98 protein-coding genes and 3 pseudogenes (2 of these 101 only partly in view) are annotated in these 113,834 nt (G+C 70.1%); 55 read left to right on the top strand and 46 right to left on the bottom strand.

The window, feature by feature from the left end; genetic code table 11:
* The 3 genes from BKK80_RS27565 to BKK80_RS27575 form a co-directional block, all read left to right on the top strand.
* Positions 1–226, top strand: partial view of a polysaccharide deacetylase family protein gene (locus BKK80_RS27565; RefSeq protein WP_071020001.1) — the final stretch only. The gene continues 665 nt to the left of window position 1, outside the view; the window shows 226 of its 891 coding nt (coding positions 666–891); the start codon falls outside the window, past its left edge; it ends in the stop codon at positions 224–226.
* Positions 227–289: 63 nt separating this feature from the next.
* Complete coding sequence (locus BKK80_RS38030; RefSeq protein WP_157903355.1) at positions 290–742, top strand: CzcE family metal-binding protein; 453 nt, start codon at positions 290–292, stop codon at positions 740–742.
* A 149-nt stretch (positions 743–891) separates the two neighbouring features.
* Positions 892–1,878 (top strand): GNAT family N-acetyltransferase, encoded by a 987-nt coding sequence (locus tag BKK80_RS27575; protein WP_156811476.1) that lies wholly within the window; start codon positions 892–894, stop codon positions 1,876–1,878.
* Positions 1,879–1,919: 41 nt separating this feature from the next.
* Here the strand turns inward: BKK80_RS27575 and BKK80_RS27580 are convergent, their stop codons facing one another.
* Complete coding sequence (locus BKK80_RS27580; RefSeq protein WP_084545780.1) at positions 1,920–4,475, bottom strand: heavy metal translocating P-type ATPase; 2,556 nt, start codon at positions 4,473–4,475, stop codon at positions 1,920–1,922.
* 215 nt (positions 4,476–4,690) lie between these two features.
* On the opposite strand from BKK80_RS27580, the gene czcI reads away from it, so the two are divergent.
* The 4 genes from czcI to BKK80_RS27600 all read left to right on the top strand — a co-directional run bounded on the left by czcI (position 4,691) and on the right by BKK80_RS27600 (position 11,201).
* Positions 4,691–5,065: a cation efflux protein, CzcI family gene (gene czcI, locus BKK80_RS27585; protein WP_231908123.1), complete on the top strand. Its 375-nt coding sequence runs from the start codon at positions 4,691–4,693 to the stop codon at positions 5,063–5,065.
* A gap of 83 nt (positions 5,066–5,148) precedes the next feature.
* On the top strand, positions 5,149–6,459 hold the full coding sequence (locus tag BKK80_RS27590; protein ID WP_084545781.1) for a TolC family protein: 1,311 nt from the start codon (positions 5,149–5,151) through the stop codon (positions 6,457–6,459).
* A gap of 25 nt (positions 6,460–6,484) precedes the next feature.
* Positions 6,485–7,987: an efflux RND transporter periplasmic adaptor subunit gene (locus BKK80_RS27595; RefSeq protein ID WP_071072099.1), complete on the top strand. Its 1,503-nt coding sequence runs from the start codon at positions 6,485–6,487 to the stop codon at positions 7,985–7,987.
* Positions 7,988–8,000: 13 nt separating this feature from the next.
* Positions 8,001–11,201: a CusA/CzcA family heavy metal efflux RND transporter gene (locus BKK80_RS27600; RefSeq protein ID WP_071072101.1), complete on the top strand. Its 3,201-nt coding sequence runs from the start codon at positions 8,001–8,003 to the stop codon at positions 11,199–11,201.
* Positions 11,202–11,255: 54 nt separating this feature from the next.
* On the opposite strand, the gene BKK80_RS27605 is transcribed toward BKK80_RS27600, so the two are convergent.
* The 3 genes from BKK80_RS27605 to BKK80_RS27615 form a co-directional block, all read right to left on the bottom strand.
* Positions 11,256–11,663, bottom strand: coding sequence for a VOC family protein (locus tag BKK80_RS27605; RefSeq protein WP_071040000.1), 408 nt, complete (start codon positions 11,661–11,663; stop codon positions 11,256–11,258).
* 337 nt (positions 11,664–12,000) lie between these two features.
* Positions 12,001–13,431, bottom strand: coding sequence for a heavy metal sensor histidine kinase (locus BKK80_RS27610; protein WP_197524077.1), 1,431 nt, complete (start codon positions 13,429–13,431; stop codon positions 12,001–12,003).
* 56 nt (positions 13,432–13,487) lie between these two features.
* On the bottom strand, positions 13,488–14,165 hold the full coding sequence (locus BKK80_RS27615; RefSeq protein WP_071072103.1) for a heavy metal response regulator transcription factor: 678 nt from the start codon (positions 14,163–14,165) through the stop codon (positions 13,488–13,490).
* Between the two features lie 317 nt (positions 14,166–14,482).
* Between BKK80_RS27615 and BKK80_RS27620 the strand changes: the two genes are divergently transcribed.
* Positions 14,483–14,752 (top strand): hypothetical protein, encoded by a 270-nt coding sequence (locus BKK80_RS27620; RefSeq protein WP_157128590.1) that lies wholly within the window; start codon positions 14,483–14,485, stop codon positions 14,750–14,752.
* A 300-nt stretch (positions 14,753–15,052) separates the two neighbouring features.
* Positions 15,053–15,106 (top strand): annotated as a pseudogene (locus BKK80_RS38035) (hypothetical protein); the annotation flags it as partial.
* Between the two features lie 81 nt (positions 15,107–15,187).
* On the opposite strand, the gene BKK80_RS37580 reads toward BKK80_RS38035, so the two are convergent.
* The 3 genes from BKK80_RS37580 to BKK80_RS27635 all read right to left on the bottom strand — a co-directional run bounded on the left by BKK80_RS37580 (position 15,188) and on the right by BKK80_RS27635 (position 17,125).
* On the bottom strand, positions 15,188–15,622 hold the full coding sequence (locus BKK80_RS37580) for a hypothetical protein (protein WP_071072107.1): 435 nt from the start codon (positions 15,620–15,622) through the stop codon (positions 15,188–15,190).
* A 120-nt stretch (positions 15,623–15,742) separates the two neighbouring features.
* Positions 15,743–16,669, bottom strand: coding sequence for a crotonase/enoyl-CoA hydratase family protein (locus BKK80_RS27630; protein WP_083384513.1), 927 nt, complete (start codon positions 16,667–16,669; stop codon positions 15,743–15,745).
* Between the two features lie 174 nt (positions 16,670–16,843).
* Complete coding sequence (locus tag BKK80_RS27635) at positions 16,844–17,125, bottom strand: H-NS family nucleoid-associated regulatory protein (RefSeq protein ID WP_071019973.1); 282 nt, start codon at positions 17,123–17,125, stop codon at positions 16,844–16,846.
* A gap of 452 nt (positions 17,126–17,577) precedes the next feature.
* Here BKK80_RS27635 and BKK80_RS27640 point away from each other — a divergent pair, with 452 nt between their 5' ends.
* The gene (locus BKK80_RS27640; protein ID WP_071072109.1) at positions 17,578–18,354 is read left to right on the top strand and encodes an enoyl-CoA hydratase; all 777 of its coding nucleotides are present in this window, start codon (positions 17,578–17,580) and stop codon (positions 18,352–18,354) included.
* A gap of 13 nt (positions 18,355–18,367) precedes the next feature.
* Here BKK80_RS27640 and BKK80_RS27645 read toward each other — a convergent pair whose 3' ends face one another.
* Positions 18,368–18,802 (bottom strand): MarR family winged helix-turn-helix transcriptional regulator, encoded by a 435-nt coding sequence (locus tag BKK80_RS27645; protein ID WP_071019968.1) that lies wholly within the window; start codon positions 18,800–18,802, stop codon positions 18,368–18,370.
* Between the two features lie 354 nt (positions 18,803–19,156).
* Between BKK80_RS27645 and BKK80_RS27650 the strand changes: the two genes are divergently transcribed.
* The 3 genes from BKK80_RS27650 (at position 19,157) to BKK80_RS27660 (ending at position 20,949) form a co-directional block, all read left to right on the top strand.
* Positions 19,157–19,393 carry a hypothetical protein gene (locus tag BKK80_RS27650; protein WP_071019965.1) on the top strand — a complete coding sequence of 79 codons (237 nt, stop codon included), beginning with the start codon at positions 19,157–19,159 and terminating at the stop codon, positions 19,391–19,393.
* A 352-nt stretch (positions 19,394–19,745) separates the two neighbouring features.
* Entirely contained in the window at positions 19,746–20,609 is an 864-nt protein-coding gene (locus tag BKK80_RS27655) for an NAD(P)-dependent oxidoreductase (RefSeq protein WP_071019962.1), read from the top strand.
* 169 nt (positions 20,610–20,778) lie between these two features.
* Positions 20,779–20,949, top strand: coding sequence for a glycine zipper 2TM domain-containing protein (locus BKK80_RS27660; RefSeq protein ID WP_231908253.1), 171 nt, complete (start codon positions 20,779–20,781; stop codon positions 20,947–20,949).
* Positions 20,950–20,981: 32 nt separating this feature from the next.
* Here BKK80_RS27660 and BKK80_RS27665 read toward each other — a convergent pair whose 3' ends face one another.
* The 4 genes from BKK80_RS27665 to BKK80_RS27680 all read right to left on the bottom strand — a co-directional run bounded on the left by BKK80_RS27665 (position 20,982) and on the right by BKK80_RS27680 (position 24,633).
* Entirely contained in the window at positions 20,982–22,154 is a 1,173-nt protein-coding gene (locus BKK80_RS27665) for an acyl-CoA dehydrogenase family protein (protein WP_071019957.1), read from the bottom strand.
* 7 nt (positions 22,155–22,161) lie between these two features.
* Positions 22,162–23,142: a Bug family tripartite tricarboxylate transporter substrate binding protein gene (locus tag BKK80_RS27670; RefSeq protein ID WP_157903421.1), complete on the bottom strand. Its 981-nt coding sequence runs from the start codon at positions 23,140–23,142 to the stop codon at positions 22,162–22,164.
* 29 nt (positions 23,143–23,171) lie between these two features.
* Entirely contained in the window at positions 23,172–24,149 is a 978-nt protein-coding gene (locus BKK80_RS27675) for a Bug family tripartite tricarboxylate transporter substrate binding protein (protein ID WP_071022541.1), read from the bottom strand.
* 91 nt (positions 24,150–24,240) lie between these two features.
* Entirely contained in the window at positions 24,241–24,633 is a 393-nt protein-coding gene (locus BKK80_RS27680; protein WP_071072112.1) for a cupin domain-containing protein, read from the bottom strand.
* Positions 24,634–24,808: 175 nt separating this feature from the next.
* On the opposite strand from BKK80_RS27680, the gene BKK80_RS27685 reads away from it, so the two are divergent.
* Both BKK80_RS27685 and BKK80_RS27690 read left to right on the top strand, forming a co-directional pair.
* Positions 24,809–25,546 carry an IclR family transcriptional regulator gene (locus tag BKK80_RS27685; RefSeq protein WP_071022539.1) on the top strand — a complete coding sequence of 246 codons (738 nt, stop codon included), beginning with the start codon at positions 24,809–24,811 and terminating at the stop codon, positions 25,544–25,546.
* A 260-nt stretch (positions 25,547–25,806) separates the two neighbouring features.
* Positions 25,807–26,115 (top strand): high-potential iron-sulfur protein, encoded by a 309-nt coding sequence (locus BKK80_RS27690; protein ID WP_071022536.1) that lies wholly within the window; start codon positions 25,807–25,809, stop codon positions 26,113–26,115.
* Positions 26,116–26,157: 42 nt separating this feature from the next.
* Here the strand turns inward: BKK80_RS27690 and BKK80_RS27695 are convergent, their stop codons facing one another.
* A complete protein-coding gene (locus BKK80_RS27695) occupies positions 26,158–26,976 on the bottom strand; it encodes a glycosyltransferase family 2 protein (RefSeq protein ID WP_071072114.1) in 819 nt (272 codons plus the stop codon).
* Between the two features lie 61 nt (positions 26,977–27,037).
* Entirely contained in the window at positions 27,038–27,298 is a 261-nt protein-coding gene (locus BKK80_RS27700) for a phosphopantetheine-binding protein (protein ID WP_071019946.1), read from the bottom strand.
* A 415-nt stretch (positions 27,299–27,713) separates the two neighbouring features.
* Here BKK80_RS27700 and BKK80_RS27705 point away from each other — a divergent pair.
* The 8 genes and pseudogenes from BKK80_RS27705 (at position 27,714) to BKK80_RS27740 (ending at position 36,941) form a co-directional block, all read left to right on the top strand.
* Positions 27,714–29,494: pseudogene (locus BKK80_RS27705) on the top strand (AMP-binding protein).
* Positions 29,491–30,450 carry an LpxL/LpxP family acyltransferase gene (locus tag BKK80_RS27710; protein WP_071072116.1) on the top strand — a complete coding sequence of 320 codons (960 nt, stop codon included), beginning with the start codon at positions 29,491–29,493 and terminating at the stop codon, positions 30,448–30,450. The pseudogene BKK80_RS27705 and the gene BKK80_RS27710 overlap by 4 nt, the downstream one beginning before the upstream one ends.
* A gap of 4 nt (positions 30,451–30,454) precedes the next feature.
* On the top strand, positions 30,455–31,087 hold the full coding sequence (locus BKK80_RS27715) for a LolA-related protein (protein ID WP_071072118.1): 633 nt from the start codon (positions 30,455–30,457) through the stop codon (positions 31,085–31,087).
* Between the two features lie 14 nt (positions 31,088–31,101).
* Entirely contained in the window at positions 31,102–33,525 is a 2,424-nt protein-coding gene (locus tag BKK80_RS27720; RefSeq protein WP_071072120.1) for an MMPL family transporter, read from the top strand.
* Positions 33,522–34,388: a polysaccharide deacetylase family protein gene (locus BKK80_RS27725; RefSeq protein WP_071019937.1), complete on the top strand. Its 867-nt coding sequence runs from the start codon at positions 33,522–33,524 to the stop codon at positions 34,386–34,388. The genes BKK80_RS27720 and BKK80_RS27725 overlap by 4 nt, the downstream gene beginning before the upstream one ends.
* 57 nt (positions 34,389–34,445) lie before the next feature.
* Complete coding sequence (locus tag BKK80_RS27730; protein WP_071072122.1) at positions 34,446–35,666, top strand: beta-ketoacyl-[acyl-carrier-protein] synthase family protein; 1,221 nt, start codon at positions 34,446–34,448, stop codon at positions 35,664–35,666.
* Complete coding sequence (locus tag BKK80_RS27735; RefSeq protein WP_071072124.1) at positions 35,663–36,475, top strand: beta-ketoacyl synthase chain length factor; 813 nt, start codon at positions 35,663–35,665, stop codon at positions 36,473–36,475. The genes BKK80_RS27730 and BKK80_RS27735 overlap by 4 nt, the downstream gene beginning before the upstream one ends.
* 19 nt (positions 36,476–36,494) lie before the next feature.
* Positions 36,495–36,941 carry an ApeP family dehydratase gene (locus tag BKK80_RS27740; protein WP_071022533.1) on the top strand — a complete coding sequence of 149 codons (447 nt, stop codon included), beginning with the start codon at positions 36,495–36,497 and terminating at the stop codon, positions 36,939–36,941.
* A 98-nt stretch (positions 36,942–37,039) separates the two neighbouring features.
* Here BKK80_RS27740 and fahA read toward each other — a convergent pair whose 3' ends face one another.
* The 3 genes from fahA to BKK80_RS35900 form a co-directional block, all read right to left on the bottom strand.
* A complete protein-coding gene (fahA, locus tag BKK80_RS27745; protein WP_071019929.1) occupies positions 37,040–38,308 on the bottom strand; it encodes a fumarylacetoacetase in 1,269 nt (422 codons plus the stop codon).
* 145 nt (positions 38,309–38,453) lie between these two features.
* A complete protein-coding gene (gene hmgA, locus BKK80_RS27750; RefSeq protein ID WP_071040013.1) occupies positions 38,454–39,782 on the bottom strand; it encodes a homogentisate 1,2-dioxygenase in 1,329 nt (442 codons plus the stop codon).
* A 647-nt stretch (positions 39,783–40,429) separates the two neighbouring features.
* Positions 40,430–40,813, bottom strand: a complete 384-nt coding sequence (locus tag BKK80_RS35900; RefSeq protein ID WP_083384510.1) for a helix-turn-helix domain-containing protein — start codon at positions 40,811–40,813, stop codon at positions 40,430–40,432.
* Between the two features lie 274 nt (positions 40,814–41,087).
* Here BKK80_RS35900 and BKK80_RS27760 point away from each other — a divergent pair, with 274 nt between their 5' ends.
* The 4 genes from BKK80_RS27760 to BKK80_RS27775 all read left to right on the top strand — a co-directional run bounded on the left by BKK80_RS27760 (position 41,088) and on the right by BKK80_RS27775 (position 45,313).
* Positions 41,088–41,723: a TetR/AcrR family transcriptional regulator gene (locus tag BKK80_RS27760; RefSeq protein WP_071019921.1), complete on the top strand. Its 636-nt coding sequence runs from the start codon at positions 41,088–41,090 to the stop codon at positions 41,721–41,723.
* Positions 41,724–41,862: 139 nt separating this feature from the next.
* Positions 41,863–42,819, top strand: coding sequence for an alpha/beta fold hydrolase (locus BKK80_RS27765; RefSeq protein ID WP_071072126.1), 957 nt, complete (start codon positions 41,863–41,865; stop codon positions 42,817–42,819).
* A 134-nt stretch (positions 42,820–42,953) separates the two neighbouring features.
* Entirely contained in the window at positions 42,954–44,303 is a 1,350-nt protein-coding gene (locus BKK80_RS27770; RefSeq protein ID WP_071019916.1) for an amidohydrolase, read from the top strand.
* Positions 44,304–44,623: 320 nt separating this feature from the next.
* A complete protein-coding gene (locus tag BKK80_RS27775) occupies positions 44,624–45,313 on the top strand; it encodes a GntR family transcriptional regulator (protein ID WP_071019913.1) in 690 nt (229 codons plus the stop codon).
* A gap of 157 nt (positions 45,314–45,470) precedes the next feature.
* Here the strand turns inward: BKK80_RS27775 and BKK80_RS27780 are convergent, their stop codons facing one another.
* Complete coding sequence (locus tag BKK80_RS27780; RefSeq protein ID WP_071019910.1) at positions 45,471–45,656, bottom strand: hypothetical protein; 186 nt, start codon at positions 45,654–45,656, stop codon at positions 45,471–45,473.
* Between the two features lie 207 nt (positions 45,657–45,863).
* Positions 45,864–46,409, bottom strand: a complete 546-nt coding sequence (locus tag BKK80_RS27785; RefSeq protein WP_071072128.1) for a malto-oligosyltrehalose synthase — start codon at positions 46,407–46,409, stop codon at positions 45,864–45,866.
* Between the two features lie 632 nt (positions 46,410–47,041).
* Here BKK80_RS27785 and BKK80_RS27790 point away from each other — a divergent pair.
* Positions 47,042–47,923 (top strand): MipA/OmpV family protein, encoded by an 882-nt coding sequence (locus tag BKK80_RS27790; RefSeq protein WP_083384508.1) that lies wholly within the window; start codon positions 47,042–47,044, stop codon positions 47,921–47,923.
* Between the two features lie 248 nt (positions 47,924–48,171).
* On the opposite strand, the gene BKK80_RS27795 is transcribed toward BKK80_RS27790, so the two are convergent.
* The 3 genes from BKK80_RS27795 to BKK80_RS27805 all read right to left on the bottom strand — a co-directional run bounded on the left by BKK80_RS27795 (position 48,172) and on the right by BKK80_RS27805 (position 51,344).
* Positions 48,172–48,876: a response regulator gene (locus BKK80_RS27795; RefSeq protein WP_071019904.1), complete on the bottom strand. Its 705-nt coding sequence runs from the start codon at positions 48,874–48,876 to the stop codon at positions 48,172–48,174.
* 231 nt (positions 48,877–49,107) lie between these two features.
* Positions 49,108–49,764 carry a response regulator gene (locus BKK80_RS27800; protein WP_084545913.1) on the bottom strand — a complete coding sequence of 219 codons (657 nt, stop codon included), beginning with the start codon at positions 49,762–49,764 and terminating at the stop codon, positions 49,108–49,110.
* Positions 49,761–51,344 (bottom strand): histidine kinase, encoded by a 1,584-nt coding sequence (locus tag BKK80_RS27805; RefSeq protein ID WP_157903356.1) that lies wholly within the window; start codon positions 51,342–51,344, stop codon positions 49,761–49,763. The genes BKK80_RS27800 and BKK80_RS27805 overlap by 4 nt, the downstream gene beginning before the upstream one ends.
* Positions 51,345–51,554: 210 nt before the next feature.
* Between BKK80_RS27805 and macA the strand changes: the two genes are divergently transcribed.
* From macA to BKK80_RS27820, 3 genes are read left to right on the top strand one after another with little or no spacing between them, the layout of a single operon-like run.
* Entirely contained in the window at positions 51,555–52,763 is a 1,209-nt protein-coding gene (gene macA, locus BKK80_RS27810; protein ID WP_071040017.1) for a macrolide transporter subunit MacA, read from the top strand.
* Positions 52,763–54,766 (top strand): MacB family efflux pump subunit, encoded by a 2,004-nt coding sequence (locus tag BKK80_RS27815; RefSeq protein WP_071040018.1) that lies wholly within the window; start codon positions 52,763–52,765, stop codon positions 54,764–54,766. The genes macA and BKK80_RS27815 overlap by 1 nt, the downstream gene beginning before the upstream one ends.
* Positions 54,759–56,192: an efflux transporter outer membrane subunit gene (locus tag BKK80_RS27820; RefSeq protein WP_231908122.1), complete on the top strand. Its 1,434-nt coding sequence runs from the start codon at positions 54,759–54,761 to the stop codon at positions 56,190–56,192. Before BKK80_RS27815 ends, BKK80_RS27820 begins: the two co-directional genes overlap by 8 nt.
* A gap of 338 nt (positions 56,193–56,530) precedes the next feature.
* Here the strand turns inward: BKK80_RS27820 and BKK80_RS35905 are convergent, their stop codons facing one another.
* The 3 genes from BKK80_RS35905 to BKK80_RS27835 form a co-directional block, all read right to left on the bottom strand.
* Complete coding sequence (locus BKK80_RS35905; protein ID WP_084545784.1) at positions 56,531–57,958, bottom strand: dipeptidase; 1,428 nt, start codon at positions 57,956–57,958, stop codon at positions 56,531–56,533.
* Positions 57,959–58,075: 117 nt separating this feature from the next.
* Positions 58,076–58,786, bottom strand: a complete 711-nt coding sequence (locus BKK80_RS27830) for an aldolase (RefSeq protein WP_418235920.1) — start codon at positions 58,784–58,786, stop codon at positions 58,076–58,078.
* Positions 58,787–58,966: 180 nt separating this feature from the next.
* Positions 58,967–59,953, bottom strand: coding sequence for a Bug family tripartite tricarboxylate transporter substrate binding protein (locus tag BKK80_RS27835; RefSeq protein WP_071019889.1), 987 nt, complete (start codon positions 59,951–59,953; stop codon positions 58,967–58,969).
* A 179-nt stretch (positions 59,954–60,132) separates the two neighbouring features.
* On the opposite strand from BKK80_RS27835, the gene BKK80_RS27840 reads away from it, so the two are divergent.
* Entirely contained in the window at positions 60,133–60,684 is a 552-nt protein-coding gene (locus tag BKK80_RS27840) for a helix-turn-helix domain-containing protein (protein WP_071019887.1), read from the top strand.
* Between the two features lie 217 nt (positions 60,685–60,901).
* Positions 60,902–61,393, top strand: coding sequence for a GFA family protein (locus tag BKK80_RS27845; RefSeq protein WP_071019885.1), 492 nt, complete (start codon positions 60,902–60,904; stop codon positions 61,391–61,393).
* Between the two features lie 34 nt (positions 61,394–61,427).
* Here the strand turns inward: BKK80_RS27845 and phaP are convergent, their stop codons facing one another.
* From phaP to BKK80_RS27885, 8 genes are all read right to left on the bottom strand, one after another.
* Positions 61,428–61,967, bottom strand: a complete 540-nt coding sequence (gene phaP, locus BKK80_RS27850; protein ID WP_071019882.1) for a TIGR01841 family phasin — start codon at positions 61,965–61,967, stop codon at positions 61,428–61,430.
* 646 nt (positions 61,968–62,613) lie between these two features.
* A complete protein-coding gene (locus BKK80_RS27855; RefSeq protein ID WP_071019880.1) occupies positions 62,614–64,161 on the bottom strand; it encodes a tripartite tricarboxylate transporter permease in 1,548 nt (515 codons plus the stop codon).
* A 5-nt stretch (positions 64,162–64,166) separates the two neighbouring features.
* Positions 64,167–64,643, bottom strand: a complete 477-nt coding sequence (locus BKK80_RS27860; protein WP_236903802.1) for a tripartite tricarboxylate transporter TctB family protein — start codon at positions 64,641–64,643, stop codon at positions 64,167–64,169.
* Positions 64,644–65,290: 647 nt separating this feature from the next.
* Positions 65,291–66,031: an SDR family oxidoreductase gene (locus tag BKK80_RS27865; RefSeq protein WP_071072134.1), complete on the bottom strand. Its 741-nt coding sequence runs from the start codon at positions 66,029–66,031 to the stop codon at positions 65,291–65,293.
* A gap of 180 nt (positions 66,032–66,211) precedes the next feature.
* Entirely contained in the window at positions 66,212–67,408 is a 1,197-nt protein-coding gene (locus BKK80_RS27870; protein WP_071022518.1) for a TolC family protein, read from the bottom strand.
* Between the two features lie 125 nt (positions 67,409–67,533).
* Entirely contained in the window at positions 67,534–70,653 is a 3,120-nt protein-coding gene (locus BKK80_RS27875; RefSeq protein ID WP_071022515.1) for an efflux RND transporter permease subunit, read from the bottom strand.
* Positions 70,653–71,735 carry an efflux RND transporter periplasmic adaptor subunit gene (locus BKK80_RS27880; RefSeq protein WP_071072136.1) on the bottom strand — a complete coding sequence of 361 codons (1,083 nt, stop codon included), beginning with the start codon at positions 71,733–71,735 and terminating at the stop codon, positions 70,653–70,655. The genes BKK80_RS27875 and BKK80_RS27880 overlap by 1 nt, the downstream gene beginning before the upstream one ends.
* Positions 71,736–71,821: 86 nt before the next feature.
* Positions 71,822–72,247: a hypothetical protein gene (locus BKK80_RS27885; RefSeq protein WP_083384505.1), complete on the bottom strand. Its 426-nt coding sequence runs from the start codon at positions 72,245–72,247 to the stop codon at positions 71,822–71,824.
* Positions 72,248–72,636: 389 nt separating this feature from the next.
* On the opposite strand from BKK80_RS27885, the gene BKK80_RS27890 reads away from it, so the two are divergent.
* On the top strand, positions 72,637–73,332 hold the full coding sequence (locus BKK80_RS27890) for a VIT1/CCC1 transporter family protein (protein WP_071019870.1): 696 nt from the start codon (positions 72,637–72,639) through the stop codon (positions 73,330–73,332).
* A 37-nt stretch (positions 73,333–73,369) separates the two neighbouring features.
* Here BKK80_RS27890 and BKK80_RS27895 read toward each other — a convergent pair whose 3' ends face one another.
* Positions 73,370–73,918 carry a TetR/AcrR family transcriptional regulator gene (locus tag BKK80_RS27895; protein ID WP_236903803.1) on the bottom strand — a complete coding sequence of 183 codons (549 nt, stop codon included), beginning with the start codon at positions 73,916–73,918 and terminating at the stop codon, positions 73,370–73,372.
* A 336-nt stretch (positions 73,919–74,254) separates the two neighbouring features.
* Between BKK80_RS27895 and BKK80_RS27900 the strand changes: the two genes are divergently transcribed.
* Both BKK80_RS27900 and BKK80_RS37840 read left to right on the top strand, forming a co-directional pair.
* A complete protein-coding gene (locus BKK80_RS27900) occupies positions 74,255–74,485 on the top strand; it encodes a hypothetical protein (RefSeq protein WP_071072140.1) in 231 nt (76 codons plus the stop codon).
* 229 nt (positions 74,486–74,714) lie between these two features.
* The gene (locus tag BKK80_RS37840) at positions 74,715–75,920 is read left to right on the top strand and encodes a GGDEF domain-containing protein (RefSeq protein ID WP_071040023.1); all 1,206 of its coding nucleotides are present in this window, start codon (positions 74,715–74,717) and stop codon (positions 75,918–75,920) included.
* A 57-nt stretch (positions 75,921–75,977) separates the two neighbouring features.
* Here the strand turns inward: BKK80_RS37840 and BKK80_RS27910 are convergent, their stop codons facing one another.
* Positions 75,978–76,694, bottom strand: coding sequence for an SDR family NAD(P)-dependent oxidoreductase (locus BKK80_RS27910; protein WP_071072142.1), 717 nt, complete (start codon positions 76,692–76,694; stop codon positions 75,978–75,980).
* A gap of 364 nt (positions 76,695–77,058) precedes the next feature.
* Between BKK80_RS27910 and BKK80_RS27915 the strand changes: the two genes are divergently transcribed.
* Positions 77,059–77,883 (top strand): EamA family transporter, encoded by an 825-nt coding sequence (locus BKK80_RS27915; protein ID WP_084545914.1) that lies wholly within the window; start codon positions 77,059–77,061, stop codon positions 77,881–77,883.
* 9 nt (positions 77,884–77,892) lie between these two features.
* Here BKK80_RS27915 and BKK80_RS27920 read toward each other — a convergent pair whose 3' ends face one another.
* A complete protein-coding gene (locus BKK80_RS27920; protein WP_084085517.1) occupies positions 77,893–78,519 on the bottom strand; it encodes a GNAT family N-acetyltransferase in 627 nt (208 codons plus the stop codon).
* Positions 78,520–78,608: 89 nt separating this feature from the next.
* Between BKK80_RS27920 and BKK80_RS27925 the strand changes: the two genes are divergently transcribed.
* From BKK80_RS27925 to BKK80_RS27955, 7 genes are all read left to right on the top strand, one after another.
* Positions 78,609–79,118 (top strand): winged helix-turn-helix transcriptional regulator, encoded by a 510-nt coding sequence (locus tag BKK80_RS27925; RefSeq protein WP_071072146.1) that lies wholly within the window; start codon positions 78,609–78,611, stop codon positions 79,116–79,118.
* Positions 79,119–79,457: 339 nt separating this feature from the next.
* Positions 79,458–80,768, top strand: coding sequence for an MFS transporter (locus BKK80_RS27930; protein ID WP_071072148.1), 1,311 nt, complete (start codon positions 79,458–79,460; stop codon positions 80,766–80,768).
* A gap of 63 nt (positions 80,769–80,831) precedes the next feature.
* Positions 80,832–83,393 carry a nitrite reductase large subunit NirB gene (nirB, locus tag BKK80_RS27935; protein ID WP_071072150.1) on the top strand — a complete coding sequence of 854 codons (2,562 nt, stop codon included), beginning with the start codon at positions 80,832–80,834 and terminating at the stop codon, positions 83,391–83,393.
* Between the two features lie 16 nt (positions 83,394–83,409).
* Entirely contained in the window at positions 83,410–83,796 is a 387-nt protein-coding gene (gene nirD, locus BKK80_RS27940; protein WP_071019848.1) for a nitrite reductase small subunit NirD, read from the top strand.
* Positions 83,793–85,022: an NAD(P)/FAD-dependent oxidoreductase gene (locus BKK80_RS27945; protein ID WP_071072152.1), complete on the top strand. Its 1,230-nt coding sequence runs from the start codon at positions 83,793–83,795 to the stop codon at positions 85,020–85,022. Before nirD ends, BKK80_RS27945 begins: the two co-directional genes overlap by 4 nt.
* A gap of 73 nt (positions 85,023–85,095) precedes the next feature.
* Positions 85,096–87,882, top strand: a complete 2,787-nt coding sequence (locus BKK80_RS27950) for a nitrate reductase (protein ID WP_071072154.1) — start codon at positions 85,096–85,098, stop codon at positions 87,880–87,882.
* Positions 87,883–88,202: 320 nt separating this feature from the next.
* A complete protein-coding gene (locus BKK80_RS27955) occupies positions 88,203–89,666 on the top strand; it encodes a Do family serine endopeptidase (protein WP_071072155.1) in 1,464 nt (487 codons plus the stop codon).
* Between the two features lie 86 nt (positions 89,667–89,752).
* Here BKK80_RS27955 and pcaDC read toward each other — a convergent pair whose 3' ends face one another.
* The 5 genes from pcaDC to tssJ form a co-directional block, all read right to left on the bottom strand.
* Positions 89,753–90,925, bottom strand: coding sequence for a bifunctional 3-oxoadipate enol-lactonase/4-carboxymuconolactone decarboxylase PcaDC (gene pcaDC / locus BKK80_RS27960; protein WP_071072158.1), 1,173 nt, complete (start codon positions 90,923–90,925; stop codon positions 89,753–89,755).
* A gap of 97 nt (positions 90,926–91,022) precedes the next feature.
* Complete coding sequence (locus tag BKK80_RS27965) at positions 91,023–92,402, bottom strand: 3-carboxy-cis,cis-muconate cycloisomerase (protein WP_071072160.1); 1,380 nt, start codon at positions 92,400–92,402, stop codon at positions 91,023–91,025.
* A gap of 130 nt (positions 92,403–92,532) precedes the next feature.
* Positions 92,533–93,102, bottom strand: coding sequence for a protocatechuate 3,4-dioxygenase subunit alpha (gene pcaG, locus BKK80_RS27970; RefSeq protein WP_071019831.1), 570 nt, complete (start codon positions 93,100–93,102; stop codon positions 92,533–92,535).
* Between the two features lie 3 nt (positions 93,103–93,105).
* The gene (gene pcaH / locus BKK80_RS27975; RefSeq protein ID WP_071022510.1) at positions 93,106–93,807 is read right to left on the bottom strand and encodes a protocatechuate 3,4-dioxygenase subunit beta; all 702 of its coding nucleotides are present in this window, start codon (positions 93,805–93,807) and stop codon (positions 93,106–93,108) included.
* A 217-nt stretch (positions 93,808–94,024) separates the two neighbouring features.
* A complete protein-coding gene (gene tssJ / locus BKK80_RS27980) occupies positions 94,025–94,381 on the bottom strand; it encodes a type VI secretion system lipoprotein TssJ (protein ID WP_071072162.1) in 357 nt (118 codons plus the stop codon).
* On the opposite strand from tssJ, the pseudogene BKK80_RS37590 reads away from it, so the two are divergent.
* The 3 genes and pseudogenes from BKK80_RS37590 to BKK80_RS27990 form a co-directional block, all read left to right on the top strand.
* Positions 94,377–94,475, top strand: a pseudogene (locus BKK80_RS37590) (type VI secretion system baseplate subunit TssE); the annotation flags it as partial. The gene tssJ and the pseudogene BKK80_RS37590 sit on opposite strands and share 5 nt — an antisense overlap.
* A gap of 197 nt (positions 94,476–94,672) precedes the next feature.
* Positions 94,673–95,863 carry a helix-turn-helix domain-containing protein gene (locus BKK80_RS27985; RefSeq protein ID WP_236903806.1) on the top strand — a complete coding sequence of 397 codons (1,191 nt, stop codon included), beginning with the start codon at positions 94,673–94,675 and terminating at the stop codon, positions 95,861–95,863.
* A gap of 144 nt (positions 95,864–96,007) precedes the next feature.
* On the top strand, positions 96,008–97,030 hold the full coding sequence (locus BKK80_RS27990; RefSeq protein ID WP_071072165.1) for an alpha/beta hydrolase family protein: 1,023 nt from the start codon (positions 96,008–96,010) through the stop codon (positions 97,028–97,030).
* 34 nt (positions 97,031–97,064) lie between these two features.
* Here BKK80_RS27990 and mdtD read toward each other — a convergent pair whose 3' ends face one another.
* Entirely contained in the window at positions 97,065–98,498 is a 1,434-nt protein-coding gene (gene mdtD, locus BKK80_RS27995) for a multidrug transporter subunit MdtD (RefSeq protein WP_071019820.1), read from the bottom strand.
* Positions 98,499–98,681: 183 nt separating this feature from the next.
* Positions 98,682–100,358, bottom strand: a complete 1,677-nt coding sequence (locus tag BKK80_RS28000) for an S-layer protein (RefSeq protein ID WP_071072167.1) — start codon at positions 100,356–100,358, stop codon at positions 98,682–98,684.
* 302 nt (positions 100,359–100,660) lie between these two features.
* Between BKK80_RS28000 and BKK80_RS28005 the strand changes: the two genes are divergently transcribed.
* Both BKK80_RS28005 and serA read left to right on the top strand, forming a co-directional pair.
* Positions 100,661–101,509, top strand: a complete 849-nt coding sequence (locus BKK80_RS28005) for a class II glutamine amidotransferase (protein WP_071040551.1) — start codon at positions 100,661–100,663, stop codon at positions 101,507–101,509.
* A 257-nt stretch (positions 101,510–101,766) separates the two neighbouring features.
* Complete coding sequence (serA, locus tag BKK80_RS28010) at positions 101,767–102,969, top strand: phosphoglycerate dehydrogenase (RefSeq protein WP_071019815.1); 1,203 nt, start codon at positions 101,767–101,769, stop codon at positions 102,967–102,969.
* Between the two features lie 159 nt (positions 102,970–103,128).
* Here serA and mgtA read toward each other — a convergent pair whose 3' ends face one another.
* From mgtA to BKK80_RS28020, 3 genes are all read right to left on the bottom strand, one after another.
* The gene (mgtA, locus tag BKK80_RS28015; protein ID WP_071072169.1) at positions 103,129–105,891 is read right to left on the bottom strand and encodes a magnesium-translocating P-type ATPase; all 2,763 of its coding nucleotides are present in this window, start codon (positions 105,889–105,891) and stop codon (positions 103,129–103,131) included.
* The gene (locus BKK80_RS36775; protein ID WP_157903357.1) at positions 105,888–106,046 is read right to left on the bottom strand and encodes a hypothetical protein; all 159 of its coding nucleotides are present in this window, start codon (positions 106,044–106,046) and stop codon (positions 105,888–105,890) included. The genes mgtA and BKK80_RS36775 overlap by 4 nt, the downstream gene beginning before the upstream one ends.
* 383 nt (positions 106,047–106,429) lie before the next feature.
* On the bottom strand, positions 106,430–107,230 hold the full coding sequence (locus BKK80_RS28020) for a helix-turn-helix domain-containing protein (protein WP_231908117.1): 801 nt from the start codon (positions 107,228–107,230) through the stop codon (positions 106,430–106,432).
* Positions 107,231–107,445: 215 nt separating this feature from the next.
* On the opposite strand from BKK80_RS28020, the gene BKK80_RS28025 reads away from it, so the two are divergent.
* The 6 genes from BKK80_RS28025 to BKK80_RS28050 form a co-directional block, all read left to right on the top strand.
* Positions 107,446–108,606: an NAD(P)/FAD-dependent oxidoreductase gene (locus BKK80_RS28025; RefSeq protein WP_071022505.1), complete on the top strand. Its 1,161-nt coding sequence runs from the start codon at positions 107,446–107,448 to the stop codon at positions 108,604–108,606.
* A gap of 62 nt (positions 108,607–108,668) precedes the next feature.
* The gene (locus tag BKK80_RS28030; protein WP_071072171.1) at positions 108,669–110,117 is read left to right on the top strand and encodes a M81 family metallopeptidase; all 1,449 of its coding nucleotides are present in this window, start codon (positions 108,669–108,671) and stop codon (positions 110,115–110,117) included.
* A gap of 133 nt (positions 110,118–110,250) precedes the next feature.
* On the top strand, positions 110,251–111,849 hold the full coding sequence (locus tag BKK80_RS28035) for an ABC transporter substrate-binding protein (RefSeq protein WP_071019808.1): 1,599 nt from the start codon (positions 110,251–110,253) through the stop codon (positions 111,847–111,849).
* 12 nt (positions 111,850–111,861) lie between these two features.
* Positions 111,862–112,797, top strand: a complete 936-nt coding sequence (locus tag BKK80_RS28040) for an ABC transporter permease (RefSeq protein WP_071072173.1) — start codon at positions 111,862–111,864, stop codon at positions 112,795–112,797.
* Positions 112,798–112,811: 14 nt separating this feature from the next.
* Positions 112,812–113,768, top strand: coding sequence for an ABC transporter permease (locus tag BKK80_RS28045; protein WP_231908116.1), 957 nt, complete (start codon positions 112,812–112,814; stop codon positions 113,766–113,768).
* A gap of 22 nt (positions 113,769–113,790) precedes the next feature.
* A protein-coding gene (locus BKK80_RS28050) for an ABC transporter ATP-binding protein (protein ID WP_071019803.1) crosses the window boundary here: on the top strand, positions 113,791–113,834 show its 5' portion. 985 nt of this gene lie beyond the right edge of the window; the window shows 44 of its 1,029 coding nt (coding positions 1–44); it begins with the start codon at positions 113,791–113,793; its stop codon lies beyond the right edge, outside the window.

Below are 113,834 nucleotides of genomic sequence, written 5' to 3' on the forward strand. Positions count from 1 at the left end.
GAGCGCGGATGGCCGCGATCATGTTTTCACGCTGCACACCGAACTGGAAGGCGGCAAGCTCGCGCCGGTCTTCATGCGCCTGCTGCAGGGCTGGCGGGCGCAAGGGCACGAGCTGGTGTCGATGGCCACCTACTACCGCCATCTCGACCGCAGCACCCTGCCGCAGCTGCCCGTGAGCTGGGGCAGCATCCCCGGGCGCAGTGGTGAGCTGATCATTCAGCCTTGAGGCTGCGCGCAGAGCGATCGCCTGCTCCCCGCGTCCCCCTGACGAGACTGTCATCGCGCGGTCATGCTGCCGTGGCCGACCGCTCGCTGCGCCGGTTTCCGGCATGCGATCCCCGCATGCATCCTGACCGGAGACCTGCATGACGACACCGTTCCGCAATGGTCTGGCCGCCTTCGGGCTGGCCGGCACCCTGGCCTTGGCCGCAGTACCCGCCGAGGTCAGCGCCGCCGACGCGCCCCTGCCATCATCCGCTTTGCCTCAAGGGCCCTTGCCGGGCGAGCGCGTCCAGCCCGCAATGTCTCGCGCACCGTCGTGGTCGCGCCGCGCCAGAGGAATATCGACGTCGAGGCCGGCAAGTCGGTAGCGTTCCGCTTTGGCACGCAGAAGGCAGCCTGGGCCTTCGCGCCGTGCTCCGACGCCGGTGCTCTCGAACGGGTCCGCAAATTCTCCGGGATCCCTGCCGCGCTGGGTATATGGATGCGGATCCGCCCGGGCAGCATGTTCAGCGGCGGATGACGCGTGCGCGCCTGCCGTACGCGAGGTCCACATATCCTAGGGTTTACCCTGTCAACTTCGGCCACCTGGTGACGCTAACTGTGAGGGTTTTCCATCACAAGAACGGGTCCGCCGCCGCATCGTACGGCTGGCGATAGGGGTTGCAGCGCATGTTACGCATTGAAGATCTGGATACGCCGCCGGAGGTATTCCTGCGCGACCAGGCAGAGGGGTATGACTTCTATACCGCCTTCCAAGGGGCAAAAATCGAGGGGTTCCGCTTCGGCTACTTTGCCGTCTACCGGCACGACACCCTGGTGACCGTGGCGCCGTATTTCGTCATGGACTTCCGCCTGGACACGCTGCTGCCGGCGGGCCTGCTCAAGCGCAGCCTGAGCTGGATCAAGTTCAACCTGGCCTGCATCGGCAGCCCGACGGCGGACTTCGGCCGCATCCATGGCGAGGTCTCGAGCGATATCCTCGCGCTGATCAATGCCACGCTGTCGACGCGCGGCAGCCTGCTCGCCTACAAGGGCTTCGGCGACGGCCTGCCGGTGGCGGGTTTCGTGCAAGCGGCCGGACTGCCGGTGCCGGTGCTGCCGCTGCGGCCCGACTACTTCAGCGCGCTCAAGAGCGATCGGCGCAACCTGCTCAAGCGAAAGCTGAAGAAGGCGAGCACGCTGCGCTATGAAGAGTGCGACGGCCTCGCGCCTGAGCTGGTGGAGGCGGTGCACAGGCTTTACCTGAACACATACAACAAGGCCGAGCTGAAGTTCGAAAAGCTCACCCCGGAGTATTTCCGCCGGACCGCGCCGATCAGCAAGTACCTGCTGTTCTTCCACGAGGATGAACTGATCGGCTTCACCCAGCTGATCGGGCGCAACGGCCGCCTGGTCAACCGCTATATCGGCCTCGACTACGACAAGAGCGACCAGCACGGCCTGTACTTCGCCATGTTCATCCGCGCGGTCGAGGTGGGTGCGCGCGAGGGCTACCGCGACATGGAGCTCGGCGCCACCGCCTACGAGTTCAAGCGCATCCTGGGGGCGCAGCAGGTACCGACCTGGAATTACTACCGCCACACCACGCCGTGGGTCAACTGGGTGCTGGGCAAGCTGCGCAGCGTGCTGGAGCCTTCCGAGTCCGAACTGCGCTGAGACAGCGCTGATCTGGCGCCGCGGGCGGCCCGCCCGTCGCGTCAGGCGGCGATGCCGCCGGCAGGCCGGGCGGCGCCTTGCGGCGCCCGCGCTTCCTGCTGCCTGGCCAGCCGCAGCCCGTTGAACACGACCAGCAGGCTGGCGCCCATGTCGGCGAACACCGCCATCCACATGGTGCCCTCGCCCATCACCGTGAGCACCAGGAACACGGCCTTGATGCCGAGCGCCAGCACGATGTTCTGCCACAGGATGCGCGAGGTCTGGCGCGAGAGGCGGATAAAGGCGGGCACCTTGCGCAGGTCGTCGTCCATCAGCGCCACGTCGGCGGTCTCGATCGCGGTATCGGTACCGGCCGCGCCCATGGCGAAACCGATGTCCGCGCGCGCGAGCGCCGGTGCGTCATTGATGCCGTCGCCCACCATGCCGGTCTTGCCGGCCCCTCCTTCCAGCGTCGCCGCCAGCGCGGCCAACGCATCGGCCTTGTCCTGCGGCAACTGGTCGCCGCGTGCTTCGTCGATGCCCACCTGCGCAGCGATTGCGGCGGCCGTGTGCGGGTTGTCGCCCGACAGCATCAGCGTCTTGACACCCAGCGCATGCAATTCGGCGATCGCCTGCCGGCTGCTTTCGCGCACCGTGTCCGCCACGGCGAACAGGGCCAGCACACCATGGTCCGCGCCGGGTGCGCCTTCCAGGGCCAGCAGGACCACGGTCTTGCCCTGGCGCTCCAGCGCTTCGAGCCGGGCCTCCAGCGCGGGCGAGCACAGGCCGAGTTCATGCACCAGCCGGTGATTGCCCAGGCAATAGCGGCGGCCCGCAACGGTGCCGCGGGTGCCGCGGCCGGGCAAGGCTTCGAAGGCTTCCACGCCCAGCAGGTCGAGGCCGTCGGCACCGGCGGCATGGGCCACGGCGAGAGAGACCGGGTGGTCCGAGCGTGCCGCCAGGCTGGCCGCGATGCGCCGCACCTGCGTCTCCTCGCCGGCCAGCACGGCGAAATCGGTCTGCGCGGGCTTGCCGTGCGTGAGCGTGCCGGTCTTGTCGAGCGCAAGCCAGCGCAGGTCCTTGCCCTGCTCCAGGTAGACGCCGCCCTTGACCAGGATGCCCTGGCGTGCGGCGGCGGCCAGGCCGCTGACGATCGTGACCGGCGTCGAGATCACCAGCGCGCACGGGCAGGCGATCACCAGCAGCACCAGGGCCTTGTAGCACCAGTCCAGCCAGTCCCCGCCAAGCAGCAGGGGCGGCGCCAGCGCCACCAGCAGTGCCACGGCGAACACCACGGGCGTGTAGACGGCGGCGAAGCGGTCGACGAAGCGCTGGGTCGGCGCGCGGCTCGCCTGGGCGGCTTCGACCGCGTGGATGATGCGTGCCAGCGTCGAGTCGGCGGCCACCGCCGTCACGACGTATTCCAGTTCGCCCGCCTGGTTGATCGAGCCGGCGAACACGGCATCGCCCTCGCCTTTTTCCGCCGGCACGCTTTCGCCGGTGATCGGGGCCTGGTCGATGGTGGAGCGGCCGCGGCTGACCTTGCCGTCCAGCGGAACGCGCTCGCCGGGGCGCAGGCGGACCGTGGCGCCGACCGCCACGCTGCGTGCCTCGACCTGCAGCCAGCCGCCGTCGGCCTGGCGCACGGTGGCCTGCTCCGGCGTCATCGCCATCAGGCCGCGGATGGCCTGGCGCGCGCGGTCGAGCGAGGCCGCCTCGATACGCTCGGCCACGGCGAACAACACCATCACCATGGCAGCCTCGGGCCACTGGCCGATCAGCATGGCGCCGGTCACGGCGATACTCATCAAGGCGTTGATGTTGAGCTTGCCGTGGCGCAGCGCGATCCAGCCCTTGCGGTACGTGTCCAGGCCGGCCAGGCCGATCGCGGCAAGCGCGAAGGCCAGCGGCAGCCAGGGCACGGCAAGGCCGGCCCACTCGCTGAGCTCGGCACTCAGGGCGGCGACGCCGGCCAGGGCGAGCGGCCACCATGGCTTGCGCACGGCCTCGGGCGCCGCCGCGGGCTCGACGCCGGCTTCCAGCACTTCCGGCTTCATGCCAAGGCTTTCGATGGCACGCGCCAGGGAATCCAGCGACGCCAGCTTGTGATGAACCGTCAGCACCCGCTGCATCAGGTTGAAGTCCAGTGCCGCCACCCCGGGCATCGCGGCCAGCTTGTCGCGCAGCAGGGCTTCCTCGGTCGGGCAGTCCATGGCGTCGATGCGGTAGCGCACCGTGCGCGTGCCGGGAGGCGCCGCCTGCGCTACCCGGGGCGCGACGGGGGCGGCGCAGCAATCGCCGCCGTGGGCATGGCTGTGCTCATGCGTGTGCTCGTGGCCGTGCTCGTGGCCGTGCTCGTGGCCATGGCTGTGGCGGGGCTCATGGCCGGCTTCATGGTCGTGGCCGTGCACATGACCATGGTCGTCATGGTCGTCATGGTCGTCATGGTCGTGCCCGCAGGCCTTGCCAGCACCGGACGCGTGCCCATGCTGGACCTGTCCATGCGCATGGCCGGGTGCGTGATGAGGGGCGTCGCCCTTTGCCTCGGCCGTCCGGGGCTGGCACTTGCCGGCGCAGCAGCCCGGTTCTTCCCGCTTGTTCTGTGCCTGATCGGTCATGGTTCTTATCCGTTGGATGCTTTGCATGCGCTCGATGCGCTCGATGCTATTGAAGACCCTGAAGCGACTACAGGGTCAAGCATCCGGTCTGCGGCGCAGAGAATTCAGCCTCAAGGATCACAAAAACCGCGTACCGAGGTTTGTATGTGCCGCAAACTTAATATATGGCGCGGAAGCGCCGCGAGACGCCTGGGGCTTCCGACCCGCCGCCGGCCATGGCTATAATCGCGGCCATGCGCCGCATCCTGATCCTCCTGCTCGCTTTGCTGCTGCCGCTCCAGCTCGCCTGGGCCGGTGCCGCGGCCTATTGCGGGCACGAGAAGGGGGCCGCGTCGAGCCGGCATTTCGGCCACCACAGCCATGCGCACCAGGAACGGACCACCGCCGGCCACGCCGACGGCGAGGGCGCCAAGCTGCCCGACCTCGACTGTGCCATGTGCCATTTCGCCGGCTCGCACGGACTGGTTCCCGCCACCGACTGGTCGGCCGCGCCGGGCGTCGCCACGCTGCAATACCACCCGCTCGCGGCCACCTGGCGCTCGGCGCCCGCGCGCGCACCAGATCGTCCCCAATGGTCCCGTCCCGCCTAGCCGGCGAGACGACCGCGACCTCTCTTTCCTGCTGACGCCGATTCGTCTCGCCGAATTCCCCGTTTCCAAACCGGTGCAATTCGATGAGAACACTCGTGATCCCGCTCGGGCTGGCGGCAGCCATGCTCGTCCCCGCGGCGTCCGCCCAGGATGCCCTGCCCTTGCCGCCACCGCCTTCGCCGGCCGCCGCGGCATCCCCTCCTATCCCGGCCTCGCGCCAAGCCGAAGCCGGCATGCCGGCGGAATCCACCGGCGTGCTGACGCTCGACAGCGCTCTGGCCCTGGCCGTGGCCTACAACGACACACTGCGCGCCGCTCGCCATGAGGTGGCCGCCAGCGATGGCGGCGTGCTCCAGGCCGGCCTGTTGCCCAACCCCGAAGTGGCCGTGCAGATGGAGGACACGCGCGAAGCGTCGCGCACCCTCACCGGGCAGCTCAACCTGCCGATCGAACTGGGTGGCAAGCGCGCGGCACGCGTCGACGCTGCGCAGAAGGCACGCGAGCTTGCCCTGGCGCAACTTGCGGGCACGCAAGCCAGCTTGCGCGCGGCCGTCAGTGCCGCCTTCTTTGAACTCTTGATCGCCCAGGAGCGCGTCACGCTTGCGCGCGGCACGCTGGGGATCGCCGCCGAAGGCATGCAGGCCGCCGCGCGCCGCGTCGCCGCCGGCAAGATCGCCCCGCTGGAGGAAACCAAGGCGCGCGTCGAGCAGGCCAATGCCGAACTGGAACTGTCCGAGGCGACGGCCGGCCTGGCACAGGCGCGCCAGGCGCTGTCCAGCCTGTGGGGTAGCCCCGTGCCCGGCTTCGGCGAAGCGGGCGGCGACCTGCAGACCGTACCCGCCGCCCCGGCCGACGTCTCGCTGGCGGGCGGACTCGACGCCGCGCCGGCCCTGCTGGCCAGCCGGCGCGAGATGGAGCGCCGCCAGGCCGAGATCGAGGTCGAACGCAGCCGCCAGTACCCGGACCTGACGGTGAGCCTCGGCGCCAAGCGCGACAACGGCAGCGGTCGCGGCGCCTATCCGGTGCTGGGCATCTCCTTGCCGCTGCCGCTGTTCGACCGCAACCAGGGGCGCCTCTACACGGCGCTGCGGCAGGCCGACAAGGCGGCGGACGAGTACCGTGCCACGCGGGTCCGGCTCGACACCGAACTGCGCCAGGCGGCCAGCCGCCTGGCGGTCGCGCGGACTTCCGCCGAGACGCTGCGCGCGACCGTGCTGCCGGGCGCGCAGCAGGCGTATGGCGCCGCCCGGCGCGGCTTCGAGGCCGGCAAGTTCACCTACCTGGACGTGCTCGATGCCCAGCGCACGCTGTTCCAGGCGCGCATCCGCTACCTCGGCGTGCTGGCCGGCGCCTACCAGGCCGCCGCCGCCATCGACGGCATTCTCGGCCGCTGAAGCCGCATCACAGGACATCTCATCCATGGCAATCACCCGACAACAGAAGATGATGATCGCGGCCATCGCCGCAGCGGCCGCGCTGGCCGCCGGCGGCCTGCTGCTGAGCGGCGACGGTGCCGACGCCCATGCCGACGGCGAGGCCGGGCATGCGCATGCAGCCGAGGCCGGGGCCGCCAAGGCCGATACCGGCCCCAACGGCGGCAAGCGCTACGTCGATGGCGACTACACGCTCGAGGTCCTGCTGGCCGAAGACGGCGGCGAACCGCGCCTGCGCGTGTGGGCCACGGCCGCGGGCAAGCCGTTGGCGCCGGCGGGCGTGACCTTGCAAGGCATCGTGCAGCGCCCGACCGGTGAAAGCGAAGCACTCGCCTTCCGCGCCGCCAAGGACGGCCTGGTCAGCACCACGGCCGTGGCGGAACCGCATGCCTTCGAAATCCGCCTCGACCTGGCGGTACCCGGCCGGGCCAAGGCCGCGACGGTGCGCCTGCGCAGCGAGGAGGGCCTGGTGGAAATGACGCCGGAGCAGATCCAGTCGGCGGCGCTCACGCTGCGCACCGCCGGCCCCGCGCGCGTCGAGGACAGCGCCCAGTTCCCCGGCGAAATCCGCTTCAACGAGGATCGCACCGCCCACGTGGTGCCTCGCCTCGCCGGCGTGGCGGAGGCGGTGCCGGCCAATCTCGGCCAGCGCGTGAAGAAAGGCGAGCTGCTCGCGGTGATCGCCAGCACGGCGCTGTCGGACCAGCGTAGCGAGTGGCTGGCCGCCCAGCGCCGCCTCGAACTCGCACGCACCACCTATGCGCGCGAGAAGACGCTGTGGCAGGACCGCATCTCGGCCGAGCAGGATTTCCTCGCCGCCCGTACCGCCCTGCAGGAAGCCGAGATCGCCGCCAGCAACGCCGCGCAGAAGCTCGACGCCATCGGCGCGGCGCGCAGCGGCAGCGCGCTCAACCGCTTCGAGCTGCGCGCCCCGTTCGACGGCGTCATCGTCGAGAAGCACCTCTCGCTGGGCGAGGCGGTAGCCGCCGACGCCAATGTCTTCACGGTCTCTGACCTGTCCACGGTGTGGGCCGAGTTCTTGATCGCGCCCAAGGACCTGGACAGCGTGCGCATGAATGAAAAGGTCAAGATCGCCTCGACCGCCTTCGACGGCAAGGCCGAGGGCCTTGTGTCCTACGTGGGGGCGCTGCTCGGCCAGCAGACCCGCACGGCCACCGCCCGCGTCACCCTGCCCAATCCCGAGATGGCCTGGCGCCCGGGACTGTTCGTCACGGTCAGCGTGACGCGCAGCGAGACCGAGGTCCCGGTCGCCATCGATGCCGAGGCGCTGCAGACCGACGGCGGACAGGCGCGCGTGTTCGTCGCCGTGCCGGGCGGCTTCCTCGCGCAGCCGGTGCAGACCGGCCGCAGCGACGGCAAGCGCGTGGAAATCGTCTCCGGCCTCAAGCCGGGCTGGCGCTACGTGGCCGGCAACAGCTTCGTGCTGAAGGCCGAGATGGGCAAGGCCGGTGCCGAGCACGCGCACTGAACCGGAGAGCGATATGTTCGAACGACTGATACGCTTCGCCATCGCGCAGCGCTGGCTGGTCATGCTCGCCGTGCTCGGCGTGGCGGCGCTGGGCCTCTATAGCTACACGCGCCTGCCCATCGATGCCGTGCCCGACATCACCAATGTCCAGGTGCAGATCAACAGCAGCGCCGCCGGCTATTCGCCGCTGGAGACCGAGCAGCGCGTCACCTACCCGATCGAGACCGCCATGGCCGGCCTGCCCGGCCTGGAGCAGACGCGCTCCCTGTCGCGCTACGGGCTCTCGCAGGTCACAGTGATCTTCCGGGACGGCACCGACATCTACTTCGCGCGCCAGCTGGTCAACCAGCGGCTGCAGGAGGCCCTGGTGCAGCTGCCGCCGGGGGTGGTGCCGCAGATGGGGCCGATCTCGACCGGCCTGGGCGAGATCTACCTGTGGACCGTGGAGGCCGAGCCCGGCGCGCGCAAGCCGGACGGCACGCCCTACACGCCGGCCGACCTGCGCGAGATCCAGGACTGGGTCATCAAGCCGCAGTTGCGCACCGTGCGCGGCGTGACCGAGATCAACACCATCGGCGGCTTCGCCAAGGAGTACCTGATCGCCCCCAGCCCCGAACGCCTGGGCGCCTACGGCCTGAGCCTGCAGGACGTGGTGCAGGCGCTGGAGCGCAACAACGCCAACGTGGGCGCGGGCTACATCGAGCGGCGCGGCGAGCAGTACCTGGTGCGCGCGCCCGGCCAGGTCAAGTCGCTGGAAGACATCCGCGACGTCATCGTCGGCACCGCCCAGGGGCAGCCGATCCGCATCCGCGACGTGGCCGAAGTCGGCCTCGGCCGCGAACTGCGCACCGGCGCGGCCACCGACAACGGCCGCGAAGTGGTGCTGGGTACGGTCTTCATGCTGATCGGCGAGAACAGCCGCACCGTGTCGCGCGCGGTCGACGCCCGCATGGCCGCCATCAACCGCACATTGCCGCCGGGCGTGCGGGCGGTGACGGTCTATGACCGTACCGTGCTGGTCGACAAGGCGATCGCCACGGTGAAGAAGAACCTGCTGGAGGGCGCTGCCCTGGTGGTGGCTATCCTCTTCCTCTTCCTCGGCAACCTGCGTGCCGCGCTGATCACGGCGCTGGTGATCCCGCTGTCGATGCTGTTCACCTTCACCGGCATGGCAGCCTACAAGATCAGTGCCAACCTGATGAGCCTGGGCGCGCTGGACTTCGGCATCATCGTCGACGGCGCCGTGGTGATCGTGGAGAACTGCGTGCGCCGCCTGGCCCACGCCCAGCAGGAACGCGGCCGGCCGCTGACACCGGCCGAGCGCTTCCAGGAAGTCTTCGCCGCCTCGCGCGAGGCGCGCCGTGCGCTGATCTACGGCCAGCTGATCATCATGATCGTCTACCTGCCGATCCTGGCGCTGACCGGTGTCGAGGGCAAGATGTTCCACCCGATGGCGCTCACGGTGGTGCTGGCGCTGCTGGGGGCGATGGTGCTGTCGGTGACCTTCGTGCCGGCGGCCGTGGCGCTCTTCATCGGCGAGCGCGTGGCGGAGAGCGAGAACCGCCTGATGGCGGGCGCACGCCGCCTTTATGCGCCGCTGCTGGCCTGGACCCTGGCCAACACGCCGGTCGTGCTGGCCTTCGCCGGCGCCGCCGTGCTGCTGGCCGGCCTGACCGCCACGCGCCTGGGCAGCGAGTTCATCCCCAGCCTCGACGAAGGCGACTTCGCCGTGCAGGCCTTGCGCATTCCCGGCACCAGCCTGAGCCAGTCGATCGCCATGCAGCAGCAGATCGAAACGCGGCTGAAGGCGAAGTTCCCCGAGATCGAACGCGTGTTCGCCCGCACCGGCACCGCCGAGATTGCGTCGGATCCGATGCCGCCCAACGCCTCCGACGGCTACGTCATGCTCAGGCCGCGTGCGCAATGGCCGGAACCGTCCAAGCCGCGCGCCCTGCTGCTCGAGCAGATGCAGGCCGAACTGGAGACGCTGCCGGGCAACCGCTTCGAGTTCTCGCAGCCGATCCAGCTGCGTTTCAACGAGTTGATCTCCGGGGTGCGCAGCGACGTCGCCGTCAAGCTGTTCGGCGACGACAACGGCGTGCTGGAAGATACCGCGCAGAAGATCGCCGCCGTGCTGGGCAGGATCCCGGGCGCCAGCGAGGTGAAGGTGGAGCAGACCAGCGGCCTGCCGGTGCTGACAGTCGAAGTGGACCGTGCCAAGGCGGCACGCTATGGCCTGAACATGGCCGATGTGCAGGATACCGTGGCCATCGCCATCGGCGGGCGCGATGCCGGCATCCTGTACCAGGGCGACCGGCGCTTCAATATCGGCGTGCGGCTGCCCGAAGGGATCCGCGCCGATGTCGAGGCGCTGCGCCGCCTGCCGATCCCGCTGCCCAAGGCCGGCGAAGCGGCTGCGGGGCTGCCGCGCGCCAGCTACATTCCGCTGGGCGAACTGGCGACGCTGGAGCTGGCGCCGGGACCCAACCAGGTCTCGCGCGAGAACGGCAAGCGCCGCATCGTGATCAGCGCCAATGTGCGCGGGCGCGATGTCGGCGGCTTCGTGGCGCAGGCCATGGCCGCGCTGGACCAGCAGGTCAAGGTGCCGACCGGCTACTGGATCACCTGGGGCGGCACCTTCGAGCAACTGCAGTCCGCCACCGCCCGCCTGCAGGTGGTGGTACCGGTCGCGCTGCTGCTGGTCTTGCTGCTGCTGTTCAGCATGTTCGGCAAGCTCAAGGACGGCCTGCTGGTCTTCACCGGCATCCCCTTCGCCCTGAGCGGTGGCATCCTGGCCCTGTGGCTGCGCGGCATCCCGCTGTCGATCTCGGCGGCGGTTGGTTTCATCGCGCTGTCGGGCGTCGCGGTGCTCAACGGCCTGGTGATGCTGTCCTTCGTGCGCGGGCTGCGCGAGCAGGGCCTGGGGCTGGACGAGGCGGTGCGCGACGGTGCACTGACGCGGCTGCGGCCCGTGCTGATGACCGCGCTGGTGGCCTCGCTCGGCTTCGTCCCGATGGCGATCGCCACCGGCACCGGCGCGGAGGTGCAGCGTCCGCTGGCCACCGTGGTGATCGGCGGCATCCTGTCCTCGACGGCCCTGACCCTGCTGGTGCTGCCGGTACTGTACCGGCTCGCGCACCGGCGCGACACCGCGCCATCGGCGTCCGTGGCGAGCACCCCGCACGCCGACGGCGAGCTGCCTGCCGCCGGATGACGCCAGCCCGGCCCGGCGGCTATCGTGCGGCCGGGCCGGCCCGGCGTTCGGGCTTCAGGGCACGACGTTCAGCATCCACGATACGCCGAAGCGATCGCGCACCATGCCGAAGCCTTCGGCCCAGAAGGTCTTCTGCACCGGCATCAGCACGGTGCCGCCGTCCGCCAGCGCCGCGCACAGGCGCTGCGCCTCCTCGACCGAGGCCGGATCGAGCGACAGGCTGAAGCCGGCAAAGGAGACCGGCTGGCCGGGCATGCCGTCCGAGGCCATGATCTGGCTGCTGCCGACCTGGAGGTTGGCATGCATGATTTTCTCTTCCCACCCCGGCGGCACCGGCGGCCCGCCGGCCGGGGCTTCCTTCTGGCGCATCATGAACGTCACGCTGGCGCCGAGCACCGCGCCGTAGAACGTCATTGCCTCTTCGCAGCGGCCGCCGAAGGTCAGATAAGGTTGTACCTGCATCGCGTCTCTCCTGTCGTGGGTCCGGCTGACTGCCGGTGAAGGCATTATGACGCCGCCGGGTTGCGGGCGCGCGGCATCCCCGCCTGGCCCTGGTATTTCCGGTAACTTTTGATTGCAAGCGGATTTCAGCCTTGCAGGAATACTCGAAGAATCAAATCGAGAGATCGGACGGCCATCGCGTGCCAGCGTGCCAGCGTGCTGCGCCGCGCCCGCGCCGTCCTTGCAGGCGGGTGAGCCATGGACCACAGTGCAGGCGCTCCCCATGATGTGCGCGCGCATGCTGCGCCACCAGCGGACCGACACTTTCCACCCCTGAGGGCGGCAGCCGGCCAGGCGCTCAGGCGCCGCCGCGTGGGGCCTGAGCGCCGGCCCCGTAGGGAAACATCAGTTCGAGCACGGTCTCGCCCGCGCTGCTGGAGGCCGTCACGGTGCCGCCGTGCAACCGCATGATGCTGTCGACGATGGCCAGCCCCAGCCCGGTGGAGCCCGCCGAGTTGCTGCGCGCCGGGTCGCCCCGGTAGAAGCGGCCGAACACGTGCGGCAAGGTCTGCGGCGAGATGCCCGCGCCGCCGTTGGTCACGCGGATGCGGGTCGCCTGGTCAGCGCTCGCCACCTCGATGCCGACCCGGCTGCCGGCCGGCGAGTGGCGCAAGGCATTCTCGACCAGGTTGGTCACGGCCCGCCGCAACAGCGTCTGGTCGGCACGCACGGTACCGCTGCCGGCCAGCTCCAGCGCCAGGTCGCGTTCGGCGGCCACCGCCTCGAAGTAGTCCACCACCTTCTCCATTTCCGCGCGGGCGTCGAGCGGGCGCAGGTCCAGCGCGACTTGCGCATGGTCGGCGCGAGCCAGGAACAGCATGTTCTCGATCATGCGCGCGAGGCGCTCATACTCCTCCAGGTTCGACTCGAGCAGCATCTCGTATTCCTGCTGCGCACGCGGCTGCGCCAGCGTGACCTGGGTCTGGCCGATCAGGTTGCTGATGGGTGTGCGGAAATCGTGGGCCAGGTCGGCCGAGAATTCGGACAGACGGGAGAAGCTGTCCTGCAGCCTTGCCAGCATGCCGTTGAACGCATCGGCCAGGTCGCGCAGCTCGGCCGGGGCGCGGCCGGTGTCGAGGCGCGTCGCCAGCCGGCTGGTGGTGACGGCCGACGCCTCCTTGGCCATGCGGCGCAGCGGCCGCAGGCCACGGCACGCCAGCAGCCAGCCGAGGCCGGCCGCCACGCCCGCCCCGCATAGCGTGGCCCACAGCATGCGGCGCTGGTAGGCACCCATCAGCACGGCGCGGTAGCCCGCGTCGCGCGCCACCACGATCTCGACCGCCTCATCGCTGTCGCCGATCCGGCCCAGCGCCGCGATGCCGCTGGACGCCACGCCGTTGCGAGGATGCCAGACCTGCAGGTCCTCGCGTTCAGGGGTCGCCTCGGCGGGCAGCACGCGCAGCGGCGGCACCTGTTCGTGGCGCGGATTGCAGTTGATCAGCGTTTCCCCCTGGCGCGTGCGCACCATCAGGATCAGGCCTTCGTGGCCCAGGGCCAGGTCGGAGAAACGATGGGAGTCCTGGCGCACCTCGTCCACGGAGCCCACCTCGCGCAACAGGTGGCGCACCACCAGCACCTCGCCGATCAGATCGCCTTCGTCGCGCTCCTCGAGCTGCGCGGCCAGGCCGCGTGTCAGGTAGGTGCCGACACCGACCAGGATGGCCACGGTGGCGAGACCATAGGCCAGCGCCAGGCGGACCGTCAACGATTGGTGCAGCCGCCGCCGCAGGCCGGCCGCCGCCACCTGCCGCAGCGGCGCGGGTTGGTCCGGCTCGCCTGCGCCGCTCACGACAAGCCCTCCTCGTCCAGCACATAGCCCATGCCACGCCGCGTGTGGATCAGCTTCTGCTCGAACGGCTCGTCGACCTTGGCGCGCAGGCGGCGGATCGACACGTCGACCACATTGGTGTTGCTGTCGAAGTTCATGTCCCAGACCTGGGAAGCGATCAGCGAGCGCGACAGCACTTCGCCGCGCCGGCGCGCCAGCAGCTGCAGCAGCGCGAACTCCTTCGAGGTGAGTTCCACTTTCTGCCCGGCGCGGGTGACACGGCGGCGCACGGTATCGATCTGCAGGTCGGCCACTTCGATCAGCTCGCTCTCGCGCAGCGGGCCACGCCGCAGGATGGTGCGGATCCGCATCACCAGCTCGGCGAAGGAGAAGGGCTTGATCATGTAATCGTCGGCCCCGAGCTCGAGCCCCTTGAGCCGGTCCGGCAGCGTATCGCGCGCGGTCAGGAACAGTACCGGGGTATCGCGGTCGCGGCGCAATTCACGCAGCACCTGCCAGCCGTCCAGCCCTGGCAGCATCACGTCCAGCACGATCAGGTCATAGGCCTGCCCGCGCGCATGGGCGAGGCCGTCGATGCCGTCGCGGGCAAGGTCGGCCACGAAGCCGGACTCGGTCAGCCCCTTGAGCAGGTAGTCACCCGCCTTCGGCTCGTCTTCCACAATCAGGACGCGCATGGTCTCACTCTTGGTTCACGCCCGCCGCACGGCGGGCGCCTCTGGCCTCGGCTTTCCGCAGCGATGGTCCGGTGGCGATACGCTACCGCAGCCAGGCCTTGCGGAAGCGAACATTGCAGCTTTGTCATGCTGATGTCAGCAAAATGACGCAAGAAAAACCGGTATAATGGCCAATTGACCGCATTTGATACGGTTTGGTTCGCGCCACGGTCTTTGCGGTTGATGCGAACAATGCGGCCGATGCAACCCAATGCGGCCGATGCCGGCCTCCGATTGCCGGCGCGGTACGCCTCCAGTCGCCTGACCAATCCCCGTCGATGAAACGCTTGCTGCGCTGCTTCCTGTTGTGTCTCGCCGTGTTCGCGCTTCCCTTCCAGGGCGCGGCGGCGGTCATGATGGTCGGCACCGCCGCGCAGGAGGCCGGGGTGGGCGTGTCGATGGCGTCGCATCACGCCGCCGTCCTGATGGAAACGCGCGCCAGCCTGACCAGCGCGCATGATGCGGGCACCGCGCCGCACTGCCACAAAGCCGCCAAGGCTGCGCCGGACGGCGCCGCCGACGCCGGCAAGGCACCGCTCCCGCGCTAGGGCTCCGACCCCACGGCGGCTGCAGCCTCCGCGGCCTCTGCGCACTCAGTGGCGCCCCGCCCGGGACCGGTGACGACGCCTGCCTTGTCGCATGCGCAACGGCTGGAGCGAATCCCATCTGGTGGCCGAGCCGGTCGAGCGCGAGTTCGCGCCGGGCATGAAGGCGCATCCGTGGGACAACGCCGGCCAGACCCCTGGTCCCACGTATCGAATCCGTGGAGGACGACCGCAAGCGCATCCACATGGACACGCCGACCATCGAGCATGGCCCTCGCCAAGCTCGACATGGAGGCCAGAACGATGGTGTTCCAGGTCGCCGATCCCGCCTGGATCAATGCCGCCAAGGCAGGCGACATGGCCCGCTTCGCCGTCGAGCGGCGGGATGGCCTGCTGACCGTCACCGCCATCGAGCCCGCGCCCTGGCGGTCGGCGGGATCAGGCCGTGGTCGACAAGAGGGCCCCGCTGGCACTGGAGCCGGAGGCATTCAGCAACTGGGCCAGTGCCGCCATCGCAGACTGCAGTGCCGCGGACGTGGAAGCGATCTCGGTCTGCAGCGCGGACACCGCCGCCGCCTTCGCCTTGTCGTCCATCTTGCTTGCCTGCAGCGCCTGCAGTCGGGTCTCCTCTTCCTGCAATTGCTTCTGCAATTGGGCGATCTGCTTCCTCAGTTGCGCCTCGGTCGTAGAACTGCCCGTGCTGGAACCGCTGCCACCGGCGGCCCCGGCACCAGCCTGTCCCACAGCCGGTGGCGCCGTTGCGCCTTGGGAGGTGGCCGCGGCCGAGGTGTCGCCGCTGACGGGTGACTGCGCCTTGGCCGAGGCGCCGGCCTGCGCCGCCACCTGGGGTTGAATGAGGGGAATACTGGACATCCGCTGATCTCCGAGAAGGTTTGGGGACACGCCGGGACGGCTCTCCCACCTTCTACGGTTCCGCCGGGCGAAAATTGAGCGCCTGCCCGGCCATGGACCGGCACCATTCCTTCGCCATACTTACACGTCCCCGCCGTCCTTGGACGACCAGCGCGAACGCGCGCCGGCCTCGGGCGGCGGCATCAGCGGATCGAGGTCGGCGCCCGGCATAGGCTCGGGAATCGGCCGGCCGGAATCGCGCCACTCGGCCGCGGCGGCGAAGCCATAGCGCTCGGCATAACCCTTGAACCACATGCCCTCGGGGGAATGCCGCGCGATGCCGTCGAACAGGTTGGCCAGCGTCTGCGTGCTGTGCAGGCCCATGTTCTCGTAGGCCTGGTTGATCATCAGCTTCTGCATCATCAACTGGTTCTTCGGCACCGCGGCGATGCGCTCCGCCAGCCGGCGCACGGCCCCGTCGAGTTCGGCGGCCGGCACCGCCTCATGTGCCAGGCCCCAGGACTGCGCGGTGCGGCCATCGATGACGTCGCCGGTGAACAGCATGCGCTTGGCTTTCTCCGCGCCGATGCGGTATACCCACATCGCCGTGGTCGGGCATCCCCAGACGCGCGCCGGCATATAGCCGATACGGGCATCCTCGGCCATCACCAGCAGGTCGGCGCATAGCGCGATGTCCGAGCCGCCGGCCACGGCGTAGCCATGGACCTTGCAGAGGGTCGGTTTGTAGGAGCGCCACAGGCTGAAAAAGTGGTCGGTATTGGCCCGCATCAGGCGATAGTCGCGCATCGGGTCCCATGGCATGGGCTGCGTATAGCGGCGCTCGCGGTCACCTTCCGCGAAATCCTTGAGGTCATAGCCCGCGCAGAATGCCTTGCCGGCGCCTTGCAGCACGATCACGTGCACGCGCTCGTCGTCATTGGCCGCGGCCACCGCCTGCGCGATCTCGCCGGGCATGGCGGCATCGATGGCATTGAGCCGCTCGGGCCGGTTCAGCGTAATGAACGCCAGGCGGTCTTCCACCTCCAGCTTCAGGGTCGTGAACACCATGATTGCCTCCTCCGTGCTGCCGGGATTCCCAAGGAAAGCACCCGGCGACGGCCTGCGGCCGGCGCGGGCATCGTGCCATTAGAGCAGCGACGGACGACGGCCCACAAGGTGCGGTGCCGCATTCAAGGAGGCTGGGCAGCCTTGCCGACTCAGCGGAAGAAGCGCATGGCCGGGCTATGCGACGCGGAAATGCTCGATGGACTGGCCGGCATTGACGGCGCGCTGCAACCAATCGGGGTATTCACCGGTGCCGTCCCAGGACTGGCCCAGGGCGTTGCGGTAAAGCGCCATCGGGGCGGACGCCGGGACCGGCGGCGGCGCCTCAGCCTCCGCCGTGGCGACGCTGCCGGGGAAACACCCTGCTTCGACGAGATCCTCCAGCGTCAAGCCATGGCGATCCATCTGCTCGCGCACCCATGCTGCCGCTGCGAGCCTGGCAGTTTCAAACTCTGACATTGATATAGCCGAGAAGCCCGCGGACTGACGCGCCGCGCGGGCGAACGTGAGGGAGCGGCCAGACCGGCGACCGCCCCATGGCGGGGATTCTACAGGTAGACAGCCGTCATACGATGCGGAATTGCCCGTACTCTTGTTGCCGCCGGTGCAGGAAGGGTCCGCGGGCGCGGGCAGGGGTGCTTCGGCCTTGCTGCGGCGAAGACGCCAAGTCCCTGATTTCAACTGCTTTTCCGATGGCGCCACGCAGCGCGCGCAAGCGCATCCGGGGAAAGACAAGGGGCGCGGCGATTCCTGTCCTGCGCGACTCGCGGCGACGCTGTTGCATCTGGCCGCCCGCGAAGCGTGGCGTCCGCATCACCCGAGGGGGAATCAACTGGATCCGCCGGTTTACTTCGCGCGCGAAACATTTATACTTCGCATGCGAAATACATCGCTAACCCGGAGACACCTCCATGCATACCGACCTCGATATCGACCTCACCGAAGGCGTGCTGACTCTCACGCTTGCCCGCCCCGCAAAGAAGAATGCCTTGACCAACGAGATGTATGGCGCGCTGGCCGACGCCATCGCGGGTGCCGCCACCGATGCCGAAGTCCGCGTCGTGCTGATCCAGGGCGACGGTGACCTCTTCACCGCGGGCAACGATATGGCGGAATTCGCCGCACAGGCCGTTGGCAAAGGGCCGGAGGAACGCCATGTCGCGCGCTTCCTGCACAGCCTGTCCAACGCGCTGGTACCGATCGTGGCAGCGGTCCAGGGCAAGGCGGTCGGTATCGGTACCACGATGCTGCTCCATTGCGACTACGTGCTGCTGGCCGAGGGCGCCGAATTGACGACCCCTTTCATCAATCTCGCGCTGGTACCCGAGGCGGCGTCCAGCCTGCTGCTGCCCCAGCGCATCGGCCACGCGCGGGCCTTCGAAATGTTTGCGCTCGGCGAGCCCCTGCCCGCCACTTCGGCACTTGCCTGGGGCATCGCCAACCGGATCGTGCCGGCGGCTACCCTGCGCAGCGAGGCCCGCCGCGTCGCGGACGCGCTCGCCGCCAAGCCGCAGGGCGCGCTGGGCGCGATGAAGCGCCTGATGCGCGATGCCGGCAAGCTGGTGGCGCAGATCGAAGCGGAGGGCGCGGCCTTCGCCCAGCGGCTGGCCAGCCCCGAGGCGAGGGAAGCCTTCCAGGCCTTCGCCGAGAAGCGCCGGCCCGATTTCAAGCGCCTGGCGCAACGTTAGCCGGCGCGGCCGGCTAGGCGAGATCGTCGTCGGAGGCCGGGAACTTCTCCTGCAGGCTGGCAAGCCAGCGCGCCACTACGTCGATCTCGGCCTCGGAGAAGCCGTCGGTCAGGCGCGCGTTCAACTCCGTCAGGCCCGCCTTGGAGCGCTTCAGTGCCGCCCGGCCGGCGTCGGTCAGCCACAGCCGGGCAGCGCGCCGGTCCGTGGTGTCGGCGCGCCGCTCGACCAGTCCGGCACGCTCCGAGCGCTCCGCCAGGCCGCTCATGCCGGGCGCCCCGAGATCGAGCGCCGCGGCGGCTTCGCTCATCAAGGCACCGTTCTGCTTGCCGAGGAAGAAGAGCAAGCCAGCCTGCGCCGCCGTTACACCGCCCGCCGAGGTACGGGCCTGGGTCCAGCGATGCAGGCGCCGCTGGCCGACATTCAACAGATAGACGAGCCGATGTTCCATGTCTTCAGTGAGGGAGCCGTTCCGGCGCGCGGCACCGGCTGGAGCCGTCGTGGCGCCGTCGCGGAGCGGGATTGGTTCGCGTGCGAATCGTAGCATGCGTGGAGCCGGCTCGAAGCCACATGTAGCTCACTTGCGCACGCCCTGGTCATCCTGGCGCGGACGCCATGCTGGTGGCATCCGCACCACGGCCGGCATAGGGGCTGGCGCCGCGCGAGCCTTGTGCCGGCCGCCGCTGCCGGCCGCCGTGGTGCATTGCAGCTTTGTCATTTTCCAGTCATGTTGCGGTGGGCGAGCGCTGCGTAGACTTCCTCCATCGGTAACCGCTTCCGGTTGCCAAATCTCAGGAGAAACGCCATGCGCACGTTCAAGCAAGCCCTGCTCGGCACAGTTCTGGCCACCTCGCTGGCCGCTGCCGCCGGCCTCGCCAACGCCGCTCCCCGCGCCGTCGACCCGTACACCGATGGCGCTGCCGCCAGCAGCAGCCATGCCTACACCGGCGAAGCGCGCCGCGTGCAAGGTGCCCGCGACCCATACTCGGACGGCAATCACCAGGTCAATGCCCGGCGTGATGCCTTCTCCGACGGCGCTTGAGCGGCCGGCTTCCCTGACTTCCCGGGCGTCTGCGCGCCCGGCCGCCCTGGACGGACGCTTTCCCGCGACGCTCGCAGCAAGGGCCGCCGTCTCCGCAAGGGGGCGGCGGCCCTTGCGCCATGCCGGCCCCGAGGTCACGGTGTCACAGTGGGTACGGCCCCTTCGCGGTTCACGCAGCACTGCCTTCATGCCTTGACTGGCCCGGCGCGGCCGCCCGAGGTCGACCCGTGGCCGGCCTGGCGCTGGCTGAGGCGCCTTGACGCCGGCGACCCGTTCATGCCCATGCGTGGCCGGCCAACGCGCGCCGGCCGCTCACGTAGAATCGAGCTTTTCCAGTCAGGGAGCAGTCGTCATGCGTGTCGCATTCCTCGGTCTCGGTGTCATGGGCTACCCCATGGCCGGCCACCTCGTGGCCAAGGGCCACGAAGTCACCGTCTACAACCGCACCGCCGCCAAGGCACAGCGCTGGGCAGCCGAGTATGGCGGCAAGGCCGCCGCCACGCCCGCCGAAGCCGCGCGCGATGCCGACGTGGTCTGCTCCTGCGTCGGCAACGACGACGACCTGCGCGCCGTGCTGGCGGGCGCTGATGGCGCCTATAGCACCGCGCCGGCCGGCTGCGTCTTCGTCGATCACACCACCGCCAGCGCCAATGTCGCGCGCGAGCTGCACGCGGCAGCCACCGCGCGCGGCCTGCAATTCGTCGATGCTCCGGTCTCCGGGGGCGAAGTCGGCGCGCAGAAAGGCGTGCTCACCATCATGTGCGGTGCCGACGAGGCAGCCTTTGCGCGCATCGAACCCGTGATCTCGGCCTATGCGCGCGCCGTGACCCGCATCGGCGGCCCCGGGGCGGGCCAGCTCGCCAAGATGGTCAACCAGATCTGCATCGCAGGACTGCTGCAAGGCCTGTCCGAAGCGATCGCCTTCGGCCAGCGCGCCGGCCTCGACATGCCGGTCGTGCTGGACGTGATCAGCAAGGGCGCGGCCGGTTCGTGGCAGCTCGAGAACCGCGGCCCCACCATGGTGGAAGACAAGTTCGACTTCGGCTTCGCGGTCGACTGGATGCGCAAGGACCTGGGCCTGTGCCTGGACGAGGCGCGCCGCAATGGCGCCACCCTGCCGGTCACGGCGCTGGTCGACCAGTTCTACGCTGAGCTGCAGACGCGCGGCTGCGGCCGTGCCGATACCTCCTCGCTGATCAAGCGCCTGCGCGACTGAGGCGCCGCACCGCCGCGCCGCTGTCGTCCTGGTCCTACACGCATTTCGGCGCGGCGCCGGCACGGCGGACCGCCGCCCCTGCCTATGCTGGTCCTCATCAGGCCCGGACCGGTCGCTGCCATTGCGGCGGCCGGCGGGCAGGAGACCGATCATGGACAAGACCCGATGGATGCGCGCGCTCGCAGCTGGCACGCTGCTGGTCGCGGCGCTGAGTGGATGCACGGCCACCGGCGCGGTGGTGGGTGGCGTGGCAGGCCACGAACTGACTCACGGCAGCACGGCCGGTACCGTCGGCGGTGCTGTCGTCGGCGGGGTGGTCGGGCACGAGCTGGGCAAGTAGCACGAGCATCGGCGCCCGGGCCGGCCGGAAGCTCAGTAGGACTTGGGCAGGCCCAGCACCCGCTCCGCGATGTGGCACAGGATGAGTTGCGCGCTGACCGGCGCGATACGCGGGATATACGATTCGCGCAGGTAGCGCTCCACGTGGTACTCGCGCGCATAGCCCATGCCGCCCAGCGTCAGTACCGCTGTCTGGCAGGCCTGGTGCGCGGCTTCCGCGGCCAGGTACTTGGCCGCGTTGGCTTCGGCGCCACACGGCTGTCCCTGGTCGTATAGCCAGGCGGCCTTCCACACCATCATGTCGGCCGCTTCCAGCGCCATCCAGGCCTGCGCCAGCGGATGCTGGATGCCTTGGTTCTGCCCGATCGGCCGCCCGAACACCACGCGCTCCCGCGCGTAGCGCGTCGCTGCCTGCAGGGCAGCGCGGCCCAGCCCTACGGCCTCGGCGGCAATCAGGATGCGTTCCGGATTGAGGCCGTGCAGGATGTACTCGAAGCCGCGTCCCTCCTCGCCGATGCGGTCACCCGCCGGCACCATCAGGCCGTCGATGAACAGCATGTTGGAATCGACCGCACCGCGCCCCATCTTGTCGATCTCGCGCACTTCGATATGCGCGCGGTCGAGCGTGGTGTAGAACAGGCTCAGGCCCTGGGTCGGCTTGCTCACCTGCTCCAGCGGCGTGGTGCGCGCCAGCAGCAGCATGCGGTTGGCCACCTGCGCGGTGGAGATCCAGATCTTGCGGCCGTCGACGCGATAGGCCGAGCCGTCGGCGCTGCGCACCGCCTGCGTCTTCAGGTGCGTGGTATCGAGCCCGGCATCCGGTTCGGTCACGGCGAAGCACGCCTTGTCCTGCCCCGCGATCAGCGGGGGCAATGCCGATTCCTTCTGCGCATCGGTGCCGAACACCACCACCGGATTGAGCCCGAACACATTCATGTGGATCGACGAGGCGCCCGAGAAGCCTGCCCCCGAGGCCGACACCGTCTGCATGATCAGGGCTGCCTCGGTAATGCCGAGGCCGGCACCACCGTAGGCTTCCGGCATGGCGATACCCAGCCAGCCGGCCTTGGCCATGGCCTGGTGGAAGGCGTGCGGGAACTCATGCCGCTGGTCCTGCCCGGCCCAGTACTCGGGGCCGAAGTCGCTGCACAGTTGCGTCACCGCCTCGACGATGGCGCGCTGCTCCGGGGTTCTTTCGAAATTCATGCCTGCCTCATTCCGGCTGGATGCCGGCGTCCTTGACCAGTTTGGTCCATTTGACCAGCTCATCGGCGACGAAGCCGGCGAACTGTCCGGGCGACTGCCCGAATCCTTCGAAGCCCAGTGCCTCGAAACGCGGAGCCACCTCCTTGCTCGTCGCGATGCGCGACAGCTCGCGGTTTAGCCGCGCCACGATCTCGGGCGGCAACCGCGCCGGCCCGAACACGCCGTTCCACGAGGTGATGTCGAACCCCTTGAGTTCCGGCGTCTCCGCCAGCGGCGGCAGCTCGGGCAGCAGCCGGCTGCGCTGCGCGGTGGTAACCGCCAGCGCGCGCAGCTTGCCGGCCTTGACGTTGGCGATGCCGGCCGCCACGTCGACGAACATCATCGGCACCTGCCCTGCGATCACATCGGTCATGGCCGGCGGCGTGCTCTTGTAGGGCACGTGCAGCAGGTCGAGCCTGGCCATGCGGCCCAGCGTGGCGCCGGCGACGATGCCGGTGCTGTTGCCGCTGGCATAGGACATGCCGGGGTGGGCGCGGCACCAGGCGATCAGCTCGGACACGGTCTTGACCGGCAGCTTGGGGTTGACCACCAGCATGAAGGGCAGGTTGCCCATGCGCGCCACCGGCGTGAAGTCGCGGATCGGGTCGTACAGCAGCTTCTTCATCAGCGAGGGATTGGCCGAATGGGTGGTGTTGGTGGTCATGAACAGCGTGTAGCCGTCCGGCGCCGACTGTGCCACCAGTTCCGCCGCGATGGCGCCGTTGGCGCCCGGGCGGTTGTCCACCACCACGTTCTCCTTCAAGGCCTCGCCCAGTTCCCTGGCGGTGATGCGGGCCACCGCGTCGGTGCCGCTGCCCGCGGCGAACGGCACCACCAGCCGGATCGGCCGGCTCGGATAGGCATCGGCTGCGCGTGCCGGCGGCAGCGCGCCCGCGCACAGGAAGGCCAGCAGGATGGCGCACAGGCCAGGCAGCTTGGTCCGGATCATCATCAGTCTCCTCATTCCAGGCCTGGCGTTCATTGCGCCATCCTTTCCTTGTAGTGCGTATCCTTGACCAGCTTCGCCCAGCGCGCGCTGTCGTCGGCGATGATGGCGGCGAACTGTTCCGGCGTGCTGCCGACCGCCTCATAGTCGATCGCCGCCAGCCGTTCCTTGATCTCGGGGGAAGCGACGATGCGGCTCACTTCCTGGTTCAGCCGCACGATGATCTCCCTGGGCGTGCCGGCCGGCGCCAGCAGGCCGGCCCAGGAGTTGAAGCTCATGCCGGGAATGCCCGCCTCCTGCATGGTCGGCACGTCGGGCAGGGCCGGCGAACGCTTGGACGCCAGCACCGCCAGCGGGCGCAGCTTGCCGGCCCGGATCATCTGCATGCCGTTGAACGGATCGATGGTCATGTCCACCTCGCCGGCCACCACGGCCTGCAACTGGGGACCCGTGCCCTTGTACGGGGCGCTGACCATCTTGGGCGCGCCGATGGCCGTCTTGAAGGTCTCCCCGATCAGTTCGATCATGCTGCTGCCGGTCGACAGGCTCAGCGGCCGGCTGCCGGCACGCGCCAGCGCGACGAACTCCTGCACGGTCTTGGCCGGCACCGACGGGTGCACCACCATGACGAAGCCGATCGCGCTGATCAGGCTGATCGGCGCGAAGCTCTTGACCGGGTCGTAGCCAGCCTTGTACAGCACCGGGCTCAAGGTCTGCGCCCCCGCCGTGTTGAGCAGCAGCGTGTAGCCGTCCGGCGCGGCGCGCGCCACCTGGTCGGTGCCGATGATGCCGTTGGCGCCGGGCCGGTTTTCCACCACCACGGGCTGCTTGAGCGCCTCGCCCAGCTTCTGCGAGAACAGCCGCGCCACCATATCGGTGGCGCCGCCGGGCGCGTAAGGCACCACCAGCCGGATGGGCCGGCTCGGATAGGCATCCGCCCAGGCCAGCGCCGGCGTCAGGCACAATGCCGCGGCCAGCGCCAGTATCCGGCGTCGGGATCTCTGACTCATGCACACCTCCTCTTTGACCTGCTTGACCTGCTTGCCCTGCTCGATGGATTCCGGCACATGCCGCCGCGGCCCGCCGCCGGGCCGCCGGCGTTCAGGCCGGGCGCACCACGCGCTGTGGAGACTCTTCGTACGGGGGGGCGTAGATCACCAGTACCTTGACTGGCTCCTCGCTGAGCACGGTGAACACATGCATGGTGTCGGCCGGGAAGAAACAGCAGTCGCCGGGGCCGAGTTCGCGCGACTGGCCGCCGATCTCGGCGCGCGCGCGGCCCTGCAGCAGGTAGCAGACCTGTTCGATGCCCGGATGCGCATGGGGCAGCGCGCCCTTGCCCTTCTCGATGGTGCCGTGCACCACTTCGAGCTGGGTGGCGCCGACAGTCTCGCGGCCGATCAGGCGGCGGTTGAGCGTGCCGGTGTGATTCGCCGGGTGGTAGCCGGGCACTTCGTCCGTGCGGACGAAGTATCGAGGCAGGTCTTGCGTCATGGCTGTCTCCGGGCGCCTTGGCGCCGTTTTCATAATTGTGAAAGCGATTTTATACTCATGAAAAACCAAGTCAACTATCGGAAACCACGATCGGGAGAGAGAGCACATGCGCCGCGCTGAAGGCCATCCCCAGCCTGCCCAGGCCGCCCAAGGCGCGACCCAAGGCGCCCAGACCATGAATGTGAAGACCGCGCTGCGGGTGATCGAGATCATCGAGACCTTCGCCCGCGAGCGGCGCGCCCTGTCGTTGACGGAGCTGGCGCGGCTGCTGTCGGTGCCGGCGTCGAGCTGCCTGGCGCTGATCCGCACCCTCACCGCCCTCGGCTACCTGTACGAAGCCGGGCGCCGCCAGGGCTACTACCCGACGGGGCGCCTGCTGGCCATGGCGCAGCAGATCGCGCGGCACGACCCGGTGCTCGACCGCGTCCACGACACCATGAACGAGTTGCGCGCGGCCACCGGCGAGACTGTCGTCATCGGCAAGCTGCACGACGGCGCCGCGGTGCTCTACCTCGACGTACTGGAATCCCCTCACGCGATCCGCTATATCGCCACGGCGGGCGAACGGCGCGAACTGCACGCCAACTCGATCGGCAAGGCGCTGCTATGGGCCATGGCGCCGGAGGAGCGGCAGGTCCTGCTCGCGCAGCTTTCCTACCGGGCCTTCACGCCGCGCACGCTGGCGAGCGCGGCGCAGCTGGAGGCCGACCTCGCCCGTGGCGCGGAACGGGGCAGCTTCGTCAACCTGGGGGAATCGATGCCGGACGTGGGCGCATTGGCCTGGCCGCTCAAGCTATCGGGCGAGTGGTACGGGATCTCGATCGCCGGGCCGGTCTACCGCATCGAGCCCAATCTCGAGCGCTTTGGCGCCATATTGCGTACCGCCTGCGCTACGCTGGAGAAAGTCAACTGATACCGATTGGAAAACCGGGCGTACGGGCTGCCCGCTGGCGAACCGCCAGGCGGCAACGGCTGGCACGATTGTTTCAGCGCTGAAATATCGATGTCATATCGATTTGCAGCGGGGACGCGGAACCTGGCACCGCCAAGGCTCGACGGCACGTGAATCGGGACGCGTTGGCTTGCCCTGCGCTACGCTGGCGGTCTTGCGCGTGGCCGTGCACGAACGGGCACGCATCTTCCCCACACCAATCTGAACGAGACCGATCCATGATGAATCCATCACGACGCGGCTTCCTGGCTTGCGGCCTGGGACTGAGCACCGCCTTTGCCTGGCAGCAAGCGGCCCGGGCGCAATCGACCCGCCTAGAGGAAAGCGATCCGGCCGCGCAAAAGGTCGGCTACGTGCACGACGCCGCCCGCGTGGACAAGGCCAGGTTCACCACTTACCAGTCCGGGCAGAACTGTGCCGGCTGTTCGCTCTACCAGGGCGACACAGGCAGTGCCTGGGGCGGTTGCGTGCTGTTCGGCGACAGGCAGGTCGCGGCCGCCGGTTGGTGCAGCGCGTACGCCACGATGTAAGCGCGCGCGGCCCGTCGGAAGCGGCGGAGCCGGCGCATGGGCTCAGCGTTTCACCGCTTCCGGCGCTTCGCCGCAGCGTGGCGGCTGCAGGCGCCGCCAGGCCAGCAAGGGCAGGCGCAGCAGTCCGCCCGTCAGCAGGCGCAAGTGCATCGACACCAGCAGCACGTTGTCGCGCAGGTAATTGAAGTGCGAGACGCCCCCCTCATCGGCGCGGAAGTAGCGTACCGGGGCATCCAGGTTGAGCGGATGCAGGCCGCGCCAGCACAGGCGCACCGCCACTTCCGGGTCGAAGTCGAAACGGCGCATCCACGGGCGCTCGGCCATGACCGCGCGCAGCGGCGCGATAGGATAGACGCGGAAGCCGTAGAGGGAGTCGCCGATGCCGGCCCAGAGCGTCTCCAGGTCCGTGCACAGGTTGGAAAGCCGGCGCCCGTAGACGCGCTCGCGCGGCGCACTGCGGTCGAACAGCGGCCGGCCCAGCACGAGCGCCGCCGGGTCGCGCTGCGACGCCGCCATGAACGGCCGGATCAGGTGGGCGGGGTGCTGGCCGTCGGAGTCCATCACCAGCGCGTGGGTGAAGCCCGCCGCCGCGGCGCGTTCCGCCCCGTGCAGCACGGCCGCGCCCTTGCCGGCGTTGCGCGGCAGTTCCAGTACGCGCAGGCCCGGGTCGCATGCGGCCTCTTCACGCAGCCAGGCCGTGCTGGCATCCGTGCTGCCGTCGACCACGACCCATACAGGATTCCAGGCGCGCCGTGCGGCGCGAACGGTCTCGCGCACCTTGTCCCCCGGGTTGTAGCTGGGGATCAGTACGAGGTGGGTTTTCGATGCCTCCGGATCACCGGGGCCGAGGCGTCGATCCATCGTCTTCCTTCCGTGCGGCCGCCGACAGCGCCTGCCGTCGGCCGCCTTGCCCTCTTGCGATTCAGCGTGACCGCTGTTGTTGCGTATAGGCCGCCAGGCTGCCCAGCGACTGGAAAATGCGCTTGTTGTCCGGATTGTCCGAGCGCAGTTCGAAGCCGTATTTCTTGGACACGAGCAGCGCGATCTCGAGGATGTCGATCGAGTCCAGGCCGAATCCCTCGCCATAGAGCGGTGTATCGGGCCGGACGTCGGCCAGCGCGATATCCGTGATGTCGAGTTCGCCGATGATCAGGCGCGCGAGTTCGGTTTCCAGTTCGTTCATCATTCCAGGGGGCTGTGGGCTGCACGCCCGCGCGTCCGATGCTGCACGCGCGGCGCCGTGGCGGGTCGCCGAGGCTAAGGCTAAGGTATACTCGCGCTCCGCCTTCGTGGTGAATGCTACCAAGCTAGGCAATATCCCACTAGGCAAGAGAACTTTCGTAACAACATTGTCGGTGCCACCGGAAACCACCTCCCGCCGGTGCGGTCTTCCTGGCGTGGTCCGCCGGTTTTCGCGGCCGGCCCCGGTCGCAGGGGCGATCCGGGCCGCACATGCTGAGCGCCGTCATGTCTGTTGTCAATTGCTTTCCTCGACTTCCCTGCGCCCCGGCGCCCCCGCGGCTGCCCCACGCGGCGCGTCACCGCACCGGGCTGCCGGCCGCCTGATGCCGTCACGCAGCCCAGCCTTCCCGCTCGCCATGCCTGCCATTGCCCTTGTCTCCCATGCCTCGCCGGACGACGTGATCGCGTACCGGATGGGGCAGGCGGTCACGGTACGCCGCTTCCTGGCCGATGTCGCCCGGCTGGCCGCGCTGCTGCCGGCTGGCGGCCATGTGCTGAACCTGTGCGGCGACCGCTACCGATTCATGGTCGGCCTTTGCGCGGCGCTGGTCGGCGGCAAGCCGAGCCTGCTGCCGCCGACACTGAATCCGCACACGCTTGCCGCGCTCTGCGCCGGCGCGGCGGATACGGTGTGCCTCTATGACGACGAGGCCCTGGCCACCGAGGCCCTGGCGGCGACCGGCCTGCCGCGCCTGGCGTATCCCGCGGAGATGGCGGCTTGCTCGGCCGGCCTGGGTGAGCCGGGTGAGGCGGGTGAAGCGCCGGCCGCCGCCGTTCCCGCCGCCCCGCTCATTCCGCTGATCCCGGCCGAGCGGATCATGGCCTATATCTTCACCTCGGGTTCTTCGGGCTTGCCCGTGCCGCATGCGAAAACGTGGGGGCAGATGGTGCGGCTCGCCCGCGCGTCGGCCGCCCGCCTCGGCCTGGACGATGGACGCCGGCATGTCCTGGTCGGCACCGTGCCGCCCCAGCACATGTTCGGCTTCGAATGCACGGTGATGCTGGCCTTGCAGGCCGGCCTGGCCCTGCAGGCGGCGCCGGTCTTCTACCCGGCCGACATCCGCGCGGCGCTCGCAGCCGCCCCCCGCCCGCGCGTGCTCGTCACCTCGCCGCCGCACCTTCGTGCGGTGCTGGCAAGTGGCATCTCCCTGCCGCGCGCGGACCTGCTGCTGTCGGCCACCGCTGCCCTCTCCGCGGCCCTGGCGCATGAGGCTGAACACGGCTTCGGGGCGCCGCTGCTGGAAATCTACGGCAGCACCGAGACCGGACAGATCGCAGTACGCGCGAGTGCGCGCGACACTGCGTGGACATTGCTGCCGGGCATCGATCTGGACTGGCGCGCGCCGGCGGCTGGCGAGGAGGAAGACGGCCCGGTGGCCTGGGCATCCGGCGGCCACGTCGGCCAGGCGGTGCCGATGGGCGACCTGCTCGAACGCCTCGACGCACGCCGTTTCCTGCTGCATGGGCGCCGCGCGGACCTGGTCAATATCGCGGGAAAACGCAGTTCCCTGGCCTACCTGAACCACCAGTTGACCGCTATCGAGGGCGTGCAGGACGGGGGCTTCTTCCTGCCGGAGCCGGCGCCCGGGGCGGGCGCCGCGCGCCTCGTCGCGCTGGCGGTCGCGCCGGGCCTGGACAGCGGGCGCCTGCGGCGCGCGCTGCGAGAACGCATCGATCCTGCCTTCATGCCGCGCAGCGTGCTGCTGGTGGACAGCCTGCCGCGCAATGCCACCGGCAAACTGCCGCGCGACCAGCTGGCACTGCTGGTCGCGCGGCTGCTGGCGGCGCGCCGCGGGGAGCGCCCGTCATGAGCGCGCCGTACGGCTTCGGCATCCCGGCCAGCCACCCTGCCCTGCCCGGCCACTTTCCCGGACACCCGGTGGTACCGGGCGTGGTGCTGCTGGACCTCGCGGCGCTCCACCTGGCGGATACGCTCGGCCTCGCGCCCGGCCAACTGCGCCTGGGCACGGCGAAATTCCTGTACCCCGTCGCTCCCGGCGACTTCGTCGTCCTGCAATACACGCCGCCGACGGACGCTACCCTGCGCTTCACGTTGCGCGTGGGTGAGCACGATGTCGCCAACGGGGTTTTCAACATCGCACCCGCCGCCGCGCCAGCCGGCGCAGACGCGCCATGAGCGGCCCCGCCCCGCAGCCCGCCGGCCAGCCCGAATGGAGCGAAAGCCGCGAGCGCAGCAACCTCTTCCTGCTGCGGCTCATGACGTCGCTCTCGCTGCGCCTGGGCCGACGCGCCGCGCGGCTGCTGCTGTATCCGATCACGCTCTATTTTCTCGGCTTCGCGCCGCGGGCGCGGCGGGCCTCGCTGGCCTACCTGTCGCGCGTCAGCGGGCGGCGGGCACGCCTGCGGGATACCTTCGGCCATCTGCTGTCCTTCGCCAGCACCATCCTCGACCGGGTCTACCTGCTCAATGGCCGCTTCGAGCAGTTCGATATCCGCGTACACGGCACCGACGTCATCGACGCGGCGCTGGCCGACGGCGGCGGAGCCTTCCTGCTCGGCGCGCATCTCGGCAGCTTCGAAGTGATCCGCGCCGCCGGACGCCAGCGGCCCGGCCTGCAGGTGGCGATCACGATGTACGAAGAGAATGCGCGCAAGGTCAACGATGTGCTGCAGGCCGTCAACCCGGCCATGCGGCAGGACGTGATCGCGCTGGGCAGCCTGGACGCCATGCTCAAGGTGCGCGACTACCTGGAGCGCGGCTTCCTGGTCGGCATGCTGGCCGATCGCACGCTCGCGCAGCGCGCCAGCGATCCGGTCGAACCGCGCGACTTTCTCGGCGCGGCCGCCGGCTTTCCCACCGGCCCGCTGCGGATCGCGGCGATGCTGCGCCGCCCCGCCCTGTTCATGACCGGACTGTACCTGGGCGGCAACCGCTACGAGATCCACTTCGAGTGGCTCGCCGATTTTTCACGCACGCCCCGCCGCGATCGCGACGCCGAGATCGAGGCCGCGCTTGCCCGCTATGTCGCGGCGCTCGAGCGGCATTGCCGCGCGGCGCCGCGCAACTGGTTCAACTTCTACGATTTCTGGCAGGACAGCCGCTCCGGCGCACCTGCCAGCGCCCCACGCTGACGCCATGCCGCTTCGACGCTTCACGCCGCCCGCCCTGTTTCTCGCCGCCTGCCTGGCCTGTGCCCACACGCCCGTCGCGCGGGCCGCATCCGCCGTGCCCGCTGCGCCCGAAGCTCCGGCCCAGGCCGCCGGAGCCTGGGGTGTCGACCAGTTGATGTCGGCACTGGCCCAGCGCAAATCGAGCCGGGTCCGCTTCTCGGAACGCAAGTACCTGGCCATGCTGGAGCGCCCGGTGGACTCGACCGGCGAACTCGTCTTCGTCGCCCCCGACCATCTCGAGAAGCGCACGCTGACGCCCAAGCCCGAGAACATGGTGCTGGACGGCGACATGATGACCGTCGAGCGCGGCGGCAAGTCGTATGTGATGCCGCTGCAGAACTACCCGGAGCTGGCCGCCTTCATCGAGAGCATCCGCGCCACCCTGGCAGGCAACCGTGATGCCCTCGAGCGCTACTACCGGCTGCGCGTCGACGGCGTGGCGAACCGCTGGGCCCTGACGCTGGTTCCCACCGACGCGCGCATGGCAGCGCACGTCAAGCAGGTGCGTATCGACGGCGTGCGCGACAACCTCAGCAGTGTCGAGATCGTCCAGGCCGACGGCGACCGCTCGGTGATGCAGATCCGGCCGGCCCCCTGAGCGCGCCAGCACCTATGAACGCCTCGTCCGGCCCGCTCTCTTCCGCACCGGCACCGCGCCGGCCACGCCTTGCCGTCTGGTTGTGGCTGGCGCTGCTGCTGGCATGCGCCCTGGTAGCCTCGCGCAGCCGTTTCACGGCCGATCTCTCGGCCTTCCTGCCGCGCGCGCCGAGCACCGAGCAGCAGGTGCTGGTCGACCAGCTGCGCGACGGTCTCGTTTCGCGCCTGATCCTGGTCGGCATCGAAGGCGGCGACAGCGCAGGCCGCGCCACGCTGTCGCGCGCACTGGGTGCGAGCCTGCGCGCCGACCAGCGCTTCTCCGCCATCAGCAACGGCGAGCCGGTCAATCGCGAGGCCGACCAGCGTCTGCTCTACGGCCACCGCTACCTGCTCAGCCCGGCGGTGACGCCCGAGCATTTCTCACAGGAGGGCCTGCGCGCTGCCGTGGCGGACTCGCTCGACCTGCTGGCCTCGCCCGCCGGCCTGTTTACCAAGTCACTGCTGCCGCGCGATCCCACCGGCGAGATGGCCACGCTGCTGGGCCAGTTCGACGCCGACCGCAGCGTGCCGATGCGCGACGGTGCCTGGGCCTCGCGCGATGGCCGGCGCGCAGTGCTGCTGGCGCAGACAGCCGCCGCGGGCGCCGACACCGATGCGCAGGAACAGGCCATCGCCGCCATCCGCACGGCCTTCGCCCAGGTCGCCAGCCGGCAGGAACTGCCCGCCAGTGCCGCCCCCTATCGGCTGCTGATGACCGGGCCGGGCGTGTTCTCGGTGCAGACGCGCGATACCATCCGGCACGATGTCGAACGCTTGTCGACCACGGCGCTGGCCATCATCGCCGGCATGCTGCTGCTCGTCTATCGCTCGCCGCGCACGCTGGCGCTCGGCATGGTGCCGGTGCTCACCGGCGCGCTGGCCGGGGTCGCCGCCGTGAGCCTGGGCTTCGGCGGCACCGTGCACGGCCTGACGCTGGGCTTCGGCACCACCCTGATCGGCGAGGCGGTGGACTATTCGATCTACCTGTTCGTGCAGTCGGCCCACGCCGACAGCCGCGACCCGCGCGAGTGGGTGCGCCGCTTCTGGCCCACCATCCGCCTCGGCGTGCTGACCTCCATCTGCGGCTTTGCCTGCCTGCTGCTGTCCGGCTTTCCCGGCCTGGCGCAGCTCGGCGTGTACTCGATCGCCGGGCTTGCCGCCGCCGCGCTGACCACCCGCCATGTGCTGCCGCAACTGCTGCCGGCAGGCTTCCGCCTGCGCGACGTCAGCGCGCTGGGCGGCCGCCTCGCGCGCGCCGCGGCGGCGGCGGGGCGGTTGCGCTGGTGCGTGGTAGTGCTGCCGCTCGTCGCGCTGGCCATGCTCTGGCAGCACCCCGGCACGTTGTGGAATCCAGAGCTCTCTTCGCTGAGCCCGGTGCCGAAGGACGCACAGGCCCTCGACAGTTCGCTGCGCGCCGACCTGGGCGCGCCCGACGTGCGCTATCTCATCGTGCTCGATGGCCCCGACCGCGAAAGCGTGCTGCAAGGCGCGGAGCGCGTCGGACGTGAGCTCGACGGCCTGGTGGCGCAAGGCGTGCTGACCGGCTACGAGACGCCCGCGCGCTACCTCCCCAGCGAAGCCACCCAGCGCGCCCGCCAGGCCAGCCTGCCGCCGCGCGCGGAACTGGCGCAGCGGCTGGCGGCCGCCGTGGCCGGCCAGCCGGTCAAGGCGAGCCTTTTCACCCCCTTCCTCGACGACGTCGAACGGGCCCGGCAGGCGCCGTTGCTGCAGGAGGACGACCTGCGCGGCAGTTCGCTGGCGCTGGCCGTCAGCGCCCTGTTGCGCCATCAGGGCGGGCGTTGGAGCGCCACCTTGCCGCTGCGCGCCAGCGGCACGCCCGAGGCGGCGCCGGTGCGGGCGGCGCTGGCGCGCGCCGGCGTGGCCGGCGCGCTCTTCGTCGACCTCAAGGGCGAATCCGACCGCCTCTACGACAACTATCTGCGCGAAGCCATCCATCTGGGCCTGGCCGGCTTTGCCGCCATCGTGCTGCTGCTGGCGGCGGCGCTGCGCTCGCCGGCGCGCGTGCTGCGCACGCTCGTCCCGCTGGTTGCCGCCGCTCTCGTCGTCGCCGCCGCCTTGACCTTCAACGGGCGCCAGCTCAGCCTGCTGCACCTGGTGGGCATGCTGCTGCTGGTGGCGATCGGCTCGAACTACGCGCTGTTCTTCAACCAGCGCGCGGACGGCACGGCGACCGGCCCGTCGCCGCACACCCTGGTTTCGCTGGTGCTGGCCAACCTCGCCACCGTCGCCGCCTTCGGCCTGCTGGCCGCTTCCAGCTTGCCGCTGTTGCAGGCCTTCGGCCTGACGGTGGCCCCCGGCGCCGTGCTCGCGCTGCTTTTTTCCGCCATGCTGGCGGCGCCGCGCCGCCGCGGCGCGCGCACAACGGGAGGGCGGTCATGAGCGGCGCCCCCACCATGCTGGCGGGGGTCCGCCCCTGGCGCCCGTCCGGCCTGCTGTATGCGGCCGCGGCGACCCATGTCGGGGCCCTGGGCGCGGTACTGCTGGCGCCCGCCACGCTGCCCTGGGCGGCCGGCGGCGTTGCCGCGTCACACCTGCTGATGGCCGGTGCCGGCCTGTGGCCGCGCTGTGCCTGGCTCGGCCCCAACCTGCGCCAGCTGCCGCCGCAGGCAGAGGACTGCATCGCCCTCACCTTCGACGACGGCCCCGACCCGGAGCTGACGCCGCGGGTGCTGGACTGGCTGGCCCGCCATGACCTGCGCGCCACCTTCTTCTGCATCGGCGCGCGAGCCGAACGGCATCCCGCGCTGGTGCGGGAGATCGCCCGCGCCGGACACGCGGTCGAGAACCACAGCCAGCATCACTCTCACCGCTTCTCCGTGTCGGGCCCAGGCTGGATGCGCGCCGAGATCGCATCCGCCCAGCAGGTGCTGGCGGAGCTGGCGGGCACGGCGCCGCGCTTCTTCCGCGCCCCCGCGGGCCTGCGCAACCCCTTCCTGGAACCGGCGCTGTGCGGGCTCGGCCTGAACCTGGCGAGCTGGACCCGGCGCGGCTTCGATACCTTGCCCCGTGCCCGCCCCGAGCGCATCGCCGCCCGCCTGCTGCGCGGCCTGGCCGCGCGCGACATCCTGCTGCTGCACGACGGCCACGGCGCGCGCATGGCAGGCGGCACGCACACGCTGCCGGCGGTCCTGCCCCATGTGCTCGCCGCGGTGCAGGATGCCGGGCTGCGCTGCGTCACCTTGCGCGAGGCCTTCGCCGCTCCCGCCATCGCGCCCACGCGCCCGGAGGACGGGCAGGCCTGAGCTGCCGAGGCCCTTTGCTACAATTCAATGACCCCCGCAACCCGGCAAGTCCCCCCAGTGTCTCCCCTTCTGGTCTCCCATTTCACGGCCACCAGTTGCCTGGGCCATGGTCTCGACGCCATGAGCGCGGCCCTGCGCGAAGGACGTAGCGGCCTGGCACCGTGCTGCTTCAGCGATGTGGCGCTCGATACCTATGTCGGCGAGGTCGCTCAAGTGGATAGCGTGCGGCTGCCGCCGGCGCTGATGGCCTTCGATTGCCGCAACAACCGCCTGGCGGAGCTGGCCCTGGCCCAGGACGGCTTCGCGCAAGCCGTGTCGAGCCTGGTGGCCCGCTACGGCACGCACCGCATCGGTGTCTTCGCCGGCACCAGCACCGGCGGCGTGCTCGAGACCGAGCTCGCCTACCGGCGGCGGGACGCGCTCACCGGTGCGTTGCCGGCCGGCTTCGAGTACGCCAAGGCGCACTCGTCGTTTTCGCTGGCGTCCTACCTGCGTGCGCGTTTCGGCCTGCAGGGGCCGGCCCTGGGGATTTCCTCGGCCTGCTCCTCCGGCGCCAAGGTCTTCGTTTCGGCGCGGCGCATGATCGAGGCCGGCGTGATCGATGCCGCCCTGGTTGGCGGCGTGGATTCACTGTGCCACACCACGTTGTACGGATTCAGCTCGCTCGAACTGGTCTCGCGCCAGGCCTGCCGCCCCTACGATGCACACCGTGACGGCATTTCCATCGGTGAAGGGGGGGCTTTCGCACTGCTGGAGCGTCCGGCGGCACATGGCGCAGAACTTCCGGGCGACGCCATCCTGCTGCTCGGCATCGGCGAGTCCAGCGACGCCCACCATATGTCCGCGCCGCATCCCGAGGGACTGGGCGCGCGCCTGGCGATGGCGCAGGCCCTGGTCTCGGCCGGCCTGCAAGCCGGTGACCTTGACTACGTTAACCTGCACGGCACCGCCACCCGCAGCAACGACGCCGCCGAAGGACGCGCCATGCTCGACCTGCTGCCGCGCACGCCCTGCAGTTCCACCAAGGGCGCCACCGGCCACACGCTGGGCGCCGCCGGCACCATCGAGGCGGTGGCTTGCGCGCTGGCCCTGCGGCACGGCCTGCTGCCCGGCAGCGCCAATACCACCGTGCTGGATCCTGCCTTGCCGCTCGCTTACCTGCTGCGCAGCCGCCGCGCGCCGCTGCGCTTCGCTCTATCCAATGCCTTCGGATTCGGCGGCACCAATTGCAGCCTGCTGTTCGGCCGTGCCGACGCCGTGGCGGGAGGGCGCGCATGAAACTGAGCGCCTGGATCGATGGCATCGGGCTGATCGGCCCCGGCCTGCCGGACTGGCCCCACGCGGCGGACATCCTCGCCGGGCATGCCGCTTACCACCCGAAGCGCACCGAAGCGCCGCCGCCGGCCGCGCTGCCGAGCGCCGAACGACGGCGCAGCGGCCCGGGCGTGCGCGTGGCGCTGGACGCGGCGAGCGAGGCGGTGGCAGCCAGCGGATGGCAGGCTGACGCATTGCCCGCCGTCTTCGCCGCCTCGGGCCCCGACGGCTACAACTATCACGCTATCTGCGAAACATTAGCCGGAGAGGATCGCTCCCTGTCGCCAACCCGCTTCCATAATTCGGTTCACAATGCGGCGGCGGGCTATTGGAGCATCGCCTGCGGCGCGATGACCGCGTCCAATGTGCTGACTGCCCACGATGCCAGCTTCGGCGCCGGCCTGCTCGATGCGATGAGCCTGCTTGCCTGCGACGGCGGGGCTTGCCTGCTGGTGGCCTACGACACGGACTATCCCGAGCCGCTGCGCACGCATCGGCCGATTCCCGACTGCTTCGGGCTGGGACTGGTGCTGGCTGCATCGGCCGGACCGCATACGCTGGCCCGCCTCGACCTGGCATGGAGCGCAGAGGCCGCGACCACACTGGCCGAGCCGGCGCTGGAGATGCTGCGCAGCGGCGTGCCGTCGGCACGCGCCCTGCCGCTGCTGCGCGTGCTTGCCGGCGGCAGCGGTGGCAGCGTCGTGCTGGACTATCTGGATGAACTGCGGTTGCGCGCCACGGTCACGCCCCATGGAGCAGACGGTGCAGGCTGAACCGGCCGCGCGCAGCGGCATGCCGGCGGCACCATTGCCGCACGAATGGATTGCGGCGCGGATTCCCCACCACGGCGCCATGTGCCTGCTCGACAGCGTCCTGGAACTCGATGCGGACCGCATCGTCTGCAGTGCGCGCAGCCATGCCGATCCGGCCAATCCGCTGCGCGCGGCCGGCAGGTTGGCTGCGGTCTGCGGCATCGAGTATGCGGCGCAGGCGATGGCCGCGCACGGTGCGGCGCTGCGCGCCGGCGGCGGGCGCCCTGCCCTGGGCTATCTCGCCAGCGTGCGCAAGCTTGCCATGCACGTCGAACGCCTCGACAACATCGCCGCGCCGCTGCGCATCGAGGCAGAACGCGCCGGCGCGGACGGCGATCGCGTGCTCTACCTGTTCACGCTCAGCGCAGACGGACGCTGCCTGCTGGAAGGCCGGGCCGCCGTGTTGCTGGAAGTACCGCGCCCCTGAATGCAGCGATGGGCGCGGTGGGGCGCGGTGATGGATGCAGTGATGGGCGGCGGCGGGCCGCCCATTCCCTTCAGCGGCAACAGCCGCTTCAGGCTCGCTCAGGCAGCGATGGCCGGCAGGATGCGGCCACGCACCTCGCCGAAGCCGATGCGATAGCCGTCGCCCTGGCACCAGCCACGCATCACCACCTCGTCGCCATCCTCCAGGAAGCCGCGCTTGGCGCCGCCAGGCAGCGTGACCGGCTCGGCGCCGTTGCGCGTCAGTTCCAGCAGGCTGCCATAGGAATCCGGCGTGGTGCCGCTGATGGTGCCGGAGCCCATCAGGTCGCCGACGCGGACATTGCAGCCGGACACCGTGTGGTGGGCCAGTTGCTGCGCCATGGTCCAGTACATCGCCTTGAAGTTGGTGCGGCTGATAGTGGCGGCGTCTTCCGCGCCGTCGGCGCGCAGCAGCACCTCCAGGTCGATGTCGTAGGCGTTGCGGGCCTGCTGGCGCAGGTAGGACAGCGGCTCGGGCGATTGCGCCGGGTTGTCGCGGCGGAACGGCTCCAGCGCTTCCATCGTCACCACCCAGGGCGAGATCGACGTGCCGAAGGTCTTGCTATTGAACGGTCCGAGCGGCACGTATTCCCATTGCTGGATATCGCGCGCGCTCCAGTCGTTCAGCAGCACCATGCCGAACATGTGCTCCGGTGCGGCCGCGGTGCTGACCGGCGCGCCCAGCGCCGAATCCTTGCCGACGATGAAGCCCATCTCCAGTTCGAAGTCCAGCTTGCGGCAGGGCCCGAACAGCGGGCGGGCCTCGTTCGGCAGCTTGATCTGGCCGTTGGGACGGTGCAGCTCGGTACCGCTGACCACCACCGAGCTGGCGCGGCCGTTGTAGCCGATCGGGATCTCCAGCCAGTTCGGCAGCAGCGCGTTTTCCGGGTCGCGGAACATGCGGCCGACGTTGGTGGCGTGCTCCTTCGACGAGTAGAAATCGGTGTAGCCGGGAATCTGCACCGGCAGGTGCAGGGTCACCCAGCTGGCGGGCGCCAGCGCGGCGGCGCGCAGCGCGGGATTGCCTTCGAGCGCCTTGTCGTCGCCCGACAGCAGCGCGGTCAGGCGCTGGCGCGTCTCGGACCAGACCGGCTTGCCCAGCGCGATGAAGCGATTCAGGCTGTCGCCGTCGAACGCGCCCTTGGCGGCGGCAGGCAGCAGGCCGGCTTCGTCGAGCACTGCCAGGTCGAGCACCATATCGCCGATGGCCACGCCCACGCGCGGGGTCTTGCCGTTGGCCGAGAAGATGCCGTACGGCAGGTTCTGCAGCGGAAAATCGGTCTGGCCGTCGTTGGCGGATTCGATCCAGCTCGTCTTGCGATCAGTCATTTGGGGCTCCGGAAAATGCGGCCGGCATGGCGCCTGGGGGCGGCGGCCATGCCGAGGACTTCAGTCTGTCTGGGTTATGTCGGGCCGGGCACCCGCAGCGCGGGCGCCTGCCTCGGCGCTGGTGCAGCGCCGGTTCCATGCTCGTTCAACGCTGGTTGGGATTGAAGTGTTTCTTCAGGCCTTGCCAGCAAGTGTAGTAGTCGGGCTGCAGGTTAGCGGATTCCGCCGCGTAGCGGGTCGGACGGATCACCCCGGGCGTCTCGAACATGAAGGCCATGGTGTCGGTGATCTTGTGCGGCGCGCTGGTGTCGGCGGCGCTGGCACGCTCGAAAGTCTCCGCATCCGGACCGTGGCCGCTCATGCAGTTGTGCAGGCTCGCGCCACCCGGCAGGAAGCCTTCGGCCTTGGCATCGTACACGCCGGCGATCAGGCCCATGAACTCGCTGGCGATGTTGCGGTGGAACCAGGGCGGGCGGAACGAATCCTGCATGGCCAGCCAGCGCGGCCCGAAGATGACGAAGTCGATGGTATCGACGCCTGGCGTGTCCGACGGCGATTGCAACACCAGGAAGATCGACGGATCCGGGTGGTCGTAGCTGATCGAGCCGATCGTATTGAAACGGCGCAAGTCGTATTTGTACGGGGCGTAGTTGCCGTGCCAGGCCACTGCGTCAAGCGGCGAGTGGCCGATATCGGCGCGCCACAGATTACCCTGGAATTTCGCCACCAGTTCGAAATCGCCCTCGCGGTCTTCGTACCAGGCCACCGGCGTGAGGAAATCGCGCGGGTTGGCCAGGCCGTTGGAGCCGATCACGCCCAGGTCGGGCAGCTTGAACAACGCACCGTAGTTCTCGCAGATATAGCCGCGCGCCTCGCCGTCCGGCAGTTCCACGCGGAAGCGCACGCCGCGCGGAATCACGGCGATCTCCTGCGGCTCCACTTCCAGCCGGCCCATCTCCGTCGCCAGCAGCAGGCGCCCCTGCTGGGGCACGATCAGCATCTCGCCGTCCGCGTTGTAGAAGAAGCGGTCCTGCATCGAGCGGTTGGCCAGGTACAGGTGGATGCCGCAACCGCTCATCGCCTCGGGACCGCCATTGCCGCCCATGGTGATGATGCCGTCGATGAAATCGGTCGGCGCGGCAGGCATCGCTTCGGGGCTCCAGCGCATCTGGTTGGGCGAAGCCGGTACTTCATCGAAGCGGCTCAGCCAGCGCGTCTGCGCCATCTGCGTGAAGGGACTGTGCAGCGCCGCCGGGCGGATCCGGTAAAGCCAGGAACGGCGGTTGTGCGCACGCGGGGCGGTGAAGGCCGTGCCCGACAACTGCTCGGCATACAGGCCGTACGGAGCACGCTGCGGGGAGTTCTGGCCGACCGGCAGCGCGCCGGGCAGTGCCTCGGTGGCGAACTCGTTGGCAAAGCCGGACTGATAGCCGTCCGCAGCGGACTGCGCCGCCATCGATTGGGTCTGGGTCATCTCGTCTGTCTTCCTCTATCTCGGTGAATCGGCGCGCCGGCGCCGGTTTCGGGTCAGGCCGCGCGGCCCCGCTCCCGTGGAGCGCGCCATGGCGGCCCGTCACCCCGCTGCCTTGAGCCGGGGACACCCGCCTGATGCCTCACACGAAATTACGTATTCCGTAATTGATTTACTATATCGTAATCCTCGCTGGCAGCGCCTGTCAAACGATGCCGGCGGACGCCTCGCCGGACGGGCTGTTGAGCCAAAGCATAGGCGCAGCCATCCGCGGCCGCGACGGAGCCGGCACCGCCCTGCGGGCGGAAGGCGCAGGGTACTGATGCCGCCAGGCAAGCCAGTGCGGTCAGCGTGGAAATGTGTGGAGGAAGCAGTGCGGGGCCTGCGTCAGCAGGCGTACGGCGGGAGAGGGAAAGCGGTACGGCGGGGCACGACACGAACCGGCGCGCGGAGCCGGCACAGCAGCGCCGCACCGGCACGGCGGTCGGCAAGGAGACCTGCGCCGCATCGGCGGCGTGTACCCGCCACAGGTGTCGAGCCACCTGTGGCGAGGCAAGAGAACGGAAACGAGGCGGCCAGCCACCCCGCCCTGTCAAGGACGGTGTGGCAGGAGACCCCATGCGGGGCCTGCCTGCCGGCTTCTCTGTCTCTTAGAGGGGCTTGTGGCCTTCGCCGGGGGCGGAACCGAAGCCGCCGGGGCTCGGCGTGGCCGCCGGCGCCACGGGGGCGACCGTCGGCGCGGGACCGGCCATCGAGGCCACCGTCACGCCGCCGTTGCGGCTGGCGATGAAGGCATTGACTTCGGCAGCAAGTTGCTGCGGCGCCAACACCACTTCCAGTCCAAGCGCCTCGCATGCGGCCAGGAAAGTTGACATACGCGGGTCAGCCTGACCCGATTCCGCCCGCAGGTACGCTTCCCGGGAAATCCCGGCCTTTCGGGCGACATCTTCCTGCTTGAGCTTGCGCGCTCGGCGCAGGGCCCGCAGTTGCCGGAACGGTTCGCTAGCGCCACGTGGCACGGCTGTACTGTTCATATCGGTCTCCAGTCACCAGTTGAAAAAGTGCGCGGACGTGCATTCGAGTATAGAGCACGCAAGGCATTCCGTATGTAATTGCGGCAACACTTTGTGCAGATTTCTTCTGATCCCTGCACGGCGCGTCGAAAACCGCACATATAGACGCTTTGAAAGGGCAAATTCAGCACAAATCTACACTTCCGCCCCGTCTCTAACGGGACAGTGGATCACTCGTTGACCGCAAATTCGTTACAACACTTTACAAAACGACCGGTCGTGCTATTCTGGCGCCATGTTGAAAGGTCAACTGACACGCACTGCCATCCTCGAGCAAGCCTTCGAGACGGCCGCCCGCATCGGCTTCGATGCGCTCTCCCTCGCCACCCTGGCCCAGGACACCAGCATGTCCAAAAGTGGCCTGTACGCGCATTTCAAGTCGAAGGAAGCGCTGCAGCAGGCGGTGCTGGAACTGGCCACGGAGCGCTTCGCCACCATGGTGGTACGTCCTGCCCTGCGCGAGCGGCGCGGCGAAGCGCGCCTGCGTGCCCTCTTCGAAGGGTATCTGGCGTGGATCTGCGGTTCCGCCACGCGGGGCTACTGCCTGTTCATGGCCCTGGGACAGGAATACCGGGACCGGCCGGGACCGATCCGCGAGCGCGTAGTGCAGGCGCTGGGCGCCTGGCACGGCGTGATCGCGCGCGTGGTGGAGGGGGCAATCGCGGTCGGCGAACTGCCGCCCGACACCGATGCGCGCCAGTTCGCCTTCGAGATGGTCGGCATCGGCATGTCCTTCCAGCAATCGTTCCAGCTGCTCGGCCGCGCCGACGCGCAACTGCTGGCCCGCGATGCGTTCGACGGCCTGCTGGCACGCTCGCGCCTCCCCAAGGGCCGGCCATCTGGGCGTCATCAGGTGGCAGCACGAGTGTGAGGTAGACGGCCCTCGCCACCAGGCGAGGGTCCTGCCTCGTTTTTTTAACCCGAAAATAGCACGACCGGTCGGTCTTTACAGCAGGTACCCGGAGCACCGGCCCGCACCTGCGCAGCATCCACCCCTTGGAGGTAGTGACGTGTCGGATTCCCTCTCCTCGCGCGCGCCGCAGGGCCGCGCCTCCGCCCGGCCGGACGCAGCGGCGGCCTGGCAGCAACTGGGCTGGCAATTGGCCGGACTGGTCTACCCGCAAGGCGTCGCACGGGCTTTCGAGCGCGCCTGCTTCGAGCCCCCGCCCCCGCGCTACGACGCGGCCGCGCAGTCGCTGCTCGACAGCGCACGCGCGGACTGGGCCCTGGTGACCGGCCAGGGTGGCAGCCGCCGCATCCGCGTCTATCGCTGGGGCAGCCGCGGCCCGACGGTCCTGCTGGCGCACGGATGGGGCGGCCATGCGGGCCAGTGGCATGCCCTCGTGCCCGCTCTGCTGCAGGCCGGCTTTCGCGTGGCCGCATTCGATGCCTTGTGCCACGGCGCCTCGGATGCCGGCGCGCAGGGGCCGCGACGGTCCGCCTTGCCGGAGATGGCGCGCGCACTGCTGGCTGCTGCCTGGCATGTCGGCCCGGTCCACGCCGTGGTAGCGCACTCGCTGGGCGGCGCGGCTGCCGCGCAGGCGTTTCGCGAGGGCCTGCTGCCCTCGCATGCGGTCCTGATCGGCGCGCCGGCCGACATGTTCCGTGCGGTCTCCGCGCAGGCCTGGCGCCTCGGCATCGGACCTGCTGTCGTGCAGCGCGTACAGCAACATGCCGAACAATGGATGGGCATGTCCTGGTCCGCCTTCAACGTGCCGGCGGTCGGTCGCGAGCGCCAGGTACCGCGCACGCTGGTGGTCCATGATCGCGGCGACCGCGAGGTCGCCTGGGAAGACGGCGCGGCCATTGCCGGCGCCTGGCCTGGCGCCCGTCTCCATACCACCGACGAACTCGGCCACCGCCGCATCCTGCGCGACCCCGATGTGCTGGCCCGCGTGGTGGCCTTCCTGGCGCCCGATGCGGTGGCCGGCAAGGCCGCGCCACTCGCCGAGGCCGCGCAGGCCTGAGCAGGATGCCACCGGCGGCCGCGTTGACAGCTGGCGATGCCGCCGCCAATACTCTGGCGCTGGATGCGCAGGCCAGAGCCGGCCCGTAGCGGCCACCACGCGCACCAGCCATGATCGACGAGGAGACAACCCGCATGAGCCATCGCCGCCGAGCCGTGCAGCTCGCCTGCACCGCCCTGCTGACCCTTTGTGCCGCATCCGCCGGCGCCCAGGACAGCGGCGCCATCGACCCCATGGCCGCCCGCCAGGCGGTCGACGCCCAGTTGAGCGCCATCTATCCCGACCTGGACGCACTTTACAAGGATATCCACGCCCACCCCGAACTGGGCTTCCAGGAGACGCGCACCGCCGCCACACTGGCGCGCGAAATGCGCCGCCTCGGCTTCGAGGTCACGGAAGGTCTCGGCAAGACCGGCCTGGTCGCCATCTACCGCAACGGCAGCGGTCCGACGGTGATGGTGCGCACCGAGCTCGACGCCTTGCCGATGGCGGAAAAGACCGGCCTGCCCTATGCCAGCCAGGTGGTGACCGACTGGAACGGCAAGCCGACGCCGGTGGCGCACAGCTGCGGCCATGACATCCACATGGCGGCCTGGGTCGGCACGGCGCGCACGCTGGTGGCGCTGAAGGAACGCTGGCACGGTACGCTGATGTTCGTCGCGCAACCCGCCGAGGAGCTGGTTTCCGGCGCGGAATCCATGCTCAAGGCGGGCCTGTTCACCCGCTTCGGCAAGCCTGACTATGCCTTCGCCTTGCACACCGCGCCCGCGCCGGTCGGCATGATCGGCTTCAACAGCGGCGCCGTCACGTCGAATTCAGATGGGCTGGAGGTCCGCTTCAAGGGGCGTGGCGGCCATGGCTCGGCCCCGGACAAGACCATCGACCCGATCATGATGGGCTCACGCTTCGTGGTCGACCTGCAGAGCGTAGTCAGCCGCGAGAAGGACCCGCAGGAATTCGGTGTGGTGACCGTCGGCGCCTTCCAGAGCGGCACGGTAGGCAACATCATCCCTGACGAGGCCATCGTGCGCGGCACGATCCGCTCCTACAAGCCCGAGGTGCGTGAAGGACTGCTGGCCGGCGTGCGGCGTACCGCCAGGGCGGTGGCCGACATGGCGGGCGCCCCGGAGCCGGAAGTACGCATCGAGGCCGGCGGCAAGGCGGTCAACAATGATGCGCAACTGGTCAGCCGCACCGAAGCCGTGCTGCGCGGCGCCTACGGCAAGAACGTCATGCACGTGCCGCCGATCACCGCCAGCGAAGATTTCTCGGACTTCGTCAATGCGGGCGTTCCGTCGATGTTCTTCTTCGTCGGTGTCTACGATCTCCAGCGCTATCTCGATTCGCGCAAGCCAGGTGCGGCGCCGCTGCCGTCGAACCATTCGCCCTACTTCGCCCCGGTGCCGGAGCCGTCGATCAAGACCGGCGTCGGCGCCATGAGCCTGGCCGTGATGAACGCACTGACGCTGCCCAAGACCAACTGACGGCATCCGGCCCGCGCGATTCGGCTTGGCGGGCACGCCGGCGCTTGCGGCTGTCTTCGCCACGGCCACGGCCAGGGACGCTGCTGGCGTTCAGGGGGCCGGCGGAGGGCGGCGAAGACGCTCTCCGCCGCATAAGGTGCGGGTGGAAAAATCCCGGCCGTTAATTGAATTAGATAGCCAAGAAATAGCCCGCGCCCGCACCTCGCGCCGTCATGCCAGCCGCCCTGGCCGACGCCCGTTTGGCCGTCATTCACACGCAATGATGTGCTGTGCGCGCAAGCGGGTATCATCGCTGGCACAAGACCAGAAACGCTTTGCCAATGATTCCTGCCGAACTCACCGCCACCGATGGCGGTACCAACGCTTCCCTGCCGCGCGCCGAGCGCGCCTACCAGCAACTGCGCGCGGCCATCCAGGCCGGCCAGCTCGCCCCCGGCACCCGCCTGCGCGAAGTCGAACTGGCCGAGTCGCTCGGCCTGTCCCGTACCCCCGTGCGCGAAGCGCTCTCCCGCCTCGAATCGGAAGGCCTGGTGGTCAACGAACCCAATCGCGGCATGATGGTGACGCAGCTCGACGCCAGCATGGTGAGCGAGCTGTACGTGATGCGGGAAGTCCTGGAGGGTACCGCGGCGGCGCTGGCGGCCCGCCACGCCACCGATGTGGAGCTGTCTCTGCTGCGCGATATCGTCGAGCGCGACCTGGCGATTGCCGACGATCCCGTGCGCCTGGCGGCCAACAACCGGCTGTTCCACGAAACGCTGCATCGCTGTGCGCACAACCGCTACCTGCTCAAAACGCTGCGCTCCCTGCACGAATCCATGGCCCTGCTCGGCCGCAGCACGCTTGCGGTGCCGGGACGGGCACACGCCTCGTACGAGGAGCATGCCTCCCTGGTAGCGGCGCTGGAACAGCGCGATCCGGCCCTGGCCGAGCAGATCATGCGCCGGCACATCCAGCAGGCCTACAAGGTCAGGCTGTCGCTGTGGATCGAAGAGCAGGCCGGGAGCTGAAGACGGCGCCGGGCGCGTCCCGGCGCATATGACAAAGCCGGCCGGACACCTCGCGTGGAGCGGGCATGCCTGGCCGGCCTGGCTGGCAACGACGGGCCGTTGCCATGCGCTTCACCGTGCGGCCCGCGGCTGGCGGGCGGCGCGCGAAGTACTGCGATCAGCCGTTGGCGAAGGCGACCTTGGCCTTGCGTGCCTGCCCTTGCAGGCGCAGCAGGGTGCGCTGGACGGCGGCGACGGCACGCTTGATGTCGTCGACGAAGCCGAGGCGCGGGGTGCCGAGCTCGCGCTCGATCAGTTCACGTTCCAGTTGGTCGGTCAGCTTGATGTCGGATTGGGTGCTCATGGCGTTGACTCCTAGGGAATACCCTTATGGGGTTTTCCCTAATCATAGCAAAAGAATTGCCGCATCGCAGCATTAGGTAAAAGTACGTATGCGGGGAAGCAACAGGAAGGCTGCGCCGCGCGCTCCTCACGCCTCTTAGTGGCGCGCAAGACACCCCGTGGCGGGGCCATCCCCGGAGTCCGCCCGGGCGGCGTGGCGGGCGCCCCGTCAGGGGGAAGCCGTGGCCAGCACCTGGGCGGGGCCCGTGCCGGCCTGCGGCCGGTTGCCCGCGGCATCGCCGGCATCGTAAGGCCGGATCACCAGCGCCACGTAGCTTTCCTCGGAGATGACGACATAGGCCAGATCGGACATCACCAGTCCCACATTGCCGAGTTCTTCGCCCAGGCGGGCCAATACGAAGCGCTGCAGGACACCAAGATCCGCATCGTCGTCGAGGGTGAGCGCGACCATGCAGATGGTCAGGAAGCATTTCTCGGCAGCACCGCACAGCACCACCACTTCGTCGAGCGCACGCCCACCCGCGGCAGGCTTCACCAGCACCGAGATACCGGCGCTAGGCACCGCGCGATGCCAGCCGCGCTGCACGCGGAATGCCGGCAGCTTCAGTTCGCTGCCCGCTTGCCTGGCCACGGCATTGAAATGTTTGGTGAACTCGCCCGGGCTGATACCGAGCAGGGGTTTGGCGACCGGTACCGACGAGACCGCCATCGAGGAAGCCAGGCACAGCGTCGCAAGCGTAGTCAGCAGGTTCATCGCAGCCCCCCTGCGAGGAAGGCATCCGTCGCACCACGCGGCGTCCCGGCCGGCCCTGGTCGGCCCTGACCGGCGATACCCGCCAGTTGCCACAGCAGGTTCCGCCCGACTTCGCGGTTGACCGGCGCGCGCCGCGCCCATGCCTGCGGCGAAACCACCGGGCCATGGTCCGGCTCGACCCGGGGCCCGTCGGCGGGCGTTGCCTCGATGTCTCTAGTAAATGCTGGCGCTTGGCGGATTGCCAGAGGTTTTTCTGACGTACCTGGGCGGGATGCATACAGCAGGCCAGGACTTTGTCGCATAACCTAGAGGATCATTCTCATAGGCGATTCGGAGCACCGGCCACTGCACGGCGCGCGTCTTCCGCGCAAGGCCACAAGGCCGGGGCATCGACGCCTCGCAGCGTGCGCCACCACGCCTCCGCCGCTGGCGGCACGCAGGATCCACAGCTAGCATGACTAGCGTGCAGCCGAGCGGCGTGCCGCGTCGTGCAAGGAGAATCGCATTGCACACTACTCCGGACCCCGACATCCTTCCGCCGCCCCCCGGGCCACCTGCGGAGCCTAGCGAACCCGTCTCTCCGCCGGTCAGCGACCCGCCGCCGGCCGAGGTACCGCCGCCGCCCGTCCAGCATGCCCGCCGCTAGACCTGCGTCGAGAGGCAGCGCCCGCAAGCGGCCCGGGCAGGCATGCCGCCTGCTGTGGCCGCTCGGCCTGCTGGCCGCCTGCGCGGCGCACGCCCAGACCCCCTCGCCGCTGGCCGAATGGCAGTACTCGGCGGGCGTTCCGCTGGAGAAGATGTTCGAGCCCGAAACGGCGCAATGGGGCATCCGCCTGGGCGCGGGAGCGATCATGCGGCCGATGTACGATGGCGCCTCGCGCTACCACATGCTGGCCGGCCCCAGCATCGACATCCGCTACCGCGACCTGCTGTTCCTCTCGACCGGCGAGGGCCTCGGCATCAACCTCGTCAGCACACCGCACTGGCGTGCCGGCATCGCGCTCTCCTACGATCTCGGCCGGCGCAGCGAGGACGACCCTGGCCATCTGCACGGCCTGCCCAACCTCAATCCCGCCCCCGAAGCGAAGCTGTTCGCCGAATACGTGGTCTCCAAGAGCTTTCCCCTGGTGCTGCGCGTGAACGCTCGCCGCACGCTGGCACCGGATGACGGCTGGACCGCGGATATCGGCGCCTACCTGCCACTGCCAGGCAGCAGCGAGACCTTCTACTGGTTCGCCGGCCCCACCGTGACCTTGGCCGATTCGCGCTACATGGCACGCCGCTTCGGCATCGACGCCGCGCAGGCGGCCAGTTCAGGCTACGCGCCCTACAGCCCCGGCGGCGGCATCAAATCGGCGGGCTTCGGCGTCAGCACCGTGTACTACCTGAACAAGCACTGGTTCGCCACCGCCGATGTCGCGTTGAGCCGGCTGCTCGGCGCGGCAGCGAACAGCCCGCTCGCCGCCAACCCGCTCGGCCTGGCCATCGATGCCTCGCTCAACTACGAGTTCTGAGTGCCGGGCTGCGCGTTCCAGCGCTTCGAGGTCGCGCCAGCTCAGCCAGGCCCAGGCCAGTACCGTGGCGGCGATGGCGAGCAGCGCCAGCGACACGGCATAGTAGGACGCCAGCGGGTGGAACCGGCCAGTCAGCGCCTCCTGGTGGAGAGCCATGGCCGCCGGTGCATGGCGTTGCGCCTGCGGCATCAGCCGGCCCGCGCAGAAGAACACTGCCACCGCAGACAGGAACAGCCGCAGGAAGGCCTTCAACACGGCGCGCTCCGCTGTTCGCGCGCGCGTGCGAACAGGTAGCCGCGCCCCCACACGGTCTTGATGCGAGCGGGATCGCGCGGATTGTCATTGAGCTTGCGGCGCAGCCTGCCGATGCACACGTCGACGCTGCGGTCCAGGCCGTTGAAGTCGACGCCGCGCACCGCGTTGAGGAGATCGTCGCGCGTCAGCACGGTACCGGCACGGCTGGCCAGCGCCCACAGCATCTCGAATTCCATGGTGGTGACATCGACCGGCCGACCCTCCAACACCACCGTGCGGGAACTGCGCTCGATTTCCAGCGCGTCGAAGGCCAGCCGCGGAACCTCGGCCAACCACTGCACCGGACGACGCAGCAGCGCGCGCATGCGCGCCAGCAGCACGCGCGGCTCGACCGGCTTGGCCACGTAGTCGTCGGCGCCGGCCTCCAGCCCGAGGATCACGTCGACGTTCTCGCCACGTGCCGACAGCATCAGCACCGGTACCGGAGACACCGCACGCAGGTCGCGGCATACCTGCATGCCATCGCGGCCGGGCAGCATCTGGTCCAGCACGACGATGTCCGGCGCGCTGGCGCGCACGGCCGCCAGCACGGCGTCGCCGCGGTGCACCTGGGTCACGAGGAAGCCGTGTTGACCGAGGTATTGCGCGATCAGCCGCGCGAGTTTCAGGTCGTCTTCGACAATCAAGGCTCTGGTCATCGCAGGAAAGCAGGAACGGGATACGGAAAAAGGGCGGTAGAAGACAGATGGCCGCGCTACGCAGCGGCGCCGGAAACGGGACAAGGACCCGCGCCGGCGCACCGGGCCGCCCGGCGACACCGCCGCAGGAACGAACGCTACCTTCCCGCCGCCCGCATGTCCGGGGGAAGTTGTATGAAAACTGTGGGAAAGTTTGATGTGCCGGGCCGAGCCGGGCCGGTTCACGCGGGCTCAGCCGCCGGCGCTGTCCTTCATCAATCCCTGCCGCCAGGCAAAGGCCACGGCCTCGGTGCGATCGGCCAGGTGCAGCTTGGCCAGCACGTTGCTGAGGTGCGACTTCACCGTCTTCTCGGTGATGTGCAGCGCCGCGGCGATGCGCGCATTGCTGCCGCCCTCCGCGAGCTGGCGCAGCACTTCGAGTTCGCGCTCGGTCAGTTCGGCGAAGGGATTGCGCTGCGGCTCGCGTACCCGCCGCACCGCCTGCAGGATGCGCCGCGCCACCTGCGGATGGATCACCGCCTCGCCCTGGGCGGCCCGGCGCAGCGTGCTCAGCAGCTCGTCGCCCAGCATGGTCTTGAGCGTGAACGACTGGGCGCCCGCCTCGATGGCGGCAAAGGCCAGGTCGTCCTCTTCCGATGAGGTCAGCACCACCACATGGCTGCGCGGGCTGACGGTGCGTATGCTGCGGATGGCGCTGACGCCATCCACGCCGGGCATCAACAGGTCGATCACCACCAGGTCCGGCGCGGTATCGCGCGCCAGCCCGATAGCCTCAGCGCCATCGCCAGTCTCGGCGACCACCTCGAAATCCTCGGTCAGCGCCAGCAGGCTGCGCACGCCTTGCCGCACGATGGCGTGGTCGTCGACCAGCATCACGGAAGTCTTCATGTCCTGCATCCCATCTGTTCGTCCTGCTTTCCTTCCGGGATCTCTTCCTGACTCGCATCCGGGTTCGCACCCGGCTCCATGCGGAAGGTGACGCACACCAGCACGCCCTTGCCCGGCCCGCTGCGGATCTCCAGCTCCCCCGCCGGCAGCGCCCGGGCGCGCAGCTGCATATTGGCCAGGCCCATGCCCGTGCCGCCGCCCCGATCCGGATCGAAACCGCGGCCATTGTCGCGCACCGACCAGCACGCCCTGTCGCCGGCACAGGCGAAGTCCACCTCGAGCAGGCTCGCTCCGCTGTGCCGCAGCACGTTGGCCGCCGCCTCGGTGGTCAGCAGCAGCAACTGGCCGGCCACGTCAGGCCGGGCACACAGCCGGGCCTCGTCCTGCGGCGTCAGGCGCAGCAACCAGTCGATGCCGCTGCCGCTCAGCATCGGTTCGAGGCTGTCGCGCAACGTGCCAGCCAGCCCGGCCTCGACGATGGTGGTCGCGCCGAAGCGCTGGATGATGTCGGCGAGGTCCTGCTGCAGCCGCGAGGTCAGCTGCAGCGCCGTCTGCACCATCTCCTGCGCCTCGCCCTGGCCGCCGGTCAGGTGGCGCAGCACGCTCAGCTGCAGGCCGAGCGCGAAGGCACGCTGCTTGGCGGTATCGTGCAGGTCGCGCGCCAGCCGGTTGCGCTCCTGCGCCGCCGCCAGTGCCTGCTTGACCTCGATCACCTCGCCCAGCGCATCGGCCATGCGGTCGAAACGCTGCGACAGCCGGCTCAGTTCGTCGCCGCCATGATCGTTGATGCGCAGCGCGAGATCGCCGGCGGCCCAGGTCTCGGCCGCGCGGCCGGTGCGACGGATGCGGCCGACCAGCAGCACGGCCACGGTCAGCGCCGACATGGCGCTGATGATCAGCAGATAGCACAGCAGGTCCAGCAGTTCCCCGCGCGTGAGGCGGCCGAGCATGGATAGCGGGCTGCGCGCATCCATGCCCAGCGTCAGCGTGGCGCCGGGCTCCTGCGCCGGGTGGATCGCCACTGCCAGCGTCCAGGGCCGGGTCAGGTCCTCCCAGCGCCCGGGTGGCGGCGCGTCCGGCAGCCGCCCTGCCGGACGGCCGGGCGCGGCCGCGCCCATGGCCGCTTCGAGCCGGGCGCCCGCCCGGGCGGGATACTGGCAGCCGCTGCCGTCCGCGCGCCGGTAGCGCAACGCCAGGCGCCCGTCCCGGCTGGCGCCGGCCATGCCGTCGTAGTCGGCCCACATGCGCAACTCCGGGTCGGCCATGCGCAGCAGCAGCCCGAGCATCAAGGTCTCGCACTGCGCCTGGCGCCCGGCGTCCACGCCCGCCAGCGGCCCCAGCGCCGCGGCCTCGCGGGCCATGCGCGGCGCCAGCGCCGCCGGCTCGAAGGCCCGCCGCAGTTCCCGTCCGGCGCCAGCCAGGTCCAGCACGGCCAGCAGCAGCGTGCCGGCCAGCGAGGCGGCAAGCATGGCGCCCAGGTATTTCCAGAACAGGCTGCGCCACCAGCGCGTGGCGGCGGAGGGCGGCGGGGCATCGCCGCGGCCGGCTGACGGCCGGGAGAGAACGGTGGGAAATGGCATGGGCGCCAGTATCGCCCATCGGGGAGGCCGGCGAAACGGCCTCCGGTCGGACTCAGGACTGGACTTCCGGCCGATGCGCGCGCGCGTGACCGGCGCCAAGATGCAAGCCCGACCGATGCGGTCCGGGGCCGCATTCGCCAACCCCTTTCGCCAACCCTTTCCCCAACCCTTTCCGACGGTCAACGGTTCGCCGCCCCGTCCGCACCCCTCATGCAAGCTACTCTCTCGCGGCGCCGCCGCCTGCCTCTCCTGCTCGGCGCGCTCGGCCTGCTGGCGCTCGCCGGGGCCGGGCTGGCCTGGCGGCTCGGCACGCCGCCCCAGCCCGAATTCCTCAGTGCCCCCGTGGTACGCGGCGACCTCGAGGATGCCGTGATGGCCATCGGCGTCCTGCAGCCGCTGCGCCAGGTCGAGGTGGGCGCCCAGGCCAACGGCCAGCTCAAGTCGCTCAAGGTCAAGCTGGGCGACCACGTCAAGCGCGGCGACCTGCTCGCGCAGATCGACGCCGTGCAGCCGCACAATGTCCTGCTGCAGGCCGAGGCGGCATTGGCCGCGCTGCAGGCCCGACGCGACAGCAACCAGGCGCGCCTGCGCCAGGCCCGCCTCGAATGGCAACGCCAGCGCGACATGCGGGCCCACGACGCCAGCGCCGAACAGGACCTGGTGGCGGCGCAAGCCGAGCTGCGCGCGCAGGAGGCCGCCCTGCGCGAGACCACCGCCGAGATCGCCCAGCAGCGCTCGCGCGTCGCCGCCGCGCGCACCGACCTCGGCTTCACCCGCATCACCGCGCCGATGGACGGCGAGGTGGTCGCGCTCAATACGCTGGAGGGACAGACCGTGGTGGCCTCCTACCAGGTCCCCAACATCCTCAAGCTGGCCGACCTCAGCACCATGACCGTGCGCGCCCAGGTGTCCGAGGCGGACGTGATCCGCATCCGCGAGCAGCAGCCGGTCTATTTCACCGTGCTCGGTGCGCCGGACCGGCGCTACCACGGCCGCCTGCGCGCGATCCAGCCGTCGCCCGAGAAAATCAACAATGCGGTCTTCTTCAATGCCTTGTTCGACGTGCCCAACCCCGACCGCAGCCTGCGCATCGACATGACCGCGCAAGTCTCCATCGTCCTCGGCGCGGTGAAGCAGGCCGTGCTGGTGCCCCTGTCGGCGCTCGGCCCGCGCAGGCCCGACGGCCGCTTCCCCGCGCGCGTGCTGCATGCCGACGGTTCGGTGGAACACCGCCAGGTCCGCACCGGCCTGCGCAACAACGTCAACGCCCAGGTGCTCGAAGGACTGCGCGAAGGCGAGCGGGTGGTCACCGGAGACAGCACCGATGCCGCCGCCCCGGCCCCGGCCTCCAACCGCGCGGCGCGGCAGGCGCGCGGCCCCGCGCTCGCGGCGCGCCCCGCAACCAGCCGGAGCGCATGATGTCCCGTCCGCCGCTCTTGCTGCTCCAGCAAGTGGAGCGCCGCTTTCCGTCCGATGCCGGCGAAACCGTTGTGCTGTGCGACGTCGGCCTTGCCATTGCCGCCGGCGAGATGGTCGCCATCGTCGGCGCTTCGGGTTCGGGCAAGTCCACCTTGATGAACATCCTGGGCTGCCTCGACCGGCCGAGTGCCGGTCGCTACCTGGTCGACGGCCAGGACGTCGCCATGCTGGACGCCGATGCGCTGGCGCAACTGCGCCGGGAGCGCTTCGGCTTCATCTTCCAGCGCTACCACCTGATGCCCCACCTGTCGGCGGCCGGCAATGTCGAGGTCCCGGCCGCTTATGCCGGCATTCCGGCCGCGGCCCGGCATGAGCGCGCCCTGCACCTGCTCGACCGTCTCGGGCTGGGCGGGCGCGGCGCGAGTCGCCCCGGCCAGTTGTCGGGCGGCCAGCAGCAGCGCGTCAGCATCGCTCGCGCGCTGATGAACGGCGGCCAGGTGATCCTGGCCGACGAGCCCACCGGCGCCCTCGACAGCCGCAGCGGCGAAGAGGTCATGGCCATCCTGCGCGAACTGCACGCCCAGGGCCATACCATCGTCCTCGTCACCCACGACCGCCAGGTGGCCGCCTGCGCTGAACGCATCATCGAGGTGGCTGACGGCCGCATCGTCGCGGACCGCACCAACCGCCCGGCCTCGCCCGCCGCCCGCGCGGCGGCGGACAGGAGCCCGCCGGCCTCGCCGCCGGGGCCCGGCACGCCCCCCAAGGCCTTGCCCGCGCCGCCCGCGGCACGCCTGCGCGGCGGCTGGCAACGGTTCACCGAGGCCTTCCTGATGGCCTGGCGCTCGATCCTGGCGCACCGACTGCGCTCGGCGCTGACCATGCTCGGCATCGTCATCGGCATCACCTCGGTGGTGGCGATCACGGCCATCGGCGAAGGCGCCAAGCGCTACGTGCTGGACGATATCCGCGCGATCGGCACCAACACCCTGGAGATCTACCCCGGCGCCGACTTCGGCGACGACCGCGCCGACAGCATCCGCACCATGGTCGCGGCCGACCTCGATGCGCTGCGCGCGCTGCCTTACGTCGACAGCGTCACGCCGCTGACCACCCGCACGCTGCGCCTGCGCCACCGCAACGTGGACGTCAACGGTGCCGTGCACGGGGTCAGCGAAAGCCTGTTCCGCGTGCGCGGCATGAGGCTGGCCGACGGCAGCGGCTTCCGCAGCGAGGACGTCCTCCGCCACGCCCAGGTGGTGGCCATCGACGAGAACACGCGCCGCAAGCTGTTCGGGCGCCAGGGCCAGGCCATCGGCAAGATCATCCTGGTGGGCAACCTGCCGTGCACCGTGGTCGCGGTACTGCGCGAACGCAAGAGCATGTTCGACGACAACAAGAGCCTCAATGTCTGGCTGCCATACAGCACCGCCGGCAGCCGGCTGTTCGGCCAGCAGCATTTCGAGGGCCTCGCCGTGCGCATCGCCGAAGGCCAGCCCGGCAAGGCCGCCGAACAAGGCGTGGTGCGGCTGCTGGCGCAGCGCCACGGCAAGAAAGACTTCTTCACCTTCAACCTGGACAGCATCGTCAAGACCGCCGAGCGGACCAGCCAGGCGCTGACCCTGCTGCTCTCCACCGTGGCGGTGATCTCGCTGGTGGTGGGCGGCATCGGCGTGATGAACATCATGCTGGTGTCGGTCACCGAACGGACGCGCGAGATCGGCATCCGCATGGCAGTCGGCGCGCGCCGTGGCGATGTCATGCAGCAGTTCCTGACGGAGGCGGTGCTGGTCTGCCTGATGGGCGGCGTCATCGGCGTCGTGCTGGCCTACGGCCTCGGCCTGGTCTTCGCGCTGGCGAGCAGCCGCTGGCAGATGGTGTTCTCCCCGCTCTCCGTGGCCGGCGCCTTCCTGTGCGCCACGCTGGTCGGCGTGGTCTTCGGCTACCTGCCGGCGCGCAAGGCCGCCCGGCTCACCCCCATCGAGGCACTCAACCGTGAATGACGCGGCAAACCCCTTCCCGTCCCCCGGCCGTCCGCGCACGCGTGGCGGGCGCCTGCTGCTGTGTGCCCTGGCCTGGGCCATGGCCGGCTGCGCCGGCCTGCGAACGCCCGTCCTCGACCCCGCGCCCGACATTCCCGCGCACTGGAGGCAGGGCACGCCTGCAGGATCCGCAGCCGCACCGGCACCGGCACCATCGCCGGAATGGTGGCGCAGCTTCGGCGACGCGCGCCTCGACACCGTGATCGGCGCGGCGCTGGCACGCAACCCCGACCTCGCCATCGCCACCCTGCGGCTGAGGCAGGCGCGCCTGCGCGCCCGCCTCGCCGGCACCGACCTGTGGCCGGCACCCGGCGCGAGCCTCCAGGCCAGCCGCCGGTGGGGCCTGGACGGCCAGGCGCGGCGCGACGCGGGCGAGCTGAATGCCACCGTGGCCTACGAGCTGGACCTGTGGGGACGGCTGGCTCAACTGCGCAGCGCCGCCGAATGGGAGGCGCAGGCCAGCCAGGCCGATCATGAAGCCGCCGCCATCGCCCTCGTCGCCACCACGGCCACACTCTACTGGCGCGCAGGACTGCTCAACGAACGCATCACGCTCTCGGTACTCAGCCTGGCCGATGCCCGCGCCACGCTGGAACTGGTGGCCGCGCGCCACCGCGCCGGCGCCGCCGCCGGGCTCGACCTGGCCCAGGCCCGGCAGCAACTGGCCGACCTGCAGGCCGAGCATACGCTGCTGGAACAGGCGCGCACCGAGAATCGCCACGCCTTCGCCATCCTGTTCGACCGGCCGCCCGGGCAGGCGGCCGCCGAACCCGAGCGCCTGTCCTCCGCACCGCCCCCCGCGGTCGAGGCCGGCCTGCCGGCCAGCCTGCTCGGCCGCCGCCCTGACCTGCGCCAAGGTGAGGCGCGCCTGCGCCGCGCCCTGGCCGAAGCCGATGCGGTGCGCGCCGGTTTCTACCCCAGGCTGACGCTGACCGGCGTGCTCGGCAGCGCCAGCGCCGACCTCGGCTCCCTGTTGCGCGACCCGACCGCCCTGCTCGGCGCCGGGGTGGAACTCCCCTTCCTGCGCTGGTACCGCATCGAGCCGGCCATCGGCGTAGCCCAGGCCGAGTACGAAGAAGCCGTGGTGCGCTACCGCAAGACCCTGTACACCGCTTTTGCCGAGGTCGAAGACGCATTGGCGGCACGCGCGCAACTGGCCACGCGGGGCACACGGCTGGACCAAGCGCTGCGTGCCGCCGAGCAGGCCGAAACCCTGTCCGGCGTGCGCTATCGCGCCGGCGCCACGGCGCTGCAGCCATGGCTGGATGCAAAGCACAAGCGCCGGCTTGCCCAGGCCGCGCTGGCGCAGACGCGGTTCGACCGGCTGGTCGCCACCATGGCGCTCTACAAGGCATTGGGCGGGCCGGCCGAGCTGGCGGCGCGCTGAGTGGATAAGGATGCTGCCCTATTCCAGGGCCGTTCGAAGACGCACGGCAGACTCCCGACACAATCGCCGGGTGGCCGCAAGCAGACATCCGGGTGCGACAGGCGCCGCAGGCCTCACATCTAGGCCGAAGGCCGTCCGGGAAGGCATTCCGCGCCGCCATCTTTGCCATGCCGGCCTTGCATTTGTTGACAGTCGCCCCAGGCCCGGCTGACTACACTGCAATCAACCCTTGGTGGCTCCCGGGGGCCCAGGAAACCCATATCGCCAGGCACTGACCCGCCTGGCGTTTTTTTTGTGCGCACCGTGCAGCGGCAATGCCGGCCCCCCTTGCGCTCGCGCTATCCGACCGAGGCCTCGAACACCCGCCGGTAGTTGCCGCCCAGCAGCTTGTCCAGCTCCGCCGGACGGAAGCCGCCTGCCAGCAGCGCCTGTGCCAGCGCCGGCAGTTGCGCGTAGCTGCGGAACACCGGCGGCGAGATGAAGCCCAGCATATCGCTGCCCAGGCCCACGTGGTCCACGCCGACCACGTCGACCATCCGCTTGATGCCGTCCGCCATGCCCGCCAGGTCGCGGAAGGACCCGGCGCTGGGCCAGACGCCGATCACACCGCCGGTGCCGGCGATCACGCGGGCGTGGTCCGGCGAGACCAGCCGGCTGCGCGCGCCGGGATGGGCCGCCAATGCGGTATGAGACAGCACCAGGGGCTTGCTCGACACCGCCGCCGCCCGCTTGACCAGGTCGTAGGTGCCGTGCGCCACGTCGACCACCAAGCCGAGCGCATTGCAGCGGCGCACCACGGCCGCGCCGAAATCGCTCAGGCCTCCATGCACCGGCGCTTCGCTCTGGATGTCTCCCAATTCGTTGACGCGGTAGTGCGTCAGTTGCAGGTGCCGCAGCTGCTGCTCCGTGTAAGCCTCGTCGACCCGCTCGATGCGGCCCTCGAGGAAATCGGCCCCCTCCGCCGCCAGGATCACGCTCGGGCCGGCCGGGGCCAGCCTGGCGAGCGAAGCGGCGTCGGTGACGACCTGCAGCTTCTCGTGGGCGATCAAGGCCCGTGCCCGCGCGAACTCGGCCTGGCCGAGCGCATGGAGCTCGCCCGGCTCCGGCTTGCGCCACGGCTCGAAGCTCCGGCGGCTGGCGGACACCCGCGTGACCGTGGTATCGGTGACGATGGCCAGGCAGATCACCTGCATGCCGCCGGCCCGCATGGGCGCGGCGAGTGGCAGGAAGGGGCGCCGGTCGCCGAGCGCCGGGTCGCGCGACACCGTGACGCGGCCGCCGTGGCTGTGCATGTCGATGGTCAGTGCGCCCGGCGCGGGCTGCCAGGCGGGCGCCGCGGCCTCGCCCGGCGCAGCGGCGTCCACATCGGATGCGAAGGGTCCGCGCGCGCAGGCGGCCAGCCCGAGCGCCGCGCCGGCGGCGAGGAACACCCGCCGGCCCGGCATGGCCGGTGCCGCGTCGATCAGTACGGCGCCATCCAGGCGATAGCGCCACGCCTCGGGATCGTCGCCCCCGCTGCGCAGCCAGCCACGCAGCACGATGGCCCGCCCCGTCACCGCCACCGGCAGCGCCGCCCGGATTTCCATGCAGGCCTGCGCGTCTTGCGGCAGGCCAGGACCGCAGCAAGGCGCCTCGGCAACCAGCAGGAAGCCGTCCACCGCGCGAGCCGCCGCATCGGGCGGGATCATCCAGCCGGCGATCTCGACCTGCCGGCCTTCGAATCGGCCCGCACTGCCCGCATGGACCTCTGCCCACTCCAGTTTCATGCCGTGTCCCCCGGTGCCTGGCGATGTGCCCGGCCGCGCCGCCGGGTGGGCAGAGCATAGCGCCACCGCCCCCGGGCAGGCAAACCCGCACGGCCGCCGCCGGCATCGGGGCCGGGCTCAGGCGCCGCGCAGGGCCCGCCGGGCGTAGTACTCGAAGGTCAGTTGCGAGCGGCGCGGCGTCAGGATCCAGTCATGTGCCTCCTGGGCCAGGGCCTCGGGCAACGGCCGGATGGCGCCCGCCGACATGGCGGCCAGCTGCATCTTCGCCGCGCGCTCGAACAGCAGGGCCATCACGCACGCCTCCTCCACCGACGCCGCCGCCACCAGCAGCCCGTGGTGGGCCAGCAGGATGGCGCGCTTGCTGCCCAGCGCGGCCGAGATGATCTCGCCCTCCTCGTTGCCGACCGGCACGCCGGGCCATTTCTTCAGGAAAGCGCAATCGTCGTAGAGCACGCAGGTATCCATATGCGACACCACCAGCGGCACCTCCAGCATGGCCAGCGTCGCCGCGTGGAAGGGGTGGGTATGGATGACGCAGCGCACGTCCGGGCGGGCACGGTAGATCCATGAGTGGAAGCGGTTGGCAGGATTAGGCATGCCGTCGCCGTCGAGCACGCGCAGGTCTTCGTCGACCCGCAGCAGGTTCTCGGCGGTGATCTCGTCGAAACCCAGGCCCAGGCGCTGGGTGTAGTAGCTGCCCGGCTCTTCGGCGCGCGCGGTGATCTGGCCGGCCAGGCCGGAGTCGTGGCCGCCGTCGAACAGGATGCGGCAGGTCAGCGCCACCTTCTCGCGCAAGGTGCGCTCCGGAATCGACAGCTTCGACTGCATGTCGGCCTGGGCGCGGGAGATCAATTCGTCTTTCTTCAGGGTAAGGGTATCGGCCATGGTCTGGATGGTTTCTCTGCTAGGTATTCCTGGGTCGTTCGGATCGTTCAGCTTGTTCAGGTCGACGGAAGATTCTGCGGGGCCGCACCCGGCGGCCCCTGGCAAGTCACGCTGCCGGCCCGCTCATTCCGCCGTGATGCGGGCCGCGCTGACCACCGCCGCCCACTTGGCCTTCTCCGCCTGCATGACCTGCGCATACTCCTGCGCGCTGCCACTGTATGGTTCGCTGCCCTGTGCGGCCAGGCGGGAACGCAAGACGGGACTGGCCAGGGCGGCGCGCAGCGCCACCGACAGCCTGCCCACTACCTCCGGCGGCGTGCCGGCCGGCACGTACAGCGCATTCCACGAACTGACGTCGAAGGCCGGCAGGCCGGCCTCTTTGCTGGTCGGCACACCGGGCGCGCCCGGCAGGCGCCGGGGGCCGGCCACCACCAGCGCCCGCAAGCGCCCTGCGTCCACCTGCGGCAGGATCACCGGCGCAGCATCGAGCACCACGCCGACATTGCCGCCGATCGCCGCATTGACGGCCTCGGCGCCGCTCTTGAAGGGGATGTGTTCCAGCTTGATCCCTGCGCTCTGCTTCAGCAGTTCGATGCCGATATGGGGTGCGCTGGCATTGCCGGCCGAGCCATAGTTCAGCGCGCCGGGATGCTGGCGGGCGTAGCCGACGAATTCGCGGAAATCGCCGGCCGGCACGGCGGCGCCGACCGCCAGCAGGAATGGCGAGCGCGAGACCAGGCCCAGCGGCACGAACTGGGTATCGGGCGCATAGGGCAGCCGGCCCTTGGCGTAGATCAGCGGGTTCACGACCTGGGTGCCCACCGTGCCCATGAATACCGTATAGCCATCGGGCGCGGCGCGCGCGGCGGCCTGGGCCGCGATCACGCCGCCGGCGCCCGGCCGGTTCTCGATCACGACGCCCTGCCCGAGGCTGCCGCCCCAGGCCTGGCCAACGAGGCGCGCCACACTATCGGTGATGCCGCCGGCGCCGAACGGCACCACCAGGCGGATCGGCCGGTTCGGGAAAGCCTGCGCGCCGGCGCCGGGCGAGACGAGTGAGGTGAGCAGGCAGGCTGCGGCCAGGGCCGCGATCAAGGGGGGCGCTTTCATCGGAGTCTCCATGGGAAATCAGGCGTTCGATCACACCGGGCTGTCACGCCAGGTATGACACCTCATCTTTTATATGACTCAGTGTGTCCTTTGGAAAACAAGATGTCAAGAAGGACATCAGCGTCCGGTGTTGGCCGCGCGGCGGATATAATGCGCGGGTCGCTTCCTCTCGCCCCCTCATGGTCAACCTGCCGCATCGCCTCCGCACCCTCCGCCGCCAGCGCGGCCTGTCGCTGGAAGCGCTCGCCGAGCAGACCGGCCTGACCCGCAGCTATCTTTCCAAACTGGAACGCGGCCTCAGCTCTCCCTCGATCGCCACGGTACTCAAGATCGCCCAGGCCTATGGCATGGGCACAGGACACCTGCTGGGAGACGCGCGCGACAGCGCCGAGGAAGTGGCCTGCGTTTCCCGCGCCTCGCAGCGCGAGCCGCTATCGCGCGAGGGGGAATCGCACGGCTACCGCTATGAAGCCATCGCGGCAGCACGCAAGGTCAAGGCCATGGAGCCCTTCGTCATGCACCCGCCGAGCGACTTCCCCGACGAGGCAAGGGTCGCGCACAGCGGCGAGGAATTCCTGTTCGTGCTGAAGGGACAAGTCGAGGTCCAGCTGGGCGAGGAACTGGTGACACTGGCCAGCGGCGATGCACTGTATTTCGATGCCGACCTGCCCCACCGCGTGCGCAGCGTCGGGAGCGCCCGGGCCGAAGTGCTGGTCACCACCACCCGATAGTGTCGTACGTCTTCCATCCGTGGAAGAACACGGGCCGTCGAGAAGCCGCCTCAAAGCCGCCTCCAAGTCGCCGCTAAATCGTCCTTAGGTCGTCCTTAAGTCGTCCTAAGTCGTCTGTCTATCGCGTCCGGGCGGGCACAGGACGGAGGTTTGCCGGGCCAGGCCGGGCGCCGGCGGACTAGAATCGATCGGCAAGCCAGTCACTCCGGAGACGCCGATGCATCTCGAAGGCTCCTGCCATTGCGGCGCTGTCCGCTTCCAGCTGGAAGCGGACAGCCCCTACCCCTTCATGCACTGCCACTGTTCGATCTGCCGCAAGACCGCGGGCAGCGGCGGCTACGCCATCAATCTCGGTGGCGACGCCCGCACCCTGCGCGTGCAGGGCCGCAAGCATCTCGGCATCTATCACGCCGTGCTGCGCGAACGAGGCAAGCGCGCCACGCGTTCGCCGGCGGCGCGCCATTTCTGCCGCGAGTGCGGCAGCCCGCTCTGGTTGTGGGACCCGCGCTGGCCGGAACTAGTCCATCCGCATGCCTCGGCAATCGACACGCCGCTGCCCAGGCCGCCGGAGGTGGTCGAGGCGGCGCTGGACTACGCCGCGCCCTGGGTGGACGTACCGCGTGGCGCGGGCCACGTCGCTTGCCGTACGTGGCCCGCCGAGTCCTTGCACGACTGGCACCAGCGCCACGGCCTGCTGAGCCCGGGCTGAAGCGCAGCGCGCGCGGCGGGCAGACCCGCCGGACTCAGGCCTTGCTACGCGACGTGCCGGTGGCCGCCGCGGCGGCCGTGTCGAGATGGCTGACGGCGGCTTCGCGCGCCTGGTGCGCGACCTGGCGCAGCGCACCGAAGGCGCCGCTGGTGGCATTGGCGGCGGCCTGCAGCAGGGCGGTGGCTGCCTCGGTGCCGACCGGTGCGTTCTTGACGAAGGTCTCCGCGAAGGCCTCCAGCGCGCGGCCATACTGCTCGCAGTGCGCCTCCGCCACGTGGGCGAAGCCGGCCTGCGTACCGGCAGCGATATCGTAGACGTGGCGCGCGTAGGCCAGGGCCTTCTCCGTCGCCGGCTGCAGCGAGGCTCCCTGTGCCAGGGCCGCGCTGCCGCCGTCGTTGCCGTCCAGCGCCGCGATGGCCTGCTCCCGGCCTTCGGCAAGCGCCGATTTCGTCGCCTGGAGATTCAACTCGGTCAGCTTCTGGATACCCTCCAGCGCCGTGTTCGCCATGGCGAGCAGGCTGTTCAGGTGGGCCTGCTGGGCGGCCAGCAATTGTTCGGACGCGAAAACAGACATGGACTCCCTCTCCCTGCGATGGGCCGGTGCGGAACGCAGCCGGCAGATTGGTTTCGGGTTGGCTTCAGCTTGGCTTCAGCTTGGCTTCGACGCGCCCGCCCTGCGGCAGCGCGACGGCACGGACGAGCGCGGAACAGCGCATGGCGCACCGCAACATCCGACACGCGATTCTAGAGCACCGCACGTCCGTTTTGCTCGGGCCGCCGGCTCAGGACATACCCCGATATGGCTGCGCCCCCGGCCCGCCTCGCCGATCTCCCGCAGGTCGTGCAAACGCCTGCAGCCCGGGTATTGCCGCGAGCCGCGCGGCGAACGCGGTGCAACATAAATCATCGCGTATGGCGTAGAGGTATGGCCGGGACACCGAAAAATTTCATATCGGCACCCCTGAAAGAGTCAATACGATACCCCCCGATCCGGGCATTGCCGAAGCCGTCAGGCAGGCGATGCCCGCGGCCAGGACAACACCCCCGGCTGCGTGCCAGGCCGCTCCCGGGTGGCGCCCCAAAGGAAAAACGCACCAGCCCGCTTGGCGGCCTGGTGCGTCGGTAGGAGTGCCGGCCGGCGCAACGCTCGCGGACCGTGCGTCGTGGCCGCGGACGGCAAGACTTGCCGCCGTCCACGCCTTCCTCGCAGTACTCGGTACTTATTCGCCGGCGACGAACTGCTCGCCGTCCAGCATGGTGGTGCGCTGCTGCCTGGCGCGACGGCTGCCGCGCCAGGCCGAGTAGGTCACGCCGATCACCAGCAGGGCCGACATGACCACGAAGGCGCAGCTGATCGGGCGCTCGACGAACACCATCATGTCGCCGCGCGAGAGCAGCAGCGAGCGGCGGAAGTTCTCTTCCACCATCGGCCCCAGCACGAAGCCGAGCAGGATCGGGGCCACCGAGAACTCCAGGTACATCAGCAAGGCGCCGATCACGCCGAAGGCCAGCACTTCCCAGATCTGGAACAGGCTGTTCTGCGTGCTGAACACACCTACCACGATGAAGAACATCGCCGACGGGAACAGGTAGCGGTAAGGCACCTGCAGCAGCTTGACCCACACGCCGATCAGCGGCACGTTCAGCACCATCAGGATCACGTTGCCGATCCAGAAGCTGGCCACCAGGCCCCAGAAGATGTCCGGGTGGTCGCTGATCAGCTGCGGCCCCGGGGTGATGCCCTGGATCATTAGCGCGCCGAGGATCAGCGCCATCACCGCGTCGCCCGGGATGCCCAGGCTCATGGTGGGGATGAAGTCGACCTGGGTTTTCGAGTGCGCCGAGGCTTCGGGCGCGGCCACGCCGGCGATCATGCCGGTGCCGAACTTCTCCGGCGTCTTCGAGATCTTGCGCTCCAGCGCGTAGGCGATGAAGGTGGTGATGGTCGGGCCGGTGCCGGGCATGGCGCCAAACAGCGTGCCGACGCCGGTGCCGCGCACCATCGGCCAGAACGCCTGCTTCATCTCGGCCATGGTCGGACGCATGTCGCGGATGCGCAGCGTGGTCTTGGCCGTCACGGTCTTCATGCGGTTGACGTTGAGCAGGAAGTCGGCCACGCCGAACAGGCCCATCGCGATCGCCACCAGTTCCAGGCCGTCGCTCAGTTCAGGAATGTTGAAGGCGAAGCGGAAGGTGCCGGTGTTGACGTCGGTACCCACCACGCCGCACAGCAGGCCGAACAGCGTCATCGCCACCCCCTTCAGCGGGGAGCCGCGCGACATCGTCGAACCGGCCAGCAGGCCCAGCAGCATGATCGAGAAGATCTCGGTCGGACCGAACTTGAACGAGATCTCGGTCAGCAGCGGCGAGCAGAAGATCATCACGATGATGCCCACCGAGGCGGCGAAGAACGAGCAGATCATCGTGATGCCCAGCGCCGTGCCGCCGCGGCCGGCGCGCGTCAGCGGGTAGCCGTCCAGGCAGGTCACCGCGTGCGGCGGGTGCGAGGGCAGGTTCAGCAGGATCGCGCCGATCGCGCCGCCGTACTGCGAGCCGTAGAAGATACCGGCCAGCATCAGGATGGCGGGAACCGGGTGCATGACGTAGGTCAGCGGCAGCAGGATGGAGATCGCCGACAGCGCGCCCATGCCGGGCAGCACGCCGATCAGGTTGCCCATCAGCACGCCGAAGAACGACCACATCAGGTTGGTACCCTGGAAGGCGACGCCGAAGCCGAACCAGAGGTCGTGAAGTGCATTCGATACCATGGTGCTTACGCCCCCCAAGCGAACAGCGGCAACTGCAGTTGCAGCGCCCACCAGAAGACGACCACCGCCACCACGCACATCGCCGCAGCCAGCACGACGGCTTGCTTGACGGTATTGCTGCGGTCACCCAGGGCCGAGATGAAAACGATGGCGAAGGTCGCCGGCACCAGGCCGCCGAACTTGCCGAACAACAGGAAGGCCAGCACGCCGACGACGATGGCGACGGCGCCGCGCAGGTCGGGCAGGTCATGGCTGTGGCCCGGCGCGCCCTTGGCGGATTCGGTGGCATTGCGGGCCGACACGGCGATCAGCACGCCCACCAGCGCCAGCAGCGTGCCGACGGCCGCCGGGAAGAACCCGGGACCCATCTGGCGCAGCGTGCCGATGCGGTATTGCATGCCGGCGACGACCGCAGAGAGCCCGATCAGCGTCATCAGCGCGCCGCCGTAGTAGTCCTTCTTGAACTTGGAAGGCTTGCTCATTGCCGTGCCTCCCTCGCCGCCGACGGGCACGTGCCCGCCTTCAGCCGGACCTGGGCCGACCGATGTGAATGGATGGTTTGATGCATGGGGTTTCCTCTAGTCTCCTGAGTCACCAGCGGCCATTTCGGCTGCGCTGCGGATCGTCGCAGCGGAAATGGGCCGGCGTGCGGAGTCTATGAAGAGCAGCTTCCAAACCCCTTTCTGGTGGCTTGCAAACGGCTTTCGAGCGTCCGTGAAAGCACGGATATTTGACGGATCAAGGGAAAACCCCGAGTGGGGAGCGCGCCGCCAACATCACATCCCGGCGACCAAGGATCTGCTGCGGCCTGGCGCCGCTGCAGAGCACTCCGCATCTCGCATGGCGCGCGCCTGAGCAAGAAGCTCCCGGCGCAGCGCAAAGCCAACGGCGTAATCGCCTGCGCGGCGAGCGGAACGACGAGCAATGAGACGACGCGCAGGCCATGCATGCCGCGCCATGCACCTAGTGCCGGCGCCAGAAAAACGCGCCCCCCGGGCGACGGTGCATGCCGGCCGCAGGCTCGGCGGCACAGCGATGGCGAGCCTTTGCAACGACGCATCGGACCAGGGTTGGCTCAGCGCTGGACAGGTCGGCAGGCCGCGGCGCCACCGCGCCTGCCCGCCCGGGCTTACCAGCGCTCCATCCAGGGCCGCAGGTCGAGTTCGAAGGTCCAGGCGTCGCGCGGCTGCTGGTGCAGGTGCCAGTAGTTCTCGGCAATATGATCGGGGTTCAGGATGCCGTCCTGGTCCTTGAGCGCGTAGCGCTCGGGGAAGTTGCTGCGGATGAATTCGGTGTCGATCGCGCCGTCCACCACCACATGCGCAACGTGGATATTGCGCGGCCCCAGCTCGCGCGCCATGCTTTGCGCCAGCGCGCGCAGCGCGTGCTTGGCACCGGCGAAGGCGGCGAAGTTGGCCGCACCACGCAGCGCCGCGGTGGCGCCGGTGAACAGGATCGTGCCCCGCTCGCGCTGCACCATGCGCCGCGCCACCTCGCGCGCATTGAGGAAGCCCGAGAAGCAGGCCATCTCCCAGATCTTGAAGTACTTACGCGCAGTCTCGTCCAGCACGGAGCTGGGCACATTGGCACCGATATTGAAGACCAGCACTTCGATCGGGCCGATTTCCGCCTCGATGCGCTCCACCAGGGCGGCCACCTCTTCTTCCTTGCGCGCATCCGAACCGAAGGCAAGCGCGCGGCCGCCGGCGGCGCGGATGCTGTCCACCAGGGGCTGCAGCTTGTCGGCAGAGCGCCGCGTGACGCACACCGTCAAGCCACCGGCGGCGAAGCGCCGCGCGATGGCGCCGCCCGTCGAGTCGCCGGCGCCGATCACCAGCGCCACCCCTTGCTGCTGCGATTGTCCAGACATCGCGTCTCCTCTTTTTTTCTAAACGATCGTTAAGTAAAGCGACGTTATGCCTTGCGCGGCCACCTGTCAAGGGTGGCCGCGCAAGGAAACGGCAGCAGCGGGCCAGGCACGCGGTGCCCCGCCCGGACCTTGCGGCACCGCGCGGGGACGTGCCCTGCTCAGTCGTCGCTCAGTCGTCGCTCAGTCGTCGAAGTCCCAGAGCCGATGCAGGTCGAGCTGCAGCCGGGTGTCCGCCTCCAGCGCGTCGACCCGCGCCAAGCGCTCAGCCTGTTCGCTGTCGGCAAGATTGCGCCGTACCACCAGCAGCTCGGTCAGCCCCGCCTCCCCTTCGGCATAGGCGCGCCCGCTGCGCGCGGCGGCGCTGCGCTGCAGGGCCAGCGCCTGTGCCTGCGCCTCGGCCGCGCTGCGCTTGCCCTGCAAGGCGTGGTAGAGCTGCTCGAATTCCGCCCCCACCTTGCGCTCCACCGCCAGGCGCCGCCGCGCCGCCCCCTCGGCGTCGGCCGCGGCGGCGGCGGCGTTGCTGCGACGCGCCGCCGAGCCGAGCGGCATCGACACGCTGACACCGGCGATGCGCTCGGCTCCGCCGCGTTCGATGGTGACGAAGACGCCCACGGTGGGATCGGGGTGGCGTTCCAGGTCGATCCGCCGCGCCTGGCGCTGCGCCTGCAGTTCCTGCGCCTGGGCCAGCAGGAACTCGTGGCTGCCGAGCAGGTATTGGTTGCGCAATTGCGCAGCCGGCTCGGCCGGCATGTCCGGCAGCGCCGGCGTAGCGACCAGGGCTGCCGGCACCCCCAGCTCGGGGAAGCGCGCGCGCAGTTCCGCCTGCGCCGAGGCTTCCGCGGCACGGGCGGCCGCCAGGGCCGCCGTGGTGCGGGCGCGTTCCGCCAACGACAGTTCATGGTCCAGGCGCGCCGCATCGCCCGCCCGCAGACGGCGCTCCGTCACGCGCGCCAGCTCGGCCGCCAGCACATCGGCCGCCTGCGCCGCCGCGCGCGCCTGCTGCGCCCGCAGCGCGGCGAACCAGAGCGCAAGGACCTGCCGCGAGGCCTCGTGGCGTGCGTCCATCGCCGCCAGGCGCCCCGCCTGTTCTGTCACGTCGGCCAGATCGGCATCCGCGCCCGACTTGCCCCACAGCCGCAACGGTCGCTCCAGCAACAGTTGCCCCTCGGCAAAACGATCGGACGGGTCGCGCACGCGGCGGCCCTGGGCCGTGGTGCGCAGCACGGTCTCCGCATTGCCGGCGCGGATGCCGCCAGCGCGCGCCAGCATCGCCTCACGCGCGGCTTCGGCCGCCTGCACGTCGGGCGCCTGCCGCACGGCTTCGCGCACCGCCGCCTCCTCCGGCAGCCATGCCGCCGCGGCCTGGGCCCAGGCCATTCCGGGCAAGGCGCCCAGCGGCACCGCCAGCGCCAGCGCGACCGCGAGCGTCACCCGCGCGCCGCCATTCCCCGCACCACCGCGGCGCTGCCGGTATCCGTCTCCGACTCCATATGCGACCGGCTTCATTGCACATCTCCTTGTCCAGGTGCCTGGCCGAGCGGCCGCCGGCCGCCACGCTGTTCGGGCAAGCCGAAGCGCTCGAACAACAGCGGCAGCAGCAGCAGGGTCAGCGCGGTCGAGCTCAGCAGGCCGCCAGTCACCACGATGGCGAGCGGGCGCTGGATTTCCGAGCCGGGGCCGCTCGCCAGCAGCAGCGGAATCATGCCCAGCGCGGTGATGCAGGCCGTCATCAGCACCGGACGCAAGCGGTCGCGCACGCCGGTGCGCACCGCCTCGGCCACCGGCAGGCCGGCCGCCAGCAGGGTGTTGAAGTGCGACACCAGCACCACACCGTTGAGCACGGCGATGCCCAGCAGCGCGATGAAGCCGACCGAGGCCGGCACCGACAGGTATTCGCCGGACAGCCGCAGCGCGGCCATGCCGCCGACCAGCGCAAAGGGGATATTGGCGATCACCAGCACGGCCTGGCGCAGCGCCCGGAAGGTCAGCATCAGCAGCAGGAAAATCGCGCCGAGCGCCAGCGGTACCACCAGCGCCAGGCGCGCCGCGGCGCGCTGCTGGTTCTCGAACTGCCCGCCCCAGGCCAGCCTCAGGTCCTTGGGCAGACCCGGCATGCCGGCCACCGCCGCGCGCGCCTCCGTGACGAAGCCGGCCAGGTCGCGGCCTTCCACGCTGACCTGGATCACCGCGAAGCGGCCGCCGTCTTCATGGTTGATGCGCACCGGGCCGACCGCCCGGCGCACCTCGGCCAGCGAGGTCAGCGGCCAGGCCTTGCCGTCGGGCGCACTCACCAGCAGCGCGCCGAAGCTCTCCGGCGTGCGCCGCAGCGCGTCGCTGCCGCGCAGGATCAGCGGCGTGCGCACCGTCCCCTCCGGCACCGTGCCGATCTGTTCGCCTTCCACCTGCGCGCGCAGCAGGGCCTGCAGCGCGTCGCCGGACAATCCGGCGCGCCCCAGCGCGGCGCGGTCGGGCGCCAGCGTCAGGTATTGCACGCCATCGTTGGCCGGCGCGATGACCTCGGCGGCGCCGCGGATGCGCCGCACGCGCTCGGCGATGGCCTGGGCGGCGCCGTCGATGGCGGTGAGATCGCTGCCGAAGATCTTGATGGCGACGTCGCCGCGGGTGCCGGTGAGCATCTCGGCCACGCGCATCTCGATCGGCTGGGTGAAGCCGTAGACCACGCCCGGAAAGCGTTCCATCACCCGCCGGATGGCTGCGGCGATGTCCTCCTTGCTGCCGCGCCATTGCGCTTTCGGCTGCAGCACCAGGAAGGTGTCGGTCTCGTTCAGGCCCATCGGGTCCAGGCCCAGGTCGTCCGAGCCGGTGCGCGCCACCACCGCGCGGATCTCCGGCACCTCGGCCAGCAGCGCACGCTGCAGGCGCAGGTCGAGGTCGACCGAGGCGTCCAGCGACACCGCCGGCGACTTCTGCACCTGCACGATCATGTCGCCCTCATCCATGCTCGGCATGAAGGTCTTGCCGACCGACGCGTACAGCACCGCGGCCAGCACCAGCGAGGCGCCAGCCACGCCGAACACGATGCGCGGGTGTGCCGTGCTCCAGCGCTGCATGCGCCCGAAGCCGGCCTGCAGCCGCCGCATCACCGGCGGCTGCGCGGCCCCGGCATGCACGCGCAGCAGCAGCGACGCGAGCGCCGGCACCACCGTGAAGGCGATCAGCACCGAGGCGCCCAAGGCCAGCACGATGGTCAGCGCCACCGGACCGAACAGCTTGCCTTCGAGGCCTTCCAGCGTCAGCAGCGGCAGGAAGACGATGGCGATGATCGACACCCCGGCCAGCATCGGCGCGGCCACCGCGCTGACCGCCCGCCGTATCACCGCCTCGCGCGCGAGACCTCCATCGTGCGCGAGGGCAGTCTCGATGTTCTCCACCACCACCACGGCGGCGTCCACCAGCATGCCCAGCGCGATGGCCAGGCCGCCCAGGCTCATCAGGTTGGCGCTCAGGCCCACGTAACGCATCAGCAGGAACGTCGCCAGCATCGACAGTGGCAGCGTGGCCGCCACCACCAGCGCGGCGCGCACGCCGCCCAGGAACAGGTACAGCACCACGATCACCAGCAGGCTGGCTTCGATCAGGGCGCGCACCACGGTATTGGCGGCGCGCGTGACCAGTTCGCCCCGGTCGTAGAACACATGGGTCGTCATACCCTTGGGCAGGCGGGGCGCCAGCGCGTCCAGCCGCGCCTGCACCGCCTGCACCAGGGCGCGCGCATCCGAGCCGCGCAGCCCCAGCACCAGTCCTTCCACGGCCTCGCCGCGGCCATCCTGGCTGACCGCGCCATTGCGCGTGGCCACCCCCAGCCGCACCGTGGCGACGTCGCCGACGCTCACCAGCGGCGCGTCGGCGGCACCCGCCGCGGGCAAGGCGATGCGGCGCAGGTCCTCGACGCCGCGCACGCCGCCCTCGACCCGCACCACCCAGTGCTCCTCGCCCTGCGCCACCCGGCCCGCGCCATCGTTGCGATGGTTGGCGTCCAGCGCCTGGCGCAACTGGTCGAGCGTGACACCGCGGGCGCGCAGGCGCGCCGGATCGGGTATCACCTCGAAGCTGCGCACCTCACCGCCGAGCACATTGACGTCGGCCACGCCGGGCACCGTGCGCAGGGCGGGCCGGATCACCCAGTCGAGCACACGCCGGCGCTCGGCCAGCGAGTAGCCCTCGCCCTCCACGGTGAACATGAACATCTCACCCAGCGGTGTGGTGATCGGCGCCAGCCCGCCGACCGCATTGGGCGGCAGGTCGCGCAGCAGCCCCGACAGGCGCTCCGACACCTGTTGGCGCGCCCAGTAGGGATCGACGCCCTCGGCGAAATCGACGGTGACATCGCTGATGCCGTACTTCGACACCGAGCGCACCATGGTCTTGTGGGGAATGCCGAGCAGTTCCTGCTCGACCGGCGTGGAGACGCGCTGCTCCACCTCCTCGGGCGTCATGCCCGGGACTTTCAGGATCACCTTGACCTGCGTCGGCGAGATGTCCGGGAAGGCATCGATCGGCAGGTTGAGGTAGGCCCAGGCGCCGGCCACGGCCAGCGCGCAGGCGGCGATCAGGACCAGCGCCCGCTGGCGCAGCGAGAAATCGATCAGGCCGGCCAGCATCATTGCCCCCCGCCCAGCATGCCCTTCAGCGCCGCGATGCCGGCCACCGCGACGCGCGCTCCCGCCGGCAGCGCGCCACGCACGGTCGCCGTGGCGTCGTCGGTGGACTCCACCGTCACCGGCACGAAGCGCGCCCCTTCCTTCGACTGGACGAATACCCCCGGCCGGTTCTGCCAGTAGGTCAAGGCCGCCGCGGGCACGCGCACGCGCCCGCCTTCGGCGCTTCCGGCCCCGCCGCCCGCGCCGCGCAGGCGCAGCGTGGCCGCTACGCTCTCGCCGGCCTGCAGGTCGCCGCGCTGCTCCAGCACCACGCGCACCCGTACGGCGCCGGTGCCGTCGCCCGCCGGCACCACCCCCGCCACGCTGCCACGCGCGCCGCGCGCGCGCACCTCCACCCGTTCGCCGCCGCGCGGCGCGGGCATGTCGCGGCCCAGCAGCAATTCCAGTTCCAGTGCCGTGGGGTCGACGATGCGGAAGAGCGGCGCGGCCGCGTCCACACGCACGCCCGGCACCGCGTTGACCTCGGCGATCATCCCCGCGCGGCCGGCCACCAGTTGCGCCTCGCCCCCGCGCGGCGCCATCGCCACGCCGGCCGCGGCCATCTCCGCCTCGCGCGCCCGCACCATCGCCGCGGCCTCGCCGGCGCGTGCCTGGCTGGACTGCAGCCGGCTGGCAGCGATGATGCCGTCTTCGTGCAGGCTGCGGTCGCGCGCCAGCACCTGGCCGGCCAGCGTCGCCTGCGAGCGCGCCTCGGCCAGCGCGCGCACCGCTTCATAGAGCTGGGGACTGGCGAAGCTGGCGAGCGGCTGGCCGGCGCGCACCGGCTGCCCGAGCGCCACCAGCACACGCGGCACCATGCCGGGATACGGCGCCGCCACCACGTACTGGGCGTCGGGCCGGAGCACGACGCGCGCATTGCCCGTGGCATCGAGCTCGGCGGCGGCGGCGGCCGGCGCGAAGCGCAGGCCGAGCGATTGCGACTGGGCCGCGCTCAGCGGCAAGGACTGCGCCTGCGCGCAGTCGGCGGCGAACACCACCAGCGCCGCCCAGCCGGCGGCGCGGAAAAAGGAAGGAAAAGACATGCCTGATTCGGGAGCAAGGGTCGGCAAAGCGCGCGCCTCCCAGGGGGAAGCGCGCGGGCACGCAACGCCGGCGGGGCCGGCGGGAATCAGGAAAGGAGCGGAGGAGCTTGCGCGGGAGGCGGCCGCGCGGGTCCGCGCCAGCGCCTCGGAGGCAGCGCCGTGCGTGGCCGCCAGCGCAGGGGCGGCGCATTGTCGAGGGTACCCAGCAAGGCCACCAGGGCGCAGGCCAGGGCCACGAGCACGGCCGCAGGCCGCACCTCGAGCGTCATCAGCAGCGGGCCGATCGCGGTCTGCACGTCCACCTCGAGGGGCTCCTGCGCCACCGCCACCGCGTCGCCACTGCCGCTCTGCGCCGCCGCACCCACCTCGACGGGGATGCCATGCGGCATCTGCGAGTATCCGTACATCGCGCTTTGCTGGAACACATGCATGTGCCACCCCGTCCGCCCCGGCGTGCCGAAATGGCCGTGCAGCAGCGGCGTCAGCAGCTGCAGCAAGAACAGCAGCAGCAACAGGACGCCTCGGTAGAGGGGGGGGATGTCTTCAGCGCGCGACATGGCGCGAGATTGTATAGCAGACAGTGCGCGCTGCCATGACAATTCTCATACCACCCGCAAAAACCGCACCATATGCGATTCATAATTCTTCGCATTTAGATTCATTATCTTATTCACATCGAGACCCAAGCCAGGGCCGCCGATACGCGCAAAGGAAATCCATCACCACAGGCGCGGGCAAACGCAGGGATGGCCAAGACTGGCTCCCATCGGCCAGAATCCAGGATGCGGCAGTACCCACCGGGGAAACTCCCTCATCATTATCGAGGGGCCGTTTCCAGCTCGCACGAAATGCACAGGCATAATCCAGCCGCAATCGACACGGTAACAGCAGGGCAATAACAATGACTCGTATTCACAAGGAATTCCATAATGCTGACCGCATCGGCTGGCTGCGTGCGGCCGTGCTCGGCGCGAACGACGGGGTCATCTCCGTGGCCGCGCTGGTGCTGGGCGTCGCGGCCGCCGGCGCGCCACGCGCCAGCGTGCTGCTGACCGGCGTGGCCGGCCTGCTGGCCGGCGCGATGTCGATGGCCGCCGGCGAATACGTGTCGGTGAAGTCGCAGGCCGATACCGAGGACGCGGATATCCGGCGCGAGCGCCACGAACTCGCCTCCGACCCCGACCACGAACTGACCGAATTGACCGCCATCTATCGCGAGCGCGGCCTCGATCCCGCGCTGGCCCGCCAGGTGGCGGAACAGTTGACGGCCCACAACGCCCTGGAGGCGCACGCGCGTGACGAACTGGGCATCACCGCCACCCTGCGCGCGCGGCCGCTGCAGGCCGCGCTGGCCTCGGCCGCCTCGTTCACCGTGGGCGCGGCGATTCCCTTGCTGGCCGTGGTCGCCGCGCCGGCGGCATGGATCGGGGAAGCGCTGACGGCCACCACGCTGGCGGCCTTGCTGCTGCTCGGCGGGATGGCGGCACGCGCGGGCGGCGCCGCGGTCGCGCGCGGGGCGCTGCGCGTTTTCGTCTGGGGGGCGCTGGCGCTGGCTCTCACGGCGGGCGCGGGCTCCCTGTTCGGCGCAGCGCCCTGAGAGCCGGCCGCCTCCGTGAGAGCCGGCCGTCTTCGGCTCAGGGGCCGGCCGGCCCCGGTTGGGGATCGATCGCCGTTTCCAGGAAGCGCCGGCTGGCGGCCAGGATCTCATGACGCGTCTGCGGGCTCTCGACCACCCGTGCCAGCAGGATGGCGCCCACGCACTGCGCGAGCAGGGCCCAGGCCGCATCCGCATCGCCCACACGGTCGCGCCAATCTTCCTGCAGGCGGCGCAGCGCGGCCTCCACTTCGGCCCGCACGCCAGGGCCGGCGCGCGCGATCTCTGCACCGAGCGCCGGCAGCACGCAGCCCGACTCCGGGTGTTCGGCATGGCCATCGCTCAGGTAGCGCCGCAGGCAGCGCGCCACGTGGTCGGGCGGTGCCTGTTCGTCGCCCGCCAGCATCTGCGCGCTATGTTCCAGTTCCCGCGCGACGATGGCAGCGAACAATGCGTCCTTCGAGGGGAAATGCCCGTAGAAGGCACCGCCGGTCAGTCCGATCGCACTCATCAGGGCATCGACCCCGGTGGTGCCGAAGCCTCCCTTCTTGGCAATCGCGCTGCTGCTGTCCAGCAGCTTTTCCCGCATGTCCCGCTTATGTGTTTCCGAATAGCGCATGGCCGCGCCCTCCCTGTCCCCCGCGGACGCTGCCGCCGGGATCTGCCCCGGTGCCGCCCGCCGGCTGCTCGGAACGATAGCATGACCATCGTTCAGCCATGAAGCGAAATGGTGGTGTGCTCCCAGCCGCGGGGCCTGTGCCTGGATGAACCGATTCCGCGCCGCCTCGTCAAACTGAACAACTGACGGCTTGCGCAGCGGCCGCCGGGCGCATCACGCATCACTGCAGCGCGCCCCGTGCGACGCGCCGTGCCTCAGTGCTCCCCCTTGCTTTCTCGTGTCCCTCCCCGCCCCCAGGAGATGTACATGCTGAGTCCACACGAAATCGCCACCTTGATGCTGCTGCGGGATCGCCCCGATCCCTTGCAGCTCGATCCGATCGACCTCGAAGCCTTGATCCGCCACGACCTGGTGCGCGTCGAGCCGCTGCGGCAAGGTCCTGCCTTCCCCCGCCTGACCCAGCGCGGCCGCACCTTCCTCGAGGCATTCGCGGCATTCGCGCGTGAACCCGCCGGCCTGCCCGGCCGGTTCTCCTGATCCCGGCCCCGCCTCCTGGCGCGGCCGGGCGGGCGGCCCGGCCCATGCCAAAGGGGGGCTTGACGCCATTCCCCGCGTCGCCGATGGTTATCCCATGATCGCGACGATGTGATGCATGCCCGGCGCAAGGAACGCGCCGACCCGCCACCCTCGCCGCACCAAGCCCCTGCGGGCGCCACAACCGCCACATTGCGCCGGCCCGGCGCGCAAAGGAAGGCCTCCGTCCACGATGAGCCCCTGGCTGCCCAAGCTGGACCTCCCCACGGCGCTGCTGTTCGCAGGCATCAGCTATGCCTTGCTTGCGGCGGTCGTCTTCACGCTGTGGCAGGGCAGCCTCGGACGGCGCGGCGGCGGCTGGTGGCTGTGGAACGAGGTCGTGCTGGCGGTGGGGACGCTGATCCTGCTGACGACGCCGGTGCTGCCGCGCTGGCTGGTGCTGTCGCTGTCGAACATCCTGCTGTTCTTTTCCCTGCCGCTGCTGGGCGCGGGACTCAACGACTTCCTGCATCGCGCGGCGCGCACGGAGGTCCTGTGGCTATGGGCCATGGGCGTGGCCGCGGCCTCCCTGTGGGTGCTCACCTATGTGACGGACGCAGGCTATACGGCACGCAGCGTGGCCGTGACGGCGGGCCTGACCTTGCAGGGCGTGGCCTTGTTCAGCGTGGTCGCCAAGCACGGCGACCGCTTGCCGACCGCGGCGCGGCGCCTGTTCCAGGGCGCCTTGATCGTGCTGCTGCTGACCTGCCTGGAGCGCCTCGGACGGCTGGCCTACAGCGATACCGCTTCGCCGGTGGCCGCCATCCCCGATGCGCTGCTGCTGACGCTGGCGGGGCAGGTCGCCAACTTCGCCTTCGTCTGCGCCATGCTGATCTTCCTGCACACGGAACAGCAGGAAAAGCTGCTGCTGGTGCAGCAGCAGCTCGAGTTCCGCGCCAATACCGACAGCCTCACCGGAGTGGCGAGCCGCTCCCATTTCGAGGCGACCGCCGCTGGCTGGCTGGCGCACGCCGCGCTGCAGGACCAGCCACTGGCACTGATGCTGCTCGACGTCGATCGTTTCAAGGAGGTCAACGACCGTTTCGGCCATCTTGCCGGCGATCAGGTGCTGCGCGAACTCGGCGCCCTGCTGCGCGCGCTGGCCGGTGCCGACGGCCTGTCGGGCCGACTGGGCGGGGACGAGTTTGCCGTGCTGGTCGGTTCGCCCGAGGCCGAGGCCGTGCATGAGATGGCGGCGCGCCTGCACCAGCTCGCCGCCTGCGTGCACCTGCCCGACGGGCAGCCACTGCGGCTCAGCATCGGCGCCGTGCGCTTCCGCCTGGGCGAGACCTTCGACGAAGCCTATGCGCGCGCCGACCGCGGGCTCTACGATGCCAAGCAAGGCGGTCCCGCGCGGCCGCGCCGGTCCATCATGGCCGCCAACGACGCGGCCGCTTGAATGGCTGTCCGAGCGGCCTGCGGCCCGCGCCTCGCGGTGCCGGCCGCGCCGCTGGGCTCAGCTCAACCCGTCGAGCACCAGGTGGCGGCCGTGCACGGCATCGGCCGCGGCGGAGGCCAGAAAGGCGATCGCCTCCGCCGCCTGTGCGGTCGACACCCAGGTGGACGGATCCGCGTCCGGCATGGCCTGCCGGTTAGCCGGCGTGTCCAGCACGCTGGGAGCGACGCTGTTGACATGGACGCCGGCGCCGCGCACCTCCTGCGACAGGCTCTCCACCAAGCGCTGCAGCGCGCTTTTCGACGCGCAGTAAGCCGACATGCCGGCCACCCCGGCCGCCGCCGAGCGCGCCGATACCGCCACCACCCGGCCGCTGCCGCGCGCCAGCATCGGCGGCAGGAAGGGGCCGGTCACCGCCACCAGCGACCAGGCATTGAGGTCCATCATGCGCTGCCAGGCAGCACGGCTCAGCGCGTGAACGGGCTCGCCCATCTCGAAGCCGCCCGCTACGTGCACCAGCACGTCGACCTGGCCGAGCGCGCCGAGGATGACACCGGCCGCCTGTGCCATGGCGTCGGGCGAGGTCACGTCGGCCGCGTGCAGCAGCGGCGGCGGTGTGCCACCCATGCCACCGAAGGCCGCCTGCAGCGGCGCCAGTTCCCGGTCGATCAGTGCCAGCCGCGCCCCTTCCCGGGCAAAGCGCGCTGCTACCGCGCGACCGAGCGCGCCCGCCGCACCGGTGATGACCACGCCGCGCAAGGCTTCACCTGCTTGCATCGTCCACCCTCCCCGCTCTGCTGCCGCCCGCACCCGGTGCGTGCCGGCAGGGTTGCTCCCCCGGGCCGGTCGCCAGGACCGCCCGGCCGTTCCCGCCGACGCGCGGCCGGGCACCTTCCACCATAGCGTCCCGCGCGCGGGACGCAAGGAGCGACGGCCTGCCGCGGCCACAGCCGGTCTCCCACGGCCTCACCCGCCCTCGCTAGCCAGCCGCACCAGGATCGGGCAAGATGCGGCAGCCCCGCCCGCGCGGGCCGCCCCGCTTTTCACTTTCCGCGTCCCAAGCCGAACCGAAGTGTCCAGTCCCCGCACCACCGACTCCAACCATGGCACTGCCATCGCCGTGCTCGCCCTGGTGGGTTCCATGGCCTCCCTGTGCCTCGGCACCTCGTTCGCCAAGAGCCTGTTCCAGGCCCTGGGCGCGCAGGGCACCACCACGCTGCGGGTCGGGTTCTCCGCCCTGATCCTGCTGACGGTATGGCGGCCCTGGCGCTTCTCCCTGAGCGCCGCGCACGCACGCGCGATCGCGCTGTACGGCGCCGCCCTGGGCGCCACCAATCTGATGTTCTACCTGTCCCTGCGCACCATTCCGCTGGGGCTGGCCATCGCCATCGAATTCACCGGGCCGCTGACCGTGGCGGTGTTGTCGTCGCGGCGCGCGCTCGATTTCGTCTGGATCGCATGCGCCCTGCTCGGGCTGGTGCTGTTGCTGCCGCTGGATGCCGCCGCCGCACGGCTGGACCCTACCGGCATGGCCTTCGCGCTGGCCGCCGGGGTTGGCTGGGCCCTCTATATCGTGTTCGGCAAGCGCGCCGGCCAGGCACATGGCGGCCAGGCCACGTCGCTGGGCTTGACCATGGCGGCGCTGGTGGTGGCGCCCTTCGGCGTGGCTCACGCGGGCAGCGCCTTGCTGAGCCCGCCGCTGCTCGCCGCCGGCCTGGCTGTCGGCCTGCTGTCGAGCGCGGTGCCCTATTCGCTGGAGATGGTGGCGCTGAAGCGGCTGCCGCCACGCACCTTCGGCATCCTGTTGAGCCTGGAACCGGCCATGGGCGCGCTCGCCGGCCTGGCGTTGCTGCATGAACAACTCAGCGGCAGGCAGTGGCTGGCCATCGGCGCCATCATCATCGCCTCGGTCGGGGCCACCGCCACCGCCCGCCGCGCGAGTGGCGCGGCTGCGGCCGCCGACTGACAGGCTGGCTCAACGCGAGAGCGAAGGCCCCGCCGCCGGCGCACGTGCCCCGCCGGACTCCTCCGCACGGTCCAGCGCGACCTCGACCAGGTGCAGCATGCTGTCCTCGGGATTGCGGCGCAGATGGAAACCGCAGTCGCGCAGCAGGGCCAGCATGCGGCGGTTCTCGCTGAGGACGTCGCCGCGCATGCGATGCAGGCCGGCGCTGCGCGCCAGTTCTCGCAGCTTGCCGATCAGGCGGCGGCCCAGGCCCTTGCCCTGCCAGTCGTCATCGACGGCAACGGCAAACTCCGCCGTGTCCTGGTTGACCACGTACTGGCCGTTGGCGACGATGCGCTCGCCCTGGTCCGTGTCCACCAGCACCAGCATCGCCACGCCGCCATCGGTGGCCGAGGCCAGGAAGCTCTCGAGGACCGGCTCGGCCACGCGTCCGCCGGTCAGATAGCGGAAGTAGCGGCTTTCCCGTGACAGGCCATCGACGAAGGCACGCAACGCGGGCCCGTCCGCCGTGGTGGCCGGGCGCACCGCCAACCGCACACCGTCCCGCAGGACCCACTCCTGAACTGCCAGGGGCGGCACCCCGCCATCCGCCATCGTGGCAGCATCCGCGCGAGCGAGGGAAGCGGTGAAAGACATGGCGACTCCTGACTACACAAAACGTATTCAGAGTATAGGGGAGAACCTGAGTTTTGCAAATGAAGTCAGCATGCTATGCTGATCTCATCATGAAACCGCGCGACCCTGTCCTCGACCAATGCTCCATCGCGGCCACGCTCGCGCTGATCGGCGAGAAGTGGACGATGCTGATCCTGCGCGATGTCTTCCACGGCATCCGGCGTTTCGACGACTTCCTCGAACGCCTGCAATGCTCGCCGGCAGTGCTGTCAGCACGCCTGAAGACCCTGACGGACGCCGGCATCCTGCGCCGCGTCGGCTACCGCGAGCCCGGCGCGCGCGAGCGCTTCGAATATCGCCCGACACGCGCCGCCGTCGAGTTGCTGCCGGTGCTGGTCGGCCTGATGCAATGGGGGGATGCCCACCTCAGTCCGGATGGCCAGGGACCGGTGGTGCTGCGCGCACGCACGAGCGGCCGGCCCGTCCATGCCGCCCTGGTGGACGATACGGGCGAGCCGGTCTCGCCGTCGGACATCGCGGTCCAGCGCATTCCGCGCACCGCCACCCGCACTACCACCTCCGGCGCCGCCGACGTCGCCGACATGCCGCCGGCCGCCTGAGCCGGCGCCGGCACGGCACCCGCTTGATGCATTGCGCCGCACCATTCGCGTGCGGCCCCTCCCGCCCCCTCCCGCCAATTCCCCGGCATGGCGCATGATGCGCCGCGGCAAGCGGATGGCGGCGCCAGTGGCGCGCACCTCCTTCGGTGGAAAACAACCGATAAGGCACTTGCAGTCCCTGGCACAGCGCTTGCGTAATGGAACGCAGGCGGACCAACGGCGGTTCGCCTGACAAACAGCGCGCCGGCCATCCCATGTGGCCGGCGTCAGGACAACGGCGTCCCCTGGACCGGTCTGCGACCGGTTCGCGGGACGCCTTTTGTTTTCCGGAGCCCGCCCATGAACGGCAAAGCCACCCGCATCGAACTGCTGAGCCTGCGCACCCCGCAGATGCGCGCCTTCCATCTGTCCTGGATGGCCTTCTTCGTCTGCTTCTTCGCCTGGTTCGCCTGCGCGCCGCTGATGCCGGTGCTCAAGGGTGAGTTCCACCTGACCCCGGCGCAGATCGCCAATATCAATATCGCCGCGGTGGCCGTCACCATCCTCGTGCGGCTGGTGATCGGCCCGATGTGCGACCGCTTCGGCCCGCGCAAGACCTATACCGCGCTGCTGGCACTCGGCGCCATCCCGGTGCTGGGCGTGGCGCTGGCCCGCAACTACGAGACCTTCCTGGTGTTCCGCCTGCTGATCGGCGCGGTCGGGGCCAGCTTCGTCATCACGCAGTACCACACCTCGGTGATGTTCGCGCCCAACGTGGTCGGCACCGCCAACGCCGCCAGCGCCGGCTGGGGCAATGCCGGCGGCGGCGTGGCGCAGGGCGCGATGCCGCTGCTGCTGGCCGCCGTGCTGATGCTGGGCGTGGACCATGCGCTCGGCTGGCGCCTCGCGCTGCTGGTGCCGGGCGTGCTGATGCTGGCCATGGCCGCGCTTTACTGGCGCTACGCCCAGGATTGCCCGCAAGGCAACTACGCCGAACTGCGCGCCCGCGGCATCGCCATCGACGGCGGCAAGAAGGGCGGCTGGGACAGCTTCCGCGCCGCCAGCGCCAACTACCGCGTGTGGCTGCTGTTCATCACCTATGGCGCCTGCTTCGGCGTGGAGCTGTTCATCCACAACGTGGCCGCGAGCTACTACGTCGACCGCTTCGGCCTGTCGCTCGGCAGCGCCGGCATGGCCGCCGCCAGCTTCGGCCTGCTTGCCCTGTTCGCCCGTGCCCTGGGCGGGTGGCTGTCGGACAAGGTGGCGCGGCGCCGCGGCCTGGACGCACGCACCACGCTGCTGTTCGTGCTGATCCTCGGCGAGGGCCTGGGGCTGCTGTGGTTCGCCCACGCCGACCACTTCGCGCTGGCACTGGCCGCCATGCTCGCCTTCGGCCTGTTCACCCACATGGCCTGCGGTGCCACCTATGCGCTGGTGCCCTTCATCGACCGCAAGGCGCTCGGCGGCGTGGCCGGCATCATCGGCGCGGGCGGCAACGTCGGCGCGGTCGCGGCCGGCTTCCTGCTCAAGGGCCTGGGCAACCTGCAGCTGACGCTGTCGGTGCTCGGCCTGGTCGCGGTCGGCGCCGCCCTGTGCGCCATCGCTATCCGCTTCAGCGCCGACCACAAGGCCAGCGAACAAGCCCTCTATGACAACGCCCTGGCCAACTGAGCCAGCCGATCCCCAGTCCCAGGCCCAATCCCGCCACCGGATCGCCCCAGCAAGGAAAGCATCATGAATATCATCGTCATCGGACACGGCATGGTCGGCCACAAGTTCCTGGAATGCCTGGCCGAGTCCGGCGCCCAGGACCTCACGGTGACGGTACTGTGCGAGGAAGCGCGCCCCGCCTACGACCGCGTGCACCTGTCCGAGTTCTTCTCGGGCAAGTCCGCCGACGACCTCTCGCTGGTGGCGCCCGGCTTCTTCGCCGAGCACGGCAATATGCTGCTGCGCCTGAATGACCGTGCCGCCGCCATCGATACCGCCGCGCGCACGGTCACCACGGCCGGCGGCGAGACGCTGCACTATGACAAGCTGGTGCTGGCCACCGGCTCCTACCCCTTCGTGCCGCCGGTGCCCGGCAAGGACCGCCGCGACTGCTTCGTCTACCGCACCATCGAAGACCTGGAAGCGATGCAGGCCCGCGGCGCCCACGCCCGCTCCGGCGTGGTGATCGGCGGCGGCCTGCTCGGCCTCGAATGCGCCAAGGCGCTGCGCGACATGGGCCTGCAGACCCATGTGGTGGAGTTCGCCCCGCGCCTGATGGCGGTGCAGGTCGACGACGGCGGCGGCCGCATGCTGCGCCAGAAGATCGAGGCGCTCGGCGTGACGGTCCACACCGGCAAGAACACGCTGGAGATCGTCGACGGCGAGCACGGCACCCATCGCATGCGCTTCGCCGACGGCAGCCACCTCGACACCGACATGATCGTGTTCTCGGCCGGCATCCGCCCGCGCGACGAACTGGCGCGCGCCGCCGGGCTGCGTGTCGGCGAGCGTGGCGGCATCGCCATCGACGACCAGTGCCTGACCTCGGACCCGCATATCTACGCCATCGGCGAATGCGCACTGTGGCAGGGCAAGGTATTCGGCCTGGTCGCGCCCGGCTACGACATGGCGCGCGTGGTGGCGCGCCAGCTGCGCGGCGAGGCGGCGTCGTTCGCCGGGGCGGACCTGAGCACCAAGCTCAAGCTGATGGGCGTGGACGTGGCCAGCATCGGCGACCCGCACGGCCAGGTGCCGGGCAGCCGCGCCTACCACTTCGCCGACGAGCGCAAGCAGGTCTACAAGAAGCTGGTCGTGTCCGAGTGCGGCAAGCACCTGCTGGGCGGCGTGCTGGTCGGCGACGCGGCCGAGTACGGCACCCTGCTGCAGATGATGCTCAACCGCATCGAGCTGCCGGAATCGCCTGAATTCCTCATCCTGCCCGCCGCCGACGGCAAGGCGCGCCCCGCGCTCGGCGCCGACGCGCTGCCCGACGGCGCCCAGATCTGCTCCTGCAACAACGTCAGCAAGGGCGAGATCTGCGCCGCCGTCAGCGACGGCGCCACCAGCATCGGCGCGCTCAAGTCATGCACCAAGGCCGGCACCGCCTGCGGTGGCTGCGTGCCGCTGGTCACGCAGATCATGAAGGCGCAGATGCAGAAGCAGGGCCTGGCGGTCAGCAACCACCTGTGCGAGCACTTCCCCTACTCGCGCCAGGAGCTCTACCACCTGGTGCGGGTCGGCAAGTTCAAGTCCTTCGACGACCTGCTGGCTGCCCACGGCAAGGGCCTGGGCTGCGACATCTGCAAGCCGGCGGTGGGCAGCATCCTGGCCTCGTGCTGGAACGACTTCGTGCTGAAGGAAGAGCACGCCGGCCTGCAGGATTCGAACGACTATTTCCTCGCCAACATCCAGAAGGACGGCACCTATTCCGTGGTGCCGCGCATGCCCGGCGGCGAGGTCACGCCGGACGGCCTGATCGCGGTCGGCCGCATCGCCAAGAAGTATGGCCTGTACACCAAGATCACCGGCGGCGCGCGTGTCGACATGTTCGGCGCGCGCCTGGAAGAACTGCCGCGGATCTGGGAAGAACTGATCGCCGCGGGCTTCGAGTCGGGCCACGCCTACGGCAAGTCGCTGCGCACGGTGAAGTCTTGCGTGGGCTCGACCTGGTGCCGCTATGGCGTCGACGACTCGGTCGGCCTGGCGGTCGCGCTGGAGAACCGCTACAAGGGCCTGCGCGCCCCGCACAAGATCAAGTTCGGCGTGTCCGGCTGCACGCGCGAGTGCGCCGAGGCGCAAGGCAAGGACGTCGGCGTGATCGCCACCGAGCGCGGCTGGAACCTGTACGTATGCGGCAACGGCGGCATGAAGCCGCGCCATGCCGAACTGCTGGCGGGCGACCTCGACCGCGACACCCTGATGCGCTACATCGACCGCTTCCTGATGTTCTACATCCGCACCGCCGACCGCCTCCAGCGCACCAGCGTCTGGCGCGACAACCTGGAAGGCGGGCTCGACTACCTGAAGGCCGTGGTGGTCGACGACAAGCTCGGCCTCGGCGCCGAACTGGAAGCCGAGATGCAGCACGTGGTCGATACCTACGAGGATGAATGGAAGCGCGCCGTGACCGATCCGGAAACGCGCCGCCGCTTCCGCCACTTCGTCAACAGCGATCACCGCGACGACAACCTGGTCTTCATGGAAGAGCGCGGCCAGATCCGCCCCGCCACGCCGGAGGAACGGAAATTGCAGCGTTCCCGCGTGAGCCACATTCCCGTGGTCGCCGTGCCCGCCAATGCAGCATGAAATCAAGGAGAACGTGATGAGCCATACCCATCAAGCGGAAACCTGGACCGCCGTCTGCACCCTGCGCGAGATCGTGCCCAATACTGGTGTCTGCGCCCTGGTCGATGGCCAGCAGATCGCCGTGTTCCGCATCGGGCGCGGCGAGGAAGTCTACGCCCTCGACAACTACGACCCCAACGCCCAGGCCGCGGTGCTGTCGCGCGGACTGGTGGGCAATCTCGGCGAGCACCTGGTGGTGGCGTCGCCGATCTACAAGCACCATTTCGACCTGCGCACCGGGGAATGCCTGGAGGCGCCGCAGCACTCGGTCGATGCCTACCCGGCGCGTGTCTACGGCGGCAAGGTCTGGGTCGCCGCCGCGGCGGTGGCGCGCGAAGCCGAAGCCGAAGAGCTGGCGGCATGACTTCCCCCGCCAAACCCCGGCTGGTGGTGGTCGGCAACGGCATGGCCGGCATGCGCACGGTCGAGGAACTGCTGCGGCTGGCGCCGGACCTGTACGACATCACGGTGTTCGGCGCCGAGCCGCACGGCAACTACAACCGCATCCTGCTGTCGCCGCTGCTCGCGGGCGAGAAGACGGTCGACGACATCATGCTCAACACGCCCGAGTGGTACGCGCAGCATGGCATCGAGCTGCTGGCGGGCGACCCGGTGGTGGCCATCGACCGCCCGCGCCGCCTGGTGCGCGCCGAGTCCGGCCGCGCAGTGCGCTATGACAGGCTCTTGCTGGCCACCGGCTCCAAGCCGTTCATCCTGCCGGTGCCCGGACACCAGCTGGAGGGCGTGATCGCCTTCCGCGACATCCATGACGTCGAGCAGATGCTGGCGGCGGCGCGCCGCCACCGGCACGCGGTGGTGATCGGCGGCGGCCTGCTCGGCCTGGAGGCGGCCAACGGCCTACTGCGCCAGGGCATGGAGGTGACCGTGGTGCACGCCACCGACAGCCTGATGGAGCGCCAGCTCGACAAACCCGCCTCGGCCCTGCTCAAGCAGGCGCTGGAGCGGCGCGGCCTGCGCTTCCTGCTCGATGCCCGCACCAGCGGCATCCTGGGTGAGGAGCGCGTGACCGGCGTGTGCTTCCAGGACGGCAGCCAGATCCCGGCCGACCTGGTGGTGATGACCGCCGGCGTCCGCCCCAACACCGCCCTGGCGCAGTCCGCCGGACTGCGCTGCGAGCGCGCCATCCTGGTCGACGACACGCTGCAGACCTATGACCCGCGCATTTATGCCGTCGGCGAATGCGTGCAGCACCGCAACGCCACCTTCGGCCTGGTCGCGCCGATCTGGGACCAGGCGCGCGTGTGCGCCGCCCACCTGGCCGGCGCCGGGCACCGCCGCTACATCCAGCAGGCCACCGCCACCAAGCTCAAGGTGACCGGGGTCGACCTGTACTCGGCCGGCGATTTCCTCGGCGGCGAAGCCAGCGAGGACCTGGTGCTGCGCGACCCCCGGCGCGGCGTGTACAAGCGGCTGGTACTGGAGGACGGCTGCCTGGTGGGTGCCGTGCTGTACGGCGACGTGCAGGACGGCCCCTGGTATTTCGACCTGATCCAGCGCCGCGCCAGCGTCGGCGCGATGCGACAGCGGCTGCTGTTCGGCCGCGCCCAGTGCGAGGCACTGGCCGCGTAGCCGTGCGGCAGTCGCCGGCACGCCCCCATCAGGTAGACAGACAGGTAGACAGGTAGACAGGTAGACAGACAGCGTGAATCTCTCCGACATCCCCGTCGTGGCCACCGCCACCGGCCCGGCTGCCTCCGCCAGTGCCTCCGCCGACGCCGGCGCGGCGGTCGCCACCACCTGCCCCTATTGCGGCGTCGGCTGCGGCGTGCGTGCCACCCTGCAGGCCGACGGACGCATCGAGGTCGGCGGCGATCCGTCCCACCCCGCCAACCAGGGCCGGCTGTGCGTCAAGGGCTCGGCGCTTGGCGAAACGCTCGGCCTGGAGGGGCGCCTGCTGGCGCCGCAGCTGCGCACGCCCGACGGCGGCCTGCGCCGGGCCGGCTGGGACGAAGCGCTCGACGCGGTGGCGCGCGGCTTCGCCGACGTGATCGCGCGCCACGGCCCGGACGCGGTCGCCCTCTACGTCTCCGGACAGTTGCTGACCGAGGACTACTACGTCGCCAACAAGCTGATGAAGGGCTGCATCGGCAGCGCCAACATCGACACCAATTCCCGTCTGTGCATGTCCTCGGCGGTGGCCGGCCACAAGCGCGCCTTCGGCGAAGACCTGGTGCCGGGCAGCTATGAAGACCTGGAACTGGCCGACCTGGTGGTGCTGGTCGGCTCCAACGCCGCCTGGTGCCATCCCATCCTCTACCAGCGCCTGGCACGCGCCAAGGAGGCCCGTCCGGATCTGCGCATCGTGGCGATCGATCCGCGCCGCACCGCCACCTGCGAGCTGGCCGACCTGCACCTGGCGCTGAAGCCCGGCACCGACGTGCGCCTGTTCAACGGCCTGCTGGCCTGGCTGGTCGACCACGGCGCCGCCGATGCCGCCTTCGTCGAAGCCCATACCGCGGGGCTGGAGACGGCGCTCGCCGCCGCGCGCGCGGGCGGCGCCGATCCCGCCGAGGTGGCACGCGCCTGCCGCCTCGACGAACAGGACCTGCTGACCTTCTACCGCTGGTTCGCCGAGACGCCCAAGGTGGTCACAGCCTTCTCGCAGGGCGTGAACCAGTCCTCGTCCGGCACCGACAAGGTCAACAGCCTGATCAACTGCCACCTGCTGACCGGGCGCGTCGGCAAACCGGGCGCCGGGCCGTTCTCGCTGACCGGCCAGCCCAACGCCATGGGCGGGCGCGAGGTAGGCGGCCTGGCCAATATGCTGGCCGCCCACCTGGAACTCGGCGATGCCGGCCACCGCGAGCTGGTCCGCGCCTTCTGGCAGGCACCGGCCCTGGCCGAGCGTCCGGGGCTGAAGGCGGTGGAGCTGTTCGATGCCATCGAGACCGGCCGCGTCAAGGCGGTGTGGGTGATGGCCACCAATCCGCTGGTCAGCCTGCCCGACGCCGACCGGGCGCGGCGCGCGCTGCAGCGCTGCGAACTGGTGGTGGCCTCCGACATCATCGAGCGCACCGACACCAATGCCTGCGCGCACGTGCTGCTGCCCGCGCTCGGCTGGGGCGAGAAAGACGGCACGGTGACCAACTCCGAACGCCGCATCTCGCGCCAGCGCGCCTTCCTGGCCGCGCCCGGCGAAGCGCGCGCCGACTGGCAGGTGATCTGCGAAGTGGCGCGCCGCATGGGGTTCGCCGGCTTCGACTACAGCGGCCCGCACGAGATCTTCGACGAGCATGCGCGCCTGAGCGCCTGGCGCAACCACGACGGCCCCGACGGGGTGCCGCGCGTGTTCGACATCGGCGGCCTGGCCGGCCTCTCGCGCCAGGCCTATGACGCCCTCGCGCCGGTGCAGTGGCCGCTGCCGGCGGCAACCGACGGGGCAGTTCCGCCGGCCGGCATGGCGCGCCTGTTCGCCGGCGGCCGCTTCGCCCACGCCGACGGCCGCGCCCGCTTCGTGGCCACCGCGCCGCGCGCGCCGGCCAACGCGCCGGACCAGGCGTTTCCGCTGATCCTCAACACCGGCCGGGTCCGCGACCAGTGGCACACCATGACGCGTACCGGCCGCGCGGCCCGGCTGGGCGAGCACCTGCCTGAGCCCTTCGTCGACATGCACCCGCAGGATGCCCTGCTGGCCGGCGTCGGCGAAGGCCGCCTGGCACGCATCCAGAGCCGCTGGGGCGCCATGGTTGCGCGCGTGCGCCACGGCGGCGGCATCCCGCGCGGCAGCATCTTCATCCCCATCCACTGGAACGACCAGTTCAGCTCCGACGCCCGTGTCGGCGCCCTGGTCAATCCCGTGGTGGACCCCGTCTCCGGCGAACCCGAGTTCAAGCACACCCCGGTGCGGGTGGAGGAATTCCGCGTCAACTGGCATGGCTTCGTGCTCAGCCGGCGGCCCCTGCCGCTCGATCCGCTCACCTACTGGACGCGGGTGCAGGGCAAGGCCTTCCAGCGCTACGAGTTCGCCGGGCGCGACAACGTGGCCGAGCGCGGCGCCTGGGCGCGCGCGTTGCTGGGTGTCGTGGATGACGAGGCCGACTGGATCGAGTACGAAGACCGCAGTGCCGGCATCTACCACGCCGCCCATGTGGTCGGCGAGCGCCTGGAAAGCTGCCTCTATGTCAGCACCCGTCCCGACCTGCCCTCGCGCGCCTGGATGGCCACGCTGTTCGGCCAGGACGCCCTTGAAGATGCCGACCGCATCGCGCTGCTGCTGGGCCAACCACTGGAAAAGGGCGCCGATGCCGGACCGACCGTCTGCTCCTGCTTCGGCGTCGGGCGCAACACCATCTGCGACGCGGTGCGCCGGCACGGGCTGAAGACACCGGCGGAGGTCACCGCCTGCGTCAAGGCCGGCGGCAACTGCGGGTCCTGCGTGCCCGAGTTGAAGAAGCTGCTGGCGGAACTGCAGATGGACGAAGCGGCCTGACTTTCTGCCTTTCCGCGGGCTCTCGCCCGCCCCTTCCCCCCTTCCCCCCCTTCCCACCCGCCCTCCACGCGCACCGGCCCGGCCAGCCGCTGCGCATGCAGGCGCTCAACAGTGTGCTGCCCGGCACGCTGGTCCACCGCCGCGGCGGGTCGTTTTTCCGCCCCGCACGCCGGTGAGGCGGGGCCGTGCAGGCAACGCCCCCCATCCTCTACACCGTTGCCGGGCTTAAGGCTGGCTTAAGACTTGCCGATTAGGCTAGCCATGCGGCGCCAGCCTATGCCCGATGCGCCACCTGCTCCTTTCGTCACATACGACCCGCCATGATCCGCCCCGCCTTCGTGCGCTACGCTTCCGCCGCCGCCGCGCTCTCCGTCGCCGTCGGCGGCGTGGCCTACCTGCGCCACGAGCCCGCCCTGCCTGCCGCGGCATCGGCCCAGTCCGGCTCCCCGGCGCGCGGCCCCGGCGCGCCGCTGGATTTCTCCGCCATCGTCGAGCAGTACGGGCCGGCCGTGGTCAATATCAGTGTCACCAGCCAGGGCAAGGCGGACGATGACGATGCGCAGGACACCCAGGACGGGCCGGCCAGCGGCAATTCCAACGACCCCTTCAACCAGTTCTTCCGCCGCTTCGGCCCGCCGCAGCGGCCGCCTGGCCAGGACCAGCCGTCCTTCGTGCAGGGCCAGGGTTCCGGCTTCATCGTCAGCGCCGACGGCCTGGTGCTGACCAACGCCCACCTGGTCGCCAATGCGCAGGACGTCACCGTCAAGCTGATCGACCGGCGCGAGTTCAAGGCCAAGGTGGTCGGCGTGGACAGCCCCAGCGACGTCGCCGTGCTGCGCATCGACGCCACCGGCCTGCCCACCGTCAAGCTCGGCGATGCCTCGCGCGTGCGCGTGGGCGAGCCGGTGCTGGCGATCGGTTCGCCCTACGGTTTCGAGAACACCGTCACCGCCGGCATCGTCAGCGCCAAGTCGCGCTCGCTGCCGGAAGAGAACTACGTGCCCTTCATCCAGACCGACGCCGCGGTCAACCCGGGCAGCTCCGGTGGTCCGCTGTTCAACCAGTACGGCGAGGTGATCGGCATCAACTCGCAGATCTACAGCGAGACCGGCGGCTACCAGGGCCTCTCCTTCGCCATCCCGATCGACATCGCCACCCGCGTCGAGAACGAGCTGATCGCCCATGGCAGCGTCACGCGCGGGCATATCGGCCTGGCGGTGCAGGAGGTCAGCCAGGCGCTGGCGCAGTCCTTCGGACTGCCGCGCCCGGCCGGTGCCCTGGTCAATATGGTCGACGCCGACAGCCCCGCGGCCAAGGCCGGCGTGCAGGCGGGCGACGTGATCGTGCAACTGGGCGAGCGCACCATCGAGCATTCGGCCGACCTGCCCGAGCAGGTGGCCGACATCGCCCCCGGCACGCGCACCACGCTGAAGCTCTACCGCAAGGGCAAGGCGCTGAACCTGCCGATCGAGATCGGCAAGCTGACCGAGGTGGCGGCGCCGGCCATGCCGGGCTCCGGCTCCAGCCTGGGCATCACGGTGCGGCCCCTGACCCCGGGCGAACGGCGCCAGGGCGGCCTCGACAGCGGGCTGGTGGTGGAACAGGCGGCGGGCGCGGCGGCGCAGGCCGGCATCGAGGCCGGCGACGTGATCCTCGCCTTGAACGGCACGCCGGTGGCCAGCGGCGCACAGCTGCGCGAACTGGCCGCGCAGGCCGGCAAGCGGGTGGCGCTGCTGATCCAGCGCGGCGGCACGCGCATCTTCGTGCCGCTTGAGCCGGACTGAGCGCGGTGGGTACGGGCAGCGCCGGCGCGCCGCCCTCGCCCGCGCCTCAGCGTGTCCCCTTCAGCCTGCGCCTTCGGCTGGCTCCCTCAGCCTGCATCGTCGCCGAGAATCTCACCCGCCATGTGAAAGGCGGAATTGGCCGCCGGCACGCCGCAATAGATGGCGGTCTGCAGCAGCACTTCCTTGATCTCGTCCGGCGTCACGCCGTTGTTGGCCGCGGCGCGCAGGTGCAGCCGCAGTTCTTCGTTGCGGTTGAGCGCCACCATCATGGCGATGGTCAGCAGGCTGCGGGTATGGCGCGGCAGGCCTTCGCGCGTCCAGATCTCGCCCCAGGCGTAGCGCGTGATCAGGTCCTGGAACTCCTCGTTGAGCGGCGTCAGCCGCGCCAGCGAGCGGTCGACGTGCTCGCTGCCCAGCACCGCGCGGCGCACGCCCAGGCCGGCCGCATAGCGCGCGCCGTCGTCCAGGCGGGCGGCGCGCCCGCTGCCAAGGAATTCCACCAGGGCTTCGGTAAAACGCTCCGGCTGCTCGCGGTTCGACAAGTGGGCGGCGGCCAGCTCCCGGTAGCGCGCGCCGGGAATCGCCTCGGCCAGCTCCCGCCCCTGCGCGGCGGTGGTGGATGGATCCGCGCTGCCAGCGATCACCAGCACCGGCACCGGGATGGTCTTGACCGCTTCGCGCAGGTCGGCGTCGCGCACGGCGGCACAGTTGGCGGCGTAGCCGCGCGGGTCGAGCCCGGCCAGCACCGCGCGCAGGTCATCGAGGCTGTCGCCGGCGCCGGCCACGAAGTCCGGCGTGAACCAGCGCTGCAGCGAACCGTCGACCAGCGCTGCCATGCCATCGCGCATGACGCCGTCGATGCGCGCGTTCCACATGTCGGCGCTGCCGATCTTGGGGGCGGTGTTGGCCAGCACGATCTGCGTGAAGCGCTGCGGCGCGTTGACGCCCAGCCACATGCCGGTCAGGCCGCCCATCGACAGGCCGCAGAACGCCGCGCGGCGGATATGGAGCGCATCCATCAGGGCCAGCACATCCGCCCCCAGCTCGGCCACCGTGAACGGCGCCGCCGGCATGCCCGATTGGCCGTGGCCACGCGTGTCGTAGCGCAGCACGCGGAAGCGGCCGGCCAGTGCGCTGGCCTGCGGCTCCCACATGCCGTGGTCGGTGCCGAGCGAATTCGAGAAGATCAGCACCGGCGCGGCGGCCGGGCCTTCGAGGGTGTAGTAGAGCCGGACGCCGGCGTGGTCGAGATAGGGCAAGACGGTCTCCTGAGAACAGCATGCCGCCGGCGCGTGAGGCCGGCGGTTCGATAAAGCATATAAGGTGGACGGCGGCGCGGCCGCCGCCGCGTCGGCATCAGCGTCCGCGTGCCGCCACGGCCTCGCGCCAGCCCTGCACCGCCGCATCGGCGAAGGCGGCCGACTGGCCGGCGTAGTTGGCCGGGTCGCTGAGGCGATCCAGGGCCTCGGCATCCAGCAGTGGCGCGGTGTCCGGCGCGTCCGGCGTGTCCGCCCTGTCGGCCAGGGTCCGCGCCAGCGCCTCGCGCAGCGTCAGGCCCTCGGCCACGGCGCGGCGCGAGGCCGCCTCGACCAGGTGGTGGGCGGGCAGGCGGCCGATGCGTCCGCCCAGCTCCAGCATGGCCGCCTCGCCCAGGATCAGGCCGTGGGTCAGGTCGAGGTTGGCGCGCATGCGCGCCGCATCCACCTGCAGGCCGGCCACCACTTCGCGCATCTGGCGCAGGGCCCCGGCGGCCAGCGCAGCGATCTGCGGCAGGGTGTCCCACTCGGCCTGCCAGCCGCCCAGCGCGCGTTCGTGCTCCTGCACCATGCCGGCCAGCAGCGTCGCCACCAGCGGCGGCACGCGCACGGCGGCGGTCAGCACGGCGGCGCAGCCGACCGGATTGCGCTTGTGCGGCATGGTGCTGGAACCGCCGCGCCCGGGCCCGGCGGGCTCCGCCACCTCGCCCACCTCGGTCTGCATCAGCAGCGAGATATCGCGCGCCATCTTGCCCAGCGTGCCGGTCAGCATGCCGAGCGCGGCGGCGGCCTCGACGAAACGGTCGCGGTGCGCGTGCCAGGGCAAGGCCGGCAGCGCCAGTTCCAGCTCGGCGGCGAAGGCCCGCGCCACGGCCGGCGCCGCCTCGCCCAGGCTGGCCAGCGTGCCGGCGGCGCCGCCGAACTGCAGCGCGGCTGCCTGCGCGCGGGCGCGCTCCAGCCGCAGCAGGTCGCGCCGCAGCGCGTCGAGCCAGCCGGCGGCCTTGAGCCCGAAGCTCATCGGCAGCGCGTGCTGCAGCCAGGTGCGCGCCACCATCGGCGTGGCGCGGTGCGCCTGCGCTTGCGCGGCGCAGGCATCGCCCAGCGCCAGCAATTCGGCTTCGATCGCCAGCAGCGCCTGGCGCAGTTGCAGCGCCATCGCGGTGTCGATGATGTCCTGGCTGGTGGCGCCCCAGTGCACATAGCGCGAGGCCGGCTCGTCGAGCGCGGCTACGCGCGCGGTGAGCTGGCGCACAAAGGGAATGGCGAGGTTGCCGGCCGCCACCGCGGCGGCGGCCAGGGCATCGAGGTCGATCACCTCGGCGGGCGCGCCGGCGCAGACTGCGGCAATGCGCGCCGCCGCCTCGGCCGGGATCACGCCGGTGCGGGCCTGGGCACGCGCCAGCGCGGCTTCGACCTCCAGCATGCGGCCTACCGTGGCGGTGTCCGCGAAAGCGGCCAGCACGGCGGGGCTGCCGAACATGGGATCGGTCAGTCGGGAAGAAGTGGGCATGCTGAGGGGGCGTGCTCGGTGGGCATCTTGGTTGGCATGCTTGAAGCAGCAAAGCGGCCCGCCACTCGACGGCGGCGGTACCGCAGTGCAATGCCGTGAATCAGATATCGAAGTATACGGTTTCGTCCTGGCCTTGCAGCACGATCTGCCAGTGCAAGCGGGCCGGGCCGGCCTGCTCGGCCACCAGCGTATGCCGGCGCTCGGCCGGCACCTTCGACAGCACCCAGTCCGCCGCGTTGGCTTCGGCCTCGTCAGGGAAGTAGACGCGGGTCGTCAGGTGCTTGAGCAGACCGCGCATGAACACCGCCACCACCAGGTGGGGGGCCTGCGGCCTGCCGTCCGGCCCGGGCACCGCGCCGGGCTTGACGGTGACGAAACGGAACTCTCCCTGCGGCCCCGTAGGCACCCGCCCGAAGCCGGTGAACCCCGGCGTCAGCTCGAGATCGCGTGCGTCCTCGGCATGGCGGTAGCGGCCGGCCGGATTGGCCTGCCAGATCTCGACCATGCCATCGGGCACGGGATCGCCGTTACCGTCGAGCACGCGGCCCTCGATGACGATGCGGCGGCCTTCCAGCGACGGCGCCTGGGCGGTCAGGTCTTCGCAGTACAGGCCTTCCAGGCCGATATGCAGGTAAGGACCGACGGTCTGGGATGCGGTGGCGTACAACATGGCTTACTCCATCGGCGTGGCATCGCGGCCACGCAGCACGATATCGAAACGGTAGCCGAGGGCGTACTCGGGCTGCGTGGTCTCCCAGTCCAGGGCGGCGATCAGGCGGTCGCGCGCCTTGGCGTCGGGCACGCAGTTGAAGATCGGATCGAAGGGCAGCAGCGGATCGCCCGGGAAGTACATCTGCGTGACCAGGCGCGTCGCATAGGCATTGCCGAACAGCGAGAAATGGATGTGCTGCGGCCGCCAGGCGTTGTGGTGGTTGCGCCAGGGATAGGCGCCGGGCCTGATGGTCTTGAACTGGTAGCGCCCATGGGCGTCGGTGACCACGCGGCCCTGGCCGCTGAAGTTGGGATCGAGCGGCGCGTCGTGCTGGTCGCGCTTATGCAGGTAGCGGCCGGCGGCATTGGCTTGCCAGATCTCGATCAGCGCGTCGGGTACCGGACGACCGTTCTCGTCAAGCACACGCCCGCTGACTAGGATGCGCTCGCCGAGCGGCTCGCCGGCATGGCCGGCGGTGAGGTCGTTGTCACCGGCGCGCACGAACTCCGCGCCGTAGGCGGGACCAGTCACCTCGGACAGTGTCTGCGGCAGCGCCACCAGCGGCTGGGCCGGCGAGCGCAGCTGGGTCGAGGCATAGGGATCGAAGCGGTACTCCGGCTGGGTATCCCAATAGGGACGCCGGTACTGGGCGAGCTTTTCCATGACGTTCATGTCTCCGTGGGGCATCGATGGGGGCCACTGTATCCGTCACAGGAAGTCATGTAAATTGAGTTTTCAGCCGATTTCCATAACTTTTCATCCGCCCGACGAGTCCCAGCGTTGGACATCGGGCCGCCATGTGCCGGCAGCTACGCCGCCTGGGCCGCCGCCGGCCTTCGGTCGTCCCCCTGCCTGGCCATGGCGTCCGGTTCCCGATGCGTCACCCCTTCGCGCCGTCCGCGGCCGGCGCCCCCTTCTGCGCATTCGGCGCGCTCTGCTGCGGCGCCTGCGGCTTGACAGGTTCCGGCTGCGTGCCGACCAGTTCCAAGACGTTGTCGTTCGCGACGATCTTCACCGGATCCGTCGACTTCCACTGCTTCCTGGGGATCAGCAGCTTCCACACCCCGCTCTTGCCGCTATCCCGGAACAGCGCGACGACGCCGACGTACTGCGCATCGTCTTTCATGGGTTCGCTGATGCTCGCCGCGGCATCGGGCCGGAGCACGACATCCCTGGTGGCCAGCAGGTCGGCTTTCAATCCATCCAGATCGTCGACGCGGAATCGGCTATAGCGCATTCTCAACAGCCGCCGTGGGAGTCTTGCGCACCTGCCGGACTACGGGCTCGGGGATCTCTCACACATCTACCGCCACCTACCCGCATCCGCCCACCGGCCAGGAATCGGGGCCGGCCATAAGGAAAGGCCCGCAATCTCGCCACCCACCGCACCCAGGGCCACCCAGGGCTCCCTGGAGCACGACTTTGCCCGCCTTCGTGCGAGAATGCCGGTCACCCGACTGCTACGCCATCACGCTAGCTTGGCGAGGTCCACGCCGGGCTGCCCGGCCCTGGCCGGCCCCCGATGACGATGTCACTACCTATCCCTCTGTTCGATGCCATGCTGCGCGGCATGGTACTGGCCCTGCTGGCGCTGCTGGCCGCGCTGCTAGGGCGCGACCGCCCGGCCCTGCCCGCGGCACGCGCAGCCGCGGCACTGGCCGCCGGCCTGGCCGTGCAGGTTGCGAGCAGCATGCCCTGGTTCGAGCAGTCGGCGCCGCGGCTCTGGCAGGCACCGCTGGTCGGCATCGCGGTGGGCAATGCCGCGCTGCTCTGGATCTTCGTGCAGGCGCTCTTCGACGACGGTTTCGCCTTCCGCCCCGTCCATGCGCTTGCCTGGGCCGCCGCGAGCGGGCTCGGCACCCTGAACTGCGCGGTGCTGGCGCATAGCGGCTCGGCCGTCGCGCCCTTCACGACAGCCCTGCAGCGCGTCTTGCCGGGACTGTTCGCCGTGCTGACGATGATCGCCGCCGCGAAGGGCTGGCGCGGCGACCTGATCGAGGGCAGGCGCCGGCTGCGTGCCTTCATCGTGATTGCCGGCGTCGCCTACACCCTGCTGCAGCTTGCCGCCCGGCTCGCATCGCCCGATGGCCGGCTCTCGGACGCCGGCGCGACGCTCGACACCGCGCTGCTGTTGTGCATCGTGGCACCGCTGGCGTGCAGCATGCTGCGCATGACGGCCACGGAATTGTTTCCTTCGGCCCGCGCCATGGCGCCCCCGGAGCCCGGACCGCTGCCAGCGCCCCCACCGCCGCCCAGTCACACGGCGGCCGACGCCACGCCCGCCCGGCCCGAAACGCCCCCGCCCACGCCCTCTCCTGCCGAAGCCCTGGCGGCCGGCAACGGCCAGGCCAACGCGGCCGACGCGGCCGAACAGGCACTGGTGGACGCCTTGCTGCGGCTGATGGCCGACGAGCAGGCCTACCGCAGCGAGCAGCTCAGCGTGGCCAGCCTGGCCGCCCGGCTGGCGGTGCCGGAGTACCGCCTGCGCCGCGCCATCAACCAGCGTCTCGGCTACCGCAACTTCAGCGCCTTCGTCAACGGCTTCCGCCTGCGGGAAGCGCAGGCCGCGCTCAGCGATCCCGCCCGGCGCGCCCTGCCCGTGCTGACCATCGCGCTGGAAGCCGGCTTCCAGTCGATCGGCCCGTTCAACCGTGCCTTCAAGGCCGCCACCGGCGCCACGCCGAGCGAATACCGGCGCCAGAAGCTGGCCGATTCCTGAAATCGGCCAGCCGCGCACCAGCCGCCTGCGGCTTTCGGCGAGACGGCGGCGCCGCGCCCGGCCATGCTTCCCTCGGCGGGACGACAGTCTCCGGCAAGCGCCGGAGCCCCGCCTTCACTTCTTGACGATTTGACGAGGGTTTCCATGCAAGGTTTACGTTGGGCCGGCCTGGTGCTGGCATGGCTGTGCGGCTTGGCGCACGCATCGATGGGGCTGACCGAGCTGCCGGCCACGGCGCAGGAAGGGCCGGTCACGATCTATTACCCGTCCGACAGCGCCAGCCGGCCCGAGCCGCGCGGGCGCTTCGTGCTGGATGTGGCGGCCGACGGCCACCCGGTGCCCGGCAACGGCCGCCTGGTGGTGATCTCGCACGGCTCCGGCGGCGCCCCCTGGGTGCATGCCGACCTGGCACGCGAACTGGTCGAGGCCGGCTTCGTGGTCGCCATGCCGCTGCACCACGCCGATAACTACCTCGATCCCAGCGACCCGGGCCCCGACAGCTGGACCATCCGCCCCGCCGAAGTGTCGCGCGCCATCGACGCGGTCGGGCACGATCCGCGCTTCGCGCCGCTGCTGCGCCTGGACAAGGTCGGCATGTTCGGCATGTCCGCCGGCGGCCACACCGCCCTGAGCCTGGCCGGCGGGCGCTGGTCGCCGGCCCGCTTCGCGCGGCACTGCGACGCGCATATCGCCGAGGATTTCCAGTCCTGCGTCGGCCTGATCACCGAGCAGACCGGCGGGCCGCTCGACGGCCTGAAACGATGGCTGGCCCTGCGCGTGATCCACTTCCGCTTCGACGACGACACCCCGCGCGTCGACCACGATCCGCGCATCGCGGCGGTGGTGGCGGGCGTACCGGCCGCGGCCGACTTCGACATGGACTCGCTGGTGCGGCCGGCGGTGCCGCTCGGCCTCGTCACCGCCGGCCGGGACCTCTGGCTGACGCCGCGCTTCCACGCCGACCAGGTGCTGGCGGCCTGCCAGACCTGCGAGCACCTGGCCGACCTGCCCGACGGCGGCCACGGCGCGCTGCTGTCGCCGCCGCCACCCGGGCTGCATGGGCTCGTCGGCGAACTGCTGAACGATCCGCCGGGCTTCGACCGCGCCGAGGTGGCCGAGGCTCACCACAAGATCACGGCCTTCTTCCAGCGCCACCTGCTGCCGTGACGGCCGCGCCGGAACGATGCAGCCTGAATGCGGCCTAGTGCAGCACTTCGTCGCCCGGCTGGGCCGGCTCGCCGGCATGCCGGCGCACTTCCGGCGACAGTTGCAGGAAGATCCAGGCCGATGCCGACGTGATCAGCCCCACGCAGACGAAGGTGGCATGGAAGGCCGGCAGCACGCCGGTCAGGCCGTGGGCGCCGAACACCTGCTGGAAAGTGGCCAGCAAGGCACCGGCCGAGGTCACCGCCAGGCTCATCGACAGCATCTGCACCATCGACAGCATGCTGTTGCCGCTGCTGGCGCCGGCGCTGCCGAGATCCTTCAGCGTGACGGTATTCATGGCAGTGAACTGGACCGAGTTGACGGCGCCGAACACCGCCAGCTGCAGCAACAGCAGCCATAGCGGCTGAGCCGGAGAGATCAGCGCGAACGAGGCCATCGCCAGGCCGACCGTGAAGGTATTGGCCACCAGCACGCGCCGGTAACCATGGCGCTCGATCAAGTTGGTGGCGATGCGCTTGGACAGCATGCCGGCGGCGGTGACCGGCAGCATCATCAGGCCCGCGTCGAGCGGCGAATAGCCCAGGCTGAGCTGCAGCGTGAGCGGGATCAGGAAAGGCATGGCACCGTTGCCGATGCGCGCGAACAGGTTGCCCAGCAGCCCGACGCTGAAGCTATGGATGTGGAACAGCTTGAGCGGGAACAGCGGCTGGCTCTTGCGCCCGGCGTGCAGCACATAGGCGGTCAGCGCCGCCATGCTGCCGATCAGCAGCATCAGCACGGTGGCATGCTGGAAGCCCAGCTCGGCCAGGCCGTCCAGCGAGAAGGACAGCGTCACCATGGCCGTGGCCAGCAACACATAGCCGCCCAGGTCGAAGCCACCCAGGCCCGCCAGCTTGCTGTTGGGCATATAGCGCAGCGTGGCGATGCCGCCCGCCAGCCCGACCGGCACGTTGATCAGGAAGATCCAGTGCCAGGACAGCGCCTGGGTCAGCCAGCCGCCCAGCGTGGGCCCGATCAGCGGCCCGACCATGCCGGGGATGGCGACGAAGCTCAGCGCCCGCAGGTACTGGTCGCGCGGGAAGGTGCGCAGCACGGCCAGGCGCCCCACCGGCAGCAGCATGGCGCCGCCTACCCCCTGGATCACCCGCGCCGCCACCAGCCACGCCAGCTGGCTGGAGTAGGCACACAGCACCGAGCCGGCCACGAACAGCACGATCGCCGTCTGGAAGATGGTGCGCGTGCCGAAGCGGTCGGCCAGCCAGCCGGAGGCCGGGATGATGACGGCCATGGTCAGCGAATAGGCAATGATCACCGACTGCATGCGCAACGGGCTCTCGCCGAGGCTGCGGGCCATGGCCGGCAATGCCGTGTTGACGATGGTGGAGTCGAGCGTCTGCATGAAGAAGCCGACGGCCACCACCCAGAGCATGATGCTGCGGTCGCGGTCGCTTTTCAGGGGGGAATTCATGGGGGCAGGGATTCGGGGCGGAGACCGCGCACGCGCGGCCGGATCCCGCACCTTACTGCCGCGGCGCGCTGCCGACAAGGGGAAACCCTGATGTGGCGTGCGGTTTTCGCCCGCGTGGCGCGGCCGTGCCACGCCCACGGGCCGGCGCGGCCGGCAAGGAGTTGCCCCAGCCCCCGCGCCGGCTTATCCGGCCTGCCTGACGAAAACCGGGTTCGAGTAGAACCACAGGTCGCTGTAGTTGCGCAGGTTGATGGCATTGAAGCGGGCCTGGTCCTCGGCGATAGTCGTGCGGCTGTCGGCCAGGGGGTTGCCACCCTGGGTCTCACCGGCCACATCGGGGCCCAGATTGGTGCCACGCAGGCGGAAATAGCGGCTGCCGGTCGCGGTGAAGGTATAGGTGACGGTGTTGTAGCCGTCCTTGTCCACCTTCCAGTCGGCGCGGGTGAAGGTAGCGATGACCTTGGTGGAGTCGTTGGTGTCCTTGTCGTAGGCGGGCGTGCCGGGCTTCGGCCGCTCGACCACGTCGCCGGCGATCAGGTCGATATGGTCGACCGCCGGCCGCGCGTTGAAGGAAACGCCGCTGCCGAGCGGGTATTCGTAGTTGTTGCGCTCCGGGCTCTTGAAGCGGATCGTGAGGGTGACCTTGTCGCCCGTCTTCACTGGCAGCTCGCCACCCATCTCGCGCGAGGTGCCGCCGGTCGACACCGTGAAGTCGAGTGCGTTGATCAGGTCGCCATAGACCGCGAAGCCCTTGCCGGAGCGCAATCCGTCGAGCAGCGACTGCGCACTGCCATCCTTGAGCCAGACGTAGTTCTTGGCATAGGCGCCCGGATAGTAGCTGCTGCTGTAGATGCCGTTGGCCATCTCGAAATGGTGGTCGGAGTTGGCCACGTTCCAGATGCGGCGCCCTTCGCCCAGCAGCGCGTCCCAGATTCCACCGACCTGGGCCACGATGTAGTCCACTCCGCCATAGGTACGCGACCTGGCGTTCTCCGGCGTGTAGGCGCTGGTGTAGCCGCCGCGGTCCGGCTCCAGTTGGCCGCCCACCATGCCTTCGATGGCGAAGAACTGGTTCGGCGCCAGGTCGTGCAACTCGCGGAAGTTCGCCGCCGTGTACTTGCCCGGATTGCGCGAGGGATGGTTGATCAGCGCGTAGCTGGTGTCGGGATAATTGGCCTTGAGCCAGGCGACCGCCTTGAGCGCGTCCGCATGCGTGCTGTAGCTGCGGGGGCCCTCGGCGCTCCAGGCCGCCACGTCGACCGGGTCGAACAGGGAGTCCGACCGGTTGGTGAACAGGTACTCGAACTTGGCAACGGCCTTGGCCGCGGTCTCGAGCTTGCCGCCGCTCGGCGCGAAGATGCCGATATTCATGTGGTCGTGCGTCGGCATGTCCCATTCCGTGGCGGACAGGATCAGCTTGCCGGCATAACGCCCCGCCGCCTGCCATTGCTTGACGGCCGGCTGCTCGTACAGCGCCATGCCCTTCGAGAACGCCACGCTGCCACCGGCGATGGCGGCGCCGGTATGGTCGCGGTCCGATACGCGCAGATGATTGGACAGCGTGATCCAGTCGAGCTGGTACTTGCCAAAGGCCTGGTCGAGCACGTCCGCCAGCGGCGTTTGCGCATCGTTCGACTGAATGGTGTGGACATGCAGGTCGCCGGTGGTCCAGCGGCCCTGCACCACCGGCGTCGGCGGAGCTGGCGGCGTCGTTGGCGAAGTCGGCTGCGTGCCGCCGCCATTGCCGGCGTTGGTGGCGTTGGTGGCGGGCACATCATCCCCGCCGCAGGCGTACAGGCCGGCGCCGATGGCGCAGGAAATGGCGAAGCCGATCAAGGGCTTGCGAGCGTGCAACAACATGGTGTTTCCCTGGGAGTGAAAGGGCGGACCCGTGCGGCTTCTGGCCTGCCGGACCCTTGTGCGGCGCATCATAGCGGTGGCATATGACACACACGTGACCCATTCACCACTAAATTCCTACTAACACAATATAGTTCTTACAGATAGAACAAAAGGAAAAATCATCCGGTCCACGGCTGCCGTCCGGCCCGACGCTCCCGCGCCTGCGATGCACGCCCGGTGCTACGCTGATGGCCAGGCATCGCGCCCTCCGCGCCGCCTCCGGCGACCGCCCCCGCGCGAGACATCGAGGAGCAATGATCATGTGCCGCTGGCTGGCCTATTCGGGCAACCCCATCCATCTGGAAACCGTGCTGTTCCGCGCCCAGCACTCGCTGATCGACCAGAGCCTGCACTCGCGCATGGGCCATACCACCACCAACGGCGACGGCTTCGGCGTCGGCTGGTATGGCGTGCCGACGGAGCCGCCCTTCCGCTACCGTTGCGTGGCGCCGGCCTGGAGCGACCGCAACCTGCGCGAGGCCGCGCGGGCGATCCGCTCGCCGCTGTTCGTCGCCCATGTGCGCGCTGCTACCGACACCCCGGCGCAGGAGACCAACTGTCACCCCTTCCGGCACGGCCGCTGGCTGTTCGCCCACAACGGCCTGATCCGCGACTACCCGGCGGTACGGCGCGAATTGATGCTGATGATCGCCCCCGACCTGTTTCCCGTCATCGAGGGCTCCACCGATTCGGAGGTCATGTTCCTTCTCGCCCTGACCTACGGGCTGGAGCGCAACCCGGTGCAGGCGCTGGAGCAGATGGTGGGCGTGGTGGAGGCCACCGGCGCGGCCAAGGGCATCCAGCATCCACTGAACATGACCGTCGCCGCCACCGACGGCGAGCGGATCGTGGCCGTGCGCTATTCCAGCGAGGGAGAGTCGCGTTCGCTGTTCCACAGTGCCTCGTTCCGCCACCTGCGTGCGCTCTATCCGGACGACCGGCGCATCACCGCCGCCGGCGACGATGCCTTCCTGGTCCTCTCGGAGCCGCTGATCGACCTGCCCGGCGCCTGGGAGGAGGTCCCCGAGGCGACCGCGGTCGTGGCGCACGCCGGCAACGTCGAGCAGCGTCCCTTCCGGCCGCACCTACCGGCGTTGCCGGCGCCATAGCATAGGCGCCCCCCCCGGCTGACGCCCTCGGCCGACACCTTGGCCGACGGGCCAGCGGTGCCGGCAGGCACGGCCCGCGGCGAACCATCCTGGCCGCAGGGACATCCGCACACGCGCGCCGCGCTTCGTGGACAATGTCCGCAGCCGCGGCGCACGCCGCGGTCCTTGCCATGCTGATCGGAGAACACCTTGACCGAGCCACTGCTCATGCCCGGACGGCGCGCCCGCGCCGCCGTCCCGGCGCACCGGAGGCAGCCATGACGACCGCCATGCTGCTGGAGAACATCCACCAGAGCGCCACCGCGCCGCTGCAGGGCGCCGGCATCTCGGTCGACCGCCGCACGGGCGCGCTGGCCGGCGACGAGTTGCGCCAGGTGCTGGCCGCCCACGACCTGGTCGGCATCCGCTCCGCCACCCACCTGCGCGCGGCGGACATCGCCAGCGCGCCGCAACTGCTGTCGATCGGCTGCTTCTGCATCGGCACCTCCCAGGTCGACCTCGAGGCCGCCGCCGCGGCCGGCATTCCCGTCTTCAACGCGCCGTTCTCCAACACGCGCTCGGTGGCCGAGCTGGTGATCGCCGAGGCCGTGATGCTGCTGCGGCGCATTCCGGAGAAGAGCGCGCTGGCACATGCCGGCAAGTGGGCCAAGGGCGCCAGCGGCGCCTTCGAGGCGCGTGGCAAGACCATCGCCATCGTCGGCTACGGCAATATCGGCTCGCAGGTCGGCGTGCTGGCCGAGGCCATGGGCATGCAGGTGGTCTACTTCGACGTGCTGGCCCGCCTCTCGCTGGGCTCGGCGCGTGCCTGCGCCACGCTCGAGGAGGCGGTCGGGCAGGCCGACGTGGTCACGCTGCACGTGCCCGCCACGCCGCGCACCCGCAACCTGGTCGATGCGCGGGTGCTGGCCGCGTGCAAACCCGGCGCCATCCTGATCAATGCCTCGCGCGGCACCGTGGTCGACATTGCCGCGCTGGCTGCGGCGCTGCGCGAGAAGCGCCTGGGCGGTGCCGCCATCGATGTCTTCCCCGAAGAGCCCAAGACCAACAGCGAGCCGTTCGTCAGCGAGCTGCAGGGCCTGCCCAACGTGCTGCTGACCCCGCACGTCGGCGGCAGCACCGAGGAGGCGCAGGAGAACATCGGCACCGAAGTGGCGGCCAAGCTGGTCCACTTCCTGACCACCGGCGGCACCATCGGCGCGGTCAACTTCCCCGAGGTCGATCCCGGCCCTCTGCAGGCGCCGGCACGCCTGCTGAACGTGCACAGCAACGCCCCCGGCGCGCTGGCCGCGCTCAACACGCTGCTGGCACAGGACGGCGCCAACATCACCGGCCAGCACCTGCAGACGCGCGGCGCCACCGGCTATGTGGTGACCGACCTGGACCGCGTGCCCTCCGCCGGGCTGATGGAGGCACTGCGCGCGCACGCCGGCTTTGTGCGCTCGCGCCTGCTGACGCGCTGAGCGCCCGGTACGCGGCGGCGGTGCGGGCGGCCCGGGCGGCGCCGTGCTTCCGCGGCGAGCTGGGAAAGCCTGCACGGTTCGTGCGGGCGGCCGGCGCGGCGCCCGAGCAGGCCGCCGCAGTGCAGCCCCGAGCCGCACGCTCAAGCATCCCGCCTCGCCTCACATCCAGCCGAAGCGGCGCAGATAGAAGCGCTTCATCGCCGTGGTCAGCAGCGCATAGCCCAGCACGATCGCCACCAGCCAGGGGAAGTAGGCCAGCGGCAGCGGCACCAGCTTGAAGTTGGCCGCCAGCGGGCCCATCGGCAGGTAGATGCCGATGGCGATGATCAGCCCGGTCATCAGCGTCAGCGGCCAGGCCGCGCGGCTCTGGATGAACGGCAGCTTGGGCGTGCGGATCATGTGCACGATCAGCGTCTGCGTGACCAGCCCCACCACGAACCAGCCCGACTGGAACAGCGACTGCTGCGCCGGCGTGCTGGCGTGGAAGACGAACCACATCAGCGCGAAGGTGGCGAGGTCGAACAGCGAGCTGAGCGGCCCGAAGAACAGCATGAAGCGGCCGATGTCGCCCGGATTCCAGGTCAGCGGCCGGTTCACCAGTTCCTCGTCGACCTTGTCGAAGGGGATGGCGATCTGGGAGATGTCGTAGAGCAGGTTCTGCACCAGCAGCTGCAGCGGCAGCATCGGCAGGAAGGGCAGGAAGGCGCTCGCCACCAGCACCGAGAACACGTTGCCGAAGTTGGAGCTGGCCGTCATGCGGATGTACTTCAGCATATTGCAGAAGGTGCGCCGCCCTTCGATCACGCCGGCTTCCAGCACCATCAGGCTCTTCTCCAGCAGGATGATGTCGGCCGCCTCCTTGGCGATGTCCACCGCGCTGTCCACCGAGATGCCGATGTCGGCAGCGCGCAGCGCGGCGGCGTCGTTGATGCCGTCGCCCATGAAGCCGACCACGTGGCCGTTGGCGCGCAGCGCCTGCACGATGCGTTCCTTGTGCAGCGGCGACAGGCGCGCGAACACATTGTGCGCCTCGACCGCCTGCGCCAGCGCCGCCGCGTCCATCGTCTCCACGTCGGGCCCGAGCAGCACGCCGTCCAACTCCAGGCCGACCTCGCGGCAGACCTTGGCGGTGACCAGCTCGTTGTCGCCGGTCAGCACCTTGACGTCCACGCCGTGCGCGGCCAGCGCGCGCAGGGCCGGCGCGGTGGACTCCTTGGGCGGATCGAGGAAGGCGATGTAACCGACCAGCGTCAGGTCGCGCTCGTCGGCCACGCTGTAGGTGGTCATCGAGGCCGGCGTTTCCTTCATCGCCACCGCCACCACGCGCAGGCCTTCCTGGTTCAGGTCGTGGGTGACCTGGCGCACCCGGGCCAGCAGCGCGCCGTCCAGCGGCCGCACCATGCCGTCGATCTGCACCCAGGTGCAGGCGGCCAGCACCTCTTCGACGGCACCCTTGCAGATCAGCTCGTTGTGGTCGCCGCGTTCGGACACCACCACCGACATGCGGCGCCGCTCGAAGTCGAAGGGGATCTCGTCGACCTTGCGGTAGTCGAGCACCAGCTTCAGTTCCTTCTGCAGCTCGGCGTGCTCCAGCACCGCACGGTCCAGCAGGTTCTTCAGGCCGGTCTGGAAATAGCTGTTCAGGTAGGCGTGCTTGAGCACCTCCTGCGAGACCTGGCCGAGCACGTCGGTATGCCGCTCCAGCACGATCTTGTCGCGTGTCAGGGTGCCGGTCTTGTCGGTGCACAGCACGTCCATCGCGCCGAAGTTCTGGATCGCGTCGAGGCGCTTGACGATGACCTGGCGGCGCGACATCAGCACCGCGCCCTTGGCCAGCGTCGAGGTCACGATCATCGGCAGCATCTCCGGCGTCAGGCCCACCGCCACCGACAGCGCGAACAGGAAGGCCTCCATCCAGTCGCCCTTGGTGAAGCCGTTGACCAGCAGCACGATGGGCACCATCACCAGGGCGAAGCGGATCAGCAGCCAGCTCACCTGGTTGACGCCGGCCTGGAAGGCGGTGCCGGAGCGGTCGGCCGAGGTCGCGCGTGACGCCAGGGTGCCGAAGTAGGTGCGGTTACCCGTCTCCAGTACCACCGCGGAGGCAGCGCCAGAGACCACATTGGTGCCCATGAAGACGATATTGCCCAGTTCGAGCGCGTTGGCGGTGGGTGCGCGCAGCTCGGCGAATTTCTCCACCGGCAGTGACTCGCCGGTCATCGCGGCCTGGCTGACGAACAGGTCCTTGGCGGCGAGGATGCGGCAGTCGGCCGGGATCATGTCGCCCGCCGACAGCACCACGATCTCGCCCGGCACCAGCTCGCGCAGCGGCACTTCGATCTGTGCCGGCGGGCGCGAGTGCACCTGCATATTGAAGTGCCTGGCGTCCTCCGCCGCGCGCAGGCGCACCAGGTCGCGCCGCACCACCGTGGCGGTGGTGCTGACCATGGCCTTGAGGGCGTCGGCGGCGCGGTTCGAGCGCCGCTCCTGCACGAAGCGGATCACCGTCGACAGCAGCACCATGGTGCCGATCACGGTGGTGGCCTGGACGTCGTCGGTCAGCCAGGAGATGACCGCCAGCACCGTCAGCAGCAGGTTGAAGGGATTACTGTAGGCGTGCCAGAAGTGAAGCCAGGCCGGCAAGGGCTTCTCGTGCTCGACCTCGTTGGGGCCCAGGCGGTCCAGCCGCTCCTCCACGTCCAGGCTGGTCAACCCGTCCTCGTGTGCACGCAGGTGTACCAGCACCGCCGGGATATCGTCGCGGGCGGCGCGGTGCAGCTCGCGCGAGAGCGCCTCGGGAACCACCCGCGCGCTCTTCTGGTCGTGCAGCGATTCGAACAGCGCGAGGCGGCGGAAGTGGTGGGTGGCGCGGCGCGTGCGCAGGAAGGCCGCGTACAGGGTTCTGAGCATGCCGAGCTTCATCGCGGCACCTCCTCGAAGGCTTGCGCGCCGGGCGGCAACGCCGCGGCGCCACAGTGACGGCAGCGCCGGTCCGACAGGGCCAGCACGGCCGCGGCACGCCAGGCGCGCAGATAGGGCAAGGCGGCCAGCCCGAAAGGAATCAGATGGAATGACATGAAGCCTCCCTCATGCCTTGCCGGCATTCCGGCAGCAGGCAGGCGAGACGACTCCGCCGCGCGGCGCGCGGATGACGGACGAGCGCCGTCCATCGCGCGATCAGCCGATCAGCGGAAGTCGAAGCAATGGATGTGGGAGGGAGGCGTGCGGAGAACCCGCGCGCATGCCACTACCCGCCGTATCGGCCAGGCAGTGGCGAGGAATCGCCTTGACTGACTAGCCGCTCAGGAATCGGCCGGCGGCCGACTAGAACAACTGTCCATGGGAATCACCCGTAGTGAAGACGGAGCGAAGCATACCAAAGAGGCAAATCGGCGCGCAATGCCAATTTCTCGGCATTTGACATGGAAATTTCCACCCCACCGGCGGCGCGTTCATCGCGTCAGGTCCGCCTGCGTGGCACTGCCGGCGCACGCGCGCGGCGCCGCTCCCCGGCTGGCGCCGTCTCCACCGCCGTTTCCACCGCTGGCTTAGTCGCCGGCTTCGCCGCCTCGCGCCCGGCCAGCTTGGCGCTGCGCTTCGCCTGCGCGCTCGCAGCCGTCGCCCCGGCCTGCGCCGAACGCATCTGCGCGCTCTCGCTGGTGGTGACACCGATGGTGCGCGCCAGTTGGCGGCTGACGCTGATATAGGCGTGCCCGAGGCGCGCATCGAAGTAAAGCGAATCGCCCCGCGCGAGCCGTACGAACTCGCCATTGGTGAAATGCACCTCGACCTCGCCGCTGAGCACGTAGATGAACTCTTCGCCCGGGTGGCTGGCGTAGGCTTCGGGGCCGGTGATGCGGCGCGCGTGCACCGTCGCCACGGTGGGGCTCATCTGCTTGCCCGCCGCCTCGGTGCCGAGGAACTCATAGGTGATCGACTGGCCCGTGTAGACCACGCCCTGGTTGGCGCGCGTGACGATCGGCCCCTGGAACGGCGCCGCGGTCTCGCCGGCGCCGGCGAACATTTCCCCCATGTCCATCTGCAGCGCCTTGCCCAGGGCCGCAAAGTTCTCGTAGCCCAGCGCAAGCTGGCCACGCTCAGCGCGCGAGATGGTGGTGATGGAGACGCCGGACAGCTCCGACAGGTGGGCCAGGGTCCAGCCGAAGTCCTTGCGTGCGCGGCGCAGGCGCTCGCCGAAAGTCTCCCGGTCAAGGGTGCGCGATGCATTGGCGCCGCGCGGCGGCACGTCTTTCTCTTTCAAGCCAGGTCCTCTATCGATGGCACGGCGCCGTCCCGGCGGACGGCGTGAGGGCAGATTATCCCAGAATTTGCGGATCCGCCAATTTGTGCATCCGCAAATTTGCATAAACGCGAATTTGCGTAAACGCTAATTTGCGTATTCGCAAATTCTTGAATACACTCGCTGCACCCCTGAAGATCGCGCCCCGGCCCGGGATGCGCCGCCGACCCGATTTCATGCAAACGCCCACCTCCGCTTCCCCGCTCCGCTCCGATTTCCTGGTGATCGGCGCCGGCATTGCCGGCGCTTCCATCGCTTACTGGCTGGCGCCGCACGGCAGCGTCACCGTGCTGGAACGGGAGAGCCAGCCCGGCTACCACTCCACCGGCCGCTCGGCCGCCCTCTTCATGGAAAGCTACGGCACGCCGCAGGTGCGCGCCCTGACCATGGCCAGCCGCGCCTTCCTTGAGCAACCGCCGGCCGGCTTCGCCGAGCACCCGCTGCTGAGCCCGCGCGGCGCCATGATGGTAGCCGCGCCCGGCCAGGAAGCCCTGCTCGACGAACACTGGGCGGTGCTGCACCCGATGGCGCCCGAAGCGCGGCGGCTGAGCGCCGCAGAAGCCTGCGCGCGCGTGCCCGTGCTGCGCCCCGAGCAGGTCATCGGCGCGGTCTACGAACCCGGCGCGGCCGACATGGACGTGCACGCCATCCACCAGGGCTATCTGCGCGGCATGCGCCAGGCCGGCGGCAAGCTGGTGTGCGACGCCGAAGTGCGCGCCATCGCGCGCGACGGCGCAGAGTGGCAGGTCGCTACCGGCACCCAGTCCTTCCGTGCCCCGGTGCTGGTCAACGCCGCCGGCGCCTGGGCCGACGTGGTGGCGCGCCTGGCCGGCGTGGCGCCGCTGGGTCTGCAGCCCTGCCGCCGCTCGGCCTTCGTGTTCCAGCCGCCGGCCGGCCTGGACTGCCACGGCTGGCCGATGGTGCACAGCGCGGACGAATCCTGGTATCTCAAGCCCGACGCCGGCATGCTGCTCGGTTCGCCCGCCAACGCCGACCCGGTCGAGCCCCAGGACGTGCAGCCCGAAGAACTGGACATCGCCCTGGCCATCCACCGCATCGAGGAAGCCACCACCTTGTCGATCCGTCACCCGGCGCGCACCTGGGCGGGACTGCGCTCCTTCGTCGCCGACGGCGACCTGGTGGGCGGCTTCGACGACGCCGTGCCCGGCTTCTTCTGGGTGGCGGCGCAGGGCGGCTACGGCATCCAGACCTCGGCCGCCATGGGCGAGACCTGTGCCGCGCTGGCGCGCGGCCTGCCGGTGCCGGCGCACGCGGCCGCCTTCGGCCTGACCGCCGCCATGCTGGGACCCGGCCGCCTGCGCCCCCGCGCCGCCTAGCGCCGCGGCGCGCGGATGGCAAGACGGACAACCAAGACAACAACGACATCCAGGAGACAACCATGCGCGTGTTCAGCGCTTCCCTCGCCACCGAGACCAACACCTTCGCGCCCATGCCCACCGGGCTGGCGTCCTTCCGCGACCGCGGCTACTTCCCGGCGGGCAAGCATCCCGACCAGATGACTTTCTTCTCCGGCCCGCTGTGGGCCGCGCGCCTGCGCGGCAAGGAACGCGGCTGGACCCTGCTGGAAGGCATGGTGGCCGGGGCCCAGCCCAGCGGCACCACCACGCGCCAGGCTTACGAGTCCCTGCGCGAGGAACTGCTGGCCGACCTGCGCGCGGCGCTGCCGGTCGACATGGTGCTGCTCGGGCTGCACGGCGCCATGGTCGCCGATGGCTACGATGACTGCGAGGGAGACCTGCTGCGCCGGGTTCGCGAGATCGTCGGGCCCGAGGTGGTGGTCGGCGCCGAACTGGACCCGCACAGCCACCTGACGCCGGCCATGACCGCGCACGCGGACCTGCTGATCGCCTTCAAGGAATATCCGCACACCGACGTGCTGGAGCGTGCGCTGGAACTGGTCGACCTGTGCGCGGCCAGGGCCGAGGGACGCATCCGCCCGGTGGCCGCGGTGGTCGACTGCGAGATGATCGTCACCATGCACACTTCGCGCGAGCCGGCGCGCGGCTTCGTCGACCGCATCCAGGCGCTGGAAGGCCGCGATGGCGTGCTGTCGATCTCCATCGCGCACGGCTTCGCCTGGGGCGACGTGCCCGAGATGGGCACCAAGGTGCTGGTCTACACCGACGGCGACCCCGCCGCCGCCCAGGCGCTCGCGCGCCGGCTGGCCGACGAGCTGATCGGCCTGCGCGAGGCGCTCGACGTACCCTACCCCGACATCGATGCCGCGCTCGACCAGGCGCTGGCCTGCGACGGCGGCCCCGTGGTGCTGGCCGACGGCGCCGACAACCCCGGCGGCGGCGCGGCCGGCGACTCCACCTTCATCCTGCGCCGCCTGCTCGAACGCGGCATCGGCAACGCCGCCATCGGCCCGCTGTGGGACCCGGTGGCGGTGCGCATCGCCTTCGAAGCCGGCGTGGGGGCACGGCTGCCGCTGCGCATCGGCGGCAAGATCGGCCCGCTGTCCGGCCAGCCCCTCGACCTCGACTGCACGGTCAAGGCGCTCCATCCCGACATGGTGATGACGGGCCTGGCCAACGCGCCGATGCCGCTCGGCGACTGCGCGCTGGTGGAAGCCGGCGGCATCGACATCGTGCTGATCACGCTGCGCAACCAGGCCATGGGCACCGACCTGTTCACGCAGCTGGGCTGCGACCTGTCGGCGCGCAAGCTCATCGTCGTCAAGTCCTCGCAGCACTTCTATGCCGCCTTCTCGAAGGTGGCACGCCATGTCATCTATGTGGGCGCGCCGGGCGCGGTCACGCTGGACCTGCGCACCCTGCCGTACCGGCATATCCGGCGGCCGAAGTGGCCGCTCGACGCCGCCTGAGCGCCGCCTCAGCGCCACCTGACGCCACCTGAGCCCGGCCAGGGCTGCCTCGCAGATAACAGGACACCAGGCCTCCGCCTCCTGGCACATCCAGGAACACCAGAGAAGCCGGCCAACACAACGGAGACACACCATGTTCCACCGCCCGCTCACCGCGCCCGCCGCGATCGTCCTCAGCGCGCTGCTCTGCACCGGCGCGGCCCTGCCGCCGCAGGCCCACGCCCAGGCTGCCGCCAAGACCCTGAAGGTCGTGCCGCACGCCGACCTGAAGATCCTCGATCCGACCTTCACCACGGCCTACATCACGCGCAATTTCGGCTACATGGTCTACGACACGCTGTTCGCCCAGGACGCGAACGGCAAGCCGCAGCCGCAGATGGTCGACACCTTCAACAGCAGCAAGGACGGCAGGCAGTGGACCTTCACGCTTCGCCCCAACCTGAAGTTCTCCGACGGCCAGCCGGTCACGGCGGCCGACGCCGTGGCCTCGCTGCAGCGCTGGGGCGCGCGCGACAGCCTCGGCCGCGCCATGGGCGAGGCCGGGGCCACCTGGAAGGCGGTCGACGCGCGCACCTTCACGCTGACCCTGCAGCAGCCCTTCGGCATGGTGCTCGACGCGCTGGCCAAGCCCTCGGGCTTCCCGCCGGTGATCCTACCGGAACGCCTGGCCAAGCTGCCGGCCACCGCGCCGCTGACCGAGGTGGTCGGCTCCGGCCCCTACCTGTTCAAGCGCGATGAGTGGGTGCCCGGCAACAAGGCGGTGTTCGTGCGCAACCCGAACTACGTGGGCCGCCGCGAGGCACCGAGCGGGCTGGCCGGCAACAAGGCCGGCCACTTCGACCGCGTCGAATGGCTCTACCTGCCCGACGCGAACAGCGCCATCGCCGCGCTCAAGCGGGGCGAGGTCGACCTGATCGAGCAACTGCCGCCCGACTACATCACCCCCCTGCGTGCCGATCCCGCCATCAAGATCGGCGCCGGCGGCACCTACCAGGGCATGCTGGTGATGAACCAGCTCCATCCGCCCTTCAACAACCCCAAGGTGCGCCAGGCGGTGCTGCAGGCGGTCAGCCAGGAACGCTTCACCGCGGCCATGGGCTTCCCGCTGGACATGCGCATGAACTACTGCGCCACCTTCTTCATCTGCGGCAGCCCGAACGACACCTCGGCCGGCGCCGATCCCTTCCGCAAGGCCGACGTGGCCAAGGCCAAGCAGATGCTGGCGGGTGCCGGCTACAAGGGCGAGAAGGTGGTGCTGCTGGTGCCCACCGACGTCACCGCCCTCAATGCCGAGGCGCTGATGGCGGCGCAGACCCTGCGCAGCATCGGCGTCAACGTCGACATGCAGAACATGGACTGGGCCTCGATCGGCGCGCGCCGCGCCAAGCGCGACGCGCCCGAGGCCGGCGGCTGGAACATGTACGTCACCGTGGCCGGCGAGTTCGACGCCAACTCGCCCATCACCAATGCCTACCTGAGCGCGGCCTGCGGCAGCAGCCTGCCCGGCTGGCCCTGCGACAAGCCGCTCGACGAACTGCGCAGCGCCTGGGTGCGCGAGACGGCGCCGGCCAAGCGCCGCGAGCTGCTCGACGCCTTCCAGAAGCGCGCCTACGAGGCCGTGCCCTATGTGAACGCCGGCCAGTATTCGGCGGCCTTCGCCGCCCGCGCCAACCTCAAGGGCCTGGACAAGCTGTGGGGCGGCGTGCCCACGGTCTGGGCCCTCGACCGCTGAGCCGGGGCCGCCATGGGCTTCCTGCTCCGCCGCCTGCTGGCCACGCTGCCGGTGATGGCCGTGGTGGCCGTCGTGGTCTTCCTGCTGATCCACCTGTCGCCGGGCGATCCGGCGGCGCTGATCGCCGGGGACCTCGCCACTGCCGACGACATCGCCCGCCTGCGCGGCGCGCTCGGCCTCGACCAGCCGCTCTGGCGGCAGTTCCTGCTGTGGGCCGGGCGCCTGGCCGGCGGCGACCTCGGCACTTCGATCTTCACCCACGTGCCGGTCACCACCCTGCTGGCCCAGCGGCTCGAGCCGACCGTGTCGATCGCCGCGCTGACCATGCTGCTGACGCTGCTGGTGGCGGTGCCGCTCGGCACGCTGGCGGCCTACCGCGCCGGCAGCTGGGTCGACCGCCTGGTGATGCTGTTCGCCGTGCTGGCCTTCTCGCTGCCGGTGTTCCTGGTCGGCTACCTGCTGGTCTATGCCTTCGCCATCCGCCTGCCCTGGTTCCCGGTGCAAGGCTACGTGCCGCTGGCCGAAGGCGCCGGCGCCTGGCTGCGCAGCCTGGTGCTGCCCTGCATCAACCTGGCGCTGGTCTACATCGCGCTGGTGACGCGCATGACGCGCGCCACCGTGCTCGAGGTGCTGCACGAGGACTACATCCGCACCGCGCGCGCCAAGGGCCTGGGCGTGCTGCCGGTGCTGGGCCACGCGCTGCGCAACGCCGCGGTGCCGATCGCCACCACGGTGGGCATCGGCATCGCGCTGCTGATCGGCGGCGTGGTGGTCACCGAGACCGTGTTCGCCATTCCGGGCATCGGCCGCCTGGTGGTGGACTCCGTGCAGCGCCACGACTACCCGGTGATCCAGAGCGTGCTGCTGTTGTCCGCCGGCGTCTACGTGCTGATCAACCTCCTGATCGACCTCAGCTACCGGCTGTTCGATCCGCGCATCCGCTACTGAGCCGGAGCCCGACCATGACCCCATCCCTGCCCGCCGCGCCGGTGGACGGCGCGACGGACGCCGCCCTGAACGGCGCCCCGAACGGCGCCCCGAACGGCGCCCATCACGGCGCCGACCTGCCCGATGACACCCCGTTCCAGCTGCCCCGCTGGTACTGGGTGCGCAAGCACCCGACCCTGCTGATCGGCGCGCTGCTGCTGCTTGCCGTGGCCGCGCTCGCGCTGGCCGCGCCCTGGCTCGCGCCCTTCGACCCGCAGGACATCGATCCCCTGGCGCGCATGCAGCCCCCATCCGCCGTGCACTGGTTCGGCACCGACGCGCTCGGCCGCGATGTCTTCAGCCGCGCCGTCTGGGGCGGCCGCGTCTCGCTGACGGTGGCCCTCGCGGTGGGCCTGCTGGCCACCGTGCTCGGCGTGGCGCTCGGCCTCACCGCCGGCTTCGTGCGCTGGACCGATGCCTTCCTGATGCGCGTGATGGACGGCCTGATGGCCATCCCCGGCGTGCTGCTGGCGATCGCCCTGATGGCGCTGACCCAGGCCAGCCTGGGCGCCGTCATCGTCGCCATCACGGTGCCCGAGGTGCCGCGCGTGGTGCGGCTGGTGCGTTCGCTGGCGCTGACGCTGCGCGAGCAGCTCTACGTCGAGGCCGCGCACGCGCTCGGCACGCGCCTGCCGGTGATCCTGCTGCGCCATGTGCTGCCCAATATGGTGGCGCCCCTGGTGGTGCAGGCCACCTTCATCGCCGCCGCCGCGGTGCTGACCGAGGCGGCCCTGTCCTTCCTCGGCGTGGGCGTGCCGCCGCAGACGCCGAGCTGGGGCAATATGATGGCCGAAGGCCGCAACTTCGTCGCCGTGGCCTTCCACATCCTGCTCTATCCCGGCCTGCTGCTCGCCACCACCGTGCTGGCCATCAACCTGCTCGGCGACGGCCTGCGCGACGCCCTCGATCCGCGCCTGGCGCGCCAACTCTGAACCCTGATCCCGGGAGCCGAACATGATGCCAGACCGGACCACGCCGCCCGCCGGCACGCCGCTGCT

It is taken from the genome of Cupriavidus malaysiensis (genome assembly GCF_001854325.1).
Taxonomy (GTDB): Bacteria; Pseudomonadota; Gammaproteobacteria; order Burkholderiales; family Burkholderiaceae; genus Cupriavidus; species Cupriavidus malaysiensis.

Coding starts and splice junctions, on each gene's coding strand:
- BKK80_RS27800 (WP_084545913.1), bottom strand. CDS start 49,764: ATGAAGACTTCCGTGATGCTGGTCGACGACCACGCCATCGTGCGGCAA.
- BKK80_RS27770 (WP_071019916.1), top strand. CDS start 42,954: ATGAGCCATCGCCGCCGAGCCGTGCAGCTCGCCTGCACCGCCCTGCTG.
- BKK80_RS27835 (WP_071019889.1), bottom strand. CDS start 59,953: ATGAAAGCGCCCCCCTTGATCGCGGCCCTGGCCGCAGCCTGCCTGCTC.
- tssJ (WP_071072162.1), bottom strand. CDS start 94,381: ATGCGCTATAGCCGATTCCGCGTCGACGATCTGGATGGATTGAAAGCC.
- BKK80_RS27675 (WP_071022541.1), bottom strand. CDS start 24,149: ATGAGTCAGAGATCCCGACGCCGGATACTGGCGCTGGCCGCGGCATTG.
- BKK80_RS27895 (WP_236903803.1), bottom strand. CDS start 73,918: ATGCGGGAAAAGCTGCTGGACAGCAGCAGCGCGATTGCCAAGAAGGGA.
- BKK80_RS28025 (WP_071022505.1), top strand. CDS start 107,446: ATGCAAACGCCCACCTCCGCTTCCCCGCTCCGCTCCGATTTCCTGGTG.
- BKK80_RS27860 (WP_236903802.1), bottom strand. CDS start 64,643: ATGAGCAAGCCTTCCAAGTTCAAGAAGGACTACTACGGCGGCGCGCTG.
- BKK80_RS27855 (WP_071019880.1), bottom strand. CDS start 64,161: ATGGTATCGAATGCACTTCACGACCTCTGGTTCGGCTTCGGCGTCGCC.
- BKK80_RS27920 (WP_084085517.1), bottom strand. CDS start 78,519: ATGTCTTTCACCGCTTCCCTCGCTCGCGCGGATGCTGCCACGATGGCG.
- hmgA (WP_071040013.1), bottom strand. CDS start 39,782: ATGACCCAGACCCAATCGATGGCGGCGCAGTCCGCTGCGGACGGCTAT.
- BKK80_RS35900 (WP_083384510.1), bottom strand. CDS start 40,813: ATGAACAGTACAGCCGTGCCACGTGGCGCTAGCGAACCGTTCCGGCAA.
- mdtD (WP_071019820.1), bottom strand. CDS start 98,498: ATGAATTCCCCCCTGAAAAGCGACCGCGACCGCAGCATCATGCTCTGG.
- BKK80_RS27665 (WP_071019957.1), bottom strand. CDS start 22,154: ATGAATTTCGAAAGAACCCCGGAGCAGCGCGCCATCGTCGAGGCGGTG.
- mgtA (WP_071072169.1), bottom strand. CDS start 105,891: ATGAAGCTCGGCATGCTCAGAACCCTGTACGCGGCCTTCCTGCGCACG.
- BKK80_RS27650 (WP_071019965.1), top strand. CDS start 19,157: ATGCGCACGTTCAAGCAAGCCCTGCTCGGCACAGTTCTGGCCACCTCG.
- BKK80_RS27670 (WP_157903421.1), bottom strand. CDS start 23,142: ATGATCCGGACCAAGCTGCCTGGCCTGTGCGCCATCCTGCTGGCCTTC.
- BKK80_RS27695 (WP_071072114.1), bottom strand. CDS start 26,976: ATGGATCGACGCCTCGGCCCCGGTGATCCGGAGGCATCGAAAACCCAC.
- BKK80_RS27990 (WP_071072165.1), top strand. CDS start 96,008: ATGCAAGGTTTACGTTGGGCCGGCCTGGTGCTGGCATGGCTGTGCGGC.
- BKK80_RS27640 (WP_071072109.1), top strand. CDS start 17,578: ATGCATACCGACCTCGATATCGACCTCACCGAAGGCGTGCTGACTCTC.
- BKK80_RS28000 (WP_071072167.1), bottom strand. CDS start 100,358: ATGTTGTTGCACGCTCGCAAGCCCTTGATCGGCTTCGCCATTTCCTGC.
- BKK80_RS27805 (WP_157903356.1), bottom strand. CDS start 51,344: ATGCCATTTCCCACCGTTCTCTCCCGGCCGTCAGCCGGCCGCGGCGAT.
- BKK80_RS27685 (WP_071022539.1), top strand. CDS start 24,809: ATGAATGTGAAGACCGCGCTGCGGGTGATCGAGATCATCGAGACCTTC.
- BKK80_RS27910 (WP_071072142.1), bottom strand. CDS start 76,694: ATGCAAGCAGGTGAAGCCTTGCGCGGCGTGGTCATCACCGGTGCGGCG.
- BKK80_RS27630 (WP_083384513.1), bottom strand. CDS start 16,669: ATGGTGTTCACGACCCTGAAGCTGGAGGTGGAAGACCGCCTGGCGTTC.
- BKK80_RS27645 (WP_071019968.1), bottom strand. CDS start 18,802: ATGGAACATCGGCTCGTCTATCTGTTGAATGTCGGCCAGCGGCGCCTG.
- macA (WP_071040017.1), top strand. CDS start 51,555: ATGCAAGCTACTCTCTCGCGGCGCCGCCGCCTGCCTCTCCTGCTCGGC.
- serA (WP_071019815.1), top strand. CDS start 101,767: ATGACGACCGCCATGCTGCTGGAGAACATCCACCAGAGCGCCACCGCG.
- BKK80_RS27615 (WP_071072103.1), bottom strand. CDS start 14,165: ATGCGCGTCCTGATTGTGGAAGACGAGCCGAAGGCGGGTGACTACCTG.
- BKK80_RS27875 (WP_071022515.1), bottom strand. CDS start 70,653: ATGCTGGCCGGCCTGATCGATTTCTCGCTGCGCCAGCGGGCGCTGGTC.
- nirB (WP_071072150.1), top strand. CDS start 80,832: ATGAATATCATCGTCATCGGACACGGCATGGTCGGCCACAAGTTCCTG.
- BKK80_RS27700 (WP_071019946.1), bottom strand. CDS start 27,298: ATGAACGAACTGGAAACCGAACTCGCGCGCCTGATCATCGGCGAACTC.
- BKK80_RS27725 (WP_071019937.1), top strand. CDS start 33,522: ATGAGCGGCGCCCCCACCATGCTGGCGGGGGTCCGCCCCTGGCGCCCG.
- BKK80_RS28005 (WP_071040551.1), top strand. CDS start 100,661: ATGTGCCGCTGGCTGGCCTATTCGGGCAACCCCATCCATCTGGAAACC.
- nirD (WP_071019848.1), top strand. CDS start 83,410: ATGAGCCATACCCATCAAGCGGAAACCTGGACCGCCGTCTGCACCCTG.
- BKK80_RS35905 (WP_084545784.1), bottom strand. CDS start 57,958: ATGAAACTGGAGTGGGCAGAGGTCCATGCGGGCAGTGCGGGCCGATTC.
- BKK80_RS27955 (WP_071072155.1), top strand. CDS start 88,203: ATGATCCGCCCCGCCTTCGTGCGCTACGCTTCCGCCGCCGCCGCGCTC.
- BKK80_RS27575 (WP_156811476.1), top strand. CDS start 892: ATGTTACGCATTGAAGATCTGGATACGCCGCCGGAGGTATTCCTGCGC.
- phaP (WP_071019882.1), bottom strand. CDS start 61,967: ATGTCTGTTTTCGCGTCCGAACAATTGCTGGCCGCCCAGCAGGCCCAC.
- BKK80_RS37840 (WP_071040023.1), top strand. CDS start 74,715: ATGAGCCCCTGGCTGCCCAAGCTGGACCTCCCCACGGCGCTGCTGTTC.
- BKK80_RS27680 (WP_071072112.1), bottom strand. CDS start 24,633: ATGACGCAAGACCTGCCTCGATACTTCGTCCGCACGGACGAAGTGCCC.
- BKK80_RS27740 (WP_071022533.1), top strand. CDS start 36,495: ATGCCGGCGGCACCATTGCCGCACGAATGGATTGCGGCGCGGATTCCC.
- BKK80_RS27930 (WP_071072148.1), top strand. CDS start 79,458: ATGAACGGCAAAGCCACCCGCATCGAACTGCTGAGCCTGCGCACCCCG.
- BKK80_RS27715 (WP_071072118.1), top strand. CDS start 30,455: ATGCCGCTTCGACGCTTCACGCCGCCCGCCCTGTTTCTCGCCGCCTGC.
- BKK80_RS27785 (WP_071072128.1), bottom strand. CDS start 46,409: ATGAACCTGCTGACTACGCTTGCGACGCTGTGCCTGGCTTCCTCGATG.
- BKK80_RS27890 (WP_071019870.1), top strand. CDS start 72,637: ATGACTCGTATTCACAAGGAATTCCATAATGCTGACCGCATCGGCTGG.
- BKK80_RS27775 (WP_071019913.1), top strand. CDS start 44,624: ATGATTCCTGCCGAACTCACCGCCACCGATGGCGGTACCAACGCTTCC.
- BKK80_RS27605 (WP_071040000.1), bottom strand. CDS start 11,663: ATGCAGGTACAACCTTATCTGACCTTCGGCGGCCGCTGCGAAGAGGCA.
- BKK80_RS27845 (WP_071019885.1), top strand. CDS start 60,902: ATGCATCTCGAAGGCTCCTGCCATTGCGGCGCTGTCCGCTTCCAGCTG.
- BKK80_RS37580 (WP_071072107.1), bottom strand. CDS start 15,622: ATGTCCAGTATTCCCCTCATTCAACCCCAGGTGGCGGCGCAGGCCGGC.
- fahA (WP_071019929.1), bottom strand. CDS start 38,308: ATGACTGATCGCAAGACGAGCTGGATCGAATCCGCCAACGACGGCCAG.
- BKK80_RS38030 (WP_157903355.1), top strand. CDS start 290: ATGCTGCCGTGGCCGACCGCTCGCTGCGCCGGTTTCCGGCATGCGATC.
- pcaH (WP_071022510.1), bottom strand. CDS start 93,807: ATGGAAAAGCTCGCCCAGTACCGGCGTCCCTATTGGGATACCCAGCCG.
- BKK80_RS27760 (WP_071019921.1), top strand. CDS start 41,088: ATGTTGAAAGGTCAACTGACACGCACTGCCATCCTCGAGCAAGCCTTC.
- BKK80_RS27595 (WP_071072099.1), top strand. CDS start 6,485: ATGGCAATCACCCGACAACAGAAGATGATGATCGCGGCCATCGCCGCA.
- BKK80_RS27580 (WP_084545780.1), bottom strand. CDS start 4,475: ATGACCGATCAGGCACAGAACAAGCGGGAAGAACCGGGCTGCTGCGCC.
- BKK80_RS27815 (WP_071040018.1), top strand. CDS start 52,763: ATGTCCCGTCCGCCGCTCTTGCTGCTCCAGCAAGTGGAGCGCCGCTTT.
- BKK80_RS27690 (WP_071022536.1), top strand. CDS start 25,807: ATGAATCCATCACGACGCGGCTTCCTGGCTTGCGGCCTGGGACTGAGC.
- BKK80_RS27735 (WP_071072124.1), top strand. CDS start 35,663: ATGAAACTGAGCGCCTGGATCGATGGCATCGGGCTGATCGGCCCCGGC.
- BKK80_RS27965 (WP_071072160.1), bottom strand. CDS start 92,402: ATGTTCGGCAGCCCCGCCGTGCTGGCCGCTTTCGCGGACACCGCCACG.
- BKK80_RS27900 (WP_071072140.1), top strand. CDS start 74,255: ATGCTGAGTCCACACGAAATCGCCACCTTGATGCTGCTGCGGGATCGC.
- BKK80_RS27870 (WP_071022518.1), bottom strand. CDS start 67,408: ATGGCCTGGGCCCAGGCCGCGGCGGCATGGCTGCCGGAGGAGGCGGCG.
- BKK80_RS27840 (WP_071019887.1), top strand. CDS start 60,133: ATGGTCAACCTGCCGCATCGCCTCCGCACCCTCCGCCGCCAGCGCGGC.
- pcaG (WP_071019831.1), bottom strand. CDS start 93,102: ATGTTGTACGCCACCGCATCCCAGACCGTCGGTCCTTACCTGCATATC.
- BKK80_RS27985 (WP_236903806.1), top strand. CDS start 94,673: ATGTCACTACCTATCCCTCTGTTCGATGCCATGCTGCGCGGCATGGTA.
- BKK80_RS27780 (WP_071019910.1), bottom strand. CDS start 45,656: ATGAGCACCCAATCCGACATCAAGCTGACCGACCAACTGGAACGTGAA.
- BKK80_RS27880 (WP_071072136.1), bottom strand. CDS start 71,735: ATGTCTTTTCCTTCCTTTTTCCGCGCCGCCGGCTGGGCGGCGCTGGTG.
- BKK80_RS28045 (WP_231908116.1), top strand. CDS start 112,812: ATGACCCCATCCCTGCCCGCCGCGCCGGTGGACGGCGCGACGGACGCC.
- BKK80_RS27720 (WP_071072120.1), top strand. CDS start 31,102: ATGAACGCCTCGTCCGGCCCGCTCTCTTCCGCACCGGCACCGCGCCGG.
- BKK80_RS28030 (WP_071072171.1), top strand. CDS start 108,669: ATGCGCGTGTTCAGCGCTTCCCTCGCCACCGAGACCAACACCTTCGCG.
- BKK80_RS27635 (WP_071019973.1), bottom strand. CDS start 17,125: ATGTCAGAGTTTGAAACTGCCAGGCTCGCAGCGGCAGCATGGGTGCGC.
- czcI (WP_231908123.1), top strand. CDS start 4,691: ATGGCTATAATCGCGGCCATGCGCCGCATCCTGATCCTCCTGCTCGCT.
- BKK80_RS27790 (WP_083384508.1), top strand. CDS start 47,042: ATGCCCGCCGCTAGACCTGCGTCGAGAGGCAGCGCCCGCAAGCGGCCC.
- BKK80_RS27925 (WP_071072146.1), top strand. CDS start 78,609: ATGAAACCGCGCGACCCTGTCCTCGACCAATGCTCCATCGCGGCCACG.
- BKK80_RS36775 (WP_157903357.1), bottom strand. CDS start 106,046: ATGTCATTCCATCTGATTCCTTTCGGGCTGGCCGCCTTGCCCTATCTG.
- BKK80_RS28040 (WP_071072173.1), top strand. CDS start 111,862: ATGGGCTTCCTGCTCCGCCGCCTGCTGGCCACGCTGCCGGTGATGGCC.
- BKK80_RS27710 (WP_071072116.1), top strand. CDS start 29,491: ATGAGCGGCCCCGCCCCGCAGCCCGCCGGCCAGCCCGAATGGAGCGAA.
- BKK80_RS27795 (WP_071019904.1), bottom strand. CDS start 48,876: ATGACCAGAGCCTTGATTGTCGAAGACGACCTGAAACTCGCGCGGCTG.
- BKK80_RS27660 (WP_231908253.1), top strand. CDS start 20,779: ATGCGCGCGCTCGCAGCTGGCACGCTGCTGGTCGCGGCGCTGAGTGGA.
- BKK80_RS27600 (WP_071072101.1), top strand. CDS start 8,001: ATGTTCGAACGACTGATACGCTTCGCCATCGCGCAGCGCTGGCTGGTC.
- BKK80_RS27655 (WP_071019962.1), top strand. CDS start 19,746: ATGCGTGTCGCATTCCTCGGTCTCGGTGTCATGGGCTACCCCATGGCC.
- BKK80_RS28035 (WP_071019808.1), top strand. CDS start 110,251: ATGTTCCACCGCCCGCTCACCGCGCCCGCCGCGATCGTCCTCAGCGCG.
- BKK80_RS27620 (WP_157128590.1), top strand. CDS start 14,483: ATGAAACGCTTGCTGCGCTGCTTCCTGTTGTGTCTCGCCGTGTTCGCG.
- BKK80_RS27945 (WP_071072152.1), top strand. CDS start 83,793: ATGACTTCCCCCGCCAAACCCCGGCTGGTGGTGGTCGGCAACGGCATG.
- BKK80_RS27830 (WP_418235920.1), bottom strand. CDS start 58,786: ATGCAGTCGAAGCTGTCGATTCCGGAGCGCACCTTGCGCGAGAAGGTG.
- BKK80_RS27915 (WP_084545914.1), top strand. CDS start 77,059: ATGGCCTCCCTGTGCCTCGGCACCTCGTTCGCCAAGAGCCTGTTCCAG.
- BKK80_RS27865 (WP_071072134.1), bottom strand. CDS start 66,031: ATGTCTGGACAATCGCAGCAGCAAGGGGTGGCGCTGGTGATCGGCGCC.
- BKK80_RS27590 (WP_084545781.1), top strand. CDS start 5,149: ATGAGAACACTCGTGATCCCGCTCGGGCTGGCGGCAGCCATGCTCGTC.